General features: G+C 63.0%; 110 protein-coding genes (2 of these 110 running past the window's edge). 58 read left to right on the top strand and 52 right to left on the bottom strand.

Features of this window, described 5'->3' with window-relative positions; genetic code table 11:
- The 4 genes from G3N95_RS00250 to G3N95_RS00265 all read left to right on the top strand — a co-directional run.
- Positions 1-696, top strand: the 3' portion of a protein-coding gene (locus G3N95_RS00250; RefSeq protein WP_205968707.1) for a hypothetical protein. The gene continues 267 nt to the left of window position 1, outside the view; only the last 696 of its 963 coding nucleotides appear in the window; its start codon lies beyond the left edge, outside the window; it ends in the stop codon at positions 694-696.
- A 194-nt stretch (positions 697-890) separates the two neighbouring features.
- Positions 891-2303 carry a DUF2252 domain-containing protein gene (locus G3N95_RS00255; RefSeq protein WP_205967952.1) on the top strand — a complete coding sequence of 471 codons (1413 nt, stop codon included), beginning with the start codon at positions 891-893 and terminating at the stop codon, positions 2301-2303.
- A gap of 75 nt (positions 2304-2378) precedes the next feature.
- The gene (locus tag G3N95_RS00260) at positions 2379-2966 is read left to right on the top strand and encodes a YSC84-related protein (protein WP_205967953.1); all 588 of its coding nucleotides are present in this window, start codon (positions 2379-2381) and stop codon (positions 2964-2966) included.
- A 25-nt stretch (positions 2967-2991) separates the two neighbouring features.
- Positions 2992-3498, top strand: a complete 507-nt coding sequence (locus G3N95_RS00265; RefSeq protein ID WP_205967954.1) for a hypothetical protein — start codon at positions 2992-2994, stop codon at positions 3496-3498.
- Positions 3499-3519: 21 nt separating this feature from the next.
- On the opposite strand, the gene G3N95_RS00270 is transcribed toward G3N95_RS00265, so the two are convergent.
- The 3 genes from G3N95_RS00270 to speC are packed head-to-tail and all read right to left on the bottom strand — an operon-like array spanning position 3520 to position 10499.
- Complete coding sequence (locus G3N95_RS00270; RefSeq protein ID WP_205967955.1) at positions 3520-5835, bottom strand: Orn/Lys/Arg decarboxylase N-terminal domain-containing protein; 2316 nt, start codon at positions 5833-5835, stop codon at positions 3520-3522.
- Positions 5836-5853: 18 nt separating this feature from the next.
- Positions 5854-8103 carry a putrescine-ornithine antiporter gene (gene potE / locus G3N95_RS00275; RefSeq protein ID WP_205967956.1) on the bottom strand — a complete coding sequence of 750 codons (2250 nt, stop codon included), beginning with the start codon at positions 8101-8103 and terminating at the stop codon, positions 5854-5856.
- A 32-nt stretch (positions 8104-8135) separates the two neighbouring features.
- Positions 8136-10499 (bottom strand): ornithine decarboxylase, encoded by a 2364-nt coding sequence (speC, locus tag G3N95_RS00280; protein WP_205967957.1) that lies wholly within the window; start codon positions 10497-10499, stop codon positions 8136-8138.
- Positions 10500-11232: 733 nt separating this feature from the next.
- Between speC and G3N95_RS00285 the strand changes: the two genes are divergently transcribed.
- From G3N95_RS00285 to G3N95_RS00325, 9 genes are all read left to right on the top strand, one after another.
- On the top strand, positions 11233-11490 hold the full coding sequence (locus G3N95_RS00285) for a hypothetical protein (RefSeq protein WP_205967958.1): 258 nt from the start codon (positions 11233-11235) through the stop codon (positions 11488-11490).
- A 291-nt stretch (positions 11491-11781) separates the two neighbouring features.
- A complete protein-coding gene (arcA, locus tag G3N95_RS00290; protein ID WP_205967959.1) occupies positions 11782-13035 on the top strand; it encodes an arginine deiminase in 1254 nt (417 codons plus the stop codon).
- 49 nt (positions 13036-13084) lie between these two features.
- Positions 13085-14095: an ornithine carbamoyltransferase gene (locus G3N95_RS00295; RefSeq protein ID WP_205967960.1), complete on the top strand. Its 1011-nt coding sequence runs from the start codon at positions 13085-13087 to the stop codon at positions 14093-14095.
- 93 nt (positions 14096-14188) lie between these two features.
- Positions 14189-15127 (top strand): carbamate kinase, encoded by a 939-nt coding sequence (gene arcC / locus G3N95_RS00300; protein WP_205967961.1) that lies wholly within the window; start codon positions 14189-14191, stop codon positions 15125-15127.
- A 350-nt stretch (positions 15128-15477) separates the two neighbouring features.
- Complete coding sequence (locus tag G3N95_RS00305; RefSeq protein ID WP_205967962.1) at positions 15478-16284, top strand: MipA/OmpV family protein; 807 nt, start codon at positions 15478-15480, stop codon at positions 16282-16284.
- 29 nt (positions 16285-16313) lie between these two features.
- Positions 16314-16994: a MarC family protein gene (locus G3N95_RS00310; RefSeq protein ID WP_205967963.1), complete on the top strand. Its 681-nt coding sequence runs from the start codon at positions 16314-16316 to the stop codon at positions 16992-16994.
- A 92-nt stretch (positions 16995-17086) separates the two neighbouring features.
- Complete coding sequence (locus G3N95_RS00315; RefSeq protein ID WP_205968708.1) at positions 17087-17461, top strand: RT0821/Lpp0805 family surface protein; 375 nt, start codon at positions 17087-17089, stop codon at positions 17459-17461.
- A 126-nt stretch (positions 17462-17587) separates the two neighbouring features.
- On the top strand, positions 17588-18166 hold the full coding sequence (locus G3N95_RS00320; RefSeq protein WP_205967964.1) for a hypothetical protein: 579 nt from the start codon (positions 17588-17590) through the stop codon (positions 18164-18166).
- Between the two features lie 104 nt (positions 18167-18270).
- Complete coding sequence (locus tag G3N95_RS00325; protein WP_277397981.1) at positions 18271-18741, top strand: glycine zipper family protein; 471 nt, start codon at positions 18271-18273, stop codon at positions 18739-18741.
- An 83-nt stretch (positions 18742-18824) separates the two neighbouring features.
- On the opposite strand, the gene G3N95_RS00330 is transcribed toward G3N95_RS00325, so the two are convergent.
- Positions 18825-19337, bottom strand: a complete 513-nt coding sequence (locus G3N95_RS00330) for an SRPBCC domain-containing protein (RefSeq protein ID WP_205967966.1) — start codon at positions 19335-19337, stop codon at positions 18825-18827.
- 89 nt (positions 19338-19426) lie between these two features.
- On the opposite strand from G3N95_RS00330, the gene G3N95_RS00335 reads away from it, so the two are divergent.
- A complete protein-coding gene (locus G3N95_RS00335; RefSeq protein WP_205967967.1) occupies positions 19427-20335 on the top strand; it encodes a LysR family transcriptional regulator in 909 nt (302 codons plus the stop codon).
- Positions 20336-20399: 64 nt separating this feature from the next.
- On the opposite strand, the gene G3N95_RS00340 is transcribed toward G3N95_RS00335, so the two are convergent.
- The 3 genes from G3N95_RS00340 to G3N95_RS00350 all read right to left on the bottom strand — a co-directional run bounded on the left by G3N95_RS00340 (position 20400) and on the right by G3N95_RS00350 (position 22576).
- Positions 20400-21044, bottom strand: coding sequence for an ABC transporter substrate-binding protein (locus tag G3N95_RS00340; RefSeq protein ID WP_205967968.1), 645 nt, complete (start codon positions 21042-21044; stop codon positions 20400-20402).
- A 105-nt stretch (positions 21045-21149) separates the two neighbouring features.
- Complete coding sequence (locus G3N95_RS00345) at positions 21150-22067, bottom strand: DUF4922 domain-containing protein (protein ID WP_205967969.1); 918 nt, start codon at positions 22065-22067, stop codon at positions 21150-21152.
- Between the two features lie 23 nt (positions 22068-22090).
- Positions 22091-22576 carry an adenosine-specific kinase gene (locus G3N95_RS00350; protein WP_205967970.1) on the bottom strand — a complete coding sequence of 162 codons (486 nt, stop codon included), beginning with the start codon at positions 22574-22576 and terminating at the stop codon, positions 22091-22093.
- Positions 22577-22793: 217 nt separating this feature from the next.
- Here G3N95_RS00350 and G3N95_RS00355 point away from each other — a divergent pair, with 217 nt between their 5' ends.
- Positions 22794-23696, top strand: coding sequence for a LysR family transcriptional regulator (locus tag G3N95_RS00355; protein ID WP_205967971.1), 903 nt, complete (start codon positions 22794-22796; stop codon positions 23694-23696).
- Positions 23697-23800: 104 nt separating this feature from the next.
- Positions 23801-24790, top strand: a complete 990-nt coding sequence (locus G3N95_RS00360; RefSeq protein WP_205967972.1) for a zinc-dependent alcohol dehydrogenase family protein — start codon at positions 23801-23803, stop codon at positions 24788-24790.
- A 30-nt stretch (positions 24791-24820) separates the two neighbouring features.
- Here G3N95_RS00360 and G3N95_RS00365 read toward each other — a convergent pair whose 3' ends face one another.
- Positions 24821-25018, bottom strand: coding sequence for a DUF3079 domain-containing protein (locus G3N95_RS00365; protein ID WP_205967973.1), 198 nt, complete (start codon positions 25016-25018; stop codon positions 24821-24823).
- 333 nt (positions 25019-25351) lie between these two features.
- Here G3N95_RS00365 and G3N95_RS00370 point away from each other — a divergent pair, with 333 nt between their 5' ends.
- From G3N95_RS00370 to G3N95_RS00380, 3 genes are all read left to right on the top strand, one after another.
- On the top strand, positions 25352-25603 hold the full coding sequence (locus G3N95_RS00370; RefSeq protein ID WP_205967974.1) for a hypothetical protein: 252 nt from the start codon (positions 25352-25354) through the stop codon (positions 25601-25603).
- A 126-nt stretch (positions 25604-25729) separates the two neighbouring features.
- On the top strand, positions 25730-26239 hold the full coding sequence (locus G3N95_RS00375; protein WP_205967975.1) for a DUF1269 domain-containing protein: 510 nt from the start codon (positions 25730-25732) through the stop codon (positions 26237-26239).
- A 302-nt stretch (positions 26240-26541) separates the two neighbouring features.
- Positions 26542-27489: a DMT family transporter gene (locus G3N95_RS00380; protein ID WP_205967976.1), complete on the top strand. Its 948-nt coding sequence runs from the start codon at positions 26542-26544 to the stop codon at positions 27487-27489.
- A 25-nt stretch (positions 27490-27514) separates the two neighbouring features.
- Here G3N95_RS00380 and G3N95_RS00385 read toward each other — a convergent pair whose 3' ends face one another.
- The 4 genes from G3N95_RS00385 to G3N95_RS00400 are packed head-to-tail and all read right to left on the bottom strand — an operon-like array spanning position 27515 to position 32527.
- A complete protein-coding gene (locus G3N95_RS00385; protein WP_205967977.1) occupies positions 27515-28270 on the bottom strand; it encodes a phosphatase PAP2 family protein in 756 nt (251 codons plus the stop codon).
- A complete protein-coding gene (locus G3N95_RS00390) occupies positions 28267-29115 on the bottom strand; it encodes a metallophosphoesterase (protein WP_205967978.1) in 849 nt (282 codons plus the stop codon). The genes G3N95_RS00385 and G3N95_RS00390 overlap by 4 nt, the downstream gene beginning before the upstream one ends.
- A complete protein-coding gene (locus G3N95_RS00395) occupies positions 29112-30110 on the bottom strand; it encodes a diacylglycerol kinase family protein (RefSeq protein ID WP_205967979.1) in 999 nt (332 codons plus the stop codon). Before G3N95_RS00395 ends, G3N95_RS00390 begins: the two co-directional genes overlap by 4 nt.
- Positions 30107-32527 carry a penicillin acylase family protein gene (locus G3N95_RS00400; protein ID WP_205967980.1) on the bottom strand — a complete coding sequence of 807 codons (2421 nt, stop codon included), beginning with the start codon at positions 32525-32527 and terminating at the stop codon, positions 30107-30109. Before G3N95_RS00400 ends, G3N95_RS00395 begins: the two co-directional genes overlap by 4 nt.
- Positions 32528-32775: 248 nt before the next feature.
- Between G3N95_RS00400 and G3N95_RS00405 the strand changes: the two genes are divergently transcribed.
- The 5 genes from G3N95_RS00405 (at position 32776) to G3N95_RS00425 (ending at position 38452) form a co-directional block, all read left to right on the top strand.
- Entirely contained in the window at positions 32776-33789 is a 1014-nt protein-coding gene (locus G3N95_RS00405) for an alcohol dehydrogenase (RefSeq protein WP_205967981.1), read from the top strand.
- 178 nt (positions 33790-33967) lie between these two features.
- Positions 33968-34714 carry a DUF3348 domain-containing protein gene (locus G3N95_RS00410; protein ID WP_205967982.1) on the top strand — a complete coding sequence of 249 codons (747 nt, stop codon included), beginning with the start codon at positions 33968-33970 and terminating at the stop codon, positions 34712-34714.
- A gap of 10 nt (positions 34715-34724) precedes the next feature.
- Entirely contained in the window at positions 34725-37163 is a 2439-nt protein-coding gene (locus G3N95_RS00415) for a DUF802 domain-containing protein (protein ID WP_205967983.1), read from the top strand.
- Positions 37160-37807 (top strand): OmpA family protein, encoded by a 648-nt coding sequence (locus G3N95_RS00420; protein WP_205967984.1) that lies wholly within the window; start codon positions 37160-37162, stop codon positions 37805-37807. The genes G3N95_RS00415 and G3N95_RS00420 overlap by 4 nt, the downstream gene beginning before the upstream one ends.
- A gap of 6 nt (positions 37808-37813) precedes the next feature.
- The gene (locus G3N95_RS00425; protein ID WP_205967985.1) at positions 37814-38452 is read left to right on the top strand and encodes a DUF2894 domain-containing protein; all 639 of its coding nucleotides are present in this window, start codon (positions 37814-37816) and stop codon (positions 38450-38452) included.
- Here the strand turns inward: G3N95_RS00425 and fusA are convergent.
- Complete coding sequence (gene fusA, locus G3N95_RS00430; RefSeq protein WP_205967986.1) at positions 38449-40494, bottom strand: elongation factor G; 2046 nt, start codon at positions 40492-40494, stop codon at positions 38449-38451. The two genes, G3N95_RS00425 and fusA, sit on opposite strands and share 4 nt — an antisense overlap.
- Positions 40495-40680: 186 nt before the next feature.
- Here fusA and G3N95_RS00435 point away from each other — a divergent pair, with 186 nt between their 5' ends.
- The 5 genes from G3N95_RS00435 (at position 40681) to G3N95_RS00455 (ending at position 44856) form a co-directional block, all read left to right on the top strand.
- A complete protein-coding gene (locus G3N95_RS00435) occupies positions 40681-41334 on the top strand; it encodes a DsbA family oxidoreductase (protein WP_205967987.1) in 654 nt (217 codons plus the stop codon).
- A 154-nt stretch (positions 41335-41488) separates the two neighbouring features.
- Positions 41489-42088 (top strand): cytochrome b/b6 domain-containing protein, encoded by a 600-nt coding sequence (locus G3N95_RS00440; protein WP_205967988.1) that lies wholly within the window; start codon positions 41489-41491, stop codon positions 42086-42088.
- Between the two features lie 3 nt (positions 42089-42091).
- Positions 42092-42883, top strand: a complete 792-nt coding sequence (locus G3N95_RS00445; RefSeq protein WP_205967989.1) for a molybdopterin-dependent oxidoreductase — start codon at positions 42092-42094, stop codon at positions 42881-42883.
- A gap of 71 nt (positions 42884-42954) precedes the next feature.
- Positions 42955-43569, top strand: a complete 615-nt coding sequence (locus tag G3N95_RS00450; protein ID WP_205967990.1) for a hypothetical protein — start codon at positions 42955-42957, stop codon at positions 43567-43569.
- 138 nt (positions 43570-43707) lie between these two features.
- Positions 43708-44856: an acyltransferase family protein gene (locus G3N95_RS00455; RefSeq protein WP_205967991.1), complete on the top strand. Its 1149-nt coding sequence runs from the start codon at positions 43708-43710 to the stop codon at positions 44854-44856.
- Positions 44857-44872: 16 nt separating this feature from the next.
- On the opposite strand, the gene G3N95_RS00460 is transcribed toward G3N95_RS00455, so the two are convergent.
- Complete coding sequence (locus tag G3N95_RS00460; RefSeq protein WP_241018195.1) at positions 44873-46765, bottom strand: SMP-30/gluconolactonase/LRE family protein; 1893 nt, start codon at positions 46763-46765, stop codon at positions 44873-44875.
- 366 nt (positions 46766-47131) lie between these two features.
- Here G3N95_RS00460 and G3N95_RS00465 point away from each other — a divergent pair, with 366 nt between their 5' ends.
- Genes G3N95_RS00465 through G3N95_RS00475 form a run of 3 tightly spaced genes read left to right on the top strand, consistent with a single transcriptional unit; the run spans position 47132 to position 47834 of the window.
- Positions 47132-47296 carry a zinc ribbon domain-containing protein gene (locus G3N95_RS00465; RefSeq protein WP_205967993.1) on the top strand — a complete coding sequence of 55 codons (165 nt, stop codon included), beginning with the start codon at positions 47132-47134 and terminating at the stop codon, positions 47294-47296.
- A 35-nt stretch (positions 47297-47331) separates the two neighbouring features.
- Positions 47332-47544: a hypothetical protein gene (locus tag G3N95_RS00470; protein ID WP_205967994.1), complete on the top strand. Its 213-nt coding sequence runs from the start codon at positions 47332-47334 to the stop codon at positions 47542-47544.
- 35 nt (positions 47545-47579) lie between these two features.
- A complete protein-coding gene (locus G3N95_RS00475; protein ID WP_205967995.1) occupies positions 47580-47834 on the top strand; it encodes a hypothetical protein in 255 nt (84 codons plus the stop codon).
- A gap of 10 nt (positions 47835-47844) precedes the next feature.
- Here the strand turns inward: G3N95_RS00475 and G3N95_RS00480 are convergent, their stop codons facing one another.
- The 4 genes from G3N95_RS00480 to G3N95_RS00495 all read right to left on the bottom strand — a co-directional run bounded on the left by G3N95_RS00480 (position 47845) and on the right by G3N95_RS00495 (position 52318).
- Positions 47845-49164, bottom strand: coding sequence for an MFS transporter (locus tag G3N95_RS00480; protein WP_205967996.1), 1320 nt, complete (start codon positions 49162-49164; stop codon positions 47845-47847).
- A gap of 33 nt (positions 49165-49197) precedes the next feature.
- Positions 49198-49962 (bottom strand): enoyl-CoA hydratase, encoded by a 765-nt coding sequence (locus G3N95_RS00485; protein WP_205967997.1) that lies wholly within the window; start codon positions 49960-49962, stop codon positions 49198-49200.
- Positions 49959-51143, bottom strand: coding sequence for a CoA transferase (locus G3N95_RS00490; RefSeq protein ID WP_205967998.1), 1185 nt, complete (start codon positions 51141-51143; stop codon positions 49959-49961). The genes G3N95_RS00485 and G3N95_RS00490 overlap by 4 nt, the downstream gene beginning before the upstream one ends.
- A 284-nt stretch (positions 51144-51427) precedes the next feature.
- Complete coding sequence (locus G3N95_RS00495; protein ID WP_205967999.1) at positions 51428-52318, bottom strand: LysR family transcriptional regulator; 891 nt, start codon at positions 52316-52318, stop codon at positions 51428-51430.
- Positions 52319-52564: 246 nt separating this feature from the next.
- Between G3N95_RS00495 and G3N95_RS00500 the strand changes: the two genes are divergently transcribed.
- On the top strand, positions 52565-54091 hold the full coding sequence (locus G3N95_RS00500) for a sensor domain-containing diguanylate cyclase (RefSeq protein ID WP_205968000.1): 1527 nt from the start codon (positions 52565-52567) through the stop codon (positions 54089-54091).
- 27 nt (positions 54092-54118) lie between these two features.
- Here the strand turns inward: G3N95_RS00500 and G3N95_RS00505 are convergent, their stop codons facing one another.
- The 7 genes from G3N95_RS00505 to G3N95_RS00535 form a co-directional block, all read right to left on the bottom strand.
- Positions 54119-54439, bottom strand: a complete 321-nt coding sequence (locus G3N95_RS00505; protein ID WP_012405601.1) for a pyrimidine/purine nucleoside phosphorylase — start codon at positions 54437-54439, stop codon at positions 54119-54121.
- A 91-nt stretch (positions 54440-54530) separates the two neighbouring features.
- Entirely contained in the window at positions 54531-54974 is a 444-nt protein-coding gene (locus G3N95_RS00510) for a type II 3-dehydroquinate dehydratase (RefSeq protein WP_205968001.1), read from the bottom strand.
- Between the two features lie 19 nt (positions 54975-54993).
- Positions 54994-55830: a shikimate dehydrogenase gene (gene aroE, locus G3N95_RS00515; RefSeq protein ID WP_205968002.1), complete on the bottom strand. Its 837-nt coding sequence runs from the start codon at positions 55828-55830 to the stop codon at positions 54994-54996.
- Positions 55831-55837: 7 nt separating this feature from the next.
- Positions 55838-57049, bottom strand: a complete 1212-nt coding sequence (locus tag G3N95_RS00520) for a CaiB/BaiF CoA-transferase family protein (protein WP_205968003.1) — start codon at positions 57047-57049, stop codon at positions 55838-55840.
- Positions 57049-57507 (bottom strand): MaoC family dehydratase, encoded by a 459-nt coding sequence (locus tag G3N95_RS00525; protein WP_205968004.1) that lies wholly within the window; start codon positions 57505-57507, stop codon positions 57049-57051. Before G3N95_RS00525 ends, G3N95_RS00520 begins: the two co-directional genes overlap by 1 nt.
- A gap of 2 nt (positions 57508-57509) precedes the next feature.
- Positions 57510-57902, bottom strand: a complete 393-nt coding sequence (locus G3N95_RS00530; protein ID WP_205968005.1) for a VOC family protein — start codon at positions 57900-57902, stop codon at positions 57510-57512.
- Entirely contained in the window at positions 57899-58849 is a 951-nt protein-coding gene (locus G3N95_RS00535) for a ketopantoate reductase family protein (RefSeq protein ID WP_205968006.1), read from the bottom strand. The genes G3N95_RS00530 and G3N95_RS00535 overlap by 4 nt, the downstream gene beginning before the upstream one ends.
- 117 nt (positions 58850-58966) lie before the next feature.
- On the opposite strand from G3N95_RS00535, the gene G3N95_RS00540 reads away from it, so the two are divergent.
- The 3 genes from G3N95_RS00540 to G3N95_RS00550 all read left to right on the top strand — a co-directional run bounded on the left by G3N95_RS00540 (position 58967) and on the right by G3N95_RS00550 (position 62351).
- Entirely contained in the window at positions 58967-59893 is a 927-nt protein-coding gene (locus G3N95_RS00540) for a LysR family transcriptional regulator (RefSeq protein ID WP_205968007.1), read from the top strand.
- A 204-nt stretch (positions 59894-60097) separates the two neighbouring features.
- Positions 60098-61483, top strand: coding sequence for an MFS transporter (locus G3N95_RS00545; RefSeq protein WP_205968008.1), 1386 nt, complete (start codon positions 60098-60100; stop codon positions 61481-61483).
- 34 nt (positions 61484-61517) lie between these two features.
- Entirely contained in the window at positions 61518-62351 is an 834-nt protein-coding gene (locus tag G3N95_RS00550; protein ID WP_205968009.1) for a shikimate dehydrogenase, read from the top strand.
- Between the two features lie 112 nt (positions 62352-62463).
- Here G3N95_RS00550 and G3N95_RS00555 read toward each other — a convergent pair whose 3' ends face one another.
- The gene (locus tag G3N95_RS00555; RefSeq protein WP_205968010.1) at positions 62464-62964 is read right to left on the bottom strand and encodes an Ohr family peroxiredoxin; all 501 of its coding nucleotides are present in this window, start codon (positions 62962-62964) and stop codon (positions 62464-62466) included.
- Between the two features lie 287 nt (positions 62965-63251).
- Between G3N95_RS00555 and G3N95_RS00560 the strand changes: the two genes are divergently transcribed.
- Both G3N95_RS00560 and G3N95_RS00565 read left to right on the top strand, forming a co-directional pair.
- Positions 63252-63863, top strand: coding sequence for a TetR/AcrR family transcriptional regulator (locus G3N95_RS00560; RefSeq protein WP_205968011.1), 612 nt, complete (start codon positions 63252-63254; stop codon positions 63861-63863).
- Positions 63864-64043: 180 nt separating this feature from the next.
- Entirely contained in the window at positions 64044-64451 is a 408-nt protein-coding gene (locus tag G3N95_RS00565; RefSeq protein WP_205968012.1) for a VOC family protein, read from the top strand.
- A gap of 437 nt (positions 64452-64888) precedes the next feature.
- Here the strand turns inward: G3N95_RS00565 and G3N95_RS00570 are convergent, their stop codons facing one another.
- Positions 64889-65299: a RidA family protein gene (locus G3N95_RS00570; protein ID WP_205968013.1), complete on the bottom strand. Its 411-nt coding sequence runs from the start codon at positions 65297-65299 to the stop codon at positions 64889-64891.
- A gap of 85 nt (positions 65300-65384) precedes the next feature.
- Here G3N95_RS00570 and G3N95_RS00575 point away from each other — a divergent pair, with 85 nt between their 5' ends.
- Positions 65385-66176 carry a PhzF family phenazine biosynthesis protein gene (locus G3N95_RS00575; RefSeq protein ID WP_205968014.1) on the top strand — a complete coding sequence of 264 codons (792 nt, stop codon included), beginning with the start codon at positions 65385-65387 and terminating at the stop codon, positions 66174-66176.
- A gap of 22 nt (positions 66177-66198) precedes the next feature.
- On the opposite strand, the gene G3N95_RS00580 is transcribed toward G3N95_RS00575, so the two are convergent.
- The 3 genes from G3N95_RS00580 to G3N95_RS00590 all read right to left on the bottom strand — a co-directional run bounded on the left by G3N95_RS00580 (position 66199) and on the right by G3N95_RS00590 (position 68548).
- A complete protein-coding gene (locus G3N95_RS00580) occupies positions 66199-67467 on the bottom strand; it encodes a DUF6596 domain-containing protein (protein WP_205968015.1) in 1269 nt (422 codons plus the stop codon).
- Positions 67464-67835: a YciI family protein gene (locus G3N95_RS00585; protein WP_205968016.1), complete on the bottom strand. Its 372-nt coding sequence runs from the start codon at positions 67833-67835 to the stop codon at positions 67464-67466. Before G3N95_RS00585 ends, G3N95_RS00580 begins: the two co-directional genes overlap by 4 nt.
- A 143-nt stretch (positions 67836-67978) precedes the next feature.
- Positions 67979-68548 carry an XRE family transcriptional regulator gene (locus tag G3N95_RS00590; RefSeq protein WP_205968017.1) on the bottom strand — a complete coding sequence of 190 codons (570 nt, stop codon included), beginning with the start codon at positions 68546-68548 and terminating at the stop codon, positions 67979-67981.
- Positions 68549-68584: 36 nt separating this feature from the next.
- On the opposite strand from G3N95_RS00590, the gene G3N95_RS00595 reads away from it, so the two are divergent.
- Complete coding sequence (locus G3N95_RS00595; RefSeq protein ID WP_205968018.1) at positions 68585-69112, top strand: GNAT family N-acetyltransferase; 528 nt, start codon at positions 68585-68587, stop codon at positions 69110-69112.
- Between the two features lie 151 nt (positions 69113-69263).
- On the opposite strand, the gene G3N95_RS00600 is transcribed toward G3N95_RS00595, so the two are convergent.
- Together G3N95_RS00600 and G3N95_RS00605 are read right to left on the bottom strand one after the other, a co-directional pair.
- A complete protein-coding gene (locus G3N95_RS00600) occupies positions 69264-69617 on the bottom strand; it encodes a hypothetical protein (protein ID WP_241018153.1) in 354 nt (117 codons plus the stop codon).
- A gap of 22 nt (positions 69618-69639) precedes the next feature.
- Positions 69640-70647: a hypothetical protein gene (locus tag G3N95_RS00605; RefSeq protein WP_205968019.1), complete on the bottom strand. Its 1008-nt coding sequence runs from the start codon at positions 70645-70647 to the stop codon at positions 69640-69642.
- 391 nt (positions 70648-71038) lie between these two features.
- On the opposite strand from G3N95_RS00605, the gene G3N95_RS00610 reads away from it, so the two are divergent.
- The 4 genes from G3N95_RS00610 (at position 71039) to G3N95_RS00625 (ending at position 75091) form a co-directional block, all read left to right on the top strand.
- Positions 71039-71908: an ABC transporter substrate-binding protein gene (locus G3N95_RS00610; protein ID WP_205968020.1), complete on the top strand. Its 870-nt coding sequence runs from the start codon at positions 71039-71041 to the stop codon at positions 71906-71908.
- Between the two features lie 37 nt (positions 71909-71945).
- Positions 71946-73466 (top strand): amino acid ABC transporter permease/ATP-binding protein, encoded by a 1521-nt coding sequence (locus G3N95_RS40830; RefSeq protein WP_205968021.1) that lies wholly within the window; start codon positions 71946-71948, stop codon positions 73464-73466.
- Between the two features lie 8 nt (positions 73467-73474).
- A complete protein-coding gene (locus G3N95_RS00620; RefSeq protein WP_205968022.1) occupies positions 73475-74158 on the top strand; it encodes a GntR family transcriptional regulator in 684 nt (227 codons plus the stop codon).
- Positions 74159-74236: 78 nt separating this feature from the next.
- Positions 74237-75091, top strand: coding sequence for a DUF1989 domain-containing protein (locus G3N95_RS00625; RefSeq protein ID WP_205968023.1), 855 nt, complete (start codon positions 74237-74239; stop codon positions 75089-75091).
- Between the two features lie 115 nt (positions 75092-75206).
- On the opposite strand, the gene G3N95_RS00630 is transcribed toward G3N95_RS00625, so the two are convergent.
- The 6 genes from G3N95_RS00630 to G3N95_RS00655 form a co-directional block, all read right to left on the bottom strand.
- The gene (locus G3N95_RS00630; protein WP_205968024.1) at positions 75207-75851 is read right to left on the bottom strand and encodes a recombinase family protein; all 645 of its coding nucleotides are present in this window, start codon (positions 75849-75851) and stop codon (positions 75207-75209) included.
- Entirely contained in the window at positions 75838-76461 is a 624-nt protein-coding gene (locus tag G3N95_RS00635; protein ID WP_241018154.1) for a hypothetical protein, read from the bottom strand. Before G3N95_RS00635 ends, G3N95_RS00630 begins: the two co-directional genes overlap by 14 nt.
- 76 nt (positions 76462-76537) lie before the next feature.
- The gene (locus tag G3N95_RS00640; RefSeq protein WP_205968025.1) at positions 76538-80617 is read right to left on the bottom strand and encodes a CheR family methyltransferase; all 4080 of its coding nucleotides are present in this window, start codon (positions 80615-80617) and stop codon (positions 76538-76540) included.
- Between the two features lie 82 nt (positions 80618-80699).
- Positions 80700-81692, bottom strand: a complete 993-nt coding sequence (locus G3N95_RS00645) for a chemotaxis protein CheB (RefSeq protein ID WP_205968026.1) — start codon at positions 81690-81692, stop codon at positions 80700-80702.
- 83 nt (positions 81693-81775) lie between these two features.
- A complete protein-coding gene (locus tag G3N95_RS00650) occupies positions 81776-82561 on the bottom strand; it encodes an SDR family NAD(P)-dependent oxidoreductase (RefSeq protein WP_205968027.1) in 786 nt (261 codons plus the stop codon).
- A gap of 286 nt (positions 82562-82847) precedes the next feature.
- Positions 82848-83090 carry a hypothetical protein gene (locus G3N95_RS00655; RefSeq protein WP_205968028.1) on the bottom strand — a complete coding sequence of 81 codons (243 nt, stop codon included), beginning with the start codon at positions 83088-83090 and terminating at the stop codon, positions 82848-82850.
- Between the two features lie 272 nt (positions 83091-83362).
- Here G3N95_RS00655 and G3N95_RS00660 point away from each other — a divergent pair, with 272 nt between their 5' ends.
- Entirely contained in the window at positions 83363-83665 is a 303-nt protein-coding gene (locus G3N95_RS00660) for a hypothetical protein (RefSeq protein WP_205968029.1), read from the top strand.
- Between the two features lie 185 nt (positions 83666-83850).
- Here G3N95_RS00660 and G3N95_RS00665 read toward each other — a convergent pair whose 3' ends face one another.
- From G3N95_RS00665 to G3N95_RS00675, 3 genes are all read right to left on the bottom strand, one after another.
- Positions 83851-84084, bottom strand: a complete 234-nt coding sequence (locus G3N95_RS00665) for a DUF2795 domain-containing protein (protein ID WP_205968030.1) — start codon at positions 84082-84084, stop codon at positions 83851-83853.
- A 123-nt stretch (positions 84085-84207) separates the two neighbouring features.
- A complete protein-coding gene (locus G3N95_RS00670) occupies positions 84208-84753 on the bottom strand; it encodes a DUF4142 domain-containing protein (protein WP_205968031.1) in 546 nt (181 codons plus the stop codon).
- A gap of 207 nt (positions 84754-84960) precedes the next feature.
- The gene (locus tag G3N95_RS00675; protein WP_205968032.1) at positions 84961-85122 is read right to left on the bottom strand and encodes a hypothetical protein; all 162 of its coding nucleotides are present in this window, start codon (positions 85120-85122) and stop codon (positions 84961-84963) included.
- Positions 85123-85478: 356 nt separating this feature from the next.
- On the opposite strand from G3N95_RS00675, the gene G3N95_RS00680 reads away from it, so the two are divergent.
- Entirely contained in the window at positions 85479-86615 is a 1137-nt protein-coding gene (locus G3N95_RS00680; protein ID WP_205968033.1) for a diguanylate cyclase, read from the top strand.
- Between the two features lie 154 nt (positions 86616-86769).
- On the opposite strand, the gene hmpA is transcribed toward G3N95_RS00680, so the two are convergent.
- Positions 86770-87984, bottom strand: a complete 1215-nt coding sequence (hmpA, locus tag G3N95_RS00685) for an NO-inducible flavohemoprotein (RefSeq protein WP_205968034.1) — start codon at positions 87982-87984, stop codon at positions 86770-86772.
- 330 nt (positions 87985-88314) lie between these two features.
- On the opposite strand from hmpA, the gene G3N95_RS00690 reads away from it, so the two are divergent.
- Entirely contained in the window at positions 88315-88770 is a 456-nt protein-coding gene (locus G3N95_RS00690) for a GNAT family N-acetyltransferase (RefSeq protein ID WP_205968035.1), read from the top strand.
- A gap of 7 nt (positions 88771-88777) precedes the next feature.
- Here the strand turns inward: G3N95_RS00690 and G3N95_RS00695 are convergent, their stop codons facing one another.
- Complete coding sequence (locus G3N95_RS00695; protein ID WP_241018198.1) at positions 88778-89674, bottom strand: LysR substrate-binding domain-containing protein; 897 nt, start codon at positions 89672-89674, stop codon at positions 88778-88780.
- Positions 89675-89853: 179 nt separating this feature from the next.
- On the opposite strand from G3N95_RS00695, the gene G3N95_RS00700 reads away from it, so the two are divergent.
- The 3 genes from G3N95_RS00700 to G3N95_RS00710 all read left to right on the top strand — a co-directional run bounded on the left by G3N95_RS00700 (position 89854) and on the right by G3N95_RS00710 (position 94213).
- Entirely contained in the window at positions 89854-91020 is a 1167-nt protein-coding gene (locus tag G3N95_RS00700) for a mandelate racemase/muconate lactonizing enzyme family protein (RefSeq protein ID WP_205968037.1), read from the top strand.
- 159 nt (positions 91021-91179) lie between these two features.
- A complete protein-coding gene (dctA, locus tag G3N95_RS00705; protein WP_205968038.1) occupies positions 91180-92538 on the top strand; it encodes a C4-dicarboxylate transporter DctA in 1359 nt (452 codons plus the stop codon).
- A 127-nt stretch (positions 92539-92665) separates the two neighbouring features.
- Positions 92666-94213 carry a methyl-accepting chemotaxis protein gene (locus G3N95_RS00710; RefSeq protein WP_205968039.1) on the top strand — a complete coding sequence of 516 codons (1548 nt, stop codon included), beginning with the start codon at positions 92666-92668 and terminating at the stop codon, positions 94211-94213.
- 33 nt (positions 94214-94246) lie between these two features.
- Here the strand turns inward: G3N95_RS00710 and G3N95_RS00715 are convergent, their stop codons facing one another.
- The 3 genes from G3N95_RS00715 to G3N95_RS00725 form a co-directional block, all read right to left on the bottom strand.
- Positions 94247-94510: a hypothetical protein gene (locus G3N95_RS00715; RefSeq protein ID WP_205968040.1), complete on the bottom strand. Its 264-nt coding sequence runs from the start codon at positions 94508-94510 to the stop codon at positions 94247-94249.
- Positions 94511-94620: 110 nt separating this feature from the next.
- Positions 94621-95850: an MFS transporter gene (locus G3N95_RS00720; protein WP_205968041.1), complete on the bottom strand. Its 1230-nt coding sequence runs from the start codon at positions 95848-95850 to the stop codon at positions 94621-94623.
- A 145-nt stretch (positions 95851-95995) separates the two neighbouring features.
- Positions 95996-97105 carry an alkene reductase gene (locus G3N95_RS00725; RefSeq protein WP_205968042.1) on the bottom strand — a complete coding sequence of 370 codons (1110 nt, stop codon included), beginning with the start codon at positions 97103-97105 and terminating at the stop codon, positions 95996-95998.
- Between the two features lie 311 nt (positions 97106-97416).
- Here G3N95_RS00725 and G3N95_RS00730 point away from each other — a divergent pair, with 311 nt between their 5' ends.
- The 8 genes from G3N95_RS00730 to G3N95_RS00765 all read left to right on the top strand — a co-directional run bounded on the left by G3N95_RS00730 (position 97417) and on the right by G3N95_RS00765 (position 105648).
- Entirely contained in the window at positions 97417-98406 is a 990-nt protein-coding gene (locus G3N95_RS00730; RefSeq protein ID WP_205968043.1) for a zinc-dependent alcohol dehydrogenase family protein, read from the top strand.
- A gap of 4 nt (positions 98407-98410) precedes the next feature.
- On the top strand, positions 98411-99046 hold the full coding sequence (locus G3N95_RS00735; RefSeq protein WP_205968044.1) for a flavin reductase family protein: 636 nt from the start codon (positions 98411-98413) through the stop codon (positions 99044-99046).
- A gap of 20 nt (positions 99047-99066) precedes the next feature.
- Entirely contained in the window at positions 99067-100182 is a 1116-nt protein-coding gene (locus tag G3N95_RS00740; RefSeq protein WP_205968045.1) for a Gfo/Idh/MocA family oxidoreductase, read from the top strand.
- A gap of 121 nt (positions 100183-100303) precedes the next feature.
- Positions 100304-100861, top strand: a complete 558-nt coding sequence (locus G3N95_RS00745) for a carboxymuconolactone decarboxylase family protein (protein WP_205968046.1) — start codon at positions 100304-100306, stop codon at positions 100859-100861.
- Positions 100862-100910: 49 nt separating this feature from the next.
- Positions 100911-101744 (top strand): helix-turn-helix transcriptional regulator, encoded by an 834-nt coding sequence (locus G3N95_RS00750; protein ID WP_205968047.1) that lies wholly within the window; start codon positions 100911-100913, stop codon positions 101742-101744.
- A 339-nt stretch (positions 101745-102083) separates the two neighbouring features.
- Positions 102084-102710, top strand: a complete 627-nt coding sequence (locus G3N95_RS00755; RefSeq protein WP_205968048.1) for a hypothetical protein — start codon at positions 102084-102086, stop codon at positions 102708-102710.
- Between the two features lie 75 nt (positions 102711-102785).
- Positions 102786-104933: a hypothetical protein gene (locus G3N95_RS00760; protein WP_241018155.1), complete on the top strand. Its 2148-nt coding sequence runs from the start codon at positions 102786-102788 to the stop codon at positions 104931-104933.
- A gap of 7 nt (positions 104934-104940) precedes the next feature.
- Positions 104941-105648, top strand: a complete 708-nt coding sequence (locus tag G3N95_RS00765; protein ID WP_205968049.1) for a DUF3142 domain-containing protein — start codon at positions 104941-104943, stop codon at positions 105646-105648.
- Between the two features lie 18 nt (positions 105649-105666).
- Here G3N95_RS00765 and G3N95_RS00770 read toward each other — a convergent pair whose 3' ends face one another.
- The 6 genes from G3N95_RS00770 to kdgD all read right to left on the bottom strand — a co-directional run.
- Positions 105667-106098 (bottom strand): MarR family transcriptional regulator, encoded by a 432-nt coding sequence (locus tag G3N95_RS00770; RefSeq protein ID WP_205968050.1) that lies wholly within the window; start codon positions 106096-106098, stop codon positions 105667-105669.
- Positions 106099-106117: 19 nt separating this feature from the next.
- Positions 106118-108013, bottom strand: a complete 1896-nt coding sequence (locus G3N95_RS00775; RefSeq protein WP_205968051.1) for an FAD-binding monooxygenase — start codon at positions 108011-108013, stop codon at positions 106118-106120.
- Positions 108014-108162: 149 nt separating this feature from the next.
- A complete protein-coding gene (locus tag G3N95_RS00780) occupies positions 108163-108420 on the bottom strand; it encodes a hypothetical protein (protein WP_205968052.1) in 258 nt (85 codons plus the stop codon).
- A gap of 148 nt (positions 108421-108568) precedes the next feature.
- Positions 108569-110842, bottom strand: coding sequence for a PA14 domain-containing protein (locus G3N95_RS00785; RefSeq protein WP_205968053.1), 2274 nt, complete (start codon positions 110840-110842; stop codon positions 108569-108571).
- A gap of 339 nt (positions 110843-111181) precedes the next feature.
- Entirely contained in the window at positions 111182-112540 is a 1359-nt protein-coding gene (locus G3N95_RS00790; RefSeq protein WP_241018156.1) for an MFS transporter, read from the bottom strand.
- A 93-nt stretch (positions 112541-112633) separates the two neighbouring features.
- On the bottom strand, positions 112634-113193 hold the 3' portion of the coding sequence (kdgD, locus tag G3N95_RS00795) for a 5-dehydro-4-deoxyglucarate dehydratase (protein WP_205968054.1). The gene runs 358 nt beyond the window's last position; the window shows 560 of its 918 coding nt (coding positions 359-918); its start codon lies beyond the right edge, outside the window — the gene reads right to left on this strand; it ends in the stop codon at positions 112634-112636.

Below are 113193 nucleotides of genomic sequence, written 5' to 3' on the forward strand. Positions count from 1 at the left end.
ACCTTCCCGCTGTACATGGAGGGCACGGTCGCCTACAGCCGCTACGACCCGACCTTCGTCGCGACGGACGGCGCCCAGCAGCGCGACGTGCCGACCAAATGGAACACCTTCAGCGGCACGGTGGGTCTGGGCTGGGATTTTCGCATCACCGATGAACTCGTGTTCCGTCCCATCATCAACGGTACGCTCGGGCGCGTAACGAGCGATCTGAGAATAGGACAGTCGATCTTCAACCGCGTGACGGACAGCAATCTGCAGTTTCTCCAGAATGGCTACCTCGATGCCTATGGCTACGGCGGCTCGCTGATGCTCGATTACGAGCACTATCGCGAGAACTACGAAATCGACGCCGAGTTGCGCGCGACGGATATCTATCTGCGCAGCTTCGGTGGCGCCGAGGCCGTCCAGGGTTCAGCGACGGCGCAGCAGCTCAGTCTCTGGACGCGCTGGCGCGCGCCGACGGGCTGGCACGCACTGGACCGCCCGGTGCGCTATGTGCTGGAACTCGCTTACTCGCATTACTTCGGCGACAGCGCGGGCGTGCTGGGTTTCAACGACCTCACGTCGTTGGGCGTCGGTCTGGAACTCGATAGCAGCCGATATCCGATCATCGTCACCCGCACGCGTGCGATGGTCCGGTACGTGTTCGGACACAACGTGCATGGCGTGTCATTCGGCTTCGCGGTGAGTTTCTAGCGCGCTCCAACAGGCGGCTCGCGGCAGGACTGCTCCACGAGCTATTGGACCAAGGTCTCATTTCCAGCCGTATGCGAGAAGCCTATTCTTTAACCTGACACATCTCTGTCCGGCATTGCGATAAACGCAGCAGCCACCTGCGAGCCGGTCAGCGGCAGATCGAACGAACCGGCATGCACGCCATGAAAAAGTCCATGAAGATCGAAAGGGCTGCGACCCAACAGAAAAGCGGCGGCGCGGTCGGATCCAGACGCGTGCCGCGCAGCCAGCAGGCCGAGGTCGGCAATGTCGATCGCGATCCCATCGAGCTTCTGAAACTGAACAGTGCGGGCCGGGTCGAGCGTCTCGTGCCGCTGCGCTACGGAAGAATGCTCGCGTCGCCGTTTGCGTTCTTTCGTGGCAGCGCGATCATCCAGGCGCACGATCTTGCGGGCACCCCGGATTCAGGACTTGCTTTTCAGATCTGCGGCGACTGTCATCTTGCCAACTTCGGCGGCTTTGCGACGCCGGAGCGCAGGTTGCTGTTCGACCTCAACGATTTCGACGAAACCAGCGAAGGCCCGTGGGAATGGGATATCAAACGGCTCGTGGTCAGTTTCGTACTGGCTGCGCGCAACCTTGGTTTCAAGGCAAAACAGGCCGAGGACCTGGTGTATGCCGTCGTGCGCAGTTATCAGTTGCGAATGCAGGCGTACGCCGAGATGAGCATTCTGGAAACCTGGTACGACCAGATTACGCTGGAGCGTGTGCTGGACGAATCGACCGAGCCCGACGTGCAGCGGCGCATCCGGCGCGCGATGGAGCGCGCGTCGACACGCACGCATGAATCCCTTCTGCCCAAGTTGACCCGGCGCGAAGGCGAGCGTCTGGTCATCCTCGACGCGCCGCCTGCCGTGTTCCACATTCATGGCGATCAGACACTGTTCGATCCGGACGACGAGTTGTTGAAGCTCAAGGATCTGGAGGGAGCGAGGGCGGCGGCATTCAATGAATATCTGTCGACGCTCGCGCTCGATCGCCGTCGCCTGCTGGGGCATTTTTCGTTTCAGGATCTGGCGTTCAAGGTGGTCGGCGTCGGCAGCGTCGGCACACGCTGCGTGATCATGCTGATGATGGACCGGCATGGCAAGCCGCTGTTCCTGCAGTTCAAGGAGGCGTCGCAGTCGGTGATCGCGCGATATCGCGGCAAACGGAAGAGCGGTCATGAGGGACAGCGCGTCGTCGAAGGTCAGCGCCTGATGCAGGCTGCGAGCGATCCGTTTCTGGGCTGGGCGAAGGGTCCGCTCGGAAGGCACTTTTACGCGCGGCAGTTGCGCGACATGAAGCTCTCCGCGCAGATCGAACTGATGGACGCCGACATGCTCGCGCGTTATGGCGCGTTGTGCGGCTGGGTGCTGGCGCGTGCGCATGCGAAGGCGGGCGGTCTCGCAGCGGAGATCAGCGAATACATCGGCCAGAGCGACAGGATGAGCGAAGCGCTGATCACGTATTCGAACCGCTACGCCGACCAGGTGGAGCGCGACTACGAGCAGTTCGCCGCAGCGTGCCGGTCGGGGCAGCTCGAAGCGCGCACGGACGAAGACATGGCGGCCGATTTCCGCATCTAGGCGAGCGCGGCAGCGGCGCGACCGGCATCAACCGTTTCAGCAACACGGATTCCCCTCACCACGTTGGAGATGACCATGCGCAGACGAAACTTCTTGCAAACGAGCGCCGCCGGGCTAGCCCTCGCAGGACTGGCACCCGCCGGCTTCCCCACGGCGATGCGCGTTGCCGCCGCCGCCGAGTCCGATACGGCCAAGCGGCAGGAAATCGACGCCAAGGTACGCGGCACGCTCTCGAAGCTCTACTCGACGGTCAAGGGTTCGAAGGAACTCGTCGCCAAGGCGAACGGCGTGCTCGTGTTCCCGTCCGTCATCAAGGTCGGCTTCGTCGCGGGCGGCGAGTACGGCGAGGGCTCGTTGCACGCAGGCGGGAAAACCGTGGGCTACTACAAGACGATATCGGGATCATTCGGCTTGCAGGCGGGCGCGCAATCGAAGGCCATCGTTTTCCTGTTCATGACGCACGATGCGCTCAGCAATTTCCGCAATTCGAAAGGCTGGTCGGTGGGCGGCGAAGGGTCGGTTGCACTGTTGAAGGTCGGTGCAAACGGCGAGATCGATACGACGACGGCCACCGCGCCCGTCGAAGCGATCGTGATGACCAATGCCGGACTGATGGGCGACGTGTCGCTGGCAGGCACCAAGGTTTCGCGGCTGAACATCTGAAGCGGGCGCTCAAGCGGGGAGAGACATGATGAGCAGCCGTATCACGTTCATGGTGTTGTGTGCGGCGGCATCGGTGCTCGCGGCGTGCGCCCAGCCGCATCAGCAGGTCGAAGCGGGCGCCGATCAGTCGACGGTCATTGCCCGCCTGGGTCAGCCTAAAGAAACCTATGAATTGCCCAACGGCGGCAAGCGGCTGATGTGGCCGACGCAGCCGATGGGCACGACCACGACGGCGGCCGATGTCGATGCGTCGGGCAAGGTAGTCAGCGTTCGCCAGGTGCTGCAGGAGAGCGAGTTCTATCGCGCCGAGGTCGGCAAGTGGACGCGTAACGACGTGCTCGTCAACTTCGGCCGTCCGTTCGAGACAGCGTATTTCAAGCGGATGAAGCGCGAAGTCTGGTCGTATCGCTATATGGAGAACAACGTCTACTACATGATCTTCCACTTCTATTTCGACGATCAGGGCATCTTGCGGCAGACACAGAAAGAGCCCGATCCGATGCGTGATCCGAGCCGGCGCAGCAGGTTCTAAGCGTGCGCCAGCTGCGTGCCGCTACTTCGTCTTGATGCAGGCGATGCGATACACGCCGTCCTCGACTTCGACGCCATGGGTATCGTGTGTGAAGCCGGGGAAACGCAGGTCGAACTGTTCGAGCGCTTTCAGGTAGCCGAGCAATGGGCCGTCGGCAGGGCCCGCATTCTCGCCGGGCATCAGCAGCGGAATGCCGGGCGGATACGGCACGACTGCATTTGCCACCGTACGGCCTTCCATTTGCGACAGATCGAGCGTCTCCACCTCGTTGTGGACCAGCAGTTCGAACGCTTCCTGCGGGCTGTACTCGGGATGGGGCAGCGTCGAGAAGCCGCGCGACATCATCTCGGTGGTTTTCAGATCGTTCATCGCGCGGAACATCAGATCGCAGAGATCGCGCAGGCCGAGACGGCTGTAACGCTCCGGCCAGGTGGCGGGCAGTCTCGGCAACGCCTGGTCGAGGGGGAGATTGGCGTCGTAGTCCCGCTTGAAGTCGAGCAGCGTGTTGACGAGCGTTCCCCACTTGCCCTTGGTGATGCCGATGGAAAAGAGCAGCAGGATCGTGAAGTCGGTGGTCTTTTCGACGACGATGCCGTGTCTGTCGAGATACGCCGTCACGATGCACGCCGGAATGCCGACCGACATCAGCCCGCCGTGCGGCGCGACGCCCGGCGTCAGGATCGACACCTTGATCGGGTCGAGCATGCAGTAGCCGTCTTCGATCTCGCCGAAGCCGTGCCATGCATCGTTGGTATGCAGGACCCAGCACGATGGATCGGTCGCGAGCAGTTCTTCGTCGGCTTCGTGAAACGGCGTGCGGCGCCCCGTATGACGATTCACGACGACTTCGGGTTGCCAGCCATCGAAGAACCAGTCCCCTTGTTCGTCGAACTGTGCGTGCAGCCTGCCGAGCATCTGCCGGAAGGCGATGGCCTCGCGGATCGCATCGCCTGTGAGCGCCTCGCCGCCGGGACCGTCCATCATCGCGGCGCTGACATCGTTGGACGCAATGATCGCGTACTGCGGCGAGGTCGACGCATGCATCATGTACGACTCGTTGAAGCGCGCATGCTCGATGGGATTGCGGCCGTCGCGGATATGAATGAACGACGCCTGCGACAGCGCCGCGAGCAGCTTGTGCGTGGAATGCGTGGCGAACACGGTCGGCTTCGACGCATCGTGATCGGCCGGGTCGCCGTGCATCGCGAAGCGGTCCTTGTACAACGGATTGAAACGCGCATAGCCGTACCAGGCTTCGTCGAAATGCAGACGGTCGACGCTTTCGCCCAGCAGTTCTTCGAGACGCGTCACGTTGTAGCATAGTCCGTCGTAGGTCGAATTCGTCACGAGCGAATGAACGGGCGTGGGGTCCACACCGTCGCGATCCTTGACGAGCGGATTCTGCTCGATCAGCAGACGAATCGCCGCTGCCGTGAGCCGCTCGGGCATGATCGGGCCGATGATGCCGTAGCGGTTGCGCGACGGAACCAGATACGTCGGTATCGCGCCCGACATCGTCATCGCATGTTCCGCCGACTTGTGGCAGTTGCGGTCGCACAGCGCGATCTGGTTGCGCGTCACGCTCGCCATCAGGATCACGCGGTTTGACATCGACGAGCCGTTGGTCACGTGATACGTGCGGTGCGAGCCGAACACGCGCGCAGCGTAGCGCTCGCTTTCGCCGATCGGCCCGCTATGGTCGAGCAGCGAGCCAAGCTCGCCAACTGAAATGGACAGGTCGGAGCGGAATAGCTGTTCGCCGAAGAACTCGAAGAACGCCTGGCCGACGGTCGACTTCATGAATGCCGTGCCGCCCGTGTGCCCCGGCGTGTGCCACGAATACTCGAAGACCTTCGAAAAGCGCGCGAGCGCGCCGAACATCGGCGGCAGCACGGATTCGCGGTAGCGATCGATCGACGCGATGATCCGGCCGGCGATGAACGAAGTCGTGTCTTCCAGCATCCAGATGAAGTCGTCGGCTTTCTGCATCGCGTCGACGGGGATCGTCGCGGCGCTCGTGCGGCTGGCGAGCAGGAAGATCGGCACCGTCGCGCTGCGCACCCGCTGCGCATCGAGCACGCTCTGCGCCTGCTGATGGGTTTCATCGTCGCCGAGTTCCCAGCTCAGCAACAGACACTGAATCAGCGGATCGGCGCGGATCACCGACACGGCGTCGTCGGCGGACGCCGCTGTGACGACACGCACGTGCCGCTCTTCCAGTTCGGCTGCAAGCGATTGGGCTGCGCGTCCGCTTGCGGTACGCGCGTCGAACTCGTGGTGCACCAGCAGCGCCTTCATGCCGAGGCGGCGATAGACGGATTCCGTCGCGGAAGACATGTGCATTTCCCTCGCGGTTTACTCGGGCAGGATGGCCGCCCGATAGAAATTCTTTGTGTCCTCATCCGGCTCGCCGAACCACTTCACAAAGAGCCCGCGATAGGCACCTGACTTGTACATCTTGCTGAGCGACTGATCGACGAACAGACGCATGTCTTCGTCCTCGCGCGCGACACCGAGCGAAACGGGCACGACAGTGAAGCGGCGCTGCAAGACCTGCAGGCTGTCCGATGCCGTGCTGCGCTTGACGGCATCCTGCAGGATCTGCCGCTCGGCGAAGAAGACATTGGTTTTGCGGTCGAGCACTTGCCGTACACCTTCTTCATAACTCGACACATTGACGACGTGCGCGGTCAGCTTGAACTCGCTGATGCGGTCGTTGAGCCAGCGCGCCGTGGGCGTATCCTTCACGGCCGCGAACGTCTGCGCATTCAGCAGCTGCGCAGGCGAAGCACGCCAGATCGGCCCGTGAGGCTGAACATCCCCGCTCAGCAGTTCCTTGAGGCCGCGCGTCGCGTCCGTGCGCATCAGCGCGCCGACGCCGCCAGGATAGACGGGCACCGAATAGCTGATGAACTGGCGGCCCGTCAGCGTTTCAGGATCGCCGCACAACAGGTCGATACGGTGATCCTGCAGCGCGCGGTAGCGTTCGTCCGAAGAGACCTGCGTCCAGTTCACCGTCAGCGCGGCAAGTCCCAGTCCGCTCTTCACCTGATCTGCGACGCCCTGGCAGATGCCCGCGAGGTAGCCCACCGCGCGGCCTTCGCTGTCGCGGTAGACGAACGGGCTCGCCACGTCGACATAGCCGATGTTGATTTTGCCCGTCTGCTTGATCCGCGCGAGCGCGCCCGACTGCGCGGTACTCGCGCCCGCCGCATGCGCCGGGCGCGGAGCCGGGGCGCACAGCACGAGGAAGGCGATGATGCTGGCGGCAGCAATGACGGGCTTGCCTGCCTTGGCGCCCTTGAGCCCAAGACGCGGCGCGATGAAGCCGTAGATCACATAGCCGATCGCCATCACCAGCATGCCACCGAGCACCGCATCCTTGCCCGATGCGTAGAGCGCGTAGACCGAGTACACCATCGCAATCACGGCGACGACGCCATTACGTCGGTAGACAGCGGGTTCCGTGCCGGCGTCGCGCATCATCACGAACAGTGCCGACAGCGAGATGATGTAAGGCACCACGTTGGTCACCACGGCGAGATTGACGAGCGCCGCGAACTGCTCGGCCAGGTTGGGCGAGATCGTCGACAGCGCCATCAGCGACTGCACGACGCCCATGATGATCATGCCGGGGATAGGCGCACCGTTATGGCTGGCCTTGCTGAAAATCGACGGAAACATGTTGCTGTCGGCGGCGTCCTTTGCGGTCTGCGCGAGCGTGAATTGCCAGCCGAGCAGCGAGCCGACGCACGCCATTGCCGCGAGCGCCATCACGATCGAGCCGATCATGGGGCTGAACATATGCGCGAACGCGAGACCGAACGGACCCGTCGATTTCGCGAGGTCCGCGTTGGGCACGATGCCCTGGATCGCGGTCGTCGACAGCACGTAGATGACGGCGGCGCCGAGTGTGCCGAACAGGCACGCGAGCGGCACGTCGCGCTTCGGGTTTTCGACGGCAGACGAGTTCTGCACGGCCGACTCCATCCCGAGGAACGCCCACAGCGTCAGCGCGATACTGGAGCCCATGCCGTCGATCAGCCGCAGTCCCTGCGGATTCCACGCGGCGGCGAAGAGGTCCGGCTTGAACCAGAACCATCCCGCGATCGACATGAAGCCGACGGGCAGAATCACGCCCCAGACCGTGATAGAGCCGATGCGCCCCGTCAGCTTCGGCCCGCCGAAATTGGCCGCGGTGGTGATCCACAACAGCGCGATCACGCCGATGCAGGTCGCCACGGGCGACGCGGTCAGAATGGGGAAGAACGCGGCCAGATAGCCGAGCGCGGAACTCGCGACGGCGACGTTCGCGATCGCCAGTGACAGGAAATACAAAAAGAACACCTGGAAGTAGCCGGGTTTGCCGTACGCGTCTTCCGCATAGGCAGCCATGCCGCCCGCGCGCTGGTTGATGATCCCCGCCTGCGCGAAGCCATAGGCGATCGCCATCGACCCCAGTGCCGTCACGATCCACGACAGCAGCGAGATCGCGCCGACTTTCGCCATATTGGTAGGTAGCATGATGATGCCCGAGCCCATCATGTTCACGGTAACGATGAACGTCAGTTGCACGACGTTCATTTTTTTCGGTTGATCAGCCATGACTCCACTCCTTGGTGGCTTTGCCTTATCGCTTACTCACTGACCACGTAGGTATAGAAACGGATGCGACCGTCTTCGCGTTCCTGGAACACGCCCTGGACTTCGTAATTGAAGCCGGGGAAGCGATTGAACGATTCCTGAAACGCCATGAAGTAATCCAGCATGGGTTGGGCACGGTCATCCCAACGTTCTCCGGGCAGCACGACGCCGATGCCTGGCGGATAGATCAGCGCCAGCGTGGCGGAAACGCGGTTCTTTGCCTGATCGAGCGGCACGTAGTCGACGCGATTCGCGACGAGCGCTTCGTAGGCTTCTTCCGGCGACATCGCGAGTTCCGGAAAGCTCGACGCGCGGAAGCACAGCCTCTGCAGATTCTTGACGTTCGCTTCGCGATAGAACGTGTGCATCTCGTTGCACACCTGGCGCAGCGTGTAGCCTTCATAGCGGCTGCCGTGCGCCGCGCACAGCGAAGGCAGGACTTCGGCCAGTGCGGCGTCGCGGTCCCACAGGTTCTTGAATTTGACGAAGCGTGCGATCAGCGTGTTCAGCTTGCTTTCGTCTTCGGCGGGCGTCATCAGGAAGAGCAGGCTGTTCAGGTCGCATTTCTCCGGGACGATGCCTTCCTCGCGCAGATAGTTCGCCACCACCGTCGCGGGCACGCCGAAGTCGAGATACTCGCCCGTCTTCCTGTCGATGCCCGGTGTCAGCAGATTCAGCTTGTTCGGATCCACCATCACGTAGCCGTCGGCGTAACCCGTATAGCCGTGCCACGCCGCTTCCGGACGGAACTCCCAGCATTGCTGCTCGTGCTTGATGACGTCCGTCGGAATGTCTTCCCACGGGATACTCGACGCGTCGGCCATGAAATTCGAGTTGCGGATATCGACGACGTCCGGCACGAAAGGATCGAAGAACCATTGCTCCTGCGCGTTCCTGCCCGTCATCTCGTAGTGACGGGCGAACTGGCGAAACTTCTTGCGCGCCTCGATGCCGAGTTCGATGCAGCTGTCCCAGAGCATCTCGCCCGCTTTGCCTTCGTGGACCTTCGCGTTGACGTCGAGCGACGCGAACAGCGGATAGAAGGGTGACGTGCTCGCGTGGATCAGGAACGATTCGTTGAAACGCTTGTGCTCGATATAGCGCTTCTGTCCGCGAATGTGATCGTCTCGCTTGTGAACCTGGGAGGCCTGCGAAAAGCCGGCGCCCTGCTTATGAACGGACTGGGTCGAGAAAAGGCCCGGCATGTCCGGCGTCAGATCCTTCAGGCGCATCGGACTGTGATCGTTGAACAGCGGATGGAACGCGTTGTAGCCGATCCACGCTTCGTCCCACAGCACGTAGTCGCACAGGTGGCCGATCCGTTCCAGCACTTTGCGGACGTTGTAGATCGTTCCATCGTAGGTCGCGAGCTGAATGCAGGCGAGCCGGAACGGCCGTTCGGCGCCCGCGCGTTCGCGGTCTTTCACGAGCGGGCTGTTGCGGATCTGCTCGCGCAGATAGTCTTCGTTCCATGCTTCCCAGTCGACGCCGCCGATCATGCCGAACGCGTTGCGCGACGTCGGCAGGAAGATGGGAATGGCGCCTGCCTGCACCAGCGCACCCTGATGCAGCGACTTGTGATTGTTGCGGTCGAATAGAACCAGATCGCCGCGTTTGAGCACGGCGCCCGTCACGATCTTGTTGGACGTGCTGGTTCCGTTGAGCACGAAGTAGGTCTGGTCTGCGCCGAATATCTCGGCGGCGTGGCGCTGGGCGTCGGCGGCGGCGCCCTCGTGAATCAGCAGATCGCCGAGATCGACGTCGGCATTGCACAGGTCGTTTCTGAAGATGCTTTCGCCGAAGTGCTTGAAGAATAGCTGGCCGGCGGGCGACTTCCGATAAAACTGCCCGCCTTGATGACCGGGACAATCGAACGCAATGTTGGCTTCCGCATCGTACGCAACGAGTCCGCCGAAGAACGGCGGCAGCAGGCTCAAGCCGTATTTGACGACGCTGCCCATCACCTGCTTCGCGTAAAAAGCGGGCGTTTGCTGTCCCAGATAGATATAGCCGTCGACTTCACCGAGTCCGCCCGTTACGGCAAGGTCCGACAGCCGGTGCGAGTTGGCCAGCGCCCAGAGCGGCGTACGGAAGCCGAGCGACCGCACGGCCGCAGCGAGCTTGCGTGCAGGCTCGAGGCATGCGCCGTCGATCAGGATGATATAGGCGCCGACCTCGGCATCTTCGTTGACATCGCGTGTGTAGCTGTCGGTGACTTCGACCCGGTAATGCTCGGCGGTGATATCCGCAAGCAACTCGCCGGTCTGCGCGTCGTTGCCGTCGACGATCGCGACGACCTTCAACAGTTTGTGAAAGGCAATCGGAATGGTTGGCGCTTTGATGGATCGAGGGACCATAGTCACTCCTTCTTCGCCAGGCTTTCGAGAGCGTGCGAAGTCGACGCGGCGGCGAACCGGCTGCCGCCGTACCGCGCGCACGGATTCATCAGCCGGCTGCGTTCAGCGTTGTGAGCAAGTTTCTTATTACGGTCGAACAGGAAGCGGGAAGGTCAACCACACTGCGTCTACCTGAATTCTGCTACTCGACAATGCGATGCAAGAGCCGGACTGAAAATGGCGGGCTCTCGGTCTCCTGGTTTTTGTCCGTGTTCGGCAATGGGCCGGACGATGCATAGGTTGCATGTGCTACGTATATGGTTGGCAAGCTTTTCGAACAATGCAAGTTTTTTACACCTTGCGAAATCGTGATTTGGCTGCATGCATGTCATAAGTAGCTTAAAGAAAAGCGTGATCATGAAATGAGCCAATGCGTCTTTCGTTTCCCGTTATTGAACGAGTACGAGTGATTATTCGGTTGGATAAATGCGGGTTGAATGATTACGCTTTTGCGCAGCATGCTTATCAATGACGGGCTTAGTGTCGAAAGGGCGACAGTTGCTTGCGACAGCGCTCCCCGTCACCTATAACAGCCGACGGACCTGTCAGTACTCGGTCTGAATTCATGCCATCGCCGGACGACAGCGCTGGCGCCTGCGTGTGTGTCATTGCGCAATGCGCGTTCGCGCCACTATCTCCACGTTCCTTCAACAACCTGTTTCTGTAACGGTGGGTTCATCATCGGGAGAAGACCATGACGTTCATCAGACTTATGCTGTCCGCTGTCGCATTTTCATTTGCACTGACCGCATGGGCGCAGAACGATGCGGCATCGGCGCCTGCCGCGAATGCGGGCAGCAACGATGCGATCGTGAAGATGCGCCAGGAAGAAGCTGCCGCGAATCGCGCTTATGACAAGAAGGTGGCGGCGGCAAAGAAGGTCTATGACCACAAGAAAGCTGAAGCCAAGAAAGAACGCGATGCGGCTATTGCTGCGGCTCGAACTCAATGATCGGACGTGACCGGTAAGCTGCTTCGTCATTCTTTTTTCTGAAAATATCGAGTGGATATTTTCATGTTCCATCACGCCGCTAGGGCGGCGTGATCCATATTCTCATGTCATTTATTTGGAATCTTGAACAAAATGGTTTCATCTACCAGAATGATCTGCAGACGGCGTGCCGATTAGAAAGATCGCAATGACGGGAAAGCAGGTAACAGGTAGAAGCGCACGTCGCAGCCAACGCAAAGAACTCATTGTTAACGGACTCCTGACACTTCTATCTGAACAAGGGAGAACGCGATGAATGCGGAAACCACCAGGCTCGGGGCATACTCCGAAGTCGGCAAGCTGCGCATGGTCATGGTCTCGTCGCCGGGGCTTGCTCACCAGCGGCTGACTCCCAGCAACTGCGACGAACTGCTGTTCGACGACGTGATCTGGGTGAGTCAGGCCAAGCGCGATCACTTCGATTTCGTGACGAAGATGCGTGAGCGCGGCGTCGAGGTGCTGGATGTGCACAACCTCCTGACGCAGACGCTGGATGTTCCCGACGCGCGCAAATGGATACTCGACAGAAGAATCAGCGACGATAGTGTCGGCGTCGGTCTGAGTACCGAGGTGCGCGCGTGGATGAATGAACTGGATTCGCGCCGGCTCGCCGAGTTTCTGATCGGCGGCCTGTCACTCGACGATATTCCGAGCAGCGACGCGCCCGTCGTCAAGCTGTTCCGCGAGTATCTGGATTACTCCAGCTTCCTGCTCTCGCCGCTGCCGAACACCGTGTTTACGCGCGACACCACCTGCTGGATCTACGGCGGCGTGACGCTGAACCCGATGTACTGGCCGGCACGGCGACAGGAAACGCTGCTCGAAGCGGCGATCTACAAGTTCCATCCGACCTTCGCCAATGCGAACTTCGAAGTCTGGTGGGGCGACCCCGATGTCGATCACGGTGCGTCGACGCTCGAAGGCGGCGACGTGATGCCGATCGGCAAAGGCATTGTCCTGATCGGCATGGGCGAGCGCACGTCGCGTCAGGCCATCGGGCAAGTTGCACGCGCGCTGTTCGAGAAAGGCGCGGCTGAGCAGGTGCTGGTTGCGGGCATGCCGAAGTCGCGCGCGGCGATGCATCTCGACACGGTGTTCAGCTTCTGCGACCGCGATCTCGTCACGGTGTTTCCCGACGTGGTCGCGCAGATCGTCACGTTCACGATCCGGCCTGACGAGAAGGCGTCTTACGGCATGAGCATCCAGCGCGAAGACAAGCCGTTCATCAAGGCAGTGGGCGATGCGCTGGGCCTGAAAGAACTGCGGGTCGTCGAAACGGGCGGCAACCGCTTTGCGGCCGAGCGCGAGCAATGGGACGACGGTAACAACATGGTGTGTGTCGAGCCCGGTGTCGTGATCGGTTACGACCGCAACACGTTCACCAACACGCTGCTGCGCAAGGCGGGCGTCGAGGTGATCACGATCGCGGCCAGCGAGCTTGGGCGTGGGCGCGGCGGCGGACATTGCATGACTTGCCCGATCGCGCGCGACCCTGTCGATTACTGAGCGGCGTGCCGCGCCGGACGGCGCGTCTGCCCGACAACGGAGACAACTGATGGCGTTCAATCTGCGGAACCGTAGCCTTTTGAGCCTGATGCATCACAGCGGGCGGGAGCTGCGCTACCTGCTGGATCTGTCGCGCGATCTCAAGCGCGCCAAATACGCGGGCACGGAACAGCAGCATCTGCAGCGCAAGAATATCGCGCTGATCTTCGAAAAGACGTCGACGCGCACGCGCTGCGCATTCGAAGTGGCCGCGCACGACCAGGGTGCGCATGTAACGTATATCGATCCGACCTCGTCACAGATCGGACACAAGGAGAGCATGAAGGATACGGCGCGCGTGCTGGGCCGTATGTTCGATGCGATCGAATATCGCGGTTACAGTCAGGAGATCGTCGAAGAACTCGCGCACTATGCATCGGTGCCCATCTTCAACGGCTTGACTGACGAATACCATCCGACGCAAATGCTCGCCGACGTGCTGACGATGCGCGAGTATGCCGACAAGCCGTTGCACGACATCAGCTACGCGTACCTCGGCGACGCGCGCAACAACATGGGCAATTCGCTCTTGCTGATCGGCGCGAAGCTGGGCATGGACGTGCGCATCGCGGCGCCGAAGGCGCTGTGGCCGAACGAAGAGCATCTCAATGCGTGCCGGCAATTCGCGAAGGAAAGCGGCGCGCGCATGACGCTCACCGAAGATCCGAAAGAAGCCGTGAAGATGGTGGACTTCATTCACACGGACGTGTGGGTGTCGATGGGCGAACCCGTCGAAGCCTGGGACGAAAGAATCAAGGCCTTACTGCCTTATCAGGTGAACAAGGCGCTGATCGAATCGACGGGCAATCCGCGAACCCGCTTCATGCACTGCCTGCCTGCATTCCACAACTGCGAGACCAAGGTCGGTCAGCAGATTGCGGAACGCTATCCGAATCTGGCGAACGGCATCGAGGTCACCGAAGAGGTGTTCGAGTCCGACTACAACATTGCGTTCGAACAGGCCGAAAACCGGATGCATACGATCAAGGCCATCCTCGTGTCGACCCTCGCCGATATCTGAGGGCACCGGCATCGCGAGGATGATCGCGGCCATGCGGCGCCTGTTCCGGGCGCCCGCGTGGCGCATCGACGCAATCAGCAGGAGGGAGACATCATGCGCATGGTCATTGCACTCGGCGGCAATGCGCTATTGCAGCGCGGCCAACCGATGACGGAAAGCCAGCAGCGCGAGAACGTCAAGGTCGCCGTTGCGCAGATCGCCAGAGTAGCTGCGGGCAATGAACTCGTCATCGCACATGGCAATGGTCCGCAGGTGGGATTGCTGGCGCTGCAAAGCGCTGCCTACACGGAAGTCGCACCTTATCCGCTCGACGTGCTCGGCGCGCAGACGGAAGGCATGATCGGCTATCTGATCGAGCAGGAACTGGGCAATCTGCTTCCGTTCGAGGTACCGTTTGCGACGATCCTGACGCAGGTCGAAGTCGATCTCGCCGACCCGGCCTTCGGTCATCCGACCAAACCAATCGGCCCTGTGTACACCAAAGAAGAGGCGCAGAAACTGGCGCAGGAAAAAGGCTGGAGCATTGCGGAAGACGGGGACAAGTATCGCCGGGTGGTCGCCAGTCCGCGTCCGCAGCGGATCTTCGAAATCAGGCCGGTGAAGTGGCTGCTCGAGCGGGGAACCGTGGTCATCTGCGCGGGCGGCGGCGGGATTCCGACCTGCTACGACGAGAACCGCAAGCTGCGCGGCGTGGAAGCCGTGATCGACAAGGATCTGTGCTCGGCGCTGCTGGCGCAGGAACTGGAGGCGGACCTGCTCGTCATCGCGACCGACGTGAACGCGGCCTACGTGGACTGGGGCAAGCCGACGCAGAAAGCCATCGCGAGCGGCCATCCCGATGAACTCGAAAAACTCGGTTTCGCGTCGGGGTCGATGGGCCCGAAGGTGCAGGCGGCCATCGAGTTCGCGCGGAAGACGGGCAAGGACGCCGTGATAGGTGCGCTGCCCGATATCGAGGCGATCACGCAGGGTACGGCGGGGACGCGCATCAGCGTGCGCGATCCCGGCATCACGTTCTATCCGCGCGCGTAGGTTGGCTGTCGCGTTCGAGCGTCGCGATTGCTTTCGCGTCTGCGTTCGGCCGGGCGCATACACGCTGCAAGATGGGCCCGTGCTTCGGCATCTGCTATTGCGGGACGGCAACAGCCGACGGCATGCCCGTCGGCGTCATTCTCTTTTCGACTCGGCTTTGCCCTGCACGACAGGCGATCTACGGCGCGAATTGCCGGGTTTCGCTACCTGATCGCGCGCAAGCTGCGTGTTTCTATCGGGCTGGATGTCGCTCAACGCGTTCTGCATTCGAGTCGGCAGTGCATGGCGATAGCCCGCCGTGAAGCGCGATGCAATTGCCGAGTGCCGTTGCGATCGACTCGAGGAGTTCAATGATCAAGCTGTCGAGGCATATCGTTGCACTGGGGGCGGTTGCCGTCCTGCACGACGCGGTGGCAAGTCCCGTCGACCTGTCGAATGAATTGCCGAACTTCTTCGGTGCGGGTATCGGCTCGACTACCGAGTACGCGGGCGGAAAAGATCGCATCGTCGGAGTGGTGCCGGGCATGCGTTATGTGACGAGCGGCGGCCATCTGTTCGAGTGGTACGGCACTTATGCGCAATACAATTTCGGCAACCTGACGGGCTTCCAGTGGGGACCCGCGCTCGCGCTGCGGCTCGGTAGGCGCGATGTTGACGATCCCGTCGTCTCCCAGGTGCACAGCGTCGATACGACACTTGAAGGCGGCGGGTTCGTCGGCTACGAATATAGCCATGTCGGCGAGGTGCCGTACCGTCTGCGGGGCGAGGTCACGGTGGTCACGAATGCGGGCGTCGTCTATTCGGGCGCACGTGTTTCGCTGAACACCAGCGCATGGTTTCCGGTCCACTCGCGCGTATTCATCGGCGGTGGACTGGGGGCGACGTGGGTCAGCGGCGGCTTCAACGAGACGTACTACGGTGTCACCCAGCAGGACTCCGCGAAGAGCGGACTTCCCGTGTATACGGCAGGCGGCGGTTTGAACCAGATCACCAGCTGGATTGCAGCGATTTACCAGATCAACCCGAGCTGGTATGCGGGCGCGATGGTGTACTACCAGCGCCTGATGGACGACGCGGCCAACAGTCCCATCGTCACCCAGCGGGGAACCCGTAATCAGATCACATACGGCGTGGGCATCGCCTACGCGTTTCGCTGAGATGCTTTTCGTGCAAGCGGGGAGCCAGGATGCTGAACCAGTTTGCTGAGACGGTGCTTCTCGTCGTCGCGGGTCTGTTTCCCGTGATCAATCCGCCGGCGGCGGGATTCATCGTGCTGAGCCTCGTACCGCACGCGACGCAGAAAGAGCGGGCCTTTCTGGCCAGAAGCATATCGATCAACAGCCTGGTCATTCTGTTCGCGTCGCTTTCGATCGGCGCTTACGTGTTGTCTTTCTTCGGTATCTCGCTGCCCGCGTTGCGCGTGGCGGGCGGACTCGTGATCGCGTTTGCGGGCTGGAATCTGCTGCACGAACCGGCGGATACGGATCGCGAGCCGGAGCAAGGGCCGGCGCAAGACGCAACACGCGAAGTCTCGCTGCGCTCGAAGGCTTTTTATCCTCTGACGCTTCCCATCACGGTCGGACCCGGATCGATCGCAGTCGCAGTCGCGCTGGGCACAGGCAGGCCGCGCGGCGGCATCGCATGGGTCCACCTCGCCGGCGTGCTCGTCGCGCTGGGGATCCTGTGGGCCAGCATCTATCTTTGCGTACGCTTTGCAGCGAACCTCGAGAAGCTGTTGGGGCCTGTCGGCACCGAGATTGCGATGCGGCTGTTCGCGTTCGTGCTGTTTTGCATCGGCGTTCAGATATTGTGGCTGGGCGTCGACGATCTGCTCGAATCGGTGCCGTTGTGGGTGCGTTTCAAATGACGATCTGGGTGCCGCCATCTGGTGTGGCGGCGCGGGAACGAGGTCAGAAAGAGGAGCTTTTCATGTCATTCCAGAAGCCGAAAAATGGTCTGATGACGCGCTGCGTGCGCCTGACATCGACGCTATTCCTATTGATGGGCATGGCTGCCGCTCACGCGACCAATCTCAACTTTCTCAACGACACGCCGATGTCATACATCAAGAAGCCCGACATGGACTCGATCAAGGTCGCGCTCACGGACGTGCTCAACACGAAGAAAGACGGCGAGACGACACAATGGACCAACGAGGGCACGGGCAACAGCGTGAAAATCGACGCGGCGATGACACCGGAGAGCACGAGCCAGGAGGGAAACAAGACCTGCCGAAACGTCACCGTCGTACTGTCTGCAAAAGGGCAGTCGATGAACCTTCACCCCAAGTTCTGCGGCACGGGTAAAACGGACTGGGCATTGCAAAAGCGCTGATGGCCGTTGGCTGTCTGAGCACCTTGCGCTACTGTGCGCGACGCTGGTCTTAAGCTTCGCTGAAGCTGCCATGTCCTACACTCGTACTCCCTCGTGACGGATTGCCGAAATCAATACAGCATTCGCATGGAAAAGAGCGCATTCGATCTAGGACTGATCGCTGCGGAAAACGGCAGCGACGAGGCGATTAATCCATTTCCCGTCAGCAGTGACGAATGGCGCGACTGGTACGACGGGTTCAGGTGTGTCTGCCATGCCGACGTGCAGGCGCGACACGATCTGCAACGCTTTTTTCTGACGCCGCCCGTCGCGATCTTTACGGCCGCATTGGCGGCGCTGATCGACATCGTTTTCTTGAGTGATTGGGCAGGGCTTGCACGCCTTTTTCCAGCGGGTTTCATGCAGTGGGGCTGCGCGCTGTCGGCTGTGCTGATAGCGGCTGCGACCGCGCTTGCAGCGAGACTTCGGATCTGGGTCGATGTGTTGTACGTTGCCGGGATACTGATGCCGGCACTGTTCATGCCGAGGCTCGAACCGTCCGCTTTCCAGCATGAATGGTTTAGATACGTCATAGGGTACGCATTCATTCTCGCGCCATTGATCGCGTGTCTGATGCTCGTCAACGACGTGAAGCGCCGCTACCGTGCATGCGCGACGAAGGCCGCACGGCAGGTGCGCGCGTCAAGAGGCGCCGTACAGCGCTAGGACTTCGAATTAATCAAGCCGCGTGAAAGATTACTAACACCTGCACGACACAGCGAATAGACTGAGAAGTGATCACGACCACCACTAAGGGGATTCTCATGAACATGCTCAGCAAGCGTCGGATGTCGGTCATCGGTGTCGTTGCACTGCTTTGTTGTCAGACCGTTGCCGAGGCGCAGCCCGTCGCTTATCCGGCCAAAGGTCAAAGTCCGGAGAAGCAGCAGCAAGATCAAGGCGCCTGCGCATCGTGGGCTAAGCAGCAGACGGGCGTCGATCCGGCGGCTGTCGCGGCAACACCGCCGCCGCCGTCGGGTCCGGCTGTAGGCGGTGGCGAGCGCGTCGGCGGAGCCGCGCGCGGAGCGGCGGGCGGCGCGGTCATCGGCGCGATTGCGGGTGATGCAGGCAAGGGCGCCGCCATCGGCGCCGCAGCGGGCACGATGGGCGGTGGCATGCGCGCGCGTCAGAACCAGCGCAATGCACAGGCCAATTCGCAAGCCCAGCAGCAGAACGCGATGGGCGCTTTCAACCAGGCTTATTCCGCGTGCATGAGCGGCCGCGGCTATACGATGCACTGATCGATGCACTGATCGATGCACCACGCGATGCACTGAGCCATCCGTCGTGCCGCGCCTGTGATCGCAGGCGCGCGCTCGCTGCTTCAGCCACGCGCGCGCCGTGCTGCGTCCACGAGGCCATCGAGCCATTCCTGATGGCCGTTGATCATCGGATTCGGCCGCGTCCGCGCGAGTACTTTCGCGGGCTCGCCATTCTGGGTTTCCTGCGTGAGGATACGCACGCGCTCTCCCGGCAGCGCCTCGAACAGCCACGCATGATGCACATCGAGCCGCGACTGCGCATCGCCTTCCACCCAGCCGTGCCACGCGACGCGCGCCGCTGCGCCGTCGACGGGCGGCACATACTCGGTGACTTCCGCCTCGACTGAAAAGCCAAACGTGATGAATCGAAAGCGCGCGCCCTGGCTGAGCGCAGGGCCCTGGCCGTCGTGGAAACGGATATCCGACGCGTTGCTGTAGTAGCCCGGCCACGCGGTCGTGTCGTCGAGCTGCTGCCACACGTCTGCGACGCTCAGCCCCGCCACGATCATTTCATTCGAAGCGAAGTTGTCGGAGAAGCCCGGCACATAGCCTTCGGGCCAAACGATGTCATGCATGGTTGCCTGTCCTTGCTGATGGTTGAACAGGGGCCATCATCGGCGCTATCCTGAAATAAATCCAATCGCGTTTGATGATTTTCACCATCATGCAATCTGATATCAGAACCATCGACCTGAACCTGTTGCGCACACTCGACGCGTTGCTCGACGAACGCAACGTGACGAAGGCGGCGCAGCGTCTTGCACTTACGCAGCCCGCCGTGAGCGGCATGCTGACGCGCTTGCGCGAAGGCTTCGACGATCCGCTGTTCGTGCGCACGCAACGCGGCATCGTGCCGACACTGCGCGCGCTCGAACTCGCGGCGCCGCTCAAGCAGATTCTCGGCGAGATCGACGCGCTGCTGCGTCCCCAGGCATTCGATCCCGCAACGGCCGAACTGACGCTGACCGTCGCGTCGACCGACTACGCGTTGCAAGCGGTGGTGCTGCCGTTTCTCGAAGCATTGCGACGCAAGGCACCCGGCGTGCGGGTCGCCGTCGTGCCCGTGCAGGACGCGTTGCTGCAGACGCAGTTCGAACGCGGCGAGATCGACCTTGCGCTCGTCACGCCCGAAAGCGCGCTGCCGGACCTGCATGCGCGGCGGCTGTTCGACGAGCGCTATGTGTGCGTGATGCGCGCCGGTCATCCGGACGCGCGGGGCGGCGCGCTGTCACTCGATCGCTTTTGCGAACTCGATCATGCGCTCGTGTCGTACAGCGGCGGCAGTTTTCGCGGCATCACGGACGATGCGCTTGCGCGCCTTGGACGCGAGCGTCGCGTGACGGTATCGGTGACGAGCTTTCTGGTGTTGCCGAGCATTCTCAAGAGCAGCGACCTGATCGCCGTCGTGCCGCAGAGGCTCGTTGCGCGATCGAAGGGACTCGTGACGCTCGAACCGCCGCTGGAGATTCCCGGCTTCACAAAAACCGTGGCGTGGCACGAGCGCACGCATCGCGCATCCGCGCATCGCTGGGTGCGCGAGCTGCTGTTCAAGACGTGCGATGCGCTCGCGTGATCACGTCGATGCCACGACGGAATGCAAAGTGGTTCGCGGCTCACGCGTTCATGCGTGACACGCGTTACTGCTTGCCCGATGCGAGTTGCTGATTGCGTTCCGTCAGAAAGCGCAGCAACCCATCGACGCCGCTTTGCTGGATCGTCTCGCCGAACTGCTGGCGATACGTCTGCACGAGCCATGCGCCCATCACGTTGAGGTCATACACGCGCCAGCCTTGTGGCGTCTTGCGCAGGCGGTAATCGATTTCGACGGGCTGTGCGTTCGTGAGCGCGATGGTGCGTACGACGGCGTCCGTGTCGCTCGACGAGACGCGCATCGGCGGATATTCGATCTTCTGGTCGGGCTTCAGTTGCGCGAGCGCGCCCGAATAGAGGTGGATCAGCAGCATCTTGAACTGCTGAACGAGTTGCTGCTGCTGCGCGGGCGTGGCCGTGCGCCAATAGCGCGCCAATGCAAGCTGCGTCGTATGTTCGAAGTCGATATACGGCAGGATGTCGCGATTCACGATATCCATGATGCGCGGGATGTCCGTCGGGTCGATCGCGCGCGTGTGAACTTCATCGAGCACCTGCTGCGTCACCGCCTTGACCAGCATCTGCGGATCGGAACTGTCGACGTTCTGCGCCGATGCCGTAGCGCCGAAAGCGAGCATCGTGAAGAACAGGACGGCGGCAAGAAATCGCGATCGGATGTGGGCAATATTCATGGTGTGAATGCATAGGCGAACGATGGCCGCGAAGGGTTTCGCGGTGGCGAGAGCTATTGTAGGGGCGTTGCGCGAAATCGGCAGCGGGGGTGACAGGGACCGACGCTACGAAGCAGACGGACAGGCCACGCGCCGCAGCACGTTCATCGGGCCGAGCCGTTCGATCAGTTCCAGATGTGCCGCGTCGCGCACGAACAGCGAACCGGCGAACCCCAGCGCGTTGACGGACACGCCCTCCACGCGTTCCATCGAGCGCGGAACGAGCAGCATCCAGCGGCGCGTGACGAGCAGGTTGTACGGCGTCGCGTGACACGGCTCGCCGTCTACTTCACCTGCGCCGATGCCCGCAGCATCGAGCAGCGCGCGATAGCACGCGAGTGCGGTGTGTGCGGCAGCGTCGGGCGGGGCATCGTCGAGTGCGAGGCGCGCGAACGCATGACGGAACGGCAAGCCCGGCACGCGACCAACCGGGCCAGCGCCGAAGGCCTGCGCGAGCAGTGGTTCGACGGGGACGGGAAGCTCGCTATCGCCGAGCGGCAGCGGCACGATCTGCAGATGCTTGTGCGGCTGGCTGGCGCCCGCTTCGGGGCCGGAGTTATAGAAGCCGACGCCGTCGAATCCCGCCATGCAGCGCATCAGCGCTTCGAAGTCGGCGAGATCGAGCAGCGCTTCCTGCCGTCGAAATTCGCGCGTGACGATCAGCAGATGATGATCGATCACGTTGAACTTGTTGAGCAGCGCGAGATGCGTGCCGGAGATATCCGCGACGAACAGATCGGGTTCGTACGGCAGGAACGGATTGACGGCAACGCGCTTCTCCGTCTGGAGCTTGCGTGCCTGCACACGCTGCTGATCCTTGCGCGTGAGGCTCGACACCTGTCGCACGATGAAGCGGACGCCGTCGCTTTCGATGACGGTCTGCACGGTGTCGATGGGTTGCAGCGCGCCGCACTGCAGCGCGTGCGCCGTTTGCCTTTCGATGGCGGGCCAGAGCTTGCGCGGATCGAAGTGTGGAGGTTGCATGTATCGCAATCGCAGATGTCGTGTCAGAGTTTGTAGCCGATCGTGCGCAGCAGGTCCTTGCGCCATTGCACGTCTTCGGCACCTTCCACACCCAGCGGCGAAAATCCGTCGATCACGCCGACGATGCCGCGTCCCTGATCCGTTTCGGCCACCAGCACCTCGACGGGGTTCGCCGTCGCGCAGAAAATGCGGCACACCTCGGGCACGGTTTTCAGCACATTCAGCACGTTGACGGGGAAAAAGCCGTCGCCGAGAAAGACGAAGAAGCTGTGGCCCGCACCAACGTTCAGCGCGTTCTGGCTTGCCATGTCGATCAATGCATCGTCGGTGCCCGAGCGCCGCACGAGCCGCTTGCCCGACGCCTCGCAAAACGCGAGGCCGAACTTGATGCCAGGCACGGTGCCGACGAGCGCCTCGTGAATATCCTCGACGGATTTGATGAAGTGGGACTGCCCGAGAATGAAGTTGGTCGATTCGGGCTTGACGACGGTAACGGCGGACAGTTGCATGGCGGGCCTCGCTCCGTTGCGGCAAAAACACCGGTGAACACGCACGAAAATGGCAGGGGGCACGGACGTCGGGAAGGCTCACCCGCCAGATGCTCGGTTCGAGCTTCCTCTAGCGTAGACGCAAGCGCGCGCGAGCGAAAGCGCCCGTGGCAGACGGCCTGCTGCACGACGCGGAGTGTGCGAACATTTCCTGTCTTCATGCGATGTGGGAGCGCATATGGATCGTCTGCAGACGATGCAGATTTTCGTGCAGATCGTCGATCTCGGCAGTTTCACGCGCGCTGCCGAAACGCTCGCGCTGCATCGGCCTGCCGTCACGAAAGCCGTGCAGCAACTCGAACAGGAACTGGGCATCCGGCTGCTGAACCGGAGCACGCGAAGAGTCAGCATGACGGCTGAGGGCGAAGCTTTTTATGGTCGCTGCATCGAGCTTCTTGCGGGTGTCAACGATACATTCGCGTCGTTCTCGCAGCAGAGGGCATCGCCAAAAGGGCGTCTAAGACTCGACATAGCGGTCGCCGTCGCAAAGGCCGTCGTGATCCCCGCGTTGCCCGATTTCCAGCAGAAGTATCCGCAGATCGAACTCGTACTGGGCGCAAGCGATCAGCCGGCCGATCTGATCGGCGAGGGCATCGATTGCGTCGTGCGGCTCGGCGATCTGAAGGATTCGAGCATGATCGCGCGCAAGCTCGGCGCGATTCCAATGGTGACGTGTGCCTCGCCAACGTATCTCGCGCGCTACGGGCTGCCCCGCACACTCGACGATCTGCACGCGCACAAGGCCGTCAATTTTTTCAGCGGCCGCAATCGCAGGGTGATGGACTGGGTGTTTCGTCCCGCCGGAAAAGTCGTCGCGATGAGACTGCCAAGCGGCATTCTTACCGACAACGCCGAGGCATTTCTCGCATGCGGCCTCGCGGGAATGGGCCTGTTGCAGGGCTTGCGGCCCGCGCTGCAACCGTTCATCGTTTCGGGGCAACTCGTCGAAATCCTGCCCGGCATCGCGACGGTGCCGAAGCCCATTTCCGTGCTGTACCCGAACAAGGCGCATCTGCCCGACAAGGTGCGCGTATTCGTCGAATGGCTTACGGAGCTTGTCGCGCGCAGATATCCGGCCTGATCGGATTGTTATCCGTTCGATAACAATGAGTAATCGCGTCAGCCGTTTATCTCGCACGGGGCGCGACCTACAGTGATGCCATTCCTTTTCACTGGAGATGACACATGTCCCGAGTTATCCGTTTTCATCGTATCGGCGGTCCGGAAGTGCTGCAGATCGACGACATCGACGTGCGCGCACCCAACGCGGACGAAGTACAAATCGAGGTCAAGGCAATCGGCATCAATCGCGCGGAAGTCATGTATCGAACGGGCGAATACACGATTCAGCCGCGCTTTCCCGCAGTGCTCGGCTACGAGGCGTCGGGTATCGTCGCCGCAGTGGGCAGCGGTGTGAAGGACTTCGCGGTGGGCGACGCGGTGAGCGTGGTGCCCGCCTTCTCGTTCGCCGACTACGGCATGTACGGCGAACGGGTGAATGCGCCCGTGCATGCCGTCGTGAAGAATCCGCCGTCGCTATCCTTCGAAGATGCCGCCGCGACGTGGATGATGTTCGCCACCGCCTACGGTGCGCTGATCGAACTCGGTCAGTTGCGGGGGGGCGAAACGGTGCTGATCGGCGCGGCGTCGAGCAGTGTCGGGCTGGCGGCGATCCAGATCGCCAACATGGTCGGGGCGATTCCCGTCGCGTTGACGCGCAGCGAGAAGAAGCGCGATGCGCTGCTGGCGGCGGGCGCCGCGCATGTGATCGCAGGTGACGGTTCGGACTTGCCGCAACAGGTAATGGCGCTGACGGACGGCAAGGGCGCGCGAATCGCCTTCGATCCCGTTGGCGGTCCGGCGGCTGCGTATCAATTGCAGGCGTTGTGCGCGCACGGCATCTTCTTCCAGTACGGCGCACTCGATACGCGGGACATCCCCGTGCCCGTGATGGATCTGCTGTCGAAGCACCTGACGGTGCGCGGCTATGAACTGTTCGAGATTACGGGCGATCCGCAGAAACTGGCGGATGCGAAGCGCTTCATTACGGATGGGCTGGCTTCAGGCGCGCTGAAGCCAGCCATCGACCGTGTGTTCGGGTTTGACGAGATGGCCGACGCGCATCGCTACATGGAAGCGGGCGCGCAGGTTGGGAAGATCGTCGTCAAGGTGTGAGCGGGGTGTGATCGCCATGCAGGTCGCGCGTCATCGCGCGGTCTGCTCTTCTGGGACTTCGATGCCCCAGTCGCCTTCCTTGTACCATTCGTCGCCGAGCAGTTCGATGGGATGCTGTGTCCGGCTGGAGCCGTTTCCGCATTGCAGGGAATCAGTCGGACAGTAGTGATCGCATCCCCAGCAGACCCGTTCGGGATGCTTCGGATGCAGCGGAAATTTCTTGGCCATGTGTTATCGCCTCTTGCAAAGGAAATCGCTGCTTGTAGCAGCGTTTCACGCGGACTGATGCGATGTGGATCAAGTCCGCTGTGTCAACTTCATCGATGCTAGTCCGCTGCGCCGAATCGGCAATGCGACAAACGTTCGCAGTCGAAGAACGGGGCGCGCGAACCCAGGTCTGGCGCCCGAATGCGCGATGTAAGGCGGTCGTCCGATCTTCAGGAATCGGAATGCTCCGAAGCGAATCTCCACAGCCTTACCGGAAACATTGCGATACAAACTCGGCACGATGCTTACCTGTTGACGGATATTCGCGCCCGTCCGGTATGGGAAAATGGGGGCATGAAAACGTCCAGAATCTCACTCATCGTAGCCGTGCTGGCGCTCGCCAGCCCGTTGGCGCATGCGAGCCTCGCAAGCGGCGCGCATCAGTTCAAGACCGATGCCAAGGCGGCGGGCAAAGAGACCGGGCACGCCGTTCGCAACGGCGTGCATGCGATCGGACATGGCGCGAAGTCGGCGGGCCATGCCGTGGCCGACGCGACGAAACACGGTTATCACGCGACCAAGAAGTTCGTGACGGGACACGGTTAACGCGCCCCGCATCGCTGCGAGCCGGCCGGCTGGGCAGCGTGTGAGCGCAAGCCACTGAAGCCGGTTCAGGCGTACGATTAAGGCATCGCCCCGTTGCGGACACCCGCCATCTGACGGAGAGCCGATATGAGACGCCTTTATTTCCTCGCCCCCGACACACCCACGGCCAGGGCGATCGTCGACGACCTGCTGCGCGCGCGCATCACATGGCGGCACATCCATGTGCTCGCGAATCACAGCGTCACACTCGAAGCCTTACCTCAAGCCTCGTTGCTGCAGAGCAGCGATGTCGTGCATGCGCTGGAACGCGGCGTGGCGTTCGGCGGCGCGACGGGCGCGCTGCTCGGCCTCGTGGCCCTGGCATTTCCGCCTGCCGAACTGGCCATCGCAGGCGGCGCTGTCGTCATGCTGACGCTGGCGGGCGCGGGCTTCGGCGCGTGGACGGCATCGATGATCGGTGTCAACGAGCCGAACACGCAGCTCGAACGCTTCCGCGAAGCGATCCGCGCGGGCCAGTTGCTGATCATGGCGGACGTGCCGGGATCGCGGGAACACGAGATCGAGCAGCTGATTGCGCAGCATGTGCCGCGCGCCGATCTCGAAGGCGCGGAGCCGACCACACCGATCTTTCCGTGAGCGCTATCTTGCGGGCGGCGTGACTCTCCTCTGAGGCTCGCTGTAAGGTATTCGACAACGAAGTCCAAATCGTCGAAAATCTGAGGCCCTGCGCGCGGGGAATGGTTCGAGAGCGGGCCCACCAAGGGCTCGTCGGACGGCCTGCCAAACGGCTCAACGAAGCTTCAACACGCTTCGTCGCAACGGCACCGCTGTGCCGTCGATAAAGCATCGACATTCCTCCCGCCGCGCTATTCCATCCAGGCGAAAGACGCCTCGCCGGTCCGGGCGCGCTTTCGTGCAAGACCTGCTGGCGAATATCGATGAGAAAGACTCTGGACGGCGTCGCCGTTTCAAGCATGGTGGTGCTGTGCCTGATCTGGGGGCTGCAACAGGCTGCGATGAAATCGATCGCGGCAGACGTCGCGCCGCTGCTTCAGGTATCGCTGCGCTCCGGCGTCGCCGCCGTGCTGGTCTGGGTATTCGGCCGGCTGATCGTGCGCGACAAGTGGCTCAAAGGCGTCGCGCTGGGGCCGGGATCGGTGGTCGGCGTCCTGTTTGCCGCCGAGTTTCTGTTCGTCGCCGAAGGGCTGCGCTGGACCACGGCATCGCATATGGCCGTGTTTCTATACACGGCGCCGATGTTCGCCGCCGTCGGCCTGCAACTCGCGCTGCCGTCCGAACGCATGACGCGCGCGCAATGGGCGGGGATCGCGGTTTCGTTCGTGGGCATCGCGGTCACGTTCGTGGGTCCGGGTGCGGGATCGGGCGTTGGTCGGTCGGCTTCCAACTGGATGCTGGGCGACCTGCTGGGCATCTGCGCGGGTGCTGCATGGGGCATGACGACGGTTGCCGTGCGCGTGACCCGTTTGAGCGAAGCGCCCGCCACGCAGACGCTGTTCGTTCAACTGCTGTGGGCCTTTGCCGTGTTGCTGCCGTTCGCACTGTTCTCGGGGCAGTCCGCTTTTCATGGCACGACGCTCGTGTGGGCAAGCCTGGGGTTTCAGGCGGTCGTCGTGTGCTTCGTCAGCTATGTCGCGTGGTTCTATCTGCTGCGCGTTTATCTCGCGTCGCGGCTCGGCGTACTGTCGTTCATGGCGCCGCTGTTCGGCGTTGCGCTGGGCGCGCTGCTGCTGCATGAACGGCTCGAACCGACCTTTCTCGCAGGCTCGGCGCTCGTGCTGGCCGGCATGTTCGTCGTCAATGGACGCGAGTGGATGAAATACGTGTTCGCGCGGCAACGGCGCGACGGCAAGGTCGGTTCGGCATAACCGTCTCAGGCGCGCGCTGATCCGTTCATCGTGCAGCGCGGCGGCGCAGCCATTCCGCGACGAGCACGCATGCGGTGAGCCACACGGTCGACGACATGGCTCCAGCGGCGACATCGCTCGCGAAATGCACGCCGATCATCAGCCGGCTCCATGCAATCATCCCGACCAGCGCGACCGCACCGAGCACGACAGGCGGCCTCCATTGCGCGGGCAGCGTCCGCACGAGCACGTACGCGATCGCGCCGTATGTCGCGAGCGAGCCGGCGGTATGGCCGCTCGGAAAACTCCAGCTGTGCACGGACGCGAGTGCGGTGTCGTACTCGGGCCGCGCGCGCCGGATCATATGCTTCAACGTCATGTTGAGCAGGCCGTTTCCGCCCGATGCTGCGGCGAGTGTGCAGGCGAGCAGCACGTGACGCTTCGACAGCAACGCGAGCACGCCCGCCGTGCAGCAGACGGCCAGCAGCCAGGGATCGCCGAGATGCGTCGCCGTCGCGAAGAACCGCTTCGCGCCTTGCGGAACCGCTGCGCCGAGATCGAACGCAAAGGCGAGGTCGAAGCGGGGCAATCCGGGGTTGCTCAATAGCGCGTACGTGATCGCCACGAAAACTGCGCCGGCCAGGACGATGACGGCGACGCCGACGCGAGCGCCTGTATCGAAGGTCAGCACGCGTGCGCGGCCGATGCAAAACGCACCATACGCGATGCATTCCGCGACGACCAACGTCGCCACCATCAGCGCCACTGCATGCCGCCCTGCGAGACTTGCGAGTTCGATCATGACGGCCCGACTGCGTGTGCAGAATTGGACGACAGCGTTTCATCCGGACGCGCCAGCGTGAGTTCGTGCTGTAGCACGGGCACGAATGCCTTGCCGTCTTCGTCGAAGTCGTAGCGGGCGATGACAGCCTTTCTCGCGCCCGCGTCGTAGCGAATCAGATTGACGGAGTTCGAAATCTGCCCGCGTATGCGCGTCGATACGGCCGTGCCCGCCTGCACGGCCCACACAGGCCGCGCGATCTGCATGCGTTCCGCGAGCGGCAGCACATACGGCAGATGGATATGTCCGCCGACGATCAGATCGACGCCCGCCTGCGCCCATCGGCGGATCGCGGGTTCGCGGCCATGCAGCAGGTTGTGCGTGTCGTCCGCCGTCACCGACGCGACGGGCTGATGCGTGACCACGACACGCAATTGCAACGGCGTGGCATGCTCCAGCCGCCGCGCGACGCATTCGATCTGCTCCGCCGATACCTCGCCGTCCGTATGGCGCGACGGACGTGTCGTATTCAATCCGATCACGAGCAGTTCGCGCGATTCGAACTGCGGTTCGAGATTCGCGCCGAACACGCGCCGATGGTTCGCATACGGATGCAGCACGCGAGCGAACAGATTGAAGAGAGGGATGTCGTGATTGCCGGGTATCACGAGCGAAGGCGTCGCGCCGAGACGATCGACGAACGCGCGCGCCGCCGCGAACTGGGTGCGCCGCGCGCGCTGCGTGATATCGCCGGACAGCACGGCGAGATCCGGTTGCTCGTGCGCGGCGAGTCGCAGCAACGCTTCGACCACCTCGGGCCGTTCGGTGCCGAAGTGCGGATCGGAGATCTGGAGCAGCAGTGTCATGAGCGGTTCAGTGCGGCGACGTCGGCCTCGGGTTTCAGCAGATAAAGCGGCGTTTCGCCGACACGGAATTCGAGCGGCATGTCCATGTGCGTAACCTCGCCGTCCATGGCGATCTTGACACGCCTGCGCCGCTTCGACGGATGCGTGACGGTGAAGCGCCGAAACGCGAAGCCGATGATGTTGCCCGCGTCGCGCATCCGGCTGAACGCGCCGTGCAGCGACAGCACGATATGCGCAAGGCGTCCTGTCGCGCGCGGCGCAAGCGCAACCAGCAAGCCTTGCGCCAGCAAAGGCGCTTCCGCCGCGCCGACCTGTTCGAGCTGAAGGCGGTTGTTCGCGACGAACAGCGTCGAGGTGCGAATTTCCTGCATCGTGCCTTCGTGATCGACATGCAGGCGCAAATGCCTATGTCGCCGCAACAACATCAGGATGGCCGACCCGAGTGCAACGAGGCGGCTGCGTCCGAATTGCCGCTTGTAGAGTTCGCGGTGTTCGAGCATCTTCGGATACAGCCCGAGACTCGCGTTGACGAGGAACATGCGCTCGTTGACGAAGCCGACTTGCACGGGATGCGCATGCGCCGTCAGCAGCAGATCGATGGCTTGCGGGAGATCGGCGGGAATGCCGTGATCGCGGCTGAAGTAATTGAACGTGCCGCACGGCAGCACACCGAATACGCAGCCGCTGCCGATCGCCGCCTGCGCGACGGCGCACAGCGTGCCGTCGCCGCCCGCACCGACGACCGCGCCGCCGCGCGGCTGCGCGAACTCGACGGCGCGCTTCGCAGTCGCTGCGAGTTGCGACGGATCGTCGACGAGCATCAGTTCGTACTCGCGATTCGCCTTGCCAAATGCGTCGGCGAGAAGGGCGGCGGTGGCGTTACCGTGCTTGCGGCCCGAGCCCGCGTTCATCACGATCGCGAAAGGCGCGCGTGCGTCCATCCGGCGGGCAGCGTAGTGCGTGGCATCGGCGGATGGACGCGCGTCGAAGGTCATCGCGTCAATGCGCCGGGCACGAGATGGATGCGCTTTTCGGTTGCCTGTTCGACGGCGGCGCGTGTGTAGAGCAGCGGGAAGTACTCGCCGTTCAGCCACATCGGCGCGAGGTCGCGATAATGCGGGTTGTCGGGATCGCCCGATTCGCCGGGCAGATTGACGGCACGCGAGTTGTCCCAGTTGCCGACGTCGACGATCACGCGAAACGACGGTCCGTTGGTCTGCCGGAAATCGCTCGCACGATACGTCGACTGATTCGGCGTGTACGCACTGCCGCCTTTGCCCGTCGGCCCGACGTTGAGCTTTGCGCGCATGCCGGCGTCGACGAGATCGGCGAACGGATGGGCGTTCAGGTTGGTCTGCAGCTTGCCCCATTGCCATGCGCCAGCGTCCGCGCCTTGCAGACGCACCATCTCGCGATACGCGTCGCCAAGACTCGACAGCAGCACGGTGTCGCGCTTCGTCTGCGCGCCATCGCCGAAGCGTGTCTCGGGATGTTCGAGCGTGTCGAGCAGCACGGCCGTGTCCGGGGCGTCGAACGCATCCGCGGCTGTCTTCGGCAAGACGGCCTGCTTGAACGCGCGGCCGAGATGGCGCGACAGCCAGACTTCTTCCAGCGCGGCTTGCGCGGAGTTCGCGCCCATGTGCGCGTCCCAGCCCTTGAGCAGCGCGAGCGCGGCGCGCGTGTCGGCATCGTCGCCCGAAAGCGGCGCGAGCAACGCGACGAGCCGTCGCGCGGGAATCGACACGTCGTCGTTCTGCAAACGCTCGCTGTCTTCAATCGACACTTTCGGCGACGCCTTCAGCACTTCGTCGATGCGCCGATGACGCGATGCGTTGGTCCATTCGAACCCGAGCTTACGCTCCTTGTATGGATAGCCCTCGGGCAGATTCATTTCGTTCGATGTGGTGAAGTAGCCGTCCTTCGGATTGAATGCGGATGGCATCTCGTCGCGCGGCCAGAAGCCGGCCCATTCGTAGCGCCCGTCGCCCGGCACGGGCAGCAGACCGTCCCAGTTCGGACGCTTCGGTGCAAGTCCGCTCGGTACCCAGCCGATGTCGCCATGCGTGTCCGCGTACACCTGGTTCACGGTCGGCGCACCCCATGTCGACAGATCGCGCTTGAACTGCGCGTAGTTTTTCGCGCGCATATAGCGCACGGAATCGAAGTAGGGCGACATGCCGGGTTCGAGCCACGCGGTGCGCACGGCGAACGCGCGATGCTTCGCCGCCTCGGTATAGATCACGGGCCCATGCCGCGTGAACGCGAGTTCCGCCGTGACGGGCTGGCCGCCGCGCACGGCGATCTGTTCGCGCACGATGCGCATCGGCTCCCAGCGCCCTTTGTAGCGATACTCGTGCGGATTGGCGGGATTCAGCTCGTAGACGTACAGGTCTTCCTGATCGATGTTGAAGATCGTGAGGCCAAACGCAATCGTGCCGTTGTGTCCGATCGACACGCCCGGCGCGGACGGTTCGCCGCCGCCGATCAGATCGAGTGTCGGCGCGCTGACCTGCTGGATGTAGCGCAGGCTCGGCGCGGCATACGCGCGGTGTGGATCGTTTGCCATGATGGCGCGGCCCGTCGCTGATTTGTCCGGCGCGATCACCCAGTTGTTGCTGCCCTCCGTCACTTCTTCGGGATTCCGCGCGGCCGCGATGATGGTGGTCGATGCATCGGCGCTCTTGAGCGACTCGCGCGTCACGCGCACTTCCTGTGTAGCGAGCGTGAAGACCTTGAGCACGTCGTCGGGCAGGCACGGGTCGAGTCCTTCCGGCATGTGCGGCTGCCACGGCGGTTGCAAGCCGAAGCGCACCGAATCGGCATCGAGGTTGCTCTTGCAGGCGACTTTCGCGCGTGCCACTTCGCTGGTCAGATTGCGCGTGAGGCCATGACTGCGGATGCGGACCACGTCGTCGGCGGACCATTTCGCTGGCCAGTAGCCGACCGTGCGAAATTCGACCGGCAGGTGCTCGGGATGCGCGGCGAGCCAGTCGATATATGCATTCACGCCCGCTGCGAAACGTGTCGCGACCGGCTTCGCATCGGGCCCGTAGCGTTGCCACTCTGCCGCCATGTCGCCGCGATACACGAAGAGCCGCGTTGCCTTGTCCTGCTCGACATACGCGGGACCGAACACTTCCGCCAGTTGGCCGAGGCCGCGGCGGCGCCACAGATCGATCTGGAACATCCGGTCGCGCGCCGCGTTGAAGCCTTGCACGAAGAACGCGTCGTGCTCGTTCTCCGCGAAGATATGCGGCACGCCCCATTTGTCGATGAGGATATCCGTGGGGCGAGACAGCCCTTCGACCGTGATCGTTTCGTCGGGTGCGCGCTCCGCGTGCGCCGGTTGAACGGACGACGCGCCGAGCGCCGCAAAGGCAAATATGACCGCAAGAGAGTGTCTGGCCTGCACTTGTTTCCTCCTTATGGTTGCCGCGAAATGTCTCCGTGCAGGTATCGACTGTACCGGACGATCGCGGGTTTGCACGGTCGTCGGATGCGGCGCCGGGCGTTAGCGACCGTTCAATTGCGCGCGCATCGTTCAGCACCTAGTATCCATCTCGGACCAGCAGGCCGGATTGCGTCGCAGCGAGTCTGAAGCAGGCGTCGATGCGTATTCGTTCACGCTGGAAGGACTGTTCTTCGACTGGAGCAAATTCGATGCGAAAGATGAGAGCGGTACAGGTCGGCGCGGCGGGCGGGGCGCTGGAACTCGTGGAGCGCGACGTGCCGGCGCCGGGCGCGGGCCAGGTGTTGATCAAGGTGCAGGCGTGCGGCATCTGCCATAGCGACTCGATGACGAAAGACGGCCTGTGGCCGGGATTGCAGTATCCGCGCGTGCCGGGACACGAGGTCGCGGGCGTGATCGATAGCGTCGGCGCGGGCGTCGAGGGCTGGAAGCCGGGCGTGCGCGTGGGCGTGGGCTGGCATGGCGGACATTGCGGGCACTGCGCGGCGTGCCGGCGTGGCCACTTCGTCGTGTGCGAAAAAGCGCAGGTGCCGGGCATCAGCTACGACGGCGGCTATGCCGACTATCTCGTCGCGCCCGTCGAAGCGCTCGCGCGCATGCCCGACGATCTCAAGGACGTCGATGCGGCGCCGCTGCTTTGCGCGGGCATCACCACGTTCAATGCGTTGCGCAACAGCGGCGCGCGGGCGGGCGATCTGGTCGCCGTGCTCGGCATCGGCGGGCTGGGGCATCTCGGCGTGCAGTTTGCGCGGCGGATGGGTTTCAACACCGTCGCGATCGCCCGCGGCGAGGACAAGGCGCCGCTCGCGAAGCAACTCGGCGCGCATCACTACATCGACAGCCGCGCGCAGGACGTGGCCGAAGCGCTGAAGGCGCTGGGCGGCGCGAAAGTCATCCTCGCGACGGTGACGAGCGGAGACGCGATGACGGCGACTCTCGGCGGTCTCGGGCTCGACGGCAAGCTGATCATTCTCGGCGCCGCGGACAAGCCGATCGAGGTGCCGCCCGTGCAGTTCATCATGGGCCGCAACGCGGTGCAGGGCTGGCCGTCCGGTTCGTCGGCGGATTCGGAGGACACGCTCGCGTTCAGCGCGCTCGCCGACGTCAAGCCGATGATCGAGACCTATCCGCTCGAACGTGCCGCCGAAGCGTACGACCGTATGATGAGCGGCGCCGCGCGTTTCCGCGTCGTGCTGACAATGTAACAAGCGTCGGCAAGCCGCCGTCGCGGGCATGCGACGGCGGCCGCAATTCCTTCTCCGCCTTTGATAACAGGGCTCAGCGGCCGTCTAGACAGGTCTGCTGCCGCCCATCGACATCTTCCCCAGGCGGTTTCCGGTCCGGCAGCGTGTAAACTGCTGCCTTTTCAAGATTTCTGGTGGTATGGTTCAAGCCCCTCAGCGCACTGCGGTCAGCGGCCCGACGCTGGTTCGCCTGCTCGCGCGCCTGACGGCCGCCGACGTGTCCGCCTCCAGCCAGTCGCTGTCCGATCAGTTGAGCCAGTGGCTCGGCTGGACGGACGCCATTGCGCTGTCGACGGCGCTCAACGGCAAGCCGCCCGGTGTCGTTTCCGGCGCGCGGAGTGCAGGCACGGTCGAAGAGGAGTGCGCCGGCGTGCGCGCTGCGCTGGCCGATGCCATCGCTGGCGACAGCGTGCTGTCCACGCGCCGGCGGCGCGGCGCCCCGCACGCGCAGACCGCGCCGGCACAGCCCGAGGCCAGTTACGCGGATTTTCGCCAGTGCTACCTTGCGCTCCAGCAGACGATGGAAACCCGCATCGGCGCGCTGCGCGGCCGCCTGCGCAGCCTGCTGGCCGCGAAGACGCCCGAGATGACGCGCCTCGCGGTCGTGGACGCGATCATGGAGCGCTCGCTGGGCGCGCGCGAGCGCAGCCTCTTCGGCGCGGTGCCGGGCCTGCTCGGCGGCCATTTCGAGCGCCTCCGCAAGGCCGAGCGCGACGCGCAGGCAGCTGGCGCTCCGGCCGAAGCACAAGCTCAGACAGAGCCCGCAACCCGGCCCGGTGCGTGGCTCGACGGGTTCCGCAAGGACATGCAAAGCGTGTTGCTGGCCGAACTCGACATTCGTTTTCAACCGGTCGAAGGGCTGCTCGCCGCCCTTCGCATCAGCTAACTGGGACGACATGTCCAGATATCGCATTGATTTGGTAGTTGTTTTTCTCGTAGGTCTGATTGCTGCCGGTTGGGTCGGCGCAGGCTATCTCGTGTCGAACCCGCTGGCGCTCGCCGTCACGCTGCTGGTCGTCGCCTGCTATGTGGCGGGTGCGCTGGAGTTGCAGCGCTATCAGCAGGCCACGGCCACGCTGACGCGCGCGGTGACGGAACTGACCGAGGCGCCGACGCGGCTCGGCGTGTGGCTCGAACGGCTGGATGCCGGTTTGCGCACGCCGGTGCGCCTGCGTATCGAAGGCGAGCGCGTCGCGCTGCCGGGACCGGCGCTCACGCCTTATCTGGTCGGTCTGCTGGTGCTGCTCGGCATGCTGGGCACGCTGCTTGGCATGGTGACGACGCTGCGCGGCACGGGCCTCGCGCTGGACAGCGCGACGGACCTGCAGGCGATCCGCGCGTCGCTCGCCGCGCCCGTCAAGGGGCTGGGGTTCGCGTTCGGCACCTCGATTGCGGGCGTGGCGACGTCGGCGATGCTCGGGCTGCTGTCCGCGCTGTGCCGGCGCGAGCGCGCCCAGGCCGCGCATCTGCTGGACACGAAGATCGCGACGACGCTGCGCGCGTTTTCGCAGAGCCAGAAGCGCGACGAGACGTTCAAGCTGCTGCAACGCCAGGCCGACATGATGCCCGCGCTGGTCGACCGCCTTCAGGCGATGATGACGGTGATCGAGCAGCAGAGCGTCGCGCTGAACGAACGGCTGATCGCGAACCAGCATGCGTTCCACGGCAGAACGGAAGCGGCGTACTCGCGGCTCGTCTCGACGGTGTCGCAGTCGTTGAAGGACAGCGCCGCCGAAAGCGCGCGCGCCGCAAGTGAAGCGCTGCAACCGGCGCTGGAAGCGAGCATGTCCGGCCATGCGCGTGAAATGGCCTCGTTGCGCGAGACCGTCGAGCAGGCGGTGCAGCGTCAACTCGACGGACTCTCGACGGGCTTCGAAGCGAGCACGACGACCGTGGCCGACCTGTGGACCAAGGCGCTTCAGGGACAGCGGAACGCGAGCGAGTCGATGGTCGCGGATCTGCGCGCGTCGCTGGAAGGCTTCAGCCAGACCTTCGAGCAGCGTTCGAGCACCTTGCTGGACGGCGTCTCGGCGCGCCTCGATGCGACGGCGGGCCAGGTGTCGAGCGCGGCGGAAAGCGCCCGCGCCGCCGGTGCGGCGTTGCAGCCGGCGATGGAAGCGACGATGGCGGGCCATGCGCGCGAAATGGCCGCGCTGCGCGAGATCGTCGAGCAGGCGGTGCAGCGTCAGCTGGACGGTCTGTCGACGGGTCTGGAGGCCACCACGGCGACCGTCGCGGAGATGTGGAACAAGGCGCTCCAGGGGCAGCAGAACGCGAGCGAGTCGATGGTCGCGGATCTGCGCGCGTCGCTGGAAGGCTTCAGCCAGACTTTCGAGCAGCGTTCGGGCACCTTGCTGGACGGCGTGTCGGCGCGTCTCGACGCGACGGCCGGCCAGGTATCGCAAGCATGGACGGACGCGCTGTCGCAGCAGGAGCGCGCGGGTGAAAAGCTCGCCGATCACAACCGCCAGGCACTCACGACGGCTGCGGCCGCGTTCGAGCAGCATTCGGCAGCGCTGTTGCAAGCCGTCGGCCAGTCGCATGCCGGCTTGCAGGCCGAACTGGCGTCGCGCGACGAAGCGCGTCTGGCCGCATGGCGCGCGTCGCTCGAAGCCGTCGCCGCGACCTTGAACCAGCAATGGGAAGAAGCGGGCGCGCGCAGCGCGAACCGACAGCAGGAAATCTGCGACACGCTTGCGCAGACGGCCAGCGATATTTCGACGCAAACCCAGGCGCACGCGAACGGCACGATCGCGGAGATTTCGCGGCTCGTGCAGGCTGCGTCGGAAGCGCCGCGCGTGGCGGCCGAAGTGGTCGCCGAACTGCGCCAGAAACTGTCCGACAGCATGGTTCGCGACACCGCGATGCTCGACGAGCGCAGCCGTTTGCTCGCCACGCTGGAGACGCTGCTCGACGCGGTGAACCATGCGTCGACGGAGCAGCGCACGGCTGTCGATGCGCTCGTATCGACATCGGCGGGCTTGCTGGAGCGTGTCGGCACGCAGTTCACCGACAAGGTCGAAGCCGAAACCCGCAAGCTCGGCGACGTCGCCGCGCAGGTGACGGGCAGCGCCGTCGAAGTGGCGAGTCTCGGCGACGCGTTCGGCGTCGCCGTGAAGCTGTTCGGCGAATCGAACGACAAGCTGATGGCGCATCTGCAGCGCATCGAAGCCGCGCTCGACAAGTCGTTGATGCGTAGCGACGAGCAACTGGCGTACTACGTCGCGCAGGCTCGCGAAGTCATCGACCTGAGCATGTTGTCGCAGAAGCAGATCGTCGAAGATCTGCAGCAACTGGCGGGCAGGCGTGCTTCCGCGGGAGCCGACGCGGCATGAACGAGGACATCGACGGCGGCGTCGAGCCGACGACACCCATCTGGGCCGCGTTCAGCGATCTGATGTCGGTGCTGCTGGGCGCGTTCGTGCTGCTGCTCGTCGCCGTGATCGGCGTGCAGCTGGAACTCTCCGCGCGCCTCGACGACGCGGTGAAACAGCGGCAGATGGAAGCGCAGCGCCGCAAGACGCTGGAGCAGGCGCTGGCGGGCCCGCTCGCGGCGGGGCGCGTGACGCTCGTCAACGGACGCATCGGCATCAGCGGCAACGTGCTGTTCGCGCTGAACTCCGATCAGTTGCAGCCGCAGGGGCGCGATCTGTTGAAGAGTCTCGCCGCGCCGTTGTCCGCGTATCTGCGCTCGCATGACGAAATCCTGATGGTGAGCGGTTTCGCCGACGACCAGCAGGTGCGTTCCGGCAACCGGCGTTTCGCCGACAACTGGGAACTGTCGGCGCAGCGCGCGCTGACGGTGACGCGCGCGTTCATCGATTCGGGCATTCCCGCGTCGTCGGTGTTCGCGGCGGCGTTCGGTTCGGAACAGCCTGTCAGCTCGAACGCGGACAGCGAAGGGCGCGCGAAGAACCGTCGCGTGGAAATCGCGGCGGTGCCGAGGCCGTCGTCGGCGGGCAGCGCGAATCGTGAGTAAAGAAACGTGAGTCACGACGCGAGCCAATCGCAAGCGACGCTCGACGCATGGCGCGAGCAGGGCGCCGACGCGCACGATCCGCTGCGTTTTCATTTCATCGATGCGTTGGCTCGGCGCGCCGCACAGCATGACGGCGAGGCACGCCGCGTGCTCGACGCGCGCCTGTCAGCTTTGCTCGATGCCTATGCCGCCGATCTCGCAGGCCATGCGTCGAAAGCCGAAGCGGTGGAAAGCAGCGCCGTGTCGGGCAAGCCGTCGCGTGGACCGCTCGCCGGACTGGTCGATTACATCGCGAGTCAGGCGGCCGAAAACGGCGGGAGCGTGCCGTCCAGTCCCGCCGTTCACGCCGAACTGAAGGCGCTCGATTACTTCCGCGAAACCTGGTCGAAGGTCAGTGCCGAGAAGCAGTTGCGTCAATCGCTCGAACAGGTGCCGGGCAATGCCGGTCCGCTCAATTCGAGCAGCCTCGTGCATCGTTCGCTGTCGCTGATGCGCGAACTGTCGCCGGGTTATCTACAGCAGTTTCTGTCGTACGTCGACGCGTTGTCGTGGATGGAGCAGCTCACGGGCGGCGGTGTGCCGCCCGTCAAAGAGGTGCCCCGCGCCGCGAGCGCGAAGAAGGGTGCGCGCGGCAAGGCGCGCTAGTCCGCGTCGGCCTGCTTCTTGTACTGCGAAGCGAGCTTGTCCTGCTGGTTCGGCGGAACGGGGTCGTAATGGCTCAGTTCGATGTTGTAGTTGCCGTGTCCGCCCGCAATCGCGTTGAGCCGCGACTGATAGTCGGTGAGTTCCGACAGTGGCACTTTCCCCGCCACCACGACGGCATGACCCGCGAGATTGCGCGTGCCCTGCACCTGCGCGCGCCGTGACGACAGATCGCCGATGATGTCGCCCATGGTCGTCTCGGGCGTCATCACCTCGATATTGACGATGGGTTCGAGCAGGACGGGCTGAGCCTTGAGCACGGCGTCGATGAAGGCCTTGCGGCCCGCCGTGATGAACGCGACTTCCTTCGAGTCGACAGGATGGCTCTTGCCGTCGAACACGGTGATGCGCACGTCCTGCATCGGAAAGCCCGCAAGCGGCCCGTTTTCGATCACCTGCAATATTCCTTTCTCGACGGCGGGCATGAACTGGCCCGGAATCGCGCCGCCTTTGACGGCGTCGACGAACTCGTAGCCCGCGCCGCGCGGCAGCGGTTCGACGCGCAGCATCACTTCGCCGAACTGTCCCGCGCCGCCCGTCTGTTTCTTGTGACGGTGATGCCCTTCCGCCTTGCCGCCGATGGTCTCGCGATACGCGATCTTCGGCGGCCGCGTGACGACGGCCAGCTTGTACTGATCGCTGAGCCGCTCCAGCATGTGCCGCAGATGCAGTTCGCCGAGACCGCGCACGACGGTCTCGTTGGTGCCGACGGGATGTTCGATCCGCAGGCAAGGGTCTTCGGCAGCGAGCTTCTGCAGGATTTCCCACAGACGCTGCTCGTTGCCGCGCCGCTCCGGTTCGATTGCGAGGCCGTAGATCGGCGTCGGAAAGGCGAGCGGTGCGAGATGGATGTTGCCGTCTTCGGGCGCGTCGTGCAGCACGGCATCGAAGGCTATTTCGTCCACCTTCGCCGTCGCGCAGATGTCGCCGGGGCCGGCCTGCAGCACCTCTTCGTGATCCTTGCCCTGCAAGAGCATCAGATGGGCGACGCGAAAGGGCTGGCGCGCATCGCCGATATATAGCTGACTGTCGCGCCGCACCGTGCCTTGATGAATGCGGAACACAGCCATCTTGCCGATGTAAGGGTCGATCACGATCTTGAACACATGCGCGAGCACATGCTTGCCGGGATCGGGTTCGGCCTGCACCGTGTCGCGCCGTCCATCGACATCGCGATAGAAGAGAGGCGGATTGCCTTCGAGCGGGTTGGGCAGCAGCCGCACGAATACATCGAGCAGTTCCTGGATGCCCGCGCCCGTTGCCGCCGATGTGAAGCACACGGGCACCAGATGACCTTCGCGCAATGCGCGCTCGAAGGGTTCGTGCAACTGTTCCGGCTCGATCGCTTCGCCCTGTTCGAGATACAGCTCCATCAGCTTCGCATCGAGTTCGATCACCTGATCGACGAGCGCGTCGTGCGCGGACCCGACGCTCAATAGATCGGCTTCGCCCGACGGATTGAAGAAGCAGTCGACCACGGCGTGCGCGTCTTGAGCGGGCAGATTGATGGGCAGACAGTTCTTGCCGAAGGTCTCTTGTATCTCTTCGAGCAGTCGCGGCAAATCGACCTTCTCGCCGTCGATGCCGTTCACGATGATGATGCGGCACAGCTTGCGTGCTTCGGCCCACGCCATCATGCGGCGCGTGGTCATTTCGATGCCGGTGCGCGCGTTGATCACGATCGCCGCTGTTTCGACAGCGGGCAATGCGCTGATGGAGAGACCGGAGAAGTCGGGGTAGCCGGGCGTGTCGGCGAGATAGATGCGGGTGTTCTGGTAGTCCAGGTGGGCGATCGCGGAAGAGAGCGAGTGATGGTATTTGCGCTCCAGCGGATCGAAGTCGCAGACCGTCGAGCCCCGGTCGACGCTGCCTGCCGCGTGGATCGCGCCGCCTTCTTTCAGCAGCGCCTCGATGAGCGAGGTCTTGCCGCAACCGGCATGGCCGACCAGCGCGATGGTACGGATGGCTTCGGGTGGATAATCCATGACCGTCCTCATTCTGCGGCAGTGATTCGGGCATTATTGGTGAAAATGGCGCGTCCTGCCAGACGGCGCGCACCAATTTGCGAACTCGGGTATGCTGCGGCGCGGTATAAACGGATCGCGCGTGTTTCTGATAACGTGCCCCGATCCACCCAATCTTCATTGATCGCTCATCGGATTGATACCGTAATGACCCAACCGCTCCGCATCGATTTTGTCTCCGATATCGCCTGCCCATGGTGCGCAATCGGGCTTTCGTCGCTACGTCTCGCGCTGTCGCGCTTCGGCGATGCCGTGGATGCGCAGATCGTCATGCATCCGTTCGAACTGAATCCGCAGATGGGGCCCGAAGGCGAGAAGATCGTCGATTATCTCGGCAAGAAATATGGGCGCACCCCGGCGGAGATCGAAGAGACGCAAGCGATGATCCGCGAGCGCGGTGCAAGCGTCGGCTTCGCATTCGGACCGCGTACGCATGTGTACAACACGTTCGACGCTCACAGGCTGCTGCACTGGGCAGGCATCGAGGGCAAGCAGCTGCCGTTGAAGCTCGCGTTGTTGCAGGCCTATCACGGCGACGGCAAGGACCCGAGCCATCACGAAGTGCTCGTCGAAGCCGCGCAATCCGTCGGTCTCGACGCCGGGAAGGCACGCGCCGTGCTCAGCGGCACGGACTATGCGGACGAGGTTCGTGCGGAAGAACGGGAGTACCAGGCAATGGGTATCCAGTCGGTGCCGTCGATCATCTTCAATCAGCGTTACCTGGTGACGGGCGGGCAACCGGTGGAATCGTTCGAGCAGGTTATCCAGCAGATTCTCGCCGAGGACAATGCGGGCGCATGACCGTGTTTCGATTGAAAGTGGACTGCAAGAAAAAAATCTTTTGAGGTGATGGAATAACCGCTCATTGATTGCGTTTGCCCTTGAGTTGCACTGCGGGTGTTGCGAGCCGCGCTCGCGCGGCGCTCAAACAAACGTCATCAAACCTGGAGCGGTCTTGAGTCACAACCACAACACGGTTCAACCGGGGTGGGTGCGGATTGCGCACTGGATCAATGCGTTGGCTGTCGTGCTCATGGTCATGAGCGGATGGCAGATCTACGATGCGTCGCCCATCTTCCCCGTCATTCAGTTTTCTCCTTCGATCACGCTAGGCGGCTGGCTGGGCGGCGCGCTGCAATGGCACTTCGCCGTGATGTGGCTGCTGGTCGCGAACTTCATCGTCTATCTCGCGTTGAATGTCGCGTCCGGCCGCTTTCGGCGCAAGCTGCTGCCGCTCAAGGCGAAACATCTTGCCGCCGATCTGCTCGCCGCGCTGCGTGGGCGCCTGAAACATGACGATCTTGCGCATTACAACGCGCTGCAAAAGCTCGCGTATCTGGTCGTGATCGCCGATATCGTGCTGATCGTGTTATCGGGTCTTGCCGTGTGGAAGTCGGTGCAGTTTCCGCTGCTGCGCACGCTGATGGGCGGATACGACAACGCGCGCGTGGTGCACTTCGTCTGCATGAGCGTGCTGGTCGCATTCTTCGTCGTGCATGTCGCGATGGTTGCGCTGGTGCCGCGTTCGCTGCTGCTGATGATCCGGGGGCGCTGAATCATGACGATCCGCAAGCGCACACCACAGCCCGGCTCGTTTCTCGCCACGCATGGCGAGGCGATCGTTCGCGACGCGCAGCGCGAACTCAAATCGCCCGCGCGGCGCCTGTTCGGTCAGCGGCTGCTGACGCTCGGCGGCATTGCGCTGCTGTCGGGCTGCGATCTCACCAACGACAAGTCCGTGAACACGGCGCTGCGCCGCATTTCGTTTTTCAACGATGACGTGCAGGCCTTGCTGTTCGATCCGAACAAGCTTGCGCCGACATATCCCGAGTCGATGATCACGCGGCCTTTCCCATTCAACGCGTTCTATGACATCGACGACGTGCCCGAGGTCGACGCCGCTTCTTACCGCTTGCAGCTAAGTGGTCTTGCGCACGGCAAACGCACGTGGACGCTCGACGAATTGCGCGCGCTGCCGCAGGAGAGCCAGATCACGCGGCACATTTGCATAGAAGGATGGAGCGCGATCGGCCATTGGGGCGGCGTGCGCTTTGCCGATTTCCTGCGCCGGGCAGGCGCGGACACGAGCGCGAAGTATGTGTCGCTGCGTTGCGCGGACAACTATTGGACCAGCATCGACATGCCGACCGCGCTGCACGCGCAGACGCTCTTGACGCTGACCTACGACGGCGATGTGCTGCCGCCCAAATACGGCTTTCCGATGAAGCTGCGCATGCCGACCAAGCTGGGCTACAAGAATCCGAAGCACATCGTCGCCATCGAAATCACGAACCAGTACCCCGGCGGCTATTGGGAGAACCAGGGCTACAACTGGTTCGGCGGCTCGTGACGGCATCGCGTTGTTCCGTCTCCGTTGTTGATTCCTCTCTCTAAACCTGAACCAACCAGTTGGGAGCTTCTATGTCTTTTCGCATCAAATTCGGCACCGCTCTGTTGACGGCTACGCTTGCGAGCGCTGCGTTCGCGCAGACACCGGCGACGAAGCCCGCGCGCATTCGTGGAGAAATCGTCTCGCTCGACGGCGACACGCTCAAGGTGCATCGTCGCAGCGGTGACACGGTATCGATCGAAGTGAAGCCGGCCGTGACCGTTTCATCCGTCAAGCCGATGCAGCTCTCCGATATCAAGCCGGGTTCGTTCATCGGCACGGCAGCGACGACGGGCACGGACGGCAAGCTGACGGCGACGGAAGTGGTGGTGTTCCCCGAGTCCGCGCGCGGCACGGGCGAAGGGCACTATGCATGGGATCTCGGACCGAACAGTTCGATGACCAATGCGAACGTCGATACCGTGGTGCAGAGCACGAGCGGGCGCGATCTGAAGCTGTCGTACAAGGGCGGCAGCAACGTCGTGACGGTTCCGCCGAATGTGCCTATTGTCACGATCGCGCCTGCCGCGCATAGCGATCTCACGCCGGGCAAGAAGGTGTTCGTCGTCGCGACGCCTGCGTCGCAAGGCGCGTATGTCGCGCAGCGCGTCGTCGTGGAAAAGGATGGTGTCGCGCCGCCGATGTAATGCGCCAGGAAGGTACCTTTATCGCTTGTTGAGCGTACGGGTTCAAAGCGGCCTCGATTAATTTCGCCAATTTTTTTCGATTTTTGTTACCGGCTGCGGAGATAAGATCGCCGCAGCCGTAATAAAAGGGAAGAAAAAATGGCGATCACTTTGAACCTGTCGGTGCCGGCGAATTCGGGCAAGTCCTTGAAGATAGACGCCATTCGTTTTCTCGCGGCGTTCTGGGTGCTGATGTATCACTTCAAGCCGCCTCTTTTCAAACAACTCCTGCCGCATCAGCTTGCTTTTCTGGGCAGCGCGCTATGGTCCGCCGCGACTGCGCTATTCGCGGGGCCCGCTGCGGTGATCGTGTTCTTCGTGATTTCCGGCTATTGCATTCACGCTGCATATCACAAGGATGTCGCGCTTAAGCCCATCAACTATTACGCATCCAGATTTATCCGGATTGGATTGCCGCTGGTTATTCTGCTGTGCGTCGTTCAGCCATTGCCCGCCGGGCAGAATTATCTGGAATCGGTGCTGTGGTCGCTTTATTGCGAAATGGTCTATTACGCGGTTTATCCGCTTTTGAGGCCGCGCTTTCGTTATATCGGCGAAATGATCGTCGGCTGTGTGTTGATGGCGGCTGCGATGGTCGCGTGTGTGCGGCTGTTCGGTCATCCCGTCTGTCATGGCTGCGTCTATGAGACCTATCGCATTCCGGGCACCGCGCTGCTGTACGCGGCCGGCTGGATTTCGGGCTGCCTGATCGCGGAGACGCAGCGCAATGCCACGCAATTCCAGATTCGCGGCGCATACTCGCCGCTCACGTTGGCGCTCAGGCACGCGCTGGATGCGAGCACGCATGCGCTCGCGACGCATCTGATCGTGCTGAGGGCGTTCGTGGTTGCGGCGGGCGCAGCGGTGATGATTCTGCTGTCCGAATCCAGTCTCAAGCCTGCCATGTTGCCGTTGATCACACCCGACATCACGCTGCCCATATTCCAGTTCCTCGCGGTAATCTGGATCGCGACGGAAACGGCGACGCCTTCCCGCTCCCGCGTGTGGTCGACGCTGGCTGGGTGCGGCGCATGGTCGTACAGCCTCTATCTGTGCCACAAGACGGCACTCGCGCTGCTCGAAGCGATGTCGTTCGACACAAGCGGGCGTTTCGCATGGTTCGTCGAAGTGGTGCTGGCGTTTGCGATCAGCTATGCGTTCTATCGCGTGATCGAAAAGCCCTCGCATATCATTTCGCAGCGGCTGCGCAAGTACGCGCCGGATGTGCCGGGCGCGCCTGCGGCCTGAACAGCTTCAGCAACGATCACGGCGTCCAGCGATATACGATCACGCTCGATCCGTTGTAGTTGTCTTTCGTGACGACGTATTCGCCCGTCGATCTGACGAACGCTCTCAGCCCATACATCGAGTCGACGTCGTTGCCGACGTCCACGTTGACCGGATTGGAATTGGTGAAGGTCGTGTCGAGACGGCCCGTCGTGAGATTGAAGGCGTCGATGTCAGGCACCGTGTGCACATAGCCGACGAACAGATAATTGCCTGCCGCCGTCATCGACTTGGGATTGGCGCTGGTGAGATTGATCACCGGGTCGGGCCGCGTCATGTTGCCCGCGCTCCAGCCGTGATACACCTCGATCCGCGTGTTCATCGCCGTCCAGTCCGAGCTACCCGCAATGCCTTGCGCGAGAATCATCGTGTCGCTTTCGGCGAGATAGACGATGCGGGTCAACGGGCGAATGCTCGTGGGTATCGGAAGCGCGATGCCCGTGCCCCACATCGGCTTGCCGTATCCGTCGAACCCCGTCAGCGGATAGTGATAGATGTGATTCGTGCGATCGAGCCCGGCCCACACATCGCCCTTGCTGTCGATACTGAATCCGCCCGTAACCGGACGCGTCGTATTGAACGCTGAGCCGGGTATCGATGCATCGGGCACGGCGATGTAGCCTTTCGACGGTTCGAAATGAAACAAATAAAAGATCGCCGGATTTTGTCCCGACGCAACGAGAATCCGGTTGCCGCCGACGCTGACGAGTTGCCCGAAGTGTTCGTCGCGTTGCGTGTCGTTGACGTTGAGGCGCGGGTCGTCGGGGTATGAGAAAGGATCGACCGTATTCGCGACGAAGGTGCCGCCCGCCGTGCCCGAATAGATGTTCGTGCCGCTATAGAACAACGTGCCATCCGTGACCGGGTCGGGTGCCGCGACCGCTTCAAAATTGAGCGACTGCAACTTCCATAGCAGATTGCCCGCGCCGTCATAGGCGTGGAGATCGGTGCCGCCGTTGCGGCCGAGATCCCAGCCGCCGCCCCACGGATTATCGAGCACATACAGATTGCCTCCCGCGTCCTTGCCGATACCTTCGATGCGCGTGAAGCGCTTGTCGCCCACCTGGCCTTTGGTGCCCGTCGTCGTGTCGAGATAACCGCCCTGAACGCCGAACGTGCCGACGAGTTGCGGCGCGCCCGCCATGCCGCTTGTTACGCTGTAGAGCTTGATGTTCAAATCGGGCCCTTCGTCGCCGACCATCAGCAGTCCGCGTGACGCGTCGAAAAACAACGCGGAAGGGCGAGAAGTCGCGGGCATCTGAATCGAGTTCAGCAGTGCGCCCGTGGGACCATATTCGACGATCGCGGCCGCGCTCTTGCGTGCCACCCACACGTTGCCCCCGGAATCCAGCGCGAGTGCGCCCGGGCCTGCAACGCTGATGTCCTGCTGCCACGCGCCGCCGGTGGTGAACACGCGCACGCGATTGCCGAAGAAGTCACTTGCATAGAGCAGCGAGCCTGCCGTCGCGAGGCCCGAGATCGCATCGGCGCGGCTCATGGCAGTCCATGTGCTGACGTTGATGACGAGATCGCGTGTACCCGTTGCGCGGTCGTAGCGGCCCACGCCGCCCGTGCCGTATTGCGTGCCCGCCTGCATCGCCGCGAAGATCGACGTTGCATTGCCCGTGATGGCGCCGCCCTGGAATTCGCTATGGATGCCGATCGAACCTAGGCTTCGACCGTTCTGGTAGATCGCGACGCCGCCTTCGTTCTCGTCCCACATCGACGCCGTGTAGACGACGCCTTCAGGCGCGACCCACATCGAACGCGCGGCATTGCCGACGTGAGCAGCCAGCGTGCCGTATGTGTTTGCGATCCAGTCGGTGGTGTACTGCGCACGACTGACGGGCGCAAAGACGGATGAGATCATCGCGACGATTGCGCCGAAGAGCCGCGCGCGCAGTCGTATTCGTATATTGAGCATGCGGAAGTTCTCCTGACGTCGAGAGAGATCGGGCGGATTCGAGACGCAGGAATTTTAAGTGCCCATTTATTCGAACGGGCGTCGATTTCCGAACGTGAGTGCAGAAAATGCTGTTTGACGCAGCGGTTCGGCGACATCGTGATGTGCATCGGATAAACGCCGATGCCAGGCGCATGGTTGTCACGCGATCGACACCGCGAAAAAGGCCTTCAATCGATGCATGCCGCACTAGAATGAGTTACTGCCGCATGCGCGTTCGCGGCGATGCGGGCATCGCGTTCGCATCCAATTCTTCCGCACTGGAGGCTCAGCATGCCGACCTATCAGTATCGTTGCGAAAGCTGTGGTGAAAAGTTCGAACACGCGGAGCACGTCGCAGAACATGCAACGGTGCAGCTGAAATGCCCCAAGTGCGGCAGCGAGAAGGTGCAGCACGCACCGGCGCCGTTCGTCGCGAAGACTACCCGCAAGAGTTGAGCACGCGGCGGCGCGTCGTTTAGCGGGACATATCGATGAAACCCTGTGAAGCGTGCAAGGCGTTGACGGGCATGCCGTCGGCAACGCCGCCGCATGGCGATTTGAGCGCAACGGGTTCGCGAATGACGGGACAACCGGCGCATCCCGTCAAACGCTATGACGAATATCGATGCACGGTGTGCGGTAACTGGATGCTTAGAAATGCGCAGGACGGCGACCCGCCGGGCATCTGGTCGTCCACGGCATGACGCACGTCGCCGGATCTATGTGACACGAGGTTCCGATGGCATGGCTTGTGATACTGCATGGCGCCTACTGGCGCGACGTTTCCTCCGATGTGTTCAAGGAGCATTCGAAGCGAGACGACTGGAGCCAGCTGACCTGCGACACGTTCGACGCCAGCGAAAACATGTGCGAAGCCGAGTGCGGCGGTTTGAAGCTGCTCATTCCGCGCAGCACGGTGATTGCCGCCGTGAACCTGCAGGATCGCGAGCGGGCATCGGGCTTTGCATTGCCCGCCCGCGACAGCAGCGCGTAGCGTTTGACCTTTAGCGTTTGTCGGCGAGCGGCAGCGACGCATTGAGCGTGTCGCGTCCAGGGCGCGCATCGTTGGCACGCCGGCTGTCGTCGAAGGGCCGCTCGGGCTTCATCACGAAGCTCAATGCAATTCCGCAGACCATCACGCCGATCGACAGCATGAAGGTCACGTTCCAGTTGCCGAGCCGGTCGACTACATAACCGGCCACGACGGGGCTCACGATCGCCGCGATGAAGCCGTTGCCGCTCATGATGCCGCTCGCGGTGCCCGAGCGATCGTAGGCGATATCCATCGGAATCGCCCACATCGGACCGATGTTCATTTCGTTGAAGAACATTGCGGCCGCAAGAAAGATCAGCGAGTACATCGGATCGTGCAGCAGCACGACAGGGATCAGCGAGAGGCCAGTGAGCGCCATGCAGCATGCAACGAGATAGCTGCGCGCGAGCCTGACGTTGCCCGATTTGCGCAACAGCCGGTCGCTCACGAGACCGCCCGCCAGATCGCCCACCACGCCCGCGATGAACACGCCCGACGTGAACACCACCGCCTTCTTGATGTTGAGATGAAAGCTGTGCATGAAGTACAGCGGCATCCAGTCGAGCATCAGCCAGAGAATCCAGTTGTAGCAGAAGTACACGGCGGATACGGGTGCCATGCGTTTGTAGAGACGCATCCAGGTGCCCGGTGCATCGGCGGGACGCACTTTCGGCGGCGGCAATGCGGCGAGTTCGTCGCGTGTGATGCGTGGATGATCGGCGGGCCGTTCCGTGTACGTGAAGTACCACAGCACCAGCCAACCCGCGCTGAGCGCGCCGAGCAGATAGAACGAGAAGCGCAAGTTGAAGGCCGTCATCAGCGCGAGCACGAGCATCGGTGCAATCGCATTGCCGAGCCGCGCGCACGAATGCGTGATGCCCTGCGCCATGCCGCGCTTGTCTTTCGTCACCCACGCGGCCATCGCGCTCGTCGACGCGGGGAAAGTCGCGCCTTCGCCGAGCCCGAGCAGCAGCCGCGCGGCGATCAGCGAGACGAAGCCGCCTGCGAACCCGGTAAGCGCCGTCGCGACGGCCCAGACGGTCGCGCAGGCGATCAGCGTGCGCCGCGCGCCGAAGCGGTCGCTGACCCAGCCGCCGATGAACTGAAAGATGACATACGGATACGCGAATGCGGAAAAGATCAGCCCTAGCTGCGTATTCGTGAGTCCCAGTTCGGTCTTGAACTGACCGGCCGCCGTGCTGATGTTGACGCGGTCGACGTACGTGATGAAGTACATCAGGCACAGCGTCGCGAGCACCATCGTCGTGGCCTTGGGCTGCAATCGTTTCATGTCTCCTCCTTGTGTTATCGGCCGTGCCCGTCTTCAGCGCCTGGCCGAGCCGGTCGTGAATGCGGCCACGCCTTCGTGGAATGCGCTGCTGCCGTAGACGGACTCGATCAGGTCCTCGTCGTCGAGACGCTGTTCGACGACGAGCCGGCGCAGGCTTTCCTTCACCGCATGCTGCGTGACCTGCGACAGCGCGCCGAGCCGTTGCGCGAGCGTGCGCGCGGCGCCGTCTAGTGCGTCTTTTGCGCAGATCTCGTAGACGTAGCCGCATGCGAGCGCTTCGTCGGCGGATAGGAAGTCGGCGAGCAGCAGCATCTTCTTCACGCGTGGCACGCCGAATGCCGCATGAAGCCGCGCCAGATTGCGCGACGACAGCGTGTTCGACAGCGTTTTCGCGATCGGCGCGCCGAATTTCGACGCATCGCTGCAGATGCGGAAGTCGCATGCGGTGGCGAGCGCGAGACCGCCGCCCACCGCCCAGCCGTCGATTACCGCGACAGTCGGCACGGCGATGCGCTCGACGGCATCGATCACGCGTTCGACGAGCGCTTCATACGCGACGCCCTGGCGTCCGTCGCGGAAGTCGCTGAAGTAACCGATGTCGGTGCCCGACACGAACGACTTGCCGCCAGCACCGCGAAGCAGAATGCAGCGCACGTTCGCATCGCGCCGGCACTGATCGATCAGTTCGAGCAGCGCTTCGTACATCGGTATCGTCATCGCGTTGTGACGCTCGGGACGGTCGATCAGAATCTCGGCCGTGCCCGTGTCGACCATGTTCAATGTGACGTGCTCGTTCATGGCTTCGTCCCGTTGATCTCGGCGAGAAGTTCGTCGTTGTGCTCGCCGAGCAGCGGCGGGTGACGCCGCACCTGCTGCGGTGTGCCCAGCAGCTTGACGGGAAAGCCGATGTTCTTCACCTTGCCTTCGATGGGATGATCGATCTCCATGCACATGCCGCGCTGCTGCGCATGCTCGCTGCCGAACGCCTCGGGATACGAGAGGATCGGCCCGGCCGGAATGCCCACCGCGAGCATCGTGTCGATCCAGTCCTCGCAGTCGCGCTTCGCGAACGACTGCTCCAGCGTTTCGATCAGCGCCTCGCGGTTCTTCAGGCGCAGCGAGACGGTTTCGTATTCGGGGTGCCGCAGCAGTTCGGGACGCTCGATCAACTCGCACAGCTTCGTCCACAGCTTCTGGTTGGTCGCGCCCATCACGAAGTAGCCGTCGCGCGCCTTGACCGCCTGATAGGGCGCGCTCATCTTGTTGCTCGTGCCGAGCGGCGTCGGCGGCACGCCCGTGCCCCAGTAGTCGGACATGTCCCAGATCGAGAACGCCATCGCCGAATCGAACAGCGACGCGTCGATGTGCTGCCCCTGGCCCGTCTTCTGCGCGCCGATGTACGCGGACAGCAGCCCGTAGACGGCAAACAGCGCACAGCCGATATCGGCGACCGGCACGCCCGCTTTCACGGGCTTGCCGCCCTTGTAGCCGGTCACGCTCATCACGCCGGACATCGCTTGTGCCATCAGGTCGAAGCCGGGTCGCGACGCCCACGGTCCGCTCTGGCCGAAGCCGGAGATGCTCGCGTAGACAATCTTCGGATTGATGTCGCGGATCGTGTCGTAGTCGATGCGCAGCCGCTGCACGACGCCCGGCCGGTAGTTCTCGACGATCACGTCGGCCGTTTTCGCGAGCTTGTAGAAGAACTCGCGGCCTTCGTCGGTCTTGAGGTCGAGCGCAACGGAACGCTTGTTGCGATTCATGTTCAGGAAGCCCATGCTGTCCGGCCCCTTCATCTTGAAGCCCATCGCGCCGCGCGTCTGGTCGCCTTCGAGCGGCTCGACCTTGATCACGTCGGCGCCGAGATCGGCGAGCAGCATGCAGGCGAACGGCCCGGCCATCACCTGGCTGACATCGAGTACGCGGATGCCCTGCAGCGGCAAGGGCCGCGATTGACTGGTTTCGTCGGCTTGCGACATGGATGCGTCTCCTGAAAGGTAAGGGCGTGCGTCGGCCGCGGCGTGAATGCCGTCGGTGCGGGCCGGTTTATGTCGATGGCGATGCGAGAGGGCGGGCGCAGCGCTCGAACGCTGCGCGGACACGGCTTGGCGTCAATGAAACCGAACTAGCCGTGCGTCGAGAGAAGGGTTGGTGTCATGCCGTCTCCATGTGTTTGTTGTAGGCACAACTCTCACTTACCTGCGAGACGGCGGCAAGGACGTAACGGTCATGGCTGGATTCGCGAATCGCGAAAGGGGCAGGGTCAATGCGGCGCTTCTGTCAGCGCGGCCACGACATTCTGCAGCGTCTGCGCCTGCGCATGCCCTTCGACGCACGACAGCACATAGCTGCGCTCGTGCCAGTCGCCTTGCAGTTCGGCGCTGGCGAGTGTGATGTCGGGGCGAAAGCTTTTCAGCACGTCGGGCGGCATCAGGCCGACGCCGAGGCCGTGCCGCACGAAAGCGAGCATCGTGTCGAAGCCGTTGACGGAGAAGTCGTTGGTGAACTGCCGGCCGCGGCTGCGATACGCGCGCTGTACCGCGGAAAGAATCGCCGAGCCTTTGCCGAGACTGACGAGGGGGATGTCGAGCAAATCGTCGAGTACGACGGGCGAGTTGGGAAAGCGGAAATGCGACGGACTGTAGACCAGCACGAGGCGGTCTTGCCGGTACGGTAGCTGCGGCAGGTCCAGAAAGCCGCTCTTTTTCTCGTAGATGCCGATATCGATCACCTTGTCGCGCAGCATCTGCTGGATGATCTTGCTGTTTTCCTCGATGACCTTCAGCGCAATGCCGGGATACTGCTGCTGGATGCCTGCGATGTCCCGCGCGAGAAATTCGATGATGACGGCCTTCGGTGCGCCGATGATGATGCGCCCTTCGAGGCCCTGAACCAGCGCCTGCGCGTCGCCCGTCAGCCGGTCGACCAGCGTGTCGATCTGGCGGATGTAGCGCAGCAGCTTGTCGCCGGATTCGGTGACTTCGACACCGTGCGGCACGCGCCGGAACAGCTTCGCGCCGAGTTGTTCCTCAAGATCGGAAACACGGCGCGAGGCGGCCGCCACGGCGAGCCCGAGCTTGTCGGCGGCGCGGGAGATGCTGCCTTCGTCGACGATGGCGAGCACCAGCCGGACAGTGGTCGTATCGAGTCTCACAGTGGTTTCAGTCTCCAGAGTTCCGTGGCGCTTGCGCGCGGCAAATTTTGCGCGTGCAACCATCCTCTTGTCAGCACGAACGGACAAAATTGCGGCATTATGCGTGGCTTGGCGCGCCGTCCGGCGGTCGTGCATGCGCAATTCGTGTTTACCTGACTCAACCTCACCATTTTCAGGCCGTTAATCCAAAGAACAAAGGTTGCCCTGCGATGAGCCGGAATACAGCATCCCGATCACGGCCGAGTCATGTCTGAGAAAGCCTCCATTTTCGCTTCGCTGCTCGCGACACCCACGCCCGAAAAGGCCGTCGTCAGCCCGTCGGTGCGCGCCGCGCTGCTGTCCGCGCTGTTCGACAATGCGTGGCCGCTGTTCCTGTCGGGCATTTCGAGCGTGTTCGTGGCGATCGTCGCGTGCTTCCGGCTGCATCAGACGTGGACGGCGCTCTGGTTGATCGCCGATGTCGCCGTGCTGGCGACGCGGCTCGGCATCGTCCGTATTTACGTGGCGCGCAGCCGCGTCTGCGAGGTCCATCCCGGCCCGTGGGCGGCGCGCTATGCGCCCGTGGGACTCGTCGCATGTCTGCTGCTCGGGCTCGGCACGGCGGCCTGTTTTCTGTCGCCGGACAAGGAGCTGGCAACGCTCGCGATCATGGTCGCGGCGGGCATCCTCGGCGGCATCGCGTCTCGCAACGCGGCGTTGCCGCGGCTCGCAATCGCGCAGATCTTTCTCGGTACGGTGCCCATCGGTATCGGCGCGTTGCTTGCGCCGCAAAGTGGGGCGTGGATTCTCGTCCCGCCGCTCATCGCGTACAACGCGGCGATGGTGTCGGTGGTGCGACGCCACTACCAGGGGCTCGTTGCGCTGATGACGGCCGAGCAGCGCCACGCCGAACTCGCCGCGCGCTTCGATGCGGCGCTCGCGTACATGCCGCACGGCCTGTGCACCGTCGACGGCGCGGGCAACGTGATCATCGCGAACCGCCGCACGGCCGAGCTGTTCGGTGCGACCGTCGAGACGCTGAAGCTGAATGTGCCGCTGCCGGAATTCATCGGCCATGTAGGCATTGCGCAGTTCGGCGAGACCTTGCACAAGCGGCTCGTGGAGCAGTGCAATGCATGGCTCGGCGATGCAAACGGCCCGCTGGACCCGATGGATCTCGAACTCGAAGACGGCCGCCAGCTCGAATTGACTCGCAACCCGGTGCCCGACGGCAGCGCCGTCATCATCATCGAGGACGTGACGCAGCGGCGGCAGACAGAGGCGAAGATCCTGCATCTAGCGAGTCACGATTCGCTGACAGACCTGCCGAATCGCCGCGAATTGCGCGAACGGCTCGAACAGATGCTGAGCGTGCGTGCGCGGCAGCAGGGCGGATCGATCGCGATGATGTATCTGGATCTGGACGGCTTCAAGCAGGTCAACGACCGGCTCGGCCATTGCGCGGGAGATGAAGTGCTGGAGACGGTCGCCGCGCGGCTGTCGCGGGTGCTGCGTCCGGGCGAACTGGTTGCGCGGCTGGGCGGCGACGAGTTCGCGATCATTGCCGACCACACGACGCTGCCGTCCGTGGTTGCGCTCGCGCAGCGCGTGATCCGCGACCTCGCGCTGCCGTATCACCTGTCGACGGGCGACGCGGTGAGCATCGGCACGAGCGTCGGCATTGCGCTGGCAGCGAACGACGATTCCGTCGACGGCCTGATCCGGCGCGCGGATCAGGCGTTGTACAGCGCGAAGCAGGCGGGCCGGGGCACGTATCGCGTGGCGAACGCCTAGGTGCCCGGCAACGGCTTGAAAGTACGGTTACAGATAGCTGCAGACGTAGTCGAGCGTTTCGACCACATCGATATCGAAGCGGCTCTTACCGGGCACCGAGAACGACTCGCCGGCGGCATAGGTCTTCCACTCGTCGCTGCCTTCCAGGCGGATGCGGCACTTGCCGGCCTGCACTTCCATCAGTTCCGGCGCGTCGGTGCCGAAGTTGAGCGTGCCGGGCAGGATCACGCCGAGCGTCTTGCGCGTGCCGTCAGCGAACAGAACGGTGTGCGAGACGCACTTGCCGTCGAAGTAGACATTGGCTTTCTTGACCACGGAAACCTGGTCGAATTGCGTTGCGGCCGTCATGGCGATGTCCCTCTGGGTCGTTGTGAATGGATTCGGCAGCGCCATGCGGATGCGACGGCGCGAGCCCGCCATCATACCAATGCCGGCACCTTCACCCGCGCGCAACCGCCGCGACGGCCGCACGCAACCCAAGCGCATAGCTCTCGATCCCAAAGCCGGAAATCTGTCCACTGACGATATCCGCGAACACAGAACGATGCCGGAACGCCTCCCGCGCATGAATGTTCGACATATGAAGCTCGACCACGGGGCAGGTGAGGATCGCGAGTGCATCGCGGATGCCATAGCTGTAATGCGTCCAGGCGCCGGCGTTGATGAGCACCGCGTCTCTCTGCTCCTCGAACGCGCGATGTATCCGCTCGCACATCGCCGCTTCGCTATTGGTCTGGAACGATTCGATCGCCACACCCAGTTCCGCGCCGAGCGCGCAGAGCATCGCATCGATATCGGCGAGCGTGACCGTCCCGTACTGCAGGGGATCGCGCTTGCCGAACATGTTGTGATTGATGCCGTGGAGCATCACGATGGTCTTCATGTGTGTCGTCTCCATGCGTTCAGTCGAGCGGCACCGTGAGCCGGTCGATCGCGGCGCGGGTCTCCGGGCGCACGCCGCGCCACCACGCGAAGGCTTCGGCCGCCTGCTCGACCAGCATGCCCACGCCATCCGCGATACCGTGCACGCCCGCATTGCGCGCGAGGCGCAGAAACGGCGTGAGCCGCTTGCCGTAAGCAAGCTCATAGGCGGTGCCATGTGGGCTGAATACGCTCGGCGGAACGGGCGGCAGATCGCCCGTGAGACTCGCCGAGGTCGCGTTGACCACGAGGTCGAAGGGGCCCGCAGTGGCGAGATCGCCATATCCGCAGGCGCGCAGTGCACGGCCGCGCGCGCCGGTCTGCGCCGCCAGCGCTTCGGCTTTCGACACATCGCGATTCGCGATCACCAGTTCGACGGGGCTCGCGGCGAGGAACGGCAGCAGCGCGCCGCGCGCCGCGCCGCCCGCGCCGAGCATCAGCACCCGCTTGCCGGCGAGCGGCACGCCGAGGTTGACTTCGATATCGCGCAGCAGACCGATACCGTCGAAATTCTCGGCGAGAATCCGGCCGTCTTCGAACTTCAGCGCGTTGACGGCGCCCGCCAGCGCCGCGCGTTCGCTGCGTGTGTCGGCGAGCGCGAACGCCTTGAGCTTGAAGGGCGCCGTGACGTTCATGCCCTTGCCGCCATCGGCCGCGAACTGGCGCACGACATGTGCAAAGCCGTCATCAGGGGCGAGCGGGCCTTCTATCGCAACGTAGGACATGTCCTGGCGCGTGGCTTCGGCAAACAGGCCGTGAATCAACGGAGACTTCGTGTGTCCGATCGGATTGCCGATCACCGCATACTGGTCAGTCATCTGGATCTCACTTCGAGTAGAGAACGCCTTCCGTTTGCATCGCGTCGATCTCGGCGGCGGAAAAGCCGAGCGATTGCGCGACTTCGGCGTTGTGCTGGCCGAGGTCCGGCGCGACATCGCGGATCGTCGTGTCGCAATGGGAGAAGCGAAAAGGCAGGTTCGGCAGGCGCAGCGTGCCGTAACGCGGATGCTGCTGTTCGACCACCATGCCGCGTGCCTTGATCTGCGGATCGTCGAGCACTTCGTCGATGCGCTGCACTTTTGCGCACGGCACGTCGATGCCGTCGAGCAGCGCCAGCACCTGCGCCACCGGGCGCGCGGCCACCCAGGGCTGCACCACCGACAGAATCTCAATCCGGTGCGCGTTGCGGCCCACGCTGTCGTGATAGCGCGTATCGCCGCCGAAGCCAGCCGGGCCGCCGTGTGTTTCGATCAACGCGGCGAAGCGCTTCCATGCGTCGTCCACCTGCGCCGCGATCACGAGGTCGCCGTCAGCGGCGCGAAACACGCCATAGAGCGTCGAGGTCGGCATGTCGTGTCCCGTCTGCTCGGGCAGCACGCCGCGCAAGGTGTAGCACTGCACCGCGTACTCGTGCATCGAGACCAGCGCGTCGTACAGCGCCATGTCGATGTGCTGGCCGCGTCCGCTCGTCGTGCGGCCGAGCAGCGCAGCATTGATCGCCGCGACCGCGTGGATGCCCGTGTACATGTCGCCGAGCGAAATGCGCAGCAGCGGCGGCGGCTCGCCGGGTGTGCCGACCATTTGCATGATTCCGCTCTTCGCTTCCGCGATCAGGCCGAAGCCTGCACGATGCGCGTCGGGGCCCGTGTGTCCATATGCGGAGATCGAGCAATAGACGAGGCGTGGATTACGCGCCGATAACGTGTCATAGCCGAGACCGAGCTTGTCCAGCGCGCCGGGGCGGTAGTTCTCGACGAACACATCGGCGGAATCGCAGAGACGCTGCATGAATTCCTTGCCCCGCGGATCCTTCATGTCGACGCTGACGCCGCGCTTGCCCATGTTCAATTGCAGGAAATAGCCGCTTTGCTGGTCGTCGAGCACGGTTGCATGCTGACGTCCGGCGTCGCCGGAGCCGGGACGTTCGACCTTGATGACTTCCGCGCCGAGGGCAGCGAGGCAGCGGCCCACGTAGGGACCGGCGAGGAAGTGGCTGTAGTCGACGACGCGTATGCCTTCGAGTGGACGGGCTTGCATCAGTGCGCTCCCGGCCGGCGCGGCACCATCAGACGATGTTCGCCACGTTGAACTACCTGACCATCCTGATTGATCAACTCCGACGGCAGTACCACGATGCCCCAGCCGGGACGGCTCTTGCTGGGCCGCATCGCGCCCACGCGGAACTTCACGTGCAGCACGTCGTTGACCTTGATGGGCAGCAGGAAGTCCCACGTCCAGCCGAGCGACATGCCCGGCAGGAAGCGATAGTCGCTCTGCGTCTTGAGGCCGTCGGCAATCGACAGGCCGAACAGCCCATGCGCGACGATGCAGCCGAAGTGGCTCGCGTTCGCGTAGGGTTCGTCGACATGCACGGGCGTGTGGTCGCCCGTCAGATCGGCGTAGGCGAGGATGCGTTCCTTCGTCACGGTGTAGCGCGGGCTCACGCATTCGTCGCCTTCGCGGGCGTCGTCCCAGTACTTTTCGATGATCGTCATGTTCACGCCTCCGCGCGCGGATCGATGTTCAACGCCTGTGCCACGCACGTTGCGGGCTTCGCCTGGATCAGTTCGACGGCGAGGCCATCGGGCAGGCGCAGCCAGTTGCGTCCTTGCGGCATGTCGCTGACGCCATAGGGTCGGGCCGCAGCCAGGGCGGCTTCGAGGTCTTCGCACATCACGCCCAGATGCGCGAGACGCCCTTCCGGGCCTTCGTGCTGCGGCGCGTGAATGAACTGCAGGCCGCCCAGCGTCCAGTACTGGCGCGGCGCGTCGACCGTACCGTCGACTTCGCGCATCGTCATGCCGAGCACGTCTTCGAAGAAGCGGATGTGCCACCGGATGTCCTTCACCCAGATCGCCACGTGTTCCACATAAGCCCTGGAGCCGTTCATGCCGTTGCCTCCTTGCGCTGCACGTCGGCCATCGCGCGTTCGATGCCCTTGATGCACGACACCAGCGTCGCGTTGACGGGCGTCGGCACGCCGAGGCGCTCGCCCCAGCGCACGACCGAACCGTTGATGAAGTCGATCTCCGTGATCGAGCCTTTTTCGAGGCTTTGCAGCATCGAGGTCTTGAATGCGGGCGAGAGACCTTCCGCCGCGAGTGTCCACGCCTGTTCGGGGTCCGTCATCGACAGCCGGATGCCGGCGGCTCCCGCTGTGGCAATCGCTTCGGATACGGCGGCGAGGGCGGTCGCCTTCAGCAGCGGTTCGTCATAGAGTTGACCGTAGGTGAGACGGGTGATGCCCGTGAGCGCGCCCGTCGCAACGTTCACGAGGAGCTTGTCCCACATGGTTCCTTTGATGTTGTCGCTGACCGTGGTCAGCAGACCCGCGTCGTTGAAGGCCCTGGCGATCGCCTGCACGCGCGGCGTGAGCCCGCCGTCGAGTTCGCCGATGCAGGTCGCCTTGCCCGTCACGCCGGACTGGATATGCCCCGGCCCGCGCAGCACGCCGCCGACATACGTCTTGCCCGCCAGCACGCGTTCCGCACCGACGATGCCCGCGAGGATGTCTTCGTGGCCGAGGCCGTTCTGCAAGGACAGCACGCGGGTCTCGGGCCCGACCAGCGCGAGCGCGCCGCGCATTGCCGCATCGGTCTGAAACGACTTGACCAGAACGACGACCAGATCGACTACGCCGACTTCGCCGGCATGCGTCGCCGCGCGTACGGCGATGCGGCGGGAACCGCGTTCATCCTCGACTTGCAGGCCGTCGCGCCGCATCGCATCGACATGGACGGGCGAACGGTCCAGCAGCCAGGTTTCGTGGCCGCCTTCCGTGAGTGTGGCGCCGATCGCGCAACCCAATGCGCCGGCGCCGAGAATCGCAATCTTCAACTGGCTTCTCCTTGACGTGTGACCAAACGATAGGAGTTGCCGCCTATGCTGACAATGCAATGGCCGCAATGGCATCATTGCGACACGCAATAACGCGCGATAGAGCCGATCACGCAAATGACGCCGCCCGATTTACCCGACCTCAAGCTGTTGCAGCTTTTCGACCTGCTGTACGACATGCGTAGCGTTACGCGCGTCGCGGAGCAGCTCGGGCAAAGCCAGCCGACCATCAGCATCTGGCTCGGACGTTTGCGCGAGACGCTGCAGGATCCGCTCTTCATCCGTACGCCCGGCGGCATGGCGCCGACGCCGCAGGCCGATGCGCTGATCGGGCCGTGCCGCGAGATTCTGGAGTCGCTACGGCGCTTCGTCGCGTGGGAAATCGAATTCGATCCGTCCACTGCGCAGCGGCGGTTTCGCATCTGCATGACGGATGCGAGCCACATCACGCTGTTGCCGAGACTGCTCGCACATGTGCGTGCGCAGGCGCCCGGCATCCGGCTGGACGCGGCGCGCATCGACGGCAACACGGAACGCGCGCTGGAGTCGGGCGAGGCCGATCTCGCGATCGGTTACGTGCCCTGGCTGAGCGGCGGCATCTATCAGCAGCAGCTGTATCAGCAGGACTGGGTGTGTCTCACCAACCGGCATCACGCGAAGATTCGCGCGCGGCTCAGCTTGAAGCAGTACCGCTCCGAAGGGCACGTGGTGATCGAATCGGGCACGGGCGCCCAACTGCTCGAACAGGCGCTGGCGCGCGAGCGTGTCGAGCGCGACGTGGTGCTGCAATTACCGGGATTCCTCGGACTGGGAACGATCGTCCAGACCACCGACCTGATCGCCACGCTGCCGCGCCACATCGGCGAGACGCTTGCGCAGGCCAGCGACCTCGCTGTCCATGCCTGCCCGGTTCCCGTCGAAGGATTCGCGGTGCGGCAGCACTGGCACGCCCGCTATCACCACGAAGCCGGCAACCGCTGGCTGCGCGGCGTGGTGATGCAGCTTTTCGGCAGCAGCGGGATCCCCGCACGGCAGACTGGCTAAGCGCCGGACACGCCCGGCCGGCTGTCGCAAAGCCTCGCTCCGAACCCGGAGAAACCCTCAGAGCGTTCGATCATCGCGCAGTTGTGCGCGATGATCGAACGAAAAGGTGTATCGTTCGCTTGTGTATAAGGGCCGCGGGGCGCTACTCTGCGGTCCATCTGGTGACATCTGGGTGTCGCCAGCCTACAAAGCTAGGAGACAACCATGACCGCAGTCCCGGCTCACGAGCCACACGGTAAGCACCAGTCGAAGAAGGCCGCCGCCAGCGGCTGGATCGGCTCGGCGCTCGAGTACTACGACTTCTTCATCTACGCGACCGCTTCGGCACTGATCTTTCCGCAGATCTTCTTTGCGAAGGGCAACGCGACGACGGCGATCGTCGCATCGCTGGCAACGTATGGCGTGGGCTACGTGGCGCGTCCGATCGGCGCGTTCGTGCTGGGTCACCTCGGCGACACGCACGGCCGCAAGAACGTGCTGCTGTGGTGCATGTTCATGATGGGCTTTTCGACGATCGGCGTCGGCCTGCTGCCGACCTACGCTCAGGTCGGCGTGCTGGCGCCCGTGCTGCTCGTGGTTCTGCGTCTGGTGCAAGGCTTCGCGGTTGCAGGCGAAATCTCCGGCGCGAGTTCGATGATTCTGGAGCATGCGCCGTTCGGCCGTCGCGGCTTCTATTCGAGCTTCACGCTGCAAGGCGTGCAGGCCGGGCAGATTCTCGCCGCAGCCGTGTTCCTGCCGCTCGCGCACTACATGCCCGCGGATCAGTTCAACACATGGGGCTGGCGCATTCCGTTCCTTCTGAGCTTCGTGGTGATCATCGCGGGCTGGATCATCCGCCGCAAGGTCGACGAAACGCCTGCGTTCAAGGAAGAAGGCAAACGCGAGTCGCGTCCGCGCTCGCCCGTGGTCGACGCGTTCAAGTACAGCTCGCCGAACATGCTGCGCGTGGTGTGTATGTCGCTGATGAACGTGATCCCGGTCGTCGCGACGATCTTCGGTGCGGCGTATGCAGTGCAGCCGGCTTACGGCATCGGTTTCGCGAAGGATGTCTACCTGTGGATCCCCGTGGTCGGCAACATCGTCGCGGTGGTGGTGATTCCGTATGTCGGCAATCTGTCGGACAAGATCGGCCGCAAGCCGCCGATGATCGTCGGTTCGCTGCTGGCCGGCGTGCTCGCGTTCGCTTATCTCTACGCGATCAGCATCCACAACGTACCGTTGGCGTTCGTGATGTCGCTGCTGATGTGGGGCGTGGTGTACCAGGGCTACAACGCGGTGTTCCCGAGCTTCTACCCGGAACTGTTCCCGACGCGCACCCGCGTTTCGGCGATGGCGATTGCACAGAACGTCGGCACGGCGATTACCGCGATGCTGCCGGCCCTGTTCACGGCCGTCGCGCCTCCGGGATCGACGAACATCTGGTTGACCGTCGGCGGCCTCGCATTTGCCGTCACCGTGATCGCCTCGCTGGCTGCATTGAGCGCCCGCGAAACCTACCGCGTCCATATGAACGATCTGGGCCAACCGGACGCAAAGCCGGTGGACAAGAGCGAGTACGACCGCCTGCGGGCCGACGGATTCGCCCACTGAACCAACATAGCCGTTCGAGAGAGCACCCCTGACCATGATTTCTGGAAAAACCACCCTCATCGCGCACATCGGTTTTCCGACCGAGAGCTTCAAGTCGCCGATGATCTACAACCCGTGGTTCGAGCAGAAGGGTATCGATGCCGTCGTCGTGCCGATGGGCGTCAAGCCGGAAGATTACGAGCAGAGCTTCGAGTCGATCTTCCGCTTCACCAATCTGCGTGGGGCGCTCATCACGATGCCGCACAAGGTGACGACGGTCGGACTGGTCGATGAAGTCACGCCCGCCGTGCGCATCGCGGGTGCCTGCAACGCGGTGCTCAGGCGCGCCGACGGCACGCTGCTCGGCGATCAGTTCGACGGCGCCGGTTTCGTGCGCGGCGTGTTGCGCAAGGGGCGGCAACTGAAGGGCGCGCGCGTGCTGGTGTCGGGCTCGGGCGGTGTGGGCTCGGCGATCGCGGCATCGCTGGCGGCCGCCGAAGTCGGCGAACTGGCGCTGTTCGATATGCGCGCCGACTCCGCGGAAGGGCTCGCGCAGCGGCTGCGCGAAAACTATCCGGCGCTGACGGTGCGCACGGGCTCGAACGATCCGGACGGCTACGACGTCGTCGTGAATGCGACGCCCATGGGCATGAAGGACGGCGATCCGCTGCCATTCGACGTCGCGCGTATTTCGCCGGGATGCTTCGTCGGCGAGGTCGTGATGAAGTCGGAGTACACGCCGTTCCTGCGCGCCGCGCTCGACAAGGGCTGTGAAGTGCAGGTCGGCACCGACATGCTGTTCGAGATGATCCCCGCGTATCTGGAGTTCTTCGGCTTCGGCACTGCGACGCCCGAAGAATTGCGCAGCGCTTCGACCATCGCGTACTGAGTTTTTTCTTCACGCTTCATGGCGGCAAGCAGTGTGTCTGCGTGCGAAACGATCGCGCGGGACGTACTGCTTGCCGCTTGCGTTTACGGCCGCTTCAACGCTTATGGCCGCGTCAATCGACGACGGCCACGATATTCACGGTTCCTTGCCTCGCCATCTTCGCGTATGGACACAGGCGCTCGGTGTTGCGCACGAGTTCTTCCACTACCGCTCTCTCGACACCCGGAATCCGCACGCGCACATCGATGACGAGTGCGTAGCCGCCGTCCATCGGATCGCGGCCGAACGCAACTTGCACGTCGACGGCGATAGCGTCGGGTTCCATGCCGATGCGTTTGCCGAGCAGGTTCAATGCGCCGTGAAAGCAGCCCGCAAAACCTGCGGCGAACAGTTGCTCGGGATTGGTCCCATCGCCGGAGCCGCCGAGTTCTTTGGGCAGACGCAATTCCAGATCGAGGTTGCCGTCGTTCGAGCGCGCGACGCCTGACGCGCGGCCATGTCCCGTCTCGCCGCCCGAAACGGTGACGGTGGTTGTGTACAACGGCTTGAATTCGCGGCCGCGATACCGGTCGAGTAGGGAAAGCGGGGGCGCTTCCAGCTTGTTGTTGTTCATGGAACACTCTCGGGCTTGGCGACGAACGTCTCGATCTGCAACGCGACGATTCGAAGCCGGTGTTACGGTGGCGCACCGCGTCAGCAGTGAACCCGTCTCGATGTTAGGCGACCCAGAACGCGAGCGGTAGATTCACACAGGGAATCACGGTGTTGCCCGATTCGCGTCAATCGCGCGATGCCTCACCCATGCAGGATGCGCGGCGAAGCGATTTCATTTGCGCTTGACCCGTAGAATGGTTGCCGCCACCCGGCTTGTCGGGCGCGCGACTCGAAAGGGAAACAGCAATGAACGAGCGGACACCGCACAAGCGATTGCGGCCCCGTAAAACACCCACGCAGTCCCGCGCGGAAGAGACGGTCGCATCGATCATCGAGGCCGCCGCGCAGATTCTCGAGACCGAAGGGTTCGATGGATTCAACACGAACGCGGTCGCGGCGCGGGCAGGTGTCAGTATCGGCTCGCTCTATCAATACTTTCCGGGCAAGGATGCGTTGACGGTCGCGCTGATCCGCCGCGAAACGCAGCGCTTTCACGAAGACGTGGCCGTCGCGCTCACCCAGCGTAGCGGCAAGGCCGCGCTCGAATATCTGATCGGCGCGGCCGTGCGTCAGCAATTGCAGCGGCCACGACTCGCGCGGCTGCTCGATATCGAAGAGGGCCGGCCTGCTGTGCGCGGCGAAGTGGCCAAGCCGGAGCTGGAGCGCATGGCGACCGACATCATCAAACGCGCGATTCCTCGACACGCGTCTCCCGAAGTCGCGGCGGGCGATCTCTTCGCGATGGTCAGAGGCATGGTGGATGCCGCCGGCGAACGAGGGGAAACGGATATCGAGTACCTCGAATATCGCGTCAACGCGGCTGTTTTCGGTTATCTGTCGAAGACGGGTGCACGCTGAATGTGAGCAACGGAGTCGTCGCAATGGGTGGTTGTGACTCGAACCGCTCTACGCAAGCGGGTTTTGCATCCATCGGCATGCGAGCGCAATGCGAGTTGTCGAATGTGAGCTTCTACTTATATTCTGAAGTCCTCGGGCAAGCGTGGCATTGGGCCACCGCTACCGTAAGAGAGACCGACGATGACCGACATGACTCAAAGCATGAAGCTCAATCACCTGAGCTTTCCCTCCGCCGATACGGCCGCGACCGCGCGATTCTTCGAGCAGTACCTGGGCTTTACGATCTCGGGCATGTGGGAACATTCGTACATATTGAAACGCCCCGGTTATGACGTGGTGATCGATCACGCCAGAGACGAAGTGCCCGCATGGCCCAAGAACTTTCACGTCGGCTTTGAACTACCGAGCCTCGAAGACGTACATGTGTTGTACGAGCGTTTCAAGGCGGACGGTGTCCACATGGAAACGGCCATCTTCAACAATGGACGTGGCTCGCGTTTCTTCTGCCGTGCACCAGGCGGCGTGATGTTCGAAATGAACACGCGTTGCGATGCTGCGCCGGAATATCGAGGTACATTCGATAACTGAATTTTCGGCTTGGTGTAGTGAAGAAACCCAACTCAAACAATTAGGCATCCGGAAGAAATAGCGCGGGGTCGTGCTCGTCTTCGTCTGGCGATACGAGTGGCAGCAAGCCGCAGAGGAAAGGAATGACACCTGTGTGTCATTCCTTTTTCGTCTTGTGCTCCTGGGGCAGCGGCTGCCGTTCGGCACCGCGTTGCGTCGGCGCACGTGTGCATGCGTCCGGGGGCGTTGGATCTGCTACGTCATTGCAGCAGCACGCATAAACCGGAAACCCATATGCGTTGGTGCGGACGACAGTCGTTGGCCCGTGCAGCGGACAAACCGCGTTCATGGCGCCTCCTGCAATCGATCGGTCGACGCGTTCTATCGTACACGCGGCGCGCGAATTCGACATGGCAACGCCGCGTCGTGCGTGCATCCATCGTCGCGATAACCGCGCCTCAAGGCATCCTGAACCGTGAACGCGGAATCTCCGCGACTGCGGTGATCTCGATCATCAGATCGGGGTGATACAGCCGTTCGATCTGCACGGTGGTGGTGACTGGGTAGGGCACGCTGAAAAACTCCGCGCGGATATCGCCTGTGGTCATGAACGCGTCGATATCGATTGCATAGTGGACGAGGGACATCACGTCCGTCATCTCGCCGCCCATTGTCGCGAGCACGTCGCGGATATTTTCAAGGACTTTTCGGACCTGCGCACGCATGTCGCCGTGTCCTGTCACGCATCCATCGACGTCGAGCGACACCTGGCCCTTCAGATGCACGATCTGTCCATCGCCTTGCACGACGGCCATCGAGAACGCACCGAATGGTTGCCACACGCCAGCAGGATTGATCGCATTGACCATGGTTCGCGCCGTTGATTGAGGAAGCGTCGCGCTAGAGTAAGGGATAATTCACGCTCCCTGCAATTCGACAGCGACACCAACGACAATGAAAACCCATCGCCTGCTTTGCTTCGGCCGTCACGACAAGAGTGGCAACGCGGCGCTCGTCGTCGAAGAGTCGGCGCTGTCTGAACCGGAACGGCTGACGTTCGCGCAGCAGCAGGACGCAAGCGCGACAGTATTCGTCGAAGCGAATGCCGCCGGCGACATGCAGCTCGACTTTTACTACCCGCATGCCCGCAGCCCGCTTTGTCTGCACGCGACGCTTGCGGCGAGCGCGGTGTTCTTCGAGCGCAATCCCGACGCTGAACGAATCCGCTGTGTCACGAGCATGCATCGGCAGACGCTGGAGGTCGAACGCGTTGCAGAGACCATTTTCATCGGCGTGAGCGCGCAGCCTTGCCCGGCATTGGCCGTCGATATCGCCGATACGGCGCAGTTGCTGCGCGTCGAACCGGTTGAACTGAAAGGCGTGCCTCGACTCGCATCGGTGGGCAGCGCGAAGCTGCTGGTCGAGATGGCTGATCCGTCCGTGCTGGCCGCGCTGCGCCCCGATCTCGCGGGCATTGCGGACTGGAGCCGCAAGCACGGCGTGTCGGGCATGTACGCGTATTGCCGCGTCGATGACAACGTCTACGCGGGGCGCAATTTCAATCATCTGCAGCCGCGTTTCGAAGATGCCGCGACGGGCGTGGCGGCAGGCGCGCTGGCTCTGTCACTGGAGCGGAGCATCACGCTGCTGCAAGGCGATGCGCTCGGCCAGCCGTGCACGATGCTGGCGCGCTATCGGGACGGGGCCGTGCAAATCGGCGGACGAGCCGTCAGGTGCGCGGGCTGATCCGTTTCACTGCGGTGCAGAATCATCCACTGAAAGACGACAACTCCATGCGCTTGCGCTGCAAAAAGCGCCGCACGGCCGGATCGCGTTCGAGGCCGATCGCGAGATCGTACGCACCGAGCGCTTCCGCCGTCGCGCCGGCGCGCGCCAGCAGATTGGCGCGCGCCGCCCAGTACGGCTGGTAATCGGCCAGGCGCGGATCTTCCGCATAAGGCGCGAGCGCGTCGAGCGCGGCCTGCGGGCCGTCGCGTTCGGCCAGCGCGAGCGCGCGGTTCACGGCGACCACGGGCGACGCCGCAATCGCGAGCAACGCATCGTAGAGTTGCACGACGTCGTCCCAGTTCGAACGACGGGTGCGGCAGCGATCCACGTGCGCCGACTGCAGCGCGGCCTCGATCTGAAACCGCCCGATGGCATTGAAACGGTTCGCGTGCCGCAGCAACGTATCGGCTGCGTCGATCATCGGCGTGTTCCATGTCGCCGGGTCCTGAGCCGACAGCGGCACATAGTCGCCCGCCGCATCGCGCCGCGCATCGCAACGCGCTTGCGCAAACAGCATCAACGCAAGCAGGCCGAGCGCCTCGGGTTCGTCGGGCAGCAGTTCGACGAGCAGGTGCGCGAGAAACAGCGCTTCCGCCGTCAGATCGCGCCGCTCTGTATCGCCGCCCACAGGATCCGTCCAGCCTTCCGCATACGCCGCATAGACGGCTTCGAGCACGGCATCGAGCCGGCCGGGCCACTCCTCGCGCTCGGGCACACTGAACGGAATGCCCGCTTCGCGAATCTTGTTCTTGGCCCGAACAAGGCGCTTGCTCATCGCGGCTGGCGACATCAGGAACGCGGACGCAATCGTCTTCGCTTCGAGTCCCAGCACGACCTGCAGCATGAGTGGCGTGCGGATGGCGGCATCGAGTGCAGGGTGCGTGCACGCGAACAGCAGTGCAAGCCGTCCGTCGGGCAGCGCGCCAGGATCATGCTCGTCAATCTCGTCGGTGAGAATCGCGAGCTGGTTCGTTACCTCGTCGCCGACGCGGCGATGGCGCGCGCCGTCGATCGCCCGGCGGCGCGCCACCGTCATCAGCCATGCTTCGGGATTCGCGGGGCAGCCGCGCGCCGGCCAGTCGGCGAGCGCGGCCGCAAATGCGTCGGCGAGCGCGTCTTCGGCTGCGGCGATGTCGCGTGTGCGCATCGCCAGCAGCGCGACCAGCTTGCCGTAACTGCGGCGGGCGACCGCTTCGGCGACGGCCCGCGCAGCGGCGTCACCGTCGCGGCCGTCGCCGGACGAAGTCATGTCGCAGACGGCGCGTCGTAAGGGGCCGTCCAGACCGGGCGCACTTCCATTGCGCCGTGCGCCGCGCCGGGACAACGCGACGCCCACGCGATCGCCGCGTCCAGATTCGGGACGTCGATCAGGTAGTAGCCGGCGAGCTGCTCCTTCGAATCGGAGAACGGTCCGTCGAGCACCTGCGGTTTGGCATCCACAAGGCGCACCGTCGTGGCCGTGTTCGAGTGCTGCAGCCGGTTGGCGCCGACCAGCGCGCCCGCCTTGCTCAACGATTCGGTATACGCGTGATACGCCGCGACGCCTTGCTGCCGCTCGCTGTCCGTCATCTGGTTCCAGCGGGTTTCTTCCGAATAGATCATCAACAGATATTGCATGTGAGCCTCCGTCATGGGGTTGAGGCGGGCAATTGCATCGAGCCGCCATCACAATGACGCGCGGGCCGTAGGCTGACGGACAGGCCGCGTCGAAAAAATTGCGGAAGATGCAATTGCAATCGCCCGACTCGCGATCCGGATGCTCAGGCGCTCCGCACGAGGATCACAGCGTACTTGCACGCCCGCGAACTTTCATTCTTGAAGACACAGTCGCTCGGCGGCCCGAGTTCGAGGCAGTCGCCTGCGCCCAGTTCATGACGTTCGCCGCCTTCGATAAACACCAGTTCGCCGTCCAGCACCCAGATCAACTGCTGCGAGTGCAGAAACGCGGACACGGGCATCGGAATTTCCGTCGACGGCGGCAAATCGATCTCGACCAGATTCAGCGGCGACGCCGATTTCGGCGACACGTGGCGCCGCACATAGCCGCTTTGCGGATCGACCCATAGCGGCTGATCGGCGTGTCGCAGCAGGCGTCCGTCTTCGAGTTCGGCGAGCGCCAGCAGCGCCGACATGCTCATGCCGAACGCGCCGGCCAGCTTTGCCAGCAACGACGCGGTGGGGCTGCTTTCACCACGCTCGACCTTATGAACCATTGCACGCGAAACGCCGGATTTTTCTGCGAGACTGGTCAGCGACCAGCCGCGGCCCTCCCGCTCGGCACGAATACGGGCGCCGATGCGTTGATCCACATTGTCTATTATCGTGTTCATTCGTTATACTATAGTGGACAAACGAGGAGTCATCAAATGCAAATTCGCGATGCAGGTCCGGAGCATATCGAAGGTATCACGGCGATCTACAACGACGCCGTCGCGCACACGACCGCGATCTGGAACGACCAGACCGTCGATCACGCGAATCGCACTGCATGGCTGGCCGATCGGCAGAAGGCCGGTTATCCGGTGCTCGTCGCCGTTGACGAGCAGGACGCCGTGCTCGGCTATGCGTCGTTCGGCGACTGGCGCGCGTTCGACGGCTACCGTCATACCGTCGAGCATTCGGTGTATGTGCGCGGCGATCAGCGGGGCAAGGGCCTCGGGCGCTCGCTGATGCAAGCGCTGATCGGCAGGGCGCAGTCGATCGGCAAGCACGTGATGGTGGCGGGCATCGAAGCGAACAATGCCGGTTCGATCCGGCTGCACGAGCAGCTCGGATTCGAGCATGTGGGGCATCTGAAGGAAGTCGGCATGAAGTTCGGCACGTGGCTCGATCTGGCCTTCATGCAACTGAAGCTCGACGATCGTCCGACGCCGGACGCTGCCACGACGCCATGATGTCGCCGGGCCTGTCGGTGTGCGCTGCGCTTGCGCACTAACCAATCAGGAAGCGCTCGACAGCAAGAGCGTCGAGTGAATGCGGCTCGTGACGGACGAGCCGAATTTTTGCAGCGCAGCCGCGTGTGATCGGCTGCTGACGAACGTCGGCCTAGGCGAGCGTCAAAGACTCGACCGGGAAGCGCTCATGCGCGACCGGCGAGTTTTCCGTCGCGATGTCCTCGACCATGCGGGTGAGGCGGACCCTGTCGGCTTGATACAGGACGGAGTTCATCCGGCTCGCGAGCTGCATCCATACGAACAGCGCCTCGTTCGCGGCTGCCGTGAAGAACACGCGTTCTCTTTCTTCAAGACGAGTGCGCTGCTTTCTGGCGGCTTTCACATGAGCGGCAATCCGCTTTTCCATCACCAGGGTCAGCGCATCGTAGTCGATGCAATGTGCGTTCATGGTCGCGTTCGTCCCTAATCTTGCAGTCGCTGCAATGATAGGGGCGAAAAACGTCATGGCTTGACAGTGCGTCTCAGTTTCAGTGTCGGCGAAACAACTCCCGGTTGACCGTCGACTGTAAAGAGGCGGTGGTTTCCGTTTGCACGTGAGGCTGTGCCGGCGCCGGCGCGGTGCTGATCGCGGGCGTGTCCGATACGTTCGGCACGTTGTCGCGCGGCGCGGTCGCTGCGACGACAGTCCTTGCCGGCGGCCGTGCAGTCACCGGTTCATGAACCGTGCGTTCGTCGCGCGGCGTGTTCGATGCTTGCGACGAAGCCACCGAAGCCACCGAGGTCTCCGCCGTTGCAGGGGCCGCGCGATGCGCCTTTGGCGCAGGCGGTGCAGCTTGTACGCGGGCCGGGGGCGTGCTCGCCAGTTCCGCCGTGCTTTTCGGCGCCGCGCGTGCCAACGCCGGCGTGGCCGGTGGATTGCTCCGCCTGGTTGCCGGCTTTGCAGGCGCCGGCGGCGACGTATTGGTGGACGGTCTTGCGGGCTCAGGCGGCTTGCTGCGCGCAACGGCAAGCGGAGGCGCGCTCGGCGTATGACTGGGTTGCGTATCGATCGTCGCCGTTTCGATGGCAGCATGCGTTTCGACAGGACTACGCGGTGCTTCGGCTACCTGCACGGCAGGTATTGCCGGCAAGACGAGATCCGGTTGAGCAGCCGGACGCGGCTCGTCGTGCTTCGCGAAGCGGCGCATGTGCGTCTGAACGGCTTCACGCTGAGTCAGCGTCGCATACGTGCCGAACGCAATCGCGAAGCCGAACAGGACGATCGCCACGCCCGCGTTCAGGCTCCAGTCCGGCGCGCCCGTTTCGTTGACTGGTGGCGCGAGCTGTCTCGGCTTCGACCGCACGCGCACGATCACGAGAGGACGCGTGATCTCATTCGCGCGCTTCGAACGCTTCACGGGTGCAGTGGAGGCGAGAGGCGCGGCCGAAGCGCGTTCATCGAGCGGCCGTGCGGGCTCGCCTTCCTTGGGCCCGTCGTCTTGCGCCGCGCTGGATGGCTCGCGCGACGTCGCAAGACGTTTGCGAATGATGCCCATATTCGGTCTCCCCATACCGCCGGCAAGTCAGACACGCTGCGTTGTTCTCATTCGCAACCAGTTGGACGAGATCCCTCCGGCGCGTTGCGCGGCGCTGCCCGTTCTCTTCCCGATCAATCCTGTGTGACCGCGCGCCCACACGCATTCTTCGGCATCGAGACGGCTTCGTATGTGGGTCGGGGCACAAACCTCGCTTTCGAAGCGAGCCTCGAAGCGAGCCCGCACGAATGTCGCCCGACGGATTCCGCAGCACAGCACCACCGGCTTCCCGGCCTTTCCCAAACCTCGCATCGCCAGGTCGAAAAAAGCGCTTGCATTCCCAATATTGTTCAACAATAGTTTGCACATTGTTGAACAATTTATCCACGCACACCCGACGAGCGAGACCTCCATGAAAGCCCCTATCTTTTCGAAGCCGGCCCTCGATGGCCTGTCGCACAAGTTGAAGCTGGCTGCCGCGTTCGTGGCTCTGCTTGCGGCGACACATGCTGGTCTCGCCACGGCCGGGACGGTTGCGCCCGAGCGTTTGCAGATCGGCGCCGACCTGACGTATCCGCCTTACGACTTCCTCGACAACGGCACGCCCGCCGGCTTCGATCCCGCTTTCATGAACAGGCTCGCGACGCATCTGAAGCTCAAGCCGTCGTTCGTCGACACGCGCTTCGCGAACCTGATCCTCGGCGTCAATGCGAACCGCTTCGACGTGATCGCGTCCGCGCTGTACGTGACGCCGGAGCGGGCCAAGCAGATCGACTTCCTGCCGTACCTGAAAACGGGCGGCTCGCTGCTCGCGCTGAGCGGATCTGGCTTCGCGCCGAAGACGCCGGAAGACCTGTGCGGCAAGCGCGTGAGTTCGATCAAGGGTGCGTCGTGGATTCCGAAGCTGAACGACGTGTCGAGCAAGGTGTGCGTGCCGGCGGGTCGCGGCGCGATCGATGTGCGCGAGTTCGAGACCTCGCCGGAAGCGGCGCAGGCCGTGCTGTCGCACGCTGTCGACGCGCAGTTCGAAGACTCCGCCGTCGCGCAGATGACGGCCAACCGCCTGGCGGGCCGCGTGGCGATCACGTCGACGGCGCCGCTTTATCCCGTGGTGATCGGTCTCGGCGTGAAGAAGGGCAACGACGCATTGCTGGCTCAGTTGAAGACGGCGTTGGCATCGATGAAGTCGTCGGGCGAATACGGCGCGCTGCTCAAGCAGTACAACGTTGCGGAACCGACCGTCAGCGACGTCGCGCTCGCGCTCGGCACTGCCCAGAAATAGCATCGCGACGCCGTGACGGCGAACGAAGGGGAAGCACATGGTGTTCGATTGGCATTACGCGGCGTCGCTGCTCGTCGACGTCGAATTCTGGAAGGCCGCGTGGCTCGTCGTCGAGCTGAGCGTCGCGACGTGGGTGATCGGCATCGTCGCCGGGTTCATGCTGGCGCTCGGCAAGCAGTCGACGTTCGTGCCGTTGCGCGCCGCGTGCGGTGCGTACATCTGGCTGTTTCGCAGTTTGCCGCTGCTGGTGCTGCTGATCTTCGTCTACAACCTGCCGCAAGTGTTGCCGTGGTCGGGCGGCGTGCTGTCCGACCCGTTCTGGGCGGGACTGATTGCGCTGTCGATCAGCGAGACCGCGTATATCGCGGAGATTCATCGCGGCGGCCTGCTCGCGCTCAACAAGGGGCAGCTCGAAGCGGGACGGGCGCTCGGCATCGGCTTCGTCGGGCTGCAACGTCTGATCGTGTTGCCGCAGGCGTTCCGCGTCGCGCTGCCTTCGCTGATCAACGAGTACATCACGATCGTCAAGCTGACTTCGCTGGTGTCGGTGATCTCGCTGGCGGAAATCCTGCTCGTGGGCGAACGGCTCTACACGCAGAACTTCAAGGTGCTGGAGACGATGCTCGCGGTGTCGTTCTATTACGTGCTGATCGTTACTGTGTTCGGGCATCTGCTGAAGCTGCTCGAGAAACGCCTCGACGTGACGCGCCGCAAGCATGCCGTGATGATCGACGTCGCCGCGCAGCCTGTGTCGCCGGCCGATGCATCGGCCGCGTTGGCGAACAGCGCCGGTGCACGAGGCGCCGGGCGCGCGCTCGAAGCCTCCGGCATCCATAAGCGTTACGGACAGCACGAGGTGCTCAAGGGCATCGACCTGACTGTGCAGGCGGGCGAAGTCGTGTCGATCATCGGACCGTCGGGATCCGGCAAGACCTCGCTGATCCGCACGCTCAACGGCCTCGAAACGCTCGACGACGGCGAAGTGCGCCTGCATGGCCGCGGGTTCCTGCAAGCCGCGCATCGAGGCAAGCCACAGCGTGGCGAATACATGCGCGGCATTCTCGACATCGGCATGGTGTTTCAGAACTTCAACCTGTTTCCGCACAAGACCGTGCTGCAGAACGTCACGCTGGCGCCGCGCTATCACGGCCGCCTGACGGGCAGCGCGCTCGACGCGGACTGCATGCAGCTGCTCGCGAAAGTCGGCATGGCGGCGCATGCGCACAAGTATCCGCATCAGTTGTCGGGCGGGCAGCAGCAGCGTGTGGCGATTGCGCGCGCGCTCGCGATGCAGCCGTCGATCGTGCTGTTCGACGAACCGACCTCCGCGCTCGATCCGGAACTCGTGCAGGAAGTGCTGAAAGTGATCGAGCAGCTCGCACGCGACGGCATGACGATGATCATCGTCACGCATGAGATCAAGTTCGCGTTCCGTATTTCGGATCGGGTCGTGTTCATGGAAGGGGGTAGGATACTCAGCGATGGTCCTCCCGTCGAACTGGCGAAGCAGAAGACTTCACGCATCGCCAGTTTCCTCCAAGACGTTCACATCGCCTGAGCCAAAGCATGACAACAGTACGCACGACCGGGACACGCACGCCTGCCGCATCGATCGCCGAGACCGATCAGTCCGTGACCGACCGCATCCTGTCGACGGTCCGCGACGAGATCATCGAGGGCCGGCTGCTGCCGGGCACCGCGCTCGTCGAAAACGATCTGACGCAGTTGCACAACGTCTCGCGCAACACGTTGCGCGAAGCGTTGCGGCTGCTGTGCCGCGAAGGGCTGGCCGTGCATTACCGGCATCGCGGCGTCGTCGTGCGCACGCTTACGCGTCACGACGTGCGCGACATCTACCGCGTGCGGCGGACGCTCGAACTGCAGGCACTGGCGCGCGAAGAGCCCATCGAAGCCGATGATCTCGCGTTGATGCGCGACGCGATCCGCTGCGCGCAGGAAGCCGTCGAACGCGAAGACTGGCGCGCGGTCGGCACGTATAGCCTGGTGTTTCACCGGCATATCGTGCGTCTGTTGCACAGCGCGCTGTTCGACGCGTTCTTCACGACGATCCTCGCGCAACTGCGGCTCGTGTTCGCGTCCGCGCCCGACGAAAAGCGTTTCCAGAAACCGTGGGTGGCAAAAGATCAGCGCATTTTCGCGCTGATCGAGCGCGGCAATCTGGACAAGGCGCAGGCGGCGCTGGCCGAGTATCTGGCGGAGTCCGAGCACGCGATGCTCGACTATCTGTGACACATCTCGCGGCTGACCGCATCGAACGGCGTCACGAGAACGTGGACGGCCAGCCGCATCACCAAGGAGCGATCTCTCATGTTGAATTACCCTGCCGCTTATCAATCCACTCAGGGTTCGGCGCTCGACGTCGACAAGGCATTTTATGGACGCATCGCGGCGGAACAGGACGGCCGCGAACTGATCGAGTCGATCGTGATTCCGATTCGTTCGGGGCAGGCGTGGACGGTGCCGGCAGGACACGTGTTCCGTATCGTGACGATCGAAGGGCCGCAGGTGGCCGACCTCAACATGTGGAACCTGCACAACCCGCGTGAACGGATGTGGGCGTCGCGCACGCGTCAGTTGCAGGCCGCGCACGTCAGCACCTTCGACCGTCTCTGGTCGACGCTGCCGTTTCTACGTCCGATGGTGACGATCACCGACGACAGCCTCGCCGATTACGGCATCGACGAACACGGCGGCCGGGTGCACGATCTGCTCGGCACGCGCTGCGATCCGTACGTCAACCGCATGCTGACGGGCGAAGATTTCCACTTCCACTGCCATTCGAATCTCACGCGCGCGGTGGCACCGTATGGACTGACCGAGTACGACGTGCACGACGTGCTCAACGTCTTTCAATGCACCGGCCTGAATCTCGACGACAAGTACTTCATGAAGGCATGCCCGGCGAAGAAGGGCGACTATCTGGAGTTCTTCGCGGAGATCGACTTGCTGTGCGCATTGTCGACCTGTCCCGGCGGCGATCTGTCGCTGCCGATGTGGGGTCCGGACGCGCGCGATCCGCTCGAAGTGTGCAGGCCGCTTGGCGTGGAAATCTATCGGCTTGCGCCACGCCTACTCGAAGGATGGTCGACGCCGCCCGTGGCTGCATACAAGGGGCTGCACGGGCAGGCGGTGCAGCAGCCGGAGTGGCATCGCGCGGGATGAGCGTGCTCGACGGAAGCAGTTGCATGTAGAAACGCGGCGGCTTCCGCGCTTCGCTGCGTGAACCACGATGTCGCGCTTGCGGCGACGAAGGCGGATTGCCTCGATAACCCGTGAGTCAACCGTCCTTCGGATGAAGCGTTGCCGCCGCCCGCACGCGCATGACCGTTTGACGCGACGTGCCGAACCGGCGCGCGACTTCGCTGACGGACAGGCCTTTGCCGAGAAAGCGGACGATGCGCTCCTGATCCGTGCGCGACAGCGAAGCCGGTCTCCCCGTCGGGCGCCCGTTTGCCCGCGCCGTTTTCAGGCTGCTGGTGCTGCGCTCGCTGCGCGTCGCCGTCTCCATCCGGATGATCGCCCGCAGCGTCCTGGTGGCCGGTGGCTCCGGGCGCCGGGTGAGTTCGGCGCCGCCGAGTTCGACGCATCGTACGGCGATCTTTGCCTTACGGCACTGCATGAGCGTCCATAGCACGTCGCGCGCATTGCAGCCGAGCGACGACAGGTCCAGCACGACCAGCGCGTCCTCGGGAGCGATCCGGCGCAGCAGCGCGTTCAGTTCCATGCGCTCCGCTGCCGGCACGAAAGGCGGAACGTTGTCCACCGCGACGCGATTGAGCACGACGGTGTAGCCGGCACGGTCGAGGTCGATCAGTTCCTGCTCAGGGAACTGACGCGTGCGCGGGTTGTTGATATAGAAGTAGGTCTTTTGCGCGGGAACGTCCGGCGGCAACTGCGGCAGAATCGTCTTATTCGTGGCCATTGCCGAGAATTCCCTGCTGGATGATGGTGTCGATCGACGCGGGCTTCGCCAGCACCGCGTCGAAGCCGTCCCAGTCGTCGGACAGCAGCGCGGGCGGAACCATCGCGATCATACGGGTCGACGGGGTGACTTTGAGCCGGCTGATGGCCTGCGCGTCAGCCGGACCCGGTCTGCGTCCGAAATCGGCGATCACGGCGGAAGGCGGTTCGATCGGCCGTTCTTCATTCGATGGCAAGCTCGACGCGACGGCTGCCCTGAAACCCCGCAGGCGCAGCAGAAGCGCGATCGATTCCGCCACGTGCGAGTTGCCGTCCAGCACCACCACCAGTCTGTTCATGTGATGGCGATGGCTGTCGGCGATGGCCGCGCTGCGCAACGCGGCTTCGCTGCTCAGCCAGAGGAGCCGGGCCTCGTCATAGGCATACCTTGCCGAACGCAACGCTGCTTCGTCGGCATCCGGTCTGGCGGCCAGCGTCTGCAGACGTATCTGGGCCGCTTCGAGCCGCCTGAACGCTTTGTCGAACTGCGCCTTCGCATGGTCGACAGGATCGTTGCCGGTGTCGTTCGCCACCTGTTGCCTCCTTGAATCTCCTTTCGCGGCGGCCCGCACGGTTCAGCGCGGGCGGCCGGACGCGTCGTCGATCGAAGAGAACATGAACGCCCCGGCGATATGGCCCGGGCGGTTCCTAATTCCGCAAGCGCGAGAAAACATGGAGCAGATCCTCGAGCATGACGGGTTTATTCAGGTGCGCGTCGAAGCCGGCGTTTTCCGCCATCTTCACATCGGCTTCCTGGCCAAAACCGCTGAGCGCGATGCAGATCACGGATTTCAGCCCAGGCTCTTCGCGCAGCTTGCCGACGAACTCGAACCCGTCCATGCCGTGCATGCCGATATCGGACAGGACGACATCGGGTACGTCGCCGTTGAGCATCGCCAGTGCTTCTTCGCCGCTCGTCGCGGTTTGCACGACGGCGCCCTCGCTTTCGAGCAACAGCTTGAAGGTTTCGATGGTTGCCGCGTCGTCGTCGACCATCAGAACGCGGACGCCGTGCAGCGAATCCACCGGCGCATTGCCATCGACGCCGCTTGCATAGGAGAGCGTGCGATGCGTCGGCAGCGTGACCGTGAACGTCGAGCCTCGGCCCACGCCTTCCGATTCCGCGCGCACGGCGCCGCCATGCAGATTCACGAGGTCCCTGACGAGCGCGAGGCCGATGCCGAGGCCCGCGCGGCGCGTCATCGGATCGCGGCTTTGCTGGAACATCTCGAAGATATGCGGCAGCAGCGACGGCTCGATGCCATTGCCCGTGTCCGACACGCGCAGCACCGCTTCGGCATACTCGTTGACTTGCAGCGAGACATCGACCGAACCGCGGCTTGTGAACTTCAACGCGTTGCTGACCAGGTTCCAGACAATCTGCTCGACGCGCGTGAGATCGGCATGGACGATCACGGGCGACGCCGCCATCGTGACATTGAGGGTGAGGCCGCGCTGACGCGCGTCGTCCTGAACCGCATTGCAGACGCGCTGCACGATCTCTCGCATATCGACCACGGTGCGGACGATCGACAGCTTGCCCGTGCGTACGCGCGAGATGTCGAGCAGGTCGTCGATGATCTGCGCCTGGCCGATCACCGTGCGGCGGATCGTATCGGCCGCGCGCGAGATATTCAGGCTCTGCCGCGTTTCCGGCGCGCGCGCGATGAGTTCCGCGCTGGCGGAGATCAGATTGAGGGGATGCTTCAGTTCGTGCGACACGACGGCGAGAAATTCGTCGCGGCGCCGCTGGGCATCCCGCTCGGTGGTGGCGCTCAGCAATTCGTTCTGGGTGCCGCGCTCGGTCTCCGCGTGGCCGAATTCGCCGAGATCGCGCGCGATCTTCGCGAAGCCGCTGACGCCCGCTTCGTCCAGACGCGACAGCACGCCGCTCGCGAAGAAGCGCGTGCCGTCCTTGCGTACGTGCCAGCGTTCCTCTTCCGTGCGGCCGTTCAGGCGAGCTTCCGCGAATTCGGCCTGCGCGATATTGCTCGCACGGTCTTCCTCTGTGGACAGCACGTCGGCGGATTTGCCGAGCATTTCTGCTTCCGTATAACCGAAGATCCGCTCGGCGCCCGCATTCCAGCTCGTCACGAGGCCGTCGTCGTCGAACGTGATGATCGCGTAGTCCCTGGTGCCTGCCACGATGCGCATGCGCCGCTCGCCCTCGCGCAGACGGTCTTCCGCCTGGCGGCGGCCCGTGATGTCGATGAACGAGAGCACGGCGCCGTCGATGCGGTCTTCCGTCGTGCGGTACGGCACGAAGCGCGCGAGATACCAGCGGCCGTCGTTGCTCTTCAGTTCGCGTTCGATCAGGCGTAGAGAATCGAAGGCCTCCGCCGCATCGTCCGCGAGCTTGTCGTATTCGAGCCGGTGCGTGATGTCGAGCAGCGAACGGCCGATGTCCGACGGGATGATGCTGAAGACGTCCGTGGCCCGCGGCGTGTAGCGCTTGATGCAGATATTGCGGTCGACGAAGATCGTGCCGATGTCGTTGGCGGCGATCAGGTTCTGCAGGTCGTCGTTGATCTTGCCCGTTTCCTCGACCTTCGACTTGAGTTCCGCGTTGACCGTGGTGAGCTCTTCGTTGATCGACTGCAGTTCTTCCTTGCTCGTTTCGAGCTCTTCCGTCGCCGAGCGCAGTTCTTCGTTGATTGCCTGCAGTTCTTCGTTGGAGGCCTTCAGTTCTTCCGTCGACGTTTCCGATTGTTCAATGGTCGATTGCAACTGTTCCTTCGTGCGTTGCAGCTCGCGTTCGAGCTGGGTGATGATCGGGTCTTTCTGTGCGTCGGATGCCGACGTTTCCGAGCCGCCCATGCTGTCTTCGACTTCGTCGAACAGCACCAGTACGAAGTCCGCATTCGCTTCGGGATCGTGCACGGGGCGCGCCGTCATGTTGACGAAATACGAACGTCCCTCGCGCTCGATCCGCACCCGGCGCGCCTCGACGCTGCGATTCGTGTGCAGCGCCTGATAGATCGCCGTGCGCAATTCGAGCCGCAGCTCGGCGCGCACCACGGCGACGATGTTGTGCGACGGCTCGCCGCCCGAATACTGCAGGAAGCGGCCCGCGCGATCGGAGAGATGGACGATTTCGGAGTCGCGGCTCACGAGCACGCTGGGCGGCGCGTATTGTTCGACGAGGCGCTGATGCAGATCGCCGAACGAGAAGCGGCGGCGTCCCGGCGGCTGCACCGTCGCCACGATGGGCCGCGCGCTCGCCATACCGGAGATCGCGACGGGCACGGGCGTATCGCCGCGCACGGCCATGTTCGCGCGATAGATGCGGTTGCGCTTGTCGATCACGCTGAACATCGAGCTGACGCTGTCGGCCGATTCCGAACTGCCGAGAAACAGCACGCCGCCCGGCCGCAGCGCGAAATGGAACATCCTGAGAATCTCGATCTGCGCTTCGCGGTCGAGATAGATCAGCAGATTGCGGCAGCAGATCAGATCGAGCCGGGAGAAGGGCGGGTCGCTCAGCACGTTGTGGTGCGCGAACAGCATGTGCTCGCGCAGTTCTTTCTTCACGCGATAGTGCGCGGCGTCCTTCGAAAAGAACTGGCGCACGCGGGACGCCGTCACGTCGGCAAGAATCGAGTCGGGATAGAGGCCTGTGCGCGCGAATGAAATGGCGCGCTCGTCGATGTCGGTGGCGAACACCTGGAACGAGATGCCTTCCGCCGATTTGAGCGAGCGCTCCTGCAACAGCATGGCCAGCGAATAGGCCTCTTCGCCCGTGGCGCAGCCGACCGACCACGTGCGGATCCGGTCCTGCTCGCCGCGCCCCTCGAACAGTTGCGGCAGCACTTCGCGCTCCAGCACCTCGAACGCTTCCTTGTCGCGGAAGAAGTTGGTCACGCTGATCAGCATGTCCTGCAGCAGCGCCTGGGTTTCGTCCGGATGCAGGTGCAGGTGGTCGCGGTAGGCCTGGAGGTCGGTGATGCCGTTGACCTGCAGGCGCCGCTCGATGCGGCGCAGGACGGTGGCCCGCTTGTAATGGCGGAAGTCGTGCCCCGTGCGCGTGCGCAGAATGACCATGATTTCGCGCAGCGCGCGCTCGGCGGCCTCGTTGGAGATGGTTTCATCGCGCTCGTCGCTCTCGACGTTGGGCAGATGGATCTCCTTCGCCGTGACCCACAGGTCGAGCAGGCGCTGCGGCATTTCGGCGGCCGTCAGCACGAAATCGACCATGCCCGTCGCGATCGCGCTGCGCGGCATGCTGTCGTATTCGGCCTCGGCGGGATCCTGGGCGAGCGTGATGCCGCCCATCTCCTTGACGCGCGACAGTCCGACCGAACCGTCCGAACCCGCGCCCGAGAGCACGATGCCGATCGCCCGTTCACGATGAACTTCCGCGAGCGTGCGGAAGAACAGATCGATCGCCGCGCGGCGGCCGTCGTCCGGCTGTCTGTGCGTGACGCGCAGGTAGTCGTCGACCATGGTCAGTTCGAGCGACGGCGCGATCAGATACACATGGTTGGGCTCGATGGGGGTGGGGCTCGTGACTTCCAGCACGGGCATGTCGGTGGCCTTCTGGAGCAGCGAGGCCAGATTGCTTTCGTGATCGGGCGCCAGATGGACGATCACCACGAATGCCATCGACGTGTGGGCGGGCAACGCTTCGAAGAACTCCCGGAGTGCGCTCAGTCCACCCGCAGAAGCACCAATACCCACGATCGGGAAATTGGCCTGGCTGGGCAGTGTCTGTGCACGTTTTTTCGGCATGGCCGCATGTCCATTAGAGAATAGGGTCCGCCGCTGGTGTCAGGCCGCGCGAGCCGGCCTTGCACCCAGGCGTAGACCGCTATTATCGCTCTAGCAGGAGCGACTGCAAGAGTCCTGCCGCCTCGTTCGCGCGGCGCGCTATCTCTTCTTCACGCGTTTGTGCGGCCGTGTCGCCTTGCTTGCCGAAAAACTCTCCCAGTGCGCGGCTCGCCATCTCGCGCTCCTGTAGCGCGCGCATGGCATCCTGCAGCGAGCGCTCGACGTCGTCCCTGCGGCCCGACTCCAGCGATCCGGCCGTGTAGGCGTGTCCCGTATGGCATCGAAAGCGCAGCAGTCGGGAGCCCTTCACCTGCCATAGCGAGCCGCTGCAGTCCGGGCAGGTGAACATGGACGGTACGGCGATCTCCTGCAGTGCGCGCACGGGCGACCGGTCGCCGATCCATGCGTGCTGCTCGGTCGCGATCCGCCGGCGGGCGGCGGCGTGCCGCTCGCCCTCGGCCTTTCCCGGCGCGTGCGGTGTGCCGCCCGCGAGTCGCACGAGGCATGCAACGAGCGTGGTGAGGGGCAGGATGTAATCGGCAAAGGGTGACGCGTTCAGCGGCATGTCGCGCGCAAACGCGTCGGCGGGATCCTGGACCAGCGTCGCGCCGCCGCAGGCCTGAATCGCTTCGAGTCCGGCCGAGCCGTCGTCGAGGAGACCGGTGAGTATGACGCCGATCGCGCGCGAGCCCATCTCGGTCGCGGCGCTGCGAAACAGTGGATCGATGGCGGGCCGCGCAAAGTTTTCCTTTGCGCCGTGCACGAGACGCAAGCGCGTCCCTTCGACGATCAGATGCCGGTCTGGCGGGGCCACGTAAATTTTGCCGCGCTTGTAGACATCGCCATCCTCGGCGTGACTCGCTTCGAGCGGGCCGGAACCGTTGAGCAGGGAGGGCAGCAGGCTCTGATGCGAGCCCACGTGCAGCACGATGGCAATGGTCGCGGGGAGGTCGGGGGGGAGCCGGGACGCGAGGTCGCGCAGCGCGTCGACACCGCCCGCCGACGCGCCTATCGCGATGAAATCTCGGTGGGTCAAAGTGCCTCCGGTTCGCCTGAACCTCTATCCTTAGCAATCCGCATGCCTCGGTTTTTCGGCGAGCACGGAGGAACGGACAACTCCTATCCCACCAGCAACGATTGACCTCCGTCGATCCAGACGGGCGTCCCTGTGATGTAGCGCGCGCGGTCCGAGACGAGAAACGCCACCATCTCCGCGATGTCGTCGCCAGTGCCTGCCGCGCCGTCCGTCAGCGGGATCTTGCCGTCGGGGTAGTGCGCGGGCTCCGATGCCTCGGCGTTCGAGCGGGCCCGCGTGTTCTCGTTAATCTTCGATTCGATTTTGCCCGGGCATACGACATTGACGCGGATCTTGTGCTTCGCGAGCTCCAGCGCGACCATCTGGCCGAGCGCGAGCAGGCCGCCCTTGGTGGTCGAATACGCGGATGCGCCGCCGTGGCTGAATACACGCGTGCCGTTGATCGACGAAATGATGATGATCGAGCCTTGGCCCGCGCGTTTCAGATGCGGCACGGTGTAGTGCAGTGTGAGGTAAGTGCCGCGCAGATTGGTGTTCAGCGTGTTGTCCCATTCGTCGGGTTGCAACTCGTCGATGGGCGCCCACACGCCGTTGATGCCGGCGTTGGCGACAACGATGTCGAGTGCGCCGAAGTGCGCGATGCCGCGCTCGATGGCTGCCTTGAAACCGGCGTCGTCGCGCAGGTCGGCCGTGATCCCGAACGCGGTGCCGCCTGCCTGCTGAATGGCATCGACCGTCGAGCGGGTCTCTTCGTCCTTGTGCGCATGGAGGATCACGCGCGCGCCTTCGGCGGCCATCCTGAGCGCGCATGCCTTGCCGATCCCCGACCCGGCCCCCGTCACGAGCGCGACCTGGTCCTTCAGATCCATTCGGGTCTCCATATTCGAGTCTCCCTGGTCGTTATCCGCCACCGATGCCTTGCAGCACCTTGCCGGTTCCGTTGCACACGCTGCAACGTTGTCCTTCGACGCTGCCCGTGCCGTGGCACGCGCGGCATGTGTCTTCGCCGATTCCCGGGGCGTCGCGCGGTCCCTCGTCGCCGGGGCTCCGCGGTGGCTGGTCTGGTTGCATGTCGGCCTCCATTCGGTTCGTGAGTTCGGATCGATTGCTTCGACGTCGCAAGTGATATTCCCGTTGAACGGGCAATACCACGCATCACATGGCCGTGTCGCCGCCGAGCGAAGGAGAGATCGTGCTGTCGCGATTGGGATCGTCGGCGCGCTCGTCCGGACGCACGGGTCTCATCGACACGGGCGGATGATCGCGATGACAGCTTTCGATACTGCCGTTGACGAGACATTGCTGGAACGCGTCGGCATCTTCCTTCTTTGCAAATGTGTAGGAGGTCTGCTCGACCTGGAGCTCGGTATCCGATGTGCGTATCGTCGTGATGCTCATGATGTGCTCCCTGATGTGCTCCTGATTGGTGCGCCTTATCAATCGGCAAGCCGTGTTCCCGCGCCGGAACGCAGAGCACATCGCTATCTGGCATCTTCAGGCGTACGATAACCACCATTTACGGACAGACCGCCGCGCTTAACAATCCTGCCGGCAGCCACTAGTCTGTCAACAGGTGTGGGCTGAACACGCTCGTGTTATGGCAGCAACTGCTCACGTAAGAGACGATCGCTCGACGTCTTCACTTGCGGCTCCGTTCCGGACGACGAATCATGACGCGCAATCGACAGTTGACTGGGCGTGTGGGCGGTATCACGGTTCAGGCGGCGTGCGGCAATCTTCACGTGATCGCGCTTTGGCGCCTGCTCACGGATGCGGGCGCATGCGTGCAGGGAACGTCGACGACGTGCGTCAGGCGCGATGAGTTCGAGCGCATCACCATCAGCTTCGCGCCGCTGGGCAGGGAGCAAGCCGACCGGATACTGGCCAGTATCAGAGAGCACAAGTGGATCACTCACGCGTTGCTGCATGTCCTTGCATCCGAAAGCGAGGCGTCCCCAAGCCTCGAAGAGTAACGGCGGCGACGCGTTGAACCGCATCGCTGCAAGTGATTCCGTTGCTGCGGGCAACGGATAGCCGGAGGGCCATCTCTGGCGCCCGTGCGACCGGCCTGGTTCCCTGTGCCGGTCGCTTTTTTTTTGCTATTTCCGACTGGCTGAATGATATGAATGATCGCGCGAACCCACACCGTGGGTCGTGCTTACTGGATGCGCGAAATCTCTTTCGACACCGAGGCCGGGCTGTCGTAGTTATGATCGGGCAGCCTGTCGATCAGATCGACGATATCCGTATTGGCGTGATTCTGGCGCGCCCGTTCGACCAGTTTCTCGCGCGTTGTCGGATAGGCGATACCGGCAAGTGCCTTCTGGATATCGATGGGATTGGGTTGCCCAGGATGACGCTGATCCTGCGATCGGGCCGGATGCTGTGACATGAATGTTCTCCGTTGATGAACGCCGCTCGGACTGCATCGCCGCGACTCATGCGTGCCGCAAACGCGATGCCTGTCCGCGCGTCGCTGAAGCGGGCTGTGACCTGAAGGGAACGAGGAATGCGGCTATTGCGCGACGCCCTTCTTCGCGGCGAGGTCCTGGGCCATCTGATAGTGCTTCTGGATGGTCGGCAACGCGTCCTGCGCTGCCTTCTTCAACTTCGCATTCTGACCATCGGCGATTTCCTTCTCGAACGCGGCAACCGCTTCCTTGTGTCCTTCCACGCCGACCTTCGAGACGTACGCCTGGTCGAATGCTTTGCCCTTCAGTCCCTTCAGCGGACCGAGCACCGCAGTGTCGGAGTTGTCCTTCGGAACCGCGACGCCATGCGGTGCGGCCATCTTCAACTGCACCGTCAGTTTGGTGTGATCGAGCATCATGTGACGCGCGAACGATTTCACGTCCTTATCTTCGGAGTTCGAGGTGGCGAGTTTCGCGGCGTCGATCTCCGTCGACGACGCCATCGACGCCGTCTGCACGAAGTCCTTGTCGGTTTGCGCCAACGGGTTGGCGGCCGTCGTCGATGCCGCTTCCGTCTGGGCCGCGAGCGGTGCGATGGCGAGGGCGCCCGTTACGACGATTGCGCCTATGAGCACGTGTTTGAGTCTCATGCATGTTCTCCCTGATCCGTGTGTGGACCTGAAGAACAGCAAGCCGCGAACCGCGCCCGCGAATGCGCGTTGATACGGACTTCAGATGAGACCTGCAAGCGATTTGCCGCTGGTGTGGACAGATGGAGCGTCGAGGGGCGCGGTGATGAAGAAGCAGCGCCTGGCGGCGCTGCGTGTCGGGACGATGTTGAGAGAAGCGAGGCGCGTTCAGTGCCGATGATGTATCAGGTCGACATAATGGGTATCGAGCCACCGGTCCGCACGTCTCGGGTTGCCGTGCCTTTCATGGCGGCTCGCCACCCACAGCAGTGCCGCGACCAGCACCATCACGGTCGGACCAAGCAGGTAGGCGATCAAGGTTTCATTCACGGCATCCTCCGGAGTGACGTGGCTGCGTTTTCATTCTAGGCGACCGGCGGCGCGATGCACACCGTATATCGACACATCAATCCGCAGCGTGCCGCATCCCGCTTCGACCCTTCAGTTTTGTCAGGAAGGCGCCGATAACCCGTTAAGTAATGGCAGAATGCGCCATCTACTGTCGAGCTTTGTGCTGCTGGCACCTCACAAAGCGAACGGATATCCGGTTGCGGCGCACGAGCCGCGGTCCACGGCTAGCCATCCTGCATTCCCGTTTCCCCTGCCAGCAAGCGGGTGACGTTACTCTGACGGCAGCCGCCAGGCGCGACCCCCGGTCGCCGCTGGGCGGATTGCGGGGCGCTCGAATGACGAAACACCCTGAAACGTTCAGCTTGCCGCAGGGCAGGCTGGCAACCTGGCTGCTCTATCCCGGGCGCGATACGCCACCCGAAATCCGGGTTGCGCTGGTCTCGACCCTGTTCGGCACCTTGCCGATTTTTTTCGGCGGCGTGTTCAATACGATCGCCGTCGCGTGGGTGCTGGCTTATCGGCACCCGAGCACGCCGTTCCGCTTCTGGCTGATTTCGGAAATCGTGGTGTGCGCGGTGCGTCTCGCGATCCTGATCCTCGCGCACCGTCGGGCGCGGCAGGGCCGGCCGACGCCCACCGATATCTACCTGCTTCTCGCGCCGCTATGGGGTGCGACGGTCGGCTATGGTGCGCTGATCAGCGCCACCAGCGGCGACTGGGTCGCGGCCACACTGTCGTTCCTTTCCGCTGCCGCGATGGTGGGCGGCATCTGCTTCCGGAACTTCGCCGCGCCGCGTCTGGTTGCCATCATGATCTTCCTGTCGCTCGGACCGTGCTGCGTCGGCGCCGTGCTGTCCGGCGAGCCGGTACTGCTCCTGACCCTGGTTCAGATCCCGTTCTATCTGTTTGCGATGAGCGTCGCCGCCAGAAAGCTGAACGTGATGCTGATCTCGACGATGGAGGCCGAGCGCGAAAACGACCGCCGGGCGCGCCACGACGGTTTGACGGGGCTGCTCAACCGCGCGGGCTTTTTTCACGCGGCCACCCATGAACTCGTCGGGGCGGCGCGCGCGGGCGGCAAGACACCGCTCTTCTACATCGACCTCGATGGCTTCAAGGCCGTCAACGATGCACACGGGCACGAGTGCGGCGACCGTCTGCTCGCGCAGGTCGCAGCGCGGCTGCGCCAGCTTGCGGGCACGAATGCGCTCGTTGCGCGCATGGGCGGCGACGAGTTCGTGATCGCAGGCGATGTGTCCAACGCGCGTGAGCCGGCTTCGTTTGCGAGCCGCGTGATCGCCGAGATCGAGAAGCCGTTCCTGCTCGCGGCCAGTGTGACGGTCCATGTCGGCGCCAGCATCGGCATCGCGTCGGTGACCGACGATGCGAACACGATCGACAAGATCGTGGCCGTCGCGGACGCTGCGATGTATGAAGTGAAGCGTCAGAAGAAGAGCATGGCCGTGGCATAAACACGGCACCACACAACGCGTTCGCGTTGGTCCGTATCCGCGTTGGCGCACGCATTGCTCATCGAAGTCTCGACGGGGAACGTCGGGAGCCGCTATGCAGACGGATCGGGGGACATCGTGAAGGCGAGCGGGCCGCGTTTCGGTCACATCGCGCTCATTCCGCGAACAGGTCCGGGCCGAACACTTCGTAATGGATGTGCGATTCGTGGATATCCATGCTCTTGAGCTTGTCGTGCTGAATCCGCATGAACGGAATCGGTCCGCAGATGTAGTAGTCGGCATCGGGCAGCAGCACATCGCGTGAAATGAGATCGAGATCGATGAAGCCCGGATAGTCGTAGTCCTGTCCTTGCGTATCGGTGGGCAAGGGCGAATCGTAGAAGATCGTTGCGCGGAAGTTCTTGTGCGTGGCCGCCGTCTGTTTCAGGCGGTCCCGCATCGCGTGGACGGCGCTGTTGCGCGCGCCATGCACGAACACCACCTGGCGCGCGGGATCCTGGATGGCGCGTTTCAGCATGCTGATCATCGGCGTGAGGCCCACGCCGCCGCTGATCAGCACGATGGGCGTCTTCGCATCGACGTCGATGTGGAAGCTGCCATACGGCGCGGCGATCCGCACTTCGCTGCCAATCTGCACATCGTCGTGCAGCAATGACGACACATAGCCTGCTGGCGTTTGTGCGTCGCCCGCTTCGCGTTTGACGGTGATGCGATAGGTGTTGCCATTGGGCATGTCCGACAGGCTGTACTGCCGGATCTGCTGAAGGCCCAGTGAAGGCACGCGCACGGCGACGCTGATGTACTGTCCCGGTTCGAAGTTGACGACGGGCTTGCCGTCGATGGGTGCGAGCACGAACGACGTGATCACACTGCTCTCCGGCTTCTTTTCCATCACGACGAACGTGCGCCAGCCATTCCAGCCGCCGAGCTGCGCGGCTCTCTGTTCGCGCAGTCCGCTTTCCATGCCCATCAGCACGTCGGCGAGATTGCCATACGCCTGCGCCCATGCGGAAATGATGTCGTCCGTGGCGGCATCGCCGAGAACGTCCTGGATCGCGCCGAGCAGATGCTCGCCGACGATGGGGTACTGTTCCGGACGCACATCGAGACTGGCATGCTTGTTCGCAATGTTCTGCAAGACAGCGGAGAGGCTGCTGGGATCGTCGATGTTTTCCGCGTACGCATACACGGCGCGCGCGAGCGCCTGCTGTTGTTGACCTTGCTCCTGATGCGCCATGTTGAAGGTGTTCTTCAACTCGGGATGCGCCTCGAATAGTCGTGTGTAGAAGCGTTGAATGATCGGGTATCCGTGTTCGGCTAGGACGGGAGCCGTTGCCTTGACGATGTCCTTCGTACGCTGGGTGAGCATGTGTGCCTCCGCTGCGGGTGAAGTGATGAGGGCGTCGTTCGGCGCATACGGTGTACATGCTGCGCGGTCAGCGAGGACGTACGCGCGTGTGCGTTCCGGGTTCAGGACAATCATGGTACGACGCTCGTGCAACCGATGGGTGACTGCGAATCGGCATTCTTCACATCATCGCGAGCGCGTCGCGCGAAACGGATGACTTCCGTACACGCCAGCTCGCCGTCGCAGAAGTTACGATGCGGTATGCATGCCTGAGCTTCGAATTCATCGCATACGCGCGCATCCAATATCGCGTGGCGTTCTTTATCAAACTGTCGTCCGAAACTAGCGCTCATGGAGTCCACGAATTTCGTCAATCTGAAGCTGCGTCCGTGCGGGCCCGGCGACGAGCCTATTCTCCTGAGAATACTGAAGCCGTCGATGGCCTTGCGGGCGCAAGGCTACGAGCTGCTTGGCGATGTCATGCGGTTCGGTCAGCACGACGGGCAACTGGCGACGGCCATGCTTGCATGCGCCGACGACGTGCCGATTGGCGTGTTGAACATCGACCGGCGCCCTACCGAATGGCGGCTCACGGCGCTTCACATCGATCTCGACCACAGGGGCAAGGGCTACGGCAGTCTGTTGCTGGTCGCTGTGCAGGACGAAGCACAACTGGCCAAAGTCAGCATCTCAGTGATACTCGAGCGAGGGAATCCTGCTGTGCGCCTGTTCATCAAACACGGATTCACGATCGCGATGGAAACGGACACCGAGGTTCTGTTGAAGTGGCGCGTACCGCCTCGCTAGGGCGTCGTCACTTTCGCGAAACCCGCTTCTTCCGTTCGCGCATGTCGACAGCCGTATCGACAGGCGTGAAGGGCGCCTGAAAATGATCGACGAGGAAATCGATGAATGCCCGCGCGCGTGCCGTCTGGTTCCGCTGCCGCGAGTAATAGACGAACAGGTCGGCTGACGGCAAAACCGTATTGGGCAGCACGAGCTTGAGCCGCCCGCTCTGGACGTACTTCGCCAGATCCCATTCGGAACGGATCAGGATGCCGTGGCCGTCGAGCGCCCAGCGAAGCACGATATCGCCGTCGTTGCTGGACAGCGCGCCTTTCACCTTGATCGCCTCGATGTGATCGTTCACGATGTAGCGCCACACGCCATACGCGTCGTCGTTCTGCCTGTGAATAATGCAGCGATGCTGCTGCAAATCGTCCACACGCTCAGGCGTTCCGAAACGCTCCAGATATTTCGGCGACGCGCACAGAAAGCGGCGATTGCTCATGATGCGCCGCGCGCTCAGACGACTGTCGGGTAGCTCGCCGAAGCGGATGGCCATGTCGAACGCGCCTTCGATCAGATCGACGGGCCGGTCCGTCACTTCGAACTGAACCTCGACATTCGGAAAACGCTTCGCGAAGTCCGACACGAGCGGCGCAATCGTGGTTCTGCCGAAGCCGAGCGTCGCGTTGATGCGCAGCAGACCTTGCGGGTCGCGCCTCGCGCCCGAGATCGCTTCTTCCATTTCGCGAACCTGCCCGACTATCTGGCTCGCGTAACGTAGATACGTTTCCCCCTCCGGCGTGAGACTGACGCTGCGTGTCGTCCTGTTGACGAGACGTGCGCCGAGCCGCCGCTCGATGATGCCGAGCCGCTTCGTCGCGGCGGGCGGCGTCAGGTCGAGCGCGCGCGCCGCGCCCGACATGCTCTTGAGCTTCGCAAGCAGAATGAAAAACTCGAAATCGGACGCGCTGTCAGTACTCACTTTTAGTGAAAGATGAAATGAATATTGGTGAAGTGTAGCAGCCTCTTTCGAGGCTAAGCTACGCCCAACATTGCAGCCGAGGTGGCGCAATAACTGTTCAAAAGTCAGGAGACAGTGCCGTGAGAATCGTTGAAATCCGCGAGAAGACCGTTCCGATCAGCTCCCCGATCCGCAACGCCTACATCGACTTCAGCAAGATGACGCTGAGCCTCGTTGCCGTCATCACCGACGTGATCCGCGACGGCAAGCCGGTGGTCGGATACGGCTTCAACTCGAATGGCCGCTATGGCCAGGGCAAGCTGATGCGCGAGCGCTTCATTCCGCGACTGCTCGAAGCCGACCCTGCTTCGCTCGTCAACGATGCAGGTGACAACCTCGATCCCCACAAGATCTGGGCAACCATGTTCACGAACGAGAAGCCCGGCGGTCACGGCGAGCGTTCGGTCGCGATCGGCACGATCGACATGGCCATCTGGGACGCGGTGGCGAAGATCGAAGGCAAGCCGCTTTTTCAGCTGCTGGCGGACCGCTACGGTAACGGCCAGCCGAACCGCAAGATCTTCGTGTATGCAGCGGGCGGTTACTACTACCCGGGCCAGGATCACGAGAAGCTGAAGGACGAGATGCGCAGCTACATCGACCGGGGCTATACAGTCGTGAAGAAGAAGATAGGCGGCGCGTCGCTCGATGAAGACCTGCGGCGCATCGATTCCATCCTGAGCGTGCTGCAGGACGGCCAGAAGCTCGCCGTCGATGCCAACGGCCGCTTCGATCTCGACACCGCGATTCAATATGCCAAGGCGCTCTCGCAATACGACCTGTTCTGGTACGAAGAGCCGGGCGATCCGCTCGACTTCGAATTGCAGGCAGCGCTGCGCAACTACTATGACAAGCCGATGGCAACGGGCGAAGATCTTTTCTCGATGCAGGACGCCCGCAACCTGATCCGCTACGGCGGCATGCGTCCCGATCGCGACTGGCTGCAGTTCGATTGCGCGCTGAGCTATGGCCTCGTCGAATATCTGCGCACGCTCGACATGCTGCATCAACATGGCTGGTCGGCGAGCCGTTGCATTCCTCACGGCGGCCATCAGATGTCGCTGAACATCGCGGCGGGTCTCGGGCTGGGCGGCAACGAATCCTATCCGGATCTGTTCCAGCCGTATGGCGGCTTCCCGGATGGCGTGCGCGTCGACAACGGCTACATCACCATGCCGGATCTGCCGGGCATCGGCTTCGAAGGCAAGGCCGATCTCATCGTCGAAATGCAGAAGCTGTCTGCATAACATCCGCTCGCAGCAGGGCGCCGGCGTAATTCGCCGGCGCCGACCTTCATAAAAAGACTAAGCAACGCAGGCGAAATCCGGCCCGTACCCGTCGCATCGGCATGTTCCGCGGCGGGCGCTCGCCCTGTTCCGTCAGACGACGCCATGCAGGAGACAGACATGCTGGTAGCAAAGGTCAGAAAGACACTTTCGAAGCTTTATGTGCAAGTGCTCATCGGAATCGTTGCGGGTATTCTGGTCGGGCACTTCTATCCGGACATCGGTTCGCAGCTCAAGCCGCTGGGCGATCTGTTCATCAAGCTGATCCGCATGCTGCTGGCGCCGATCATCTTCGCGTCGGTGGTCGTCGGCATTGCGCGCATGAACGACCTGCACGAAGCGGGCCGCGTCGGCGTCAAGGCGGTGTTGTACTTCGAGGTCGCATCGACGATCGCGCTCGTGGCCGGCATGGTGGTCGTGAATGTGATCAAGCCCGGCAGCGGGATGAACATCGACCCTGCGCATATCGATAGCGCGGCCATCACGACATACACGCACGCGGCGAAACAGCATGGCATGCTCGACTTCTTCATGAGCATCGTGCCGAACAGCATCGTGGGCGCGTTCGCAAATGGCGAGATGCTGCCGATTATTTTCTTCTCGGTGCTGCTCGCGATTTCCCTTGCAAAGCTGGGCCCGCGCACCGCGCCGTTCGTCGACATGCTCGACATGTTCCTGCAAGGCATGTTCGGCGTAGTGCGGATCGTCATGTATGTCGCGCCCATCGGTGCATTCGGCGGCATGGCGTTCACGATCGGCAAATATGGCATCGGCACGCTGGCGTCATTCGGCGAGTTGATGCTGTGCCTGTATCTGACGTCGATCTTTTTCGTGGTGGTCGTGCTTGGACTCGTCATGCGGATGTGCGGGTTGTCGCTGTGGAAGTATCTGCGCTATATCCGCGACGAAATTCTCATTACGCTCGGCACGGCATCGACGGAAGCGGTGTTGCCTCAGATGCTGATCAAGATGGAAAAGATGGGCTGCTCGCGTCCTGTGGTCGGCATGGTGCTGCCGACGGGCTATACGTTCAATGCCGACGGAACGGCGATCTATCTGACGATGGCGGCCTTGTTCATTGCGCAGGCGATGAACGTGCATCTCTCGATCTGGGACCAGTTGCTCGTGCTCGGCGTGCTGCTGCTGACATCCAAGGGTTCCGCCGGCGTGGCGGGAGCGGGCTTCGTCGCGCTGGCCGCGACGCTCGCTTCGATGCACAAGATTCCCGTCGAAGGGCTCGTGCTGCTGCTCGGCGTCGACCGTTTTCTCAACGAGGCGCGGGCCGTCACGAACCTGATCGGCAATGGCGTCGCGACCGTAGTTGTCGCGCGTTGGGAGGGTCAGCTCGACATGAAGCGGGCGCGCGCAGTGTTGAATCGCGAGCGCACGCGGGACGACGAAGTTCGAGAGCCTTATACGCAGCCTGCGACGGAAGCCACATCCGCAAGAGAACCGGCCGTGCGTTCAAACGCGCATTGAATTGCCCATCAGGCCGTCTCTACCCGGACCAGTCAAAGATATTCCAGCGCCGATCGAAGGAAAAGTGAAGTTCCTGCAGATCGGTGCCGTTAACAAGGATTGGTCCTTTTGTATCCATGAATTCAGCATGAAACTCACCATCAAGTTCCGTCTACTCGCCACCTTGACGCTGCTCGGCCTGCTCCTGATGGTGAGCGGCGTATTAGGCATCACGGGCATGCATGGTTCGAACAGTGCAGTCGCGCAGGCTTACATGAGCGATGTGGCAGCGGCGACCTCTTTGGGCAAGTCGAACCTCAACCTGACTGTCGTGCGCACCACGCTCGACCGTGTGCTGCTGCATCCCGAAGCACCGGACACGGGTGCGTTGATCGACAAGGCGCTCAACTATCTCGCGGTGTCCGACGCGGCGTGGAAGGAATACCGCGCACTGCCCGCATCGGACGCCGAAGCGGCGCTGTCGAAGGCTGTCGCAGACGCCCGTGCGGCGATGCTGCACGGAGCGCTCGAACCGATGATGGATGCGATGCGTCATGGCGATCACCCGCGCGCCGACCATATCGCGATGGTGGACATGCCGCCGCTCGCGGCATCCCTCACTCAGAAGACGGCGGCGCTCGACAAGTTCCGCACCGAGCAGGGCGCCGAACGCTACAAGAACGCGCAGGACCGTTACGATCTGCTGTTCACGGTGACGCTCGTCGCGATCGCAGTTGGATTGCTGGCGTGCGTTACATGTGGTTTCTCGCTGCTTCGCGCGATAGCACGTCCGATCGAGATGACCGTGCAGCATGTGGAGCGAATCGCGCAGGGCGACATGTCGCAACAATTGCGTTTCGAAACGGACGACGAAATGGGGCGTCTCGTGAACAGCGTCGGGCAGATGCAGCAGGGCGTTGCCGCGATGATCGAGCAGATCGCGCGCGGCAGCGATTCGATCGCGGCCGCGACGCAGCAGATTTCGGCCGGCAATGCGGACCTGTCGGCACGCACCGAGGCGCAGGCGGCATCCGTCGAGGAAACGGCGGCCAGCATGGAAGAACTGACCAGCGCCGTGTCGCAGAACGCCGAGCATGCACGCGAAGCGCGCGCGCTCGCCGAAGAGACGAACGTCACGGCAGGCGCGGGCGCCGATGTGGTGAATCAGGTCATCGTCGCGATGAAGGACATTCACGACGGCGCCAAACGGATGAACGAGATCATCGGCGTCATCGAGGGCATTGCGTTCCAGACCAACATTCTCGCGCTCAACGCAGCGGTCGAGGCCGCGCGCGCCGGCGAGGAAGGGCGCGGCTTCGCCGTCGTCGCGGGCGAGGTGCGTACTCTGGCGCAGCGCTCGGCGAGCGCCGCGAAGGAAATCAAGGCATTGATCGATGCGTCGGCTGCCCGCGTCGATGACGGCTCGCGTCTCGTCGGGCAGGCTGGGCAGACTATCGGAGAAGTGCGCGCGGCCGTCAGCCGCGTCTCGTCGATCATGAACGAAATCGCGACGGCTTCCGCCGAACAGAGCGACGGCATCGAGGAAGTCAACCGCGCGGTTTCGCAGATGGATGAGATGTCACAGCAGAATGCCGCTCTCGTCGAAGAGGCGGCTGCGGCGGCCGCGTCGCTGAAAGAGCAGACCGATCTGCTGAAGGCGGCGGCCGGCCGTTTCAGACTGGCAAGCGCGTACTGACGAGGGGCGCCTGGCACGGGCACAGGCGGCGCGTCAGTCGTCGAAATATCCCGCTGCCAGCGCCTCGTCGAAATCAGTGAGCCACGGCGCGAAGTGATCGGTGTCGTAGATGGCCTGCTTGCCGTTAGAGAGGCGGGTGACGGAAATCTGCCGAACCGCTCCGTTCGCGCCAGTCTTCGGGAAATCGTGGTTGTCCGTGATCCTGAACTCGCCGGGTGCGAGTCCACGGCTTGCAAGGACAGCCTTGACGTCTTCCTGTTCGTCCCACGAAAACTCGCTCAAGTCATGGGCTGGCATGTTCGTCTCCTCGGCGCGGTCAGCGCAGAACATCGTAGCACGGAGGCGTGACATGCCAGCGGTCAGGGGCGCTCGATCTCCTGGGGTCTCGGCGTAAGCGGCGCGCGCCGTCATTCGGCGAGCACGGCCGACAGCGCGCGGCCCTTCGTCGCGAACGACGCGAGCACCGCAAGTCCCAACGCCGACAGCAGCACGCCGAGGTGCATCGCGCCCGTCGCGCCCGTGTGATCGACGACGATGCCGCCCGCGAGCGAACCCGCGGCAATGGCCGTCTGCACGGCGCTCACGAAGAGCGCCGAGGCGGCTTCGGGGCGGCTCGGCGAGGTCAGTTGCATCCACATGCTCAGGCACAGCGGAATCGCGCCGTACGCGATGCCCCACGCGAGCACGCCCGCGATCACTGCACCATGCAGATGCGCAAAGGTGGGGAGTGTGACCAGCGACACCATCACGAGCGCCGTCATCGCGGACAACGAGAGCCGCGGATGCGAGGTGACGAATGCCGACGCGACGAAGTTGGACATGAACCCGACGATGCCGAAGCCGAGCAGAAGCGCCGTGACCCACGTTGCGCCGAGCACCGCGTTGTCTTCGAGGAAGGGCGCGATATACGTGTAGGCGCAGAAGTGGGCACCGAACAGCAGCGCGACGAGCAGCAGGCTGCGCACGACGGTCCAGCGCGTGAGCATGCGGCCGAAGTCGGCGAGTCGTGCAGCGGCGCGCGGCGGCAGATCGGGCAACAGCGTGGCCTGCATCAGCAGCGCGGCAAGCGCGAGCGCGGACGTCGCGAAGAACGACACGCGCCACGACGACAGATCGGCGATGAACGTCCCGAGCGGCACCCCGATCACGGTTGCGAGCGTGATGCCCATGAAGATCGTCGCGCTCGCCTTCGCGCTGTCGTCCTCTGTGACGATCTGTCCCGAGACGCCGAGCGCAACGGTCCAGAATCCACCGAGGCTGATGCCGAGCAATGCACGGCCGACGAGCATCGTCGCGAAGTTCGTTGCGAGCGCCGCGACGAGATTCGATGCGACCAGCGCGACCGATAACAGCAGCAGGATCGACCGACGGTTCAGACGGCCTGCCGCGAGCAGCAACATCGGCGCGGAGAGCGCGGCGATGAGTCCGGGCGTGGTGGTCATCAGGCCCGCCGTGCCGGGCGTGACGCCGAGGTCGGCGGCGATCTTCGGCAGCACGCCGACGGGCAGATACTCTGTCGTCACGAACGCGAACGAACCGAGCGCAATCGAGAGCACGGCGAGCCAGCGCCGTTTGTCGACGCTGGCGGGAATGGACGTGGGCGCATCGGCGATCGATGCGGGCTGATTGGTGTTCATACGGGAAGCTCCAGCAAGCGCGCAGCGGCCCGCGCGTGCATCTGCATCGCGCGGACTGGCTGTATCACGCAAAAGGAAAAATGCCGGGCGCGGTGTGTCGCGCAAGCAGAAGCGCGGCACACCGCCGATCGACTCGCTAACGCGCTCAAGCTGCGACGGCGTCCTCGTCATACGCCGGATAGTCGGTGTAACCGATTTCCGTGCCGCCGAAGAAAGTCTCGCGATCGTACTTGTTCAACGGCAGGCGATTGCGCAGCCGTTCCGGCAAGTCCGGGTTCGCGATGAAATGCCGTCCGAAGGCGACGAGATCAGCGTCGCCGCTTTGCAGAATCGCCTCGGCGCTGTCGCCGTCGAAGCCGCCCGCCGCGATGATCGGCCCATGAAAATGCGCGCGCAGTAACTTTGCCGCTACCGGGTTCTGGTCACGCGCGTCATCCTCCACATTGCCCGCGATGCGCGGCTCGATCAGATGCAGATACGCGATGCCGAGCGTATTCAGTTCCGCCGCCACATACGTGAAGAGTGGTTCGGGGTTGCTGTCGGACATGTCGCCCCATGAGCCGCTCGGCCCGAGACGGACCGCGACCTTGTCGGCGCCCCACACCGAGATCACGGCACGCGTGGTATCCAGCAGCAGGCGAGCGCGGTTCGCGATCGATCCGCCGTACACGTCCGTACGCCGGTTGCTGCCGTCCTGAAGGAACTGGTCGAGCAGATAGCCGTTGGCGGCATGCAGTTCGACGCCATCGAAGCCCGCCTTCACGCCGCGCTCGGCAGCCGTGCGGAAGCTTTCGACGATGCGCGCGACCTCGGCTGTTTCGAGCGCGCGGTTCGGCGTGTTCGGCACCCAGCCCGCTTCCGTGTAGGCAACGCCGCCGTGCGGCACTTCCGACGGTCCGACGGGGCGGCCGCCATCGGGCTGCAATTGCGCATTCGATTGCCGTCCGGCGTGATACAGCTGAAGGAAGATCTTGCCGCCTTTTGCATGCACGGCATCCGTCACGGCTTTCCAGCCGGCGATCTGGCTGTCGTCATACAGACCGGGCGCGCCGAGATAGCCGTTGCCGTCCGGCGCGGCGATGGTGGCTTCGCCGATCAGCAGTGCACCGGCTGACGCTCGCTGTGCATAGTATTCGGCCATCAACGGGCCGGGACGTGCGCCGCTTTCGGCACGCATACGGGTGAGCGGGGCGAGGACGACACGGTGTGCAATCTCGTACGAGCCGACCGCGACCTTCGAAAACAGTTTGGACATGTCAATCTCCATCATTCAGTGATTCGGGAATCTGCTGCGCAATGCCCGGTATCGGGCGACGCTTGACGCAAATGTAGAGGCGCTCGTGCGCCGGAAAAACCGTCGGCGGGTTCGGTCACTGCGGACACGCGTGTCCGCAATCGCGCGCGGCCCGCTGCACGCGGCTTGCGGAGATTGTTTGTGTCAACAGAACACTGATGTTTTTTCTACCGGGTTTATCCGTCGCGGTGCCGTTTCCATAATCCGAGCCACTTCAACGTGCATCGCGCTCTGCAATGTGCGTTCGATAGATACGATGAAAGGAATGCATCATGGCGAAAGTGATTACCTTTGCGCGGCACGGCGGTCCGGAGGTCTTCGAGTACATCGAAGCGGGCACACCCGAGCCTGCCGCCAACGAAGTGCGCATCCGTGTGAAGGCCATCGGCCTGAATCGCGCGGAATCGATGTGGCGTCGCGGCGAGTATGTCGAGCCCGCGAAGCTGCCGGCGCGCGTCGGATATGAAGCGTCCGGCGTGGTCGAGGCCGTTGGGGCGAACGTGACGCATGTCGATGTCGGCGATTCCGTCAGCACGGTGCCGTCGTTTTCGATGAACGATTACGGCGTGTACGGCGAACTCGTGCTGGCGCCTGCGCATGCCGTCGTGAAGAGCCCGGCGTGGCTGTCTCACGAAGACGCCGTGGCGATCTGGAACGTGTTCGTGACGCCCTATGCGGCGTTCACGGAACATGAGCGTGTCAAAGCGGGCGACGTCGTGCTGATTCCCGCGGCATCGAGCGGTGTCGGTATCGGTGCGATCCAGGTCGCGAAGCGACTCGGTGCGACGGCTGTCGCGCTCACGCGAACGCGCGACAAGCGTGACGCGCTCCTCGCGCTTGGCGCGGATCACGTGATCGTTACCGGCGAACAAGACCTCGTCGAAGCGGTGCAGCGCATCACGGACGGACGCGGCGCGGACCTCGCGTTCGATCCCGTCGGCGGCAAGAACTTCGCGCGTCTGATCGATGCGTTGCGACCTGGCGGCACGATCCTGTTGTACGGTGCCTTGAGTGCCGACGAGACTGTATTGCCGGTGCTGCCGTTGCTGGCCAAACGCATCACCGTGCACGGCTACAACCTCTTTGCAACGACGACCGACTCGCAGCGCCAGGCCGCTGCGGCAGCATTCGTTTTCGACGGATTGCAGTCGGGCGCGCTCAAGACCGTGATCGCGCATCGCTTCGAATTCGCGCAGATGGCGCAGGCGCATGCGGTGCTCGAACGCAACGAACACTTTGGCCGTATCGTGGTGTCGATGTGAGGCAATGATGGAATTCGACTTCGAAGCAATCGACGCAAAGCAACGCTACAAGCTGCTCGGTGCCGCCGTCACACCGCGACCGATCGCATGGGTGTCGACGCTGGGCGAGCAGGGTGAACTGAACGCCGCCCCGTTCTCGTTCTTCAATGCGTTCGGCGAAGATCCGCCCGTGATGGGGTTCAGCATCCTGCATCGCTCGGATACGGATCGCAAGGACACGGGCGAGAACGTGAGGCGAGAGCGGGAGTTCGTCGTGAATCTGGTGGGCGAGGTTAATCTGGAAGACATGAACGTCACGGCGATCGATTTCCCGCCGGAGCGCAGCGAGTTCATCGAGGCGGGTCTGGTGGCCGCGCCGTCGACGCGCATCCGCACGCCGCGCATTGCGCACAGTCCTGTCTCGTTCGAATGCAGGCTCTTCGACATCGTTCAGCTTGGACCGTCGCGATCGCTCGTGCTCGGTGAGGTACTGACGATGCATATCGTCGATGCTGCCGTCATCGATGCGCGGAAGGCTTATATCGACGCCCGCAAGCTGCGTCTGATCGGGCGCGGCGAACCCAACACCTATGTACGCACGAACGACGTGATACGTCTGCCGGCAATCCCGCTGCAAAGCTGGGCAGGGCGGCAGACGTGATAACCGGAGAAGCGAACATCATGGAAGCATCACAGGTTGCGCCGTTGCGCGTGGGTGTTATCGGCGTGGGCAACTGGGCGAAGCATGGTCATCTGCGCGTGCTCGATCTGTTGCCGCAGTACACGTTGCAGGCTGTCTATAGCCATCGCCGCGAGGCCGCCGAAGCGGCGGCGCGTGAGTATCGGATTGGACGTGTCACGGCGTCGATGGATGAACTGGTCGAAAGCCCGGATCTCGACCTCGTGGTCGTGCTGAACACGGCGCCGCAACATGCGCAGACCGTGAAGCGCGTGATCGCGGCGGGCAAGCACGTGTACTGCGAATGGCCGTTGACGACGACGCTCGCGGAGTCCGAAGAACTGTTGCGGCTCGCCGAAGCGCGCGGCGTACGTCATGTTGTCGGCTTGCAGCGGCGCTTCGCGCCTCACAACCGTTACGTGCGCGATCTGATCGAACAGGGCTATGTCGGCGAACTGCGCTCCGTGCGCATGCATGTGAGCATGAACTACTTCCAGGCGATGCGTACGCGTGCGCTCGAATGGACCGTGCCGCCGGAGAACTTTTCGTCGGTGGTTTCGATCTACGGCGGGCACTTTCTCGACATGCTCTTTTCGGCAACAGGCTGGCCCGTATCGATCGCCGCGCTTACGCCGAACCAGTTCCCTGCGGTGACGATCAGGGAAACAGGCGTGTCGATGCCAACCTCGACGCCCGATCAACTCGTGCTCGCAGGCATGCTCGACGAGCGTGCGGTGGTATCGGTACATATCGAAGGTGGCAAGCGCAATGGCTCTGGCGTGCAGATCGATATCACCGGGACGGAAGGCGACTTGCGGATCACGAACGCGTCGGCGTTCGGCGATGTGGGCGACGATTATGAAATCTTCGGTGCGCATGGCGACAAGCTCGCACTCGAACGGCTCGACGTGCCCGGCTCGTACCATCGTCTGCCGGATTCGCCGCTGCCTTCGGCCGTGCTGGAACTGGCCGAACTGTACTGGGCGTATGCGCACGACATGGCGAACGGCACGCGCACTGCACCCAACTTTGCCGATGCGGTGCGGATGCATCATCTGATCGACAGTGCTCAAGCTTCGTATGCGGAGCGGCGGTTCGTGCGCTTGAACGCGCAGTAATGAATCGCCTGAGCGACTCGCGGCGATTACACCGCATGTAATTGGCGCGCCTCGCCGCCGCGCCTACTCTTTGGCTGTCGCGCAACCATTCCGGTTGCGCTCACCGTCCAAGGAGATGCACATGTCCCGCTATCCCATCCATACGATCGAATCGGCACCCGCTCAATCGAAGCCTGTTCTCGAACAACTGCAACAGGCATTCGGCCTGATTCCGAATATCGCGGCGAAGATGGCCGCTTCGCCTGTGCTGATCAACGGCTTCATCGGTCTGTTCGAGCGCGTGCATGCGAGCAGCCTCACTGAGCAGCAGATCCAGACGCTGCTGCTGACCAATGCAGTCGCGAATGCAAGCGAATGGCCTGTCGCGTTCCATACGGCGCTCGCGTTGCAGCAAGGCGTCCATCACGCCGATGTCGACGCGATCCGGCAAGGCGTTTTGCCTCATGACGCCGGACTGGCCGCGCTGTCGATGGTCGCGCGTACGCTGATCGACAAGCGCGGGCGCCTTGCCGCTGAAGATCAGAAGCGCTTCTTCGAAGCAGGGTTCAGTGCTGAGCAATTGCTCGAAGTCATCGCCGTCGTGGCGGCATCGACCATCACGAACTACACAGCAAGCGTCACGCAGCCGCCTCTTGAAGCACAGTTCGAGGAATTCGTCTGGCGTGCAGCCGCACGCTGAGTTCCGCCGCGTTATATTGCGCTTCTCGAATGAAGGAAATGGGCAAGGAATGGCGATGAGCGCAAACATGCCGCCGGGCGAACTCGGGAATCTGCTGCGTTACTGGCGCGATGTGCGAGGCGTCAGTCAGCTGGATCTGTCGCTCGAAGCGGGTATTTCGCAGCGGCAGATCAGCTTTATCGAAAGCGGGCGCAGCGTGCCCGGTCGCGATACGCTGCTGACGCTCGCGCAAACGCTCGACGTGCCGCTGCGCGAGCGCAACGCGTTGTTGCTCGCCGCCGGCTACGCGCCGATGTATTCGGAGGCGCCGTGGAGTGCGCAGGAAATGCATGGCGTGGTTCGCGCGCTCGAACGCGTCGTGCGGCAGCACGAACCGTTTCCTGCCATCGTCATGGATCGTCACTGGAACGTGCTGATGACCAACGATGCCGCGCTGCGTTTTTTCGGCCGCTTCATCGACATGGCTGCACGCGAAGGTCCGCGCAACATGCTGCATCTGATGTTCGATCCGCACGGCATGCGTCCGTTCGTCGACGATTGGGAGAGCGTCGCGCGTAGCCTGCTGCAACGCGTGCATCGCGAATCGGTCGGGCATGTGGTCGACGACGCGACGCGGCATCTGCTCGATGAACTGCTTGCCTACCCGAATGTGCCGCGCGACTGGAATACGCATCATGCGAAGAATGCAGCGCCGACGATGCCCGTCATTCCGATGGGTTTCGTCAGCGACGGTACGGCGCTTCGCTATTTCTCGATGGTCACGACTGTGGGCGCGCCGCAGAACGTAGCCGCGCAGGAGTTGCGGATGGAATGCATGTTCCCCGCCGATGAAGAGACGGAAGCGCGTCATTTGCGTTTGCTTGACGTTAAAACGCAGCGTTGAATTACATTGAATTCTTTCCTCGACGCAACCGGAATAGCGCCCAAGCGATTTCCGCCGCATTTGTCATTCAGTGCACCTCACATATTTAACCTTTAGTCAGAGTTTGATGAAAATTTAAAATCATTTCATGGTTTGTTCGTTTGATATTTTGTAGAATCGCGCGGGCTGTAAAAAGCAGCCAGAGGATATGCGCTGTCTCGATGCAATCAACAAAATTTCAACAATATGAACCTGAAATGCTTTGTGCTTGTCGCAAGCGCACTGGCTCCTGTTCTCGCGCACGCGGGCTGTGAAGAGAAACTGCAATCGTGGGCGCATCAGTTGCAGCCAGGACGCGAGATGGCAGGGGATTTCTCCAGCTGCAAGGCATGGCCTGCGAACCCGGAGCTAACGCTGGCAGTGCTGCTGTTTCCGCAGAAGAGCAACAGCGACGACGAAGGCACTTACGATCTGGATGTGCTCGTTGCCGATAGTCATTCAGGCGATATCGTTGCGCACAACCACCAGGCGTCGGCTGTTTCGTATGATGCGCTGCGCCTTTCGGGCGTGTCGCTCGACACCGCGCGTTATCGGCTGTCGTCTTCCGATCGTGCGTTTGGCGTACGCATCACTCACACCGGCTCTTCTCGCGTATCGCCTTATGAATCCACCGCGCTCAGCCTGTACATGACGGACGGCAAAAACGTGCGCCCTGTTCTTGACCGGCTGATCGTCACGTCGGCATCGGGAGATTGGGACGGCAACTGCGCGGGCACGTTCGATTCGACGCTACGTACGATCGATATGGGTCCGATGGGAAAGGACGGCTATGCAGCGTTGAACGTTTCAGAGAAGAGTGTGCACCGTGTGAGTACCGTGCGAAAGAACGATTGCGAGCAGAACGATCAGCGGCCTGTTCTTGCGCATTTTGTGATCGAGTATCGCAATGGGCGCTATGGCGTGCCGAAGGGATTGCAGGGCGACTAAACATCGCTGGCGTGCGTTCGTACACGGCGACCAGTCTGGTCGCGTTCCCTGTACAAGAAAAAATCGAGGAATAACTTGCTGCGCAAACATCTCGCGGGGCCGCTGCTTGCCGGCCTGTTGCTTACGTCTTCCGCTCACGCAAGCTGGGACGACTCCTGCGAACCCAGTGCAACGCTCAGGATGAGCGATTACTCATGTGCGGGCGTACCCGTCTTGAGCCCGGGCAACGACACGCGGATCAACGCGTTGCTGCTGATGAGCAAGCCCGGTCAACTCGCCCAGGTCTTTCCGGACCCGAAGAAGGTGCCGGCGGCGGACCGGCCGAACCGGCTCTCCGTGCCGTTCTGGTATGACTTCTCGGGATGGGTCGACATCGGCCAGAAGCCGTCTGGCGACGGCGATTCGCCCACTGATGCCCGGTCGAATGTCTATGCGGACGGCGAGGGCGATATCTGCCGGAGCATGACGTCGGGTGAAGCGGCATTCAACGAGGCGCTGGCGGCTGCGAAAGATGTGCCCGCCGACGACCTCACCCGTTTGCGTGCTGCCCGTCAGCAGCTCCAGAACGCTTGTGCGCCGAGCGGCAATCAGCCCGGCTCGGCAAAGGCCGCGAGCCTGAAATCCGCGCTCGGTCAGCAGTTCGCGATCTATCTCGACGGCGCCAACGCGTTCTATCGTCGCGACTTTGCGTACGCCACCAAAGCGTTTGCAAATGTGTCGCGCAGCACTGATCCGTGGTTGAGGGAAACGGGTCTTTACATGGCGGGCCGCGCCCAACTCAACGCAGCGCAAGCCGACGCAATCGAGGATTCCGGCGTCAATCCGGACCGGATATTGAAGGTAGCCCTTGGTGCTGCCGATACCGTTTTCCGTGCCTATCTCAAGGTATATCCGCAAGGCGCCTATGCGGCATCTGCGGCCGGGCTGCAGCGACGCGTCGCGTGGCTCGCAGGCAATGGGGCGCAGCAGGCCGATCTTTATGCCAAGGCTTTCGCGAACTGGTCGCCCGAGACGTCGAATGTGCCGCTTGGTCAGTTGGCAAATGAAATCGACAGCAAGCTGCTGCAACGAACCGACATCGCGCGAGGGAAGGTTACGGAACCCAGCGTGCTGGCGATCGACGATCTGGCATGGATGCGCAAGTCTTCATTCGAGAAATCGTCCAATCAAAAAACAGCCATGACACTCGACGAACTGCGCGCGCAAAAGCCGCGCTTCGCCGCAGCGCCGGGTTTGCACGACTACCTGCTCGCATCCTGGCACGTTTATGTCGATCACAAGCCGGCCGAGGCGCTTGCGTTGCTGCCGAAGACCGTGGATGGCCCGCTCGATTACTTCCGTTTCAGCCAGCAGACGCTGCGCGGATTCGCACTCGAAGACAGCGGTCACGCGGATGATGCGCGGCAACTGTGGACGAAGCTGATCCCGCTTGCCAAGTACCCTTTGCAGCGCGAGGCGCTCGAACTGACGCTGGCGATCAACCTCGAGCAGGCGGGCCTCGTCGATCGCGTCTTTGCGGATGATTCGCTGGTTCAGGACGCCGCTGTCCGCTCTATCCTTCTGCAGCACACTGCCAGCGCGGATCTGCTGCGCGCACAGGCGCAAAACATGGCGACCAGCGCGGAGCTTCGCAATATCGCGCTTTATACGCTGCTCTACAAGGGCATTGCGCACGGACAGTACCCGGCGTTCATAGCGGACCTGGCGCTCATTCCCGCTCGGCCTTCCGATGCGCTGAAGCCGTTTACGCTGCCCGCGAGTTCGGGCGACGACGGTTACACGTGTCCATCGATTCGCGACGTGGCCGCGTCGTTGCAGCAGAATGCGACTGACGCTAAAGGGATGAACTGTCTTGCCGACTTTCTTCGTCGCTATCCGGTGGTGTACGGTCTCGTTGACGACAGCGCATCGTCACGGTATGGGCAGCCGAAGACAGATCGGCAGGAAGGCATGCCTGCCTCTCTGGGCAGCACGCCGGCACAGTTCGCCGGCAAGCCGTTTGAGCGCATGACGATCTACAGATCCGTGATGGCGGACAAGCAGGCATCGTCCGATGACCGGGCCTACGCGTTGTATCGTGCGATCCGGTGTTTTGCGCCGTCAGGCACGAGCGATTGCGGCGGCAACGACATCTCGACGGCCACGCGCAAGCAATGGTTCAACACCTTGAAGGCGTCGTATCCGGGCAGCAAATGGGCGAACTCGCTGCGCTATTACTGGTGACGGGCGAATGAGGCGGGTCTTCTGCGCCGCGCTGCTGCTGTGCACGCACATCGCTGTGGCGGGTACGGTCGACGCCGCGCATTACGATGCGTTCTGGGTGTGGGCCGGCGTCAGGACGCAACCGGTCCTGGAGAGCGCGCGCACGGTGTATGTGCTTCAAGGGCAGATCGAAGCATCGCGCGAGGACGATACGCAGGTGCGCTTCATCGCACAAGGCGCATCGGTGCCGGTGCTGCCGAATGCGAACACGTGGCTCGTGTACCGTGCACATACCCTGCGCTGGACGCCGCGAATCGAGCAGATCATGCTGGCACAACTGCAGCGCTGGCGCGCGTCAGGTCGGGCGATTACCGGCATTCAGATCGACTTCGATGCGCGTACGCGTCATCTCGACGACTACTTCGATTTTCTGCGGCGACTGCGCGAGCAACTGCCGCCCGACTGCCGGCTGAGCATTACGGGTTTGCTCGACTGGAGCAGCCGCATCGACGCAGACCAGGTCAACGAACTCAGGCGGATAGTCGACGAAGTCGTCGTGCAGACCTATCAGGGGCGTCGCACGATCGATGGCTACGATGCCTATCTAGCTCGCGTCGGGCGCCTGCAACTGCCGTTTCGGATCGGTGTCGTTCAAGGCGGCGAATGGGTGCCGCCTTCGTATCTCGCGCAGAGTCCGTGGTTTCGCGGTTATGTCGTCTTTTTACGCAACCCGTAAAGCAAGCGTATGCGCGAGTTACGCCAGCAACGTCAACAACAGCCGCTTCAACTCCACTGACTCTCGCGGCGACAGCTTTGCCGTGAGAATGCGCTCGACTTCCTCGACACGCGGCCGCAAGGTCGCGAGCTGCTTCTTGCCCGCTGCGGTGAGGAACAGCACGTAGCTGCGCTTGTCGTCGGGATCGTCTGAGCGCTCGACCAGACCATTGCGAACCAGGCGCGCAGTGAGATCGGCGATGGTCGAACGGTCTACGTCGAGTTCATCGCCGAGCTGACGCTGATTGATGCCGGGCGTCTTCTGCAGGATCTCGAGCGCCGCGTATTGCACGCTCGTGATCTCGGCAGACACTTCGCTGAGCCATACGGCGACGTGGCGCTGCTGGGCGCGGCGCACGAGGCTGCCCGTGAATTTGGACAGTGCTTCGGGAGTGTCGTGTTTGTTCGGCAATTTCGCAATGTCGAAGTGGTTAGTGCATGCGGAATATCGGCCGGAAGAAGGCGTTCAGTTCAGCGTATGCATCCAGGGGAAGGACATGCGCGACATATTGATCCGGACGGACCACAACCAGCGCACCCCGTTCGCGATCGATGCCGCGCTCGTCGAAGATATCAGTCGCGGCATCGCTCGTAAATGCTTTCTCGTAGTCGATGAGGCCGTGGCGTCCTTTGCGCGGCAGCAAGAAAGCGGGCAGGTCTTCGAGCCGGACTTCGCGGTGAGGCTGCTGCAGTACCGCACGCAGATCGAGAACGCTGTCGATATCGGCACCGTTCGGCGTGACGAGCCGCATGATCGAATCGGGCGATGTCGCGAGATGCTCGCACAGTGCATCGAGCAGCGTCCGATTCGCGTCCGCGAAAGCGTACAGCCGCCAGCAACCGTCAGCGCGTGCTGCGTGTCCGAGGTGAACGGGCTTCGCATCCGCGAGACGCACGACGGGCGACGAGTGAAAGCGCGTGCCGATCGAGAAGCCTTTGGCCAGCGCCTGATGCGTCGCTTCGCCCGTCAGCATGGCCGGCCGGTAGCGCGTCGCGACGCCTGCCGTATAGCGGCCCGCGCGCACGAAGTACGCCTGAAGCTCGGCGGGATCGACGCCGCCCGCTTCGGGACGCGTGGGATCCTTCGGCGGCGCGGCCATCATCGCGGACCATTCCTTGTCGAAGTCGATCAGCTCTTGTGCGATCGGCTGACGTTCGTCGGAATACGTGCGCAACAGATCGATGCCGCTGCGGCCCTGCAACACGGCGGCGAGTTTCCAGCCGAGGTTGAAGCCGTCCTGCATCGATACGTTCATGCCCTGGCCCGCCTTCGCGCTATGCGTGTGACAGGCATCGCCCGCGATGAACACGCGAGGCTCGCGCGAGGTTCCGTCTTCGGCGACGGCATCGTCGAAGCGGTCGGTCAGACGCTGTCCCACTTCGTACACCGAGAACCATGCGACTTCTTTCACATCGAGCGAATACGGATGCAGGATGCTTTGAGCTGTCTGAATGATGCGCTCGACAGTGGCCTGTTTGATTTCATCGCGATTCTCCGGCGTGACTTCGCCGAGATCGACGTAGAAGCGCACCAGATAACCGCCTTCGCGCGGAATGATCAGCAGATTGCCCTTGCTTGCCGACTGAATGGCCGCCTTCAGCCGGATATCCGGAAAGTCCGTGACGGCCAGCGCGTCCATCACACCCCATGCATGATTGGCCGCATCGCCGCGCAGCGTTTGTCCGATGGATGTACGCACGCGGCTGCGGGCACCGTCGCAACCGACCACATAACGCGCACGGACGACGACCTGCTCGTCGAGGCGCTCGGCATCCATGCGGCGCAACGTGACGCGCACGGGATAGTCGCCGGCATCGTCGCGCTGCACGTCGACGACTTCGAGATCGTAGTCGGGTTCGAGACGTTGCGCGGAACGGCGCATCACGTCGAGCAGATAGTCCTGCACGCGCGCCTGATTGACGATGACATGCGGAAACTCCGACATGCCTGTTTCGGTATCCTGAACACGACCGGTACGCTTGATCGCGCCGCGATCGTTCGCGTCGGGTCTCCAGAACACCGTTTCGTTGACCCAATAGGCTTCGCGTAACAGGCGATCGGCAAGACCGAATGCATTGAACATCTCGACGGTCCGGCAGGCGACACCATCCGCCTGACCCATCAGCAACGGTCCGGCGCGGCGCTCGACGATACGCGTCGTGATCGACGGAAACTGCGACAGTTGCGCGGCCAGCACGAGCCCCGCAGGTCCGCTGCCGATGACGAGTACGTCAACCGTGTCGGGCATCTCTGCACGCGGTGCGTTGTCGAGCACCGGCTCGATGGTCGGATCGCCGACGCGGAAACCGTTGAGATGAAATTGCATGATGTCTTCCTCCAGTTCGTACAGGTCATCTTGAAGGTGAATATACTCCGTACACCAACCATTTGAAAGTACAACCTGCACGGATGGATGTTTACCCTGGTGACAGCGGAGGAAGGCATATTTCTGGTGCTTGCGAGCCGTGCGGTCGATCAGCGGGCGCGTGTCGCGTGCGAAGGGCTGATCGCACAAGGCGCTGCGGATTCGAGGCGTTCAACCAATGCGCGCAGCCGGCGCACTTGCGTGTGCATGATGCCGTGCGTGGCTTGCAACTGCTGGATACGTCCATGCCAGTAGCGCTTGCCGAAGATCGTCTGCGCACATTCTGCGCCGATGACCCGTTCGAGATGCGTGATCGCGTCGTCGAGATTGTTGATCGAATAAGGACTGACGATGTCGCCTGGTGCCATTCATTCCCCTGACAAGATGCAATGTCAGGAATGGTCGCGCAACGTCAGGACAGATCGTGTCCCGAGGGAGTGGGCTGCCACACAAGGCAGGAAAAAAGCCGGCGTCGCTCCCGCGACGCCGGCTTCATGAGGTGCTGCTAAAGCGTGCTCAGTTCGTCGCCACTAAAGGATTCGACGGCACGATCCGGACAGCAGCAGGACTTTGCACCAGCGGATTCCACCACGACAGATGCATGTTGGCCGCGCCCGTGCCGTGCACGTATTCGACCTTGATCGACGTCGGCTGCTTCGCATTCAGCCAGACGATGCCGCTCGTTGTCGAACGGGTCGAAGTCTTCTTGTTGATGACCTCGACGCCGTTGATCCACAACCGAGCCACGTTGTCGCTGTTGATCGAGAACGTGTAGAGGCCCGACTGCGACGCTTCGATCGCACCTGTCCAGCGAATGCCATAGTTCGTCGCATTGATGCCCGCCGACGCATCCGGCGAGTCCGTGCCGCGCTCCGTGTTCAGATCGAAATCGACGAGCGGCGTAACCGACGTCTTGACGGGTGCGCTGCTGAAGCTCGGGTCGTTGTAGTACGCGACGTTCAGTACCGGCAGCTTCACATCGAATCCACCCGTCAGCGCCTGAACTTCCGACGTTTGCCACGGGTGACCGTCCGGGTAGATGGTGCCCTGGAACGGCGTCGCCGGTTCGACCGTCGCCGGTGCGCCCGGCGTCTGGCCCCAGTGGAAGCGCGTATTGGTGCGCCCGATCATCAGCTCCCAGATGATGAAGCCCGTGCTGCCGCCGTAGTTCGACACGATGCCCGGCATCGTCTGCCCTGCTGTGCCCGTGAAGCCGCGCTGCAGCGTCTCCGAGTTCAGCGCATTCACATAGCTGCCGTTGACAGGGCCCGTGTACGGATTGCCATACGGATGGAACGCGTAGAAGTCCGAGAAGTACGTGCCTTCATCTTCCTGCACCTGCGGCGAATTGATCGGCTGCGTGGCGCCTGCATTCAGGATCGCGATGCGCGCATCGTTCATCAGCACCGCGCGCGTTTGCTGCAACGAACCGTTACCGCTGCAACCCGGCTCGTTCATCGGTTCCCAGAAGATGATGCGCGAGTCGTTACGGTGCGGCGCGACGAAGTCGGTGATGTAGTTCGCGAGGCTCGCCTTATACGTCACCGACGCGTTCGATGCCGTCGGCTGGAAGTAGGCCTGCTCGATCGGCGTGCCCGGCGACTGCACCCACTGGCTGTTGTGCACGCCCCAGACGGGCGCCGGCTGCGGTCCGTATTGCGGCGTCGGGTTCCAGCAGTCGTCGTAGAAGATCGGCGACACCTTGATGCCGTGCCGCGTCGCGATTTCCAGCAGGTTCTCGAACTTGCTCAGGAACGCGACCCGATCGTTGGCCCACACGAGGTAGTGCAGATACACCGCGATCGTGTTGACGCCGTAGGTCTGCGCATAAGTCAATTCGCGATTGACGACGGCGGGATCGTAGTTTTGCCAGAAGTCGATTGCGTTGACGGCCGTCGACGGCGTATAGACCATGCCGACCACTTTCGAGAAGTCGAAGGTCGGCGACTTCACGGCCGGATAGGTCTTGATCGTGATGTTGCTGAACGTCGCACCGACGCCGAAGCGGCGCACGCCGAAACTGCCGCTCGCGAACACGGCGGGCAGTGCATTGGTCGCGTCGTTCGCGCTGATCACGCGTTGCTGGTCGAGATCGACGGTGATGGCCGTGCCGCTCGTCGTGACCTTCAGATGGTGCGTGCTGCCGCCGACGATCGCGCTGTTCGGGTACTGGATGAACTGCGTCCAGTTGTTGTTCTCGCGGCCGACGACCAGCGTGTGCGAGCCCGTGTCGAGGCCGATGAAATAGCCCGTCAGGCTATCGGGGCCGCCCGCCGTCGGATTGGTCGTGCGCACGATGAAGCCGGCGTTGGCCGGTCCGGTGCCGACGGGATTGCTGACCGTGACGTCCGCTTCGTAGGATGCCGTCGCATACGTGCTGCCGAGCGCGACGGCCTTGTCGCCCGCGCCGGTGCCGTTGGTGGCGGGCGCAGGAATCGTGATGCTCGAAGGCGTCGGCCCCGGCGCCCAGCCTTGCGTGGAGCCGGCTGCGAGATAGCTCGTGAAGTCGCCGAAGCTGAGCGTGGTCGTGGAGAGCGCGGCGGGCGGCGCGGGCGGTGTGTACGGCGGCAGATTCTTGTCCGGATCGCTGATGACGACAGCCGGCGTGGTGGTTCGCATGCCGAGCGGCGTGGAGCCCGCCAGCTTGAATTCGTTTTGCACGGCGGCGGATGCCGCGTTTGCGGCGGGCGTCTGCGCGTCCGCTACCGCTGTTGGGTTGGGTGAGTCGCTGTTGCCACCGCACGCGGCCAGAATCACCGCGCTTGCTGAAAGCACGAAGAAGTTGCGCACCTGTCTCTCCTGAAATCCCCGTGTTTATAGAAGGTCGTAAATTATTATTAATTTATTGCGCATGGCTCTGCCTTCGCCCATGCGCGGCGATCCAAGTACCGGGAAACGGAAGCAATGAAACCAGGGAAGCGATACGGCGGAATTAATAATATTATTAGTCATGAAAGCGGGTATCGGGAGTTTCCCTGGCGGAGGCGGCGATGGCAGGCGGGGACAGGCGCGGATCGTGATCCGCGAGGCGGGGGGATCAGGCGCTTCAGGCGAGACAGCAGTCGATGGGACGCACAAATGAAAACGCCCGGAAAACCCGGGCGTTCGTTCGCTGCTGATGGAGAGAGGTTACTGTTGCAGTTCCACCCGTTTGATCTCCCTGACGATCACGAGATAGCTGAAGATGGTCACGAGCGCGTTGACGCCGACGAACGCGAGCGCGCCATTGAACGAACCCGACTGCGCAACCAGGTAGCCGATCACGATCGGCGTGACGATACCCGCCATGTTGCCGAACATGTTGAAGATGGAGCCCGACAGGCCAATGGCTTCTTTCGGCGACGTATCCGCGACGACCGCCCATCCCAATGCGCCCAGGCCTTTGCCGAAGAACGCGAGCGACATCAGCGCGACCACGAGCCAGTCCGTGTTCACGTAGTTGCAGCCGATGATGCAGGACGACAGCAGCATGCCGCCCACGATGGGCACCTTGCGGGCGACGGTGAGCGAATGTCCGCGTCGGATGAACGCGTCCGATACGATCCCGCCGAGTACGCCGCCGAGGAACCCGCAGATGGCCGGCAGCGACGCGACGAGTCCCGCTTGCAGGATCGTCATGCCGCGTGCCTGCACGAGGTAGATCGGGAACCAGGTGAGGAAGAAGTACGTCAGCACGTTGATGCAGAACTGCGCGAGATAGACGCCGAGCAACATCCGGTTGCCCAGCAACTGGCGCATCACGGACCAGCGCGACTGGCCGGCGCGTGAAGCGGCAACCTGAGTCTGCCGGCCGTGAATCAGACCGCCGCCCTGTTCGATGTGTTCGAGTTCGGCACGGTTGACCTTCGGATGCTGAGCGGGATTCTTCATCACCTTCAGCCACGTGAACGCGAGCAGAAAGCCCGCGACACCCATCACGATGTACACGTGATGCCAGCCGAATGCGTGAGTGAGCCACGCCATCAGCGGCGTGAAGATGACGGCCGCGAAGTACTGCGCGGAGTTGAAGATTGCCGATGCGGTGCCGCGTTCCCTGGTCGGAAACCAGCTGGCGACAACTTTCGCGTTGGCGGGGAAGGCGGGCGCTTCTGCCGCGCCCATCACGAAGCGCAGTACGAACAATGCAGTGACGGCTGCCGCGCCGCTGCCCAGCACACCGATCGAACTCTGCAGCAAGGTGAAGAGCGACCACAGGAAGATACTCGCCGCATACACGCGACGCGCGCCGAAGCGATCGAGCAGCCAGCCCGCCGGCACCTGCGAGAGCACATAGGCCCAGCTGAACGCCGAAAAGATGTAGCCCATCCTGATCGCGTCGAAACCGAACTCGGCGCGCATCGCGGAGCCCGTGACCGACAGCGTCGCACGGTCCGCGTAGTTGAACGTCGTGATCACGAAGATCAGCAACAGGATGACGTAGCGCACGCGCGTCGGTGTCGCGACGTCTGCGGGGTTCGCAGTGCGGCTCGCAGTGCGGCTGATGGTCATGATGTCTCCTCTTGAATGCGCGCCGGCTGGCGATGAGCGAGGCGGCCCGCCTGCCGTCAGGCGGGCCCTCGCATGTCTCCTTTCGCGAGGCGCTTATTGCGCGCCGAGCTTGCGGATCAGCGCGTCGAGTTGCGCGAGTTCTTCTTCCGTCAGATCGGTGAGCGGTGCGCGGACGGGACCGGCATCGCGGCCAACCAGCTTCGCGCCCGCCTTCACGATGCTCACCGCGTAGCCCGCGCGACGGTTGCGGATGGCCAGATACGGCAGGAAGAACTCGTCGATCAGGCGGCCCGTGGTGGCGTGATCGTCGGCGGCGATTGCGCGATAGAACTCCATCGCGGTCTTCGGAATGAAGTTGAACACGGCCGACGAGTACACGGGCACGCCCAGCGCCTTGTACGCCGCTGCGTAGACTTCCGCCGTCGGCAGGCCGCCGAGATACGAGAAGCGGTCGCCGAGACGGCGACGGATCGACACCATGCTTTCGATTTCGCCCACGCCGTCCTTGAAGCCGATCAGGTTCGGACACTTGTCCGCGAGTTGTTCCAGCGTATCGGCGTTGAGCTTCGAGTTGGCGCGGTTGTAGATGATCACGCCCATGTCGGGCACCGCTTTGCACACCTGTTCGGCGTGCTGCGCGATGCCTTCCAGCG

The organism is Paraburkholderia sp. Tr-20389, assembly GCF_017104565.1.
In the GTDB taxonomy this organism is placed as follows: Bacteria; Pseudomonadota; Gammaproteobacteria; order Burkholderiales; family Burkholderiaceae; genus Paraburkholderia.

What these genes read in the sequence shown, in the direction of transcription:
- G3N95_RS00620 (WP_205968022.1), top strand. Translation starts at nt 73,475, where the DNA reads ATGACAACAGTACGCACGACCGGGACACGCACGCCTGCCGCATCGATC.
- G3N95_RS00625 (WP_205968023.1), top strand. Translation starts at nt 74,237, where the DNA reads ATGTTGAATTACCCTGCCGCTTATCAATCCACTCAGGGTTCGGCGCTC.
- G3N95_RS00565 (WP_205968012.1), top strand. Translation starts at nt 64,044, where the DNA reads ATGACCGACATGACTCAAAGCATGAAGCTCAATCACCTGAGCTTTCCC.
- G3N95_RS00315 (WP_205968708.1), top strand. Translation starts at nt 17,087, where the DNA reads ATGACGCGCTGCGTGCGCCTGACATCGACGCTATTCCTATTGATGGGC.
- G3N95_RS00370 (WP_205967974.1), top strand. Translation starts at nt 25,352, where the DNA reads ATGAAAACGTCCAGAATCTCACTCATCGTAGCCGTGCTGGCGCTCGCC.
- G3N95_RS00790 (WP_241018156.1), bottom strand. Translation starts at nt 112,540, where the DNA reads ATGACCATCAGCCGCACTGCGAGCCGCACTGCGAACCCCGCAGACGTC.
- speC (WP_205967957.1), bottom strand. Translation starts at nt 10,499, where the DNA reads ATGGTCCCTCGATCCATCAAAGCGCCAACCATTCCGATTGCCTTTCAC.
- G3N95_RS00710 (WP_205968039.1), top strand. Translation starts at nt 92,666, where the DNA reads ATGAAACTCACCATCAAGTTCCGTCTACTCGCCACCTTGACGCTGCTC.
- G3N95_RS00320 (WP_205967964.1), top strand. Translation starts at nt 17,588, where the DNA reads ATGGAAAAGAGCGCATTCGATCTAGGACTGATCGCTGCGGAAAACGGC.
- G3N95_RS00305 (WP_205967962.1), top strand. Translation starts at nt 15,478, where the DNA reads ATGATCAAGCTGTCGAGGCATATCGTTGCACTGGGGGCGGTTGCCGTC.
- G3N95_RS00260 (WP_205967953.1), top strand. Translation starts at nt 2,379, where the DNA reads ATGCGCAGACGAAACTTCTTGCAAACGAGCGCCGCCGGGCTAGCCCTC.
- potE (WP_205967956.1), bottom strand. Translation starts at nt 8,103, where the DNA reads ATGGCTGATCAACCGAAAAAAATGAACGTCGTGCAACTGACGTTCATC.
- G3N95_RS00415 (WP_205967983.1), top strand. Translation starts at nt 34,725, where the DNA reads ATGTCCAGATATCGCATTGATTTGGTAGTTGTTTTTCTCGTAGGTCTG.
- G3N95_RS00475 (WP_205967995.1), top strand. Translation starts at nt 47,580, where the DNA reads ATGGCATGGCTTGTGATACTGCATGGCGCCTACTGGCGCGACGTTTCC.
- G3N95_RS00405 (WP_205967981.1), top strand. Translation starts at nt 32,776, where the DNA reads ATGCGAAAGATGAGAGCGGTACAGGTCGGCGCGGCGGGCGGGGCGCTG.
- G3N95_RS00345 (WP_205967969.1), bottom strand. Translation starts at nt 22,067, where the DNA reads ATGCAACCTCCACACTTCGATCCGCGCAAGCTCTGGCCCGCCATCGAA.
- G3N95_RS00550 (WP_205968009.1), top strand. Translation starts at nt 61,518, where the DNA reads ATGATTTCTGGAAAAACCACCCTCATCGCGCACATCGGTTTTCCGACC.
- G3N95_RS00545 (WP_205968008.1), top strand. Translation starts at nt 60,098, where the DNA reads ATGACCGCAGTCCCGGCTCACGAGCCACACGGTAAGCACCAGTCGAAG.
- G3N95_RS00540 (WP_205968007.1), top strand. Translation starts at nt 58,967, where the DNA reads ATGACGCCGCCCGATTTACCCGACCTCAAGCTGTTGCAGCTTTTCGAC.
- G3N95_RS00745 (WP_205968046.1), top strand. Translation starts at nt 100,304, where the DNA reads ATGTCCCGCTATCCCATCCATACGATCGAATCGGCACCCGCTCAATCG.
- G3N95_RS00420 (WP_205967984.1), top strand. Translation starts at nt 37,160, where the DNA reads ATGAACGAGGACATCGACGGCGGCGTCGAGCCGACGACACCCATCTGG.
- G3N95_RS00340 (WP_205967968.1), bottom strand. Translation starts at nt 21,044, where the DNA reads ATGAATATTGCCCACATCCGATCGCGATTTCTTGCCGCCGTCCTGTTC.
- G3N95_RS00585 (WP_205968016.1), bottom strand. Translation starts at nt 67,835, where the DNA reads ATGCAATATCTGTTGATGATCTATTCGGAAGAAACCCGCTGGAACCAG.
- G3N95_RS00560 (WP_205968011.1), top strand. Translation starts at nt 63,252, where the DNA reads ATGAACGAGCGGACACCGCACAAGCGATTGCGGCCCCGTAAAACACCC.
- G3N95_RS00655 (WP_205968028.1), bottom strand. Translation starts at nt 83,090, where the DNA reads ATGAGCATCACGACGATACGCACATCGGATACCGAGCTCCAGGTCGAG.
- G3N95_RS00575 (WP_205968014.1), top strand. Translation starts at nt 65,385, where the DNA reads ATGAAAACCCATCGCCTGCTTTGCTTCGGCCGTCACGACAAGAGTGGC.
- G3N95_RS00650 (WP_205968027.1), bottom strand. Translation starts at nt 82,561, where the DNA reads ATGGATCTGAAGGACCAGGTCGCGCTCGTGACGGGGGCCGGGTCGGGG.
- G3N95_RS00265 (WP_205967954.1), top strand. Translation starts at nt 2,992, where the DNA reads ATGATGAGCAGCCGTATCACGTTCATGGTGTTGTGTGCGGCGGCATCG.
- G3N95_RS00725 (WP_205968042.1), bottom strand. Translation starts at nt 97,105, where the DNA reads ATGTCCAAACTGTTTTCGAAGGTCGCGGTCGGCTCGTACGAGATTGCA.
- G3N95_RS00505 (WP_012405601.1), bottom strand. Translation starts at nt 54,439, where the DNA reads ATGACGGCCGCAACGCAATTCGACCAGGTTTCCGTGGTCAAGAAAGCC.
- G3N95_RS00610 (WP_205968020.1), top strand. Translation starts at nt 71,039, where the DNA reads ATGAAAGCCCCTATCTTTTCGAAGCCGGCCCTCGATGGCCTGTCGCAC.
- G3N95_RS00695 (WP_241018198.1), bottom strand. Translation starts at nt 89,674, where the DNA reads ATGTCGGGCGCGGCGCGCGCGCTCGACCTGACGCCGCCCGCCGCGACG.
- G3N95_RS00715 (WP_205968040.1), bottom strand. Translation starts at nt 94,510, where the DNA reads ATGCCAGCCCATGACTTGAGCGAGTTTTCGTGGGACGAACAGGAAGAC.
- G3N95_RS00570 (WP_205968013.1), bottom strand. Translation starts at nt 65,299, where the DNA reads ATGGTCAATGCGATCAATCCTGCTGGCGTGTGGCAACCATTCGGTGCG.
- G3N95_RS00460 (WP_241018195.1), bottom strand. Translation starts at nt 46,765, where the DNA reads ATGATCTCATCCGTCTTTGCGCCCGTCAGTCGTGCGCAGTACACCACC.
- G3N95_RS00555 (WP_205968010.1), bottom strand. Translation starts at nt 62,964, where the DNA reads ATGAACAACAACAAGCTGGAAGCGCCCCCGCTTTCCCTACTCGACCGG.
- G3N95_RS00580 (WP_205968015.1), bottom strand. Translation starts at nt 67,467, where the DNA reads ATGACTTCGTCCGGCGACGGCCGCGACGGTGACGCCGCTGCGCGGGCC.
- G3N95_RS00390 (WP_205967978.1), bottom strand. Translation starts at nt 29,115, where the DNA reads ATGACACTGCTGCTCCAGATCTCCGATCCGCACTTCGGCACCGAACGG.
- G3N95_RS00455 (WP_205967991.1), top strand. Translation starts at nt 43,708, where the DNA reads ATGGCGATCACTTTGAACCTGTCGGTGCCGGCGAATTCGGGCAAGTCC.
- G3N95_RS00330 (WP_205967966.1), bottom strand. Translation starts at nt 19,337, where the DNA reads ATGCATGACATCGTTTGGCCCGAAGGCTATGTGCCGGGCTTCTCCGAC.
- G3N95_RS00365 (WP_205967973.1), bottom strand. Translation starts at nt 25,018, where the DNA reads ATGGCCAAGAAATTTCCGCTGCATCCGAAGCATCCCGAACGGGTCTGC.
- G3N95_RS00270 (WP_205967955.1), bottom strand. Translation starts at nt 5,835, where the DNA reads ATGTCTTCCGCGACGGAATCCGTCTATCGCCGCCTCGGCATGAAGGCG.
- G3N95_RS00530 (WP_205968005.1), bottom strand. Translation starts at nt 57,902, where the DNA reads ATGAACGGCTCCAGGGCTTATGTGGAACACGTGGCGATCTGGGTGAAG.
- G3N95_RS00765 (WP_205968049.1), top strand. Translation starts at nt 104,941, where the DNA reads ATGAGGCGGGTCTTCTGCGCCGCGCTGCTGCTGTGCACGCACATCGCT.
- G3N95_RS00755 (WP_205968048.1), top strand. Translation starts at nt 102,084, where the DNA reads ATGGCAGGGGATTTCTCCAGCTGCAAGGCATGGCCTGCGAACCCGGAG.
- G3N95_RS00395 (WP_205967979.1), bottom strand. Translation starts at nt 30,110, where the DNA reads ATGACCTTCGACGCGCGTCCATCCGCCGATGCCACGCACTACGCTGCC.
- G3N95_RS00335 (WP_205967967.1), top strand. Translation starts at nt 19,427, where the DNA reads ATGCAATCTGATATCAGAACCATCGACCTGAACCTGTTGCGCACACTC.
- G3N95_RS00445 (WP_205967989.1), top strand. Translation starts at nt 42,092, where the DNA reads ATGACGATCCGCAAGCGCACACCACAGCCCGGCTCGTTTCTCGCCACG.
- G3N95_RS00520 (WP_205968003.1), bottom strand. Translation starts at nt 57,049, where the DNA reads ATGCAAGCCCGTCCACTCGAAGGCATACGCGTCGTCGACTACAGCCAC.
- G3N95_RS00480 (WP_205967996.1), bottom strand. Translation starts at nt 49,164, where the DNA reads ATGAAACGATTGCAGCCCAAGGCCACGACGATGGTGCTCGCGACGCTG.
- arcA (WP_205967959.1), top strand. Translation starts at nt 11,782, where the DNA reads ATGAATGCGGAAACCACCAGGCTCGGGGCATACTCCGAAGTCGGCAAG.
- G3N95_RS00285 (WP_205967958.1), top strand. Translation starts at nt 11,233, where the DNA reads ATGACGTTCATCAGACTTATGCTGTCCGCTGTCGCATTTTCATTTGCA.
- G3N95_RS00730 (WP_205968043.1), top strand. Translation starts at nt 97,417, where the DNA reads ATGGCGAAAGTGATTACCTTTGCGCGGCACGGCGGTCCGGAGGTCTTC.
- G3N95_RS00595 (WP_205968018.1), top strand. Translation starts at nt 68,585, where the DNA reads ATGCAAATTCGCGATGCAGGTCCGGAGCATATCGAAGGTATCACGGCG.
- G3N95_RS00380 (WP_205967976.1), top strand. Translation starts at nt 26,542, where the DNA reads ATGAGAAAGACTCTGGACGGCGTCGCCGTTTCAAGCATGGTGGTGCTG.
- G3N95_RS00295 (WP_205967960.1), top strand. Translation starts at nt 13,085, where the DNA reads ATGGCGTTCAATCTGCGGAACCGTAGCCTTTTGAGCCTGATGCATCAC.
- G3N95_RS00385 (WP_205967977.1), bottom strand. Translation starts at nt 28,270, where the DNA reads ATGATCGAACTCGCAAGTCTCGCAGGGCGGCATGCAGTGGCGCTGATG.
- G3N95_RS00750 (WP_205968047.1), top strand. Translation starts at nt 100,911, where the DNA reads ATGGCGATGAGCGCAAACATGCCGCCGGGCGAACTCGGGAATCTGCTG.
- G3N95_RS00510 (WP_205968001.1), bottom strand. Translation starts at nt 54,974, where the DNA reads ATGAAGACCATCGTGATGCTCCACGGCATCAATCACAACATGTTCGGC.
- G3N95_RS00665 (WP_205968030.1), bottom strand. Translation starts at nt 84,084, where the DNA reads ATGTCACAGCATCCGGCCCGATCGCAGGATCAGCGTCATCCTGGGCAA.
- fusA (WP_205967986.1), bottom strand. Translation starts at nt 40,494, where the DNA reads ATGGATTATCCACCCGAAGCCATCCGTACCATCGCGCTGGTCGGCCAT.
- G3N95_RS00640 (WP_205968025.1), bottom strand. Translation starts at nt 80,617, where the DNA reads ATGCCGAAAAAACGTGCACAGACACTGCCCAGCCAGGCCAATTTCCCG.
- G3N95_RS40830 (WP_205968021.1), top strand. Translation starts at nt 71,946, where the DNA reads ATGGTGTTCGATTGGCATTACGCGGCGTCGCTGCTCGTCGACGTCGAA.
- G3N95_RS00680 (WP_205968033.1), top strand. Translation starts at nt 85,479, where the DNA reads ATGACGAAACACCCTGAAACGTTCAGCTTGCCGCAGGGCAGGCTGGCA.
- G3N95_RS00660 (WP_205968029.1), top strand. Translation starts at nt 83,363, where the DNA reads ATGACGCGCAATCGACAGTTGACTGGGCGTGTGGGCGGTATCACGGTT.
- G3N95_RS00630 (WP_205968024.1), bottom strand. Translation starts at nt 75,851, where the DNA reads ATGGCCACGAATAAGACGATTCTGCCGCAGTTGCCGCCGGACGTTCCC.
- G3N95_RS00310 (WP_205967963.1), top strand. Translation starts at nt 16,314, where the DNA reads ATGCTGAACCAGTTTGCTGAGACGGTGCTTCTCGTCGTCGCGGGTCTG.
- G3N95_RS00355 (WP_205967971.1), top strand. Translation starts at nt 22,794, where the DNA reads ATGGATCGTCTGCAGACGATGCAGATTTTCGTGCAGATCGTCGATCTC.
- arcC (WP_205967961.1), top strand. Translation starts at nt 14,189, where the DNA reads ATGCGCATGGTCATTGCACTCGGCGGCAATGCGCTATTGCAGCGCGGC.
- G3N95_RS00350 (WP_205967970.1), bottom strand. Translation starts at nt 22,576, where the DNA reads ATGCAACTGTCCGCCGTTACCGTCGTCAAGCCCGAATCGACCAACTTC.
- G3N95_RS00500 (WP_205968000.1), top strand. Translation starts at nt 52,565, where the DNA reads ATGTCTGAGAAAGCCTCCATTTTCGCTTCGCTGCTCGCGACACCCACG.
- G3N95_RS00670 (WP_205968031.1), bottom strand. Translation starts at nt 84,753, where the DNA reads ATGAGACTCAAACACGTGCTCATAGGCGCAATCGTCGTAACGGGCGCC.
- G3N95_RS00720 (WP_205968041.1), bottom strand. Translation starts at nt 95,850, where the DNA reads ATGAACACCAATCAGCCCGCATCGATCGCCGATGCGCCCACGTCCATT.
- G3N95_RS00600 (WP_241018153.1), bottom strand. Translation starts at nt 69,617, where the DNA reads ATGACGTTTTTCGCCCCTATCATTGCAGCGACTGCAAGATTAGGGACG.
- hmpA (WP_205968034.1), bottom strand. Translation starts at nt 87,984, where the DNA reads ATGCTCACCCAGCGTACGAAGGACATCGTCAAGGCAACGGCTCCCGTC.
- G3N95_RS00465 (WP_205967993.1), top strand. Translation starts at nt 47,132, where the DNA reads ATGCCGACCTATCAGTATCGTTGCGAAAGCTGTGGTGAAAAGTTCGAA.
- G3N95_RS00255 (WP_205967952.1), top strand. Translation starts at nt 891, where the DNA reads ATGAAGATCGAAAGGGCTGCGACCCAACAGAAAAGCGGCGGCGCGGTC.
- G3N95_RS00490 (WP_205967998.1), bottom strand. Translation starts at nt 51,143, where the DNA reads ATGTCGCAAGCCGACGAAACCAGTCAATCGCGGCCCTTGCCGCTGCAG.
- G3N95_RS00780 (WP_205968052.1), bottom strand. Translation starts at nt 108,420, where the DNA reads ATGGCACCAGGCGACATCGTCAGTCCTTATTCGATCAACAATCTCGAC.
- G3N95_RS00435 (WP_205967987.1), top strand. Translation starts at nt 40,681, where the DNA reads ATGACCCAACCGCTCCGCATCGATTTTGTCTCCGATATCGCCTGCCCA.
- G3N95_RS00360 (WP_205967972.1), top strand. Translation starts at nt 23,801, where the DNA reads ATGTCCCGAGTTATCCGTTTTCATCGTATCGGCGGTCCGGAAGTGCTG.
- G3N95_RS00470 (WP_205967994.1), top strand. Translation starts at nt 47,332, where the DNA reads ATGAAACCCTGTGAAGCGTGCAAGGCGTTGACGGGCATGCCGTCGGCA.
- G3N95_RS00775 (WP_205968051.1), bottom strand. Translation starts at nt 108,013, where the DNA reads ATGCAATTTCATCTCAACGGTTTCCGCGTCGGCGATCCGACCATCGAG.
- G3N95_RS00325 (WP_277397981.1), top strand. Translation starts at nt 18,271, where the DNA reads ATGCTCAGCAAGCGTCGGATGTCGGTCATCGGTGTCGTTGCACTGCTT.
- G3N95_RS00740 (WP_205968045.1), top strand. Translation starts at nt 99,067, where the DNA reads ATGGAAGCATCACAGGTTGCGCCGTTGCGCGTGGGTGTTATCGGCGTG.
- G3N95_RS00735 (WP_205968044.1), top strand. Translation starts at nt 98,411, where the DNA reads ATGATGGAATTCGACTTCGAAGCAATCGACGCAAAGCAACGCTACAAG.
- G3N95_RS00450 (WP_205967990.1), top strand. Translation starts at nt 42,955, where the DNA reads ATGTCTTTTCGCATCAAATTCGGCACCGCTCTGTTGACGGCTACGCTT.
- G3N95_RS00485 (WP_205967997.1), bottom strand. Translation starts at nt 49,962, where the DNA reads ATGAACGAGCACGTCACATTGAACATGGTCGACACGGGCACGGCCGAG.
- G3N95_RS00690 (WP_205968035.1), top strand. Translation starts at nt 88,315, where the DNA reads ATGGAGTCCACGAATTTCGTCAATCTGAAGCTGCGTCCGTGCGGGCCC.
- dctA (WP_205968038.1), top strand. Translation starts at nt 91,180, where the DNA reads ATGCTGGTAGCAAAGGTCAGAAAGACACTTTCGAAGCTTTATGTGCAA.
- G3N95_RS00590 (WP_205968017.1), bottom strand. Translation starts at nt 68,548, where the DNA reads ATGAACACGATAATAGACAATGTGGATCAACGCATCGGCGCCCGTATT.
- G3N95_RS00525 (WP_205968004.1), bottom strand. Translation starts at nt 57,507, where the DNA reads ATGACGATCATCGAAAAGTACTGGGACGACGCCCGCGAAGGCGACGAA.
- G3N95_RS00375 (WP_205967975.1), top strand. Translation starts at nt 25,730, where the DNA reads ATGAGACGCCTTTATTTCCTCGCCCCCGACACACCCACGGCCAGGGCG.
- G3N95_RS00605 (WP_205968019.1), bottom strand. Translation starts at nt 70,647, where the DNA reads ATGGGCATCATTCGCAAACGTCTTGCGACGTCGCGCGAGCCATCCAGC.
- aroE (WP_205968002.1), bottom strand. Translation starts at nt 55,830, where the DNA reads ATGACTGACCAGTATGCGGTGATCGGCAATCCGATCGGACACACGAAG.
- G3N95_RS00410 (WP_205967982.1), top strand. Translation starts at nt 33,968, where the DNA reads ATGGTTCAAGCCCCTCAGCGCACTGCGGTCAGCGGCCCGACGCTGGTT.